This window comes from Bacteriovorax sp. PP10, assembly GCF_035013165.1.
In the GTDB taxonomy this organism is placed as follows: Bacteria; Bdellovibrionota; Bacteriovoracia; order Bacteriovoracales; family Bacteriovoracaceae; genus Bacteriovorax; species Bacteriovorax antarcticus.
The window spans coordinates 1,088,956-1,204,298 of record NZ_JAYGJQ010000002.1; the positions used below are offsets into that span (position 1 = coordinate 1,088,956).

103 protein-coding genes (2 of these 103 only partly in view) are annotated in these 115,343 nt (G+C 39.0%); 51 read left to right on the plus strand and 52 right to left on the minus strand.

Annotated features, from left to right (window positions below):
* The 4 genes in view from SHI21_RS15390 to SHI21_RS15405 are tightly spaced (at most 19 nt apart) and all read left to right on the plus strand, a layout consistent with a single transcriptional unit that may run on beyond the window.
* Window positions 1-1,198 carry the 3' portion of a hypothetical protein gene (locus tag SHI21_RS15390; protein ID WP_323577686.1) on the plus strand. Its footprint begins 1,685 nt before the window's first position, so the window shows 1,198 of its 2,883 coding nt (coding positions 1,686-2,883); its start codon lies off the left edge, out of view; it ends in the stop codon at window positions 1,196-1,198.
* Entirely contained in the window at window positions 1,199-1,639 is a 441-nt protein-coding gene (locus SHI21_RS15395; RefSeq protein ID WP_323577688.1) for a type IV pilus modification PilV family protein, read from the plus strand.
* Window position 1,640: 1 nt separating this feature from the next.
* Window positions 1,641-2,609, plus strand: coding sequence for a PulJ/GspJ family protein (locus tag SHI21_RS15400; RefSeq protein ID WP_323577689.1), 969 nt, complete (start codon window positions 1,641-1,643; stop codon window positions 2,607-2,609).
* A 19-nt stretch (window positions 2,610-2,628) separates the two neighbouring features.
* Window positions 2,629-4,071, plus strand: a complete 1,443-nt coding sequence (locus tag SHI21_RS15405) for a hypothetical protein (RefSeq protein WP_323577691.1) — start codon at window positions 2,629-2,631, stop codon at window positions 4,069-4,071.
* A gap of 35 nt (window positions 4,072-4,106) precedes the next feature.
* Here the strand turns inward: SHI21_RS15405 and SHI21_RS15410 are convergent, their stop codons facing one another.
* Window positions 4,107-4,949, minus strand: coding sequence for a hypothetical protein (locus SHI21_RS15410; protein ID WP_323577692.1), 843 nt, complete (start codon window positions 4,947-4,949; stop codon window positions 4,107-4,109).
* Between the two features lie 212 nt (window positions 4,950-5,161).
* On the opposite strand from SHI21_RS15410, the gene SHI21_RS15415 reads away from it, so the two are divergent.
* The 7 genes from SHI21_RS15415 to SHI21_RS15445 all read left to right on the plus strand — a co-directional run bounded on the left by SHI21_RS15415 (window position 5,162) and on the right by SHI21_RS15445 (window position 13,369).
* Window positions 5,162-6,454, plus strand: a complete 1,293-nt coding sequence (locus SHI21_RS15415; RefSeq protein WP_323577693.1) for a cytochrome-c peroxidase — start codon at window positions 5,162-5,164, stop codon at window positions 6,452-6,454.
* Window positions 6,455-6,524: 70 nt separating this feature from the next.
* Window positions 6,525-7,904 carry a cytochrome P450 gene (locus SHI21_RS15420; protein WP_323577695.1) on the plus strand — a complete coding sequence of 460 codons (1,380 nt, stop codon included), beginning with the start codon at window positions 6,525-6,527 and terminating at the stop codon, window positions 7,902-7,904.
* A 47-nt stretch (window positions 7,905-7,951) separates the two neighbouring features.
* Entirely contained in the window at window positions 7,952-9,082 is a 1,131-nt protein-coding gene (locus tag SHI21_RS15425; protein WP_323577697.1) for a pyridoxal phosphate-dependent aminotransferase, read from the plus strand.
* A complete protein-coding gene (locus SHI21_RS15430) occupies window positions 9,076-10,719 on the plus strand; it encodes a thiamine pyrophosphate-binding protein (protein WP_323577698.1) in 1,644 nt (547 codons plus the stop codon). The genes SHI21_RS15425 and SHI21_RS15430 overlap by 7 nt, the downstream gene beginning before the upstream one ends.
* Window positions 10,720-10,732: 13 nt before the next feature.
* Window positions 10,733-11,365 (plus strand): SRPBCC family protein, encoded by a 633-nt coding sequence (locus tag SHI21_RS15435; RefSeq protein ID WP_323577700.1) that lies wholly within the window; start codon window positions 10,733-10,735, stop codon window positions 11,363-11,365.
* A 13-nt stretch (window positions 11,366-11,378) separates the two neighbouring features.
* Window positions 11,379-12,368: a 3-oxoacyl-ACP synthase III family protein gene (locus tag SHI21_RS15440; protein ID WP_323577701.1), complete on the plus strand. Its 990-nt coding sequence runs from the start codon at window positions 11,379-11,381 to the stop codon at window positions 12,366-12,368.
* Between the two features lie 98 nt (window positions 12,369-12,466).
* A complete protein-coding gene (locus SHI21_RS15445; RefSeq protein ID WP_323577702.1) occupies window positions 12,467-13,369 on the plus strand; it encodes a JmjC domain-containing protein in 903 nt (300 codons plus the stop codon).
* A 5-nt stretch (window positions 13,370-13,374) separates the two neighbouring features.
* On the opposite strand, the gene SHI21_RS15450 is transcribed toward SHI21_RS15445, so the two are convergent.
* From SHI21_RS15450 to SHI21_RS15460, 3 genes are read right to left on the minus strand one after another with little or no spacing between them, the layout of a single operon-like run.
* Window positions 13,375-14,118: a succinate dehydrogenase/fumarate reductase iron-sulfur subunit gene (locus SHI21_RS15450; protein WP_323577703.1), complete on the minus strand. Its 744-nt coding sequence runs from the start codon at window positions 14,116-14,118 to the stop codon at window positions 13,375-13,377.
* Window positions 14,119-14,125: 7 nt separating this feature from the next.
* A complete protein-coding gene (locus SHI21_RS15455; RefSeq protein ID WP_323577704.1) occupies window positions 14,126-16,039 on the minus strand; it encodes a fumarate reductase/succinate dehydrogenase flavoprotein subunit in 1,914 nt (637 codons plus the stop codon).
* Between the two features lie 6 nt (window positions 16,040-16,045).
* Window positions 16,046-16,675: a succinate dehydrogenase cytochrome b subunit gene (locus SHI21_RS15460; protein WP_323577705.1), complete on the minus strand. Its 630-nt coding sequence runs from the start codon at window positions 16,673-16,675 to the stop codon at window positions 16,046-16,048.
* Window positions 16,676-16,922: 247 nt separating this feature from the next.
* On the opposite strand from SHI21_RS15460, the gene SHI21_RS15465 reads away from it, so the two are divergent.
* From SHI21_RS15465 to SHI21_RS15475, 3 genes are all read left to right on the plus strand, one after another.
* Entirely contained in the window at window positions 16,923-18,032 is a 1,110-nt protein-coding gene (locus SHI21_RS15465) for an S-(hydroxymethyl)glutathione dehydrogenase/class III alcohol dehydrogenase (protein WP_323577706.1), read from the plus strand.
* A gap of 12 nt (window positions 18,033-18,044) precedes the next feature.
* Window positions 18,045-18,866 carry an S-formylglutathione hydrolase gene (gene fghA, locus SHI21_RS15470; RefSeq protein ID WP_323577707.1) on the plus strand — a complete coding sequence of 274 codons (822 nt, stop codon included), beginning with the start codon at window positions 18,045-18,047 and terminating at the stop codon, window positions 18,864-18,866.
* 77 nt (window positions 18,867-18,943) lie between these two features.
* The gene (locus tag SHI21_RS15475; protein WP_323577708.1) at window positions 18,944-19,606 is read left to right on the plus strand and encodes a BON domain-containing protein; all 663 of its coding nucleotides are present in this window, start codon (window positions 18,944-18,946) and stop codon (window positions 19,604-19,606) included.
* Between the two features lie 85 nt (window positions 19,607-19,691).
* Here SHI21_RS15475 and SHI21_RS15480 read toward each other — a convergent pair whose 3' ends face one another.
* Complete coding sequence (locus tag SHI21_RS15480; protein WP_323577709.1) at window positions 19,692-20,117, minus strand: hypothetical protein; 426 nt, start codon at window positions 20,115-20,117, stop codon at window positions 19,692-19,694.
* Window positions 20,118-20,413: 296 nt separating this feature from the next.
* Between SHI21_RS15480 and SHI21_RS15485 the strand changes: the two genes are divergently transcribed.
* Together SHI21_RS15485 and SHI21_RS15490 are read left to right on the plus strand one after the other, a co-directional pair.
* The gene (locus SHI21_RS15485) at window positions 20,414-21,061 is read left to right on the plus strand and encodes a Dps family protein (protein WP_323577710.1); all 648 of its coding nucleotides are present in this window, start codon (window positions 20,414-20,416) and stop codon (window positions 21,059-21,061) included.
* A 107-nt stretch (window positions 21,062-21,168) separates the two neighbouring features.
* Window positions 21,169-21,930 (plus strand): hypothetical protein, encoded by a 762-nt coding sequence (locus SHI21_RS15490; protein WP_323577712.1) that lies wholly within the window; start codon window positions 21,169-21,171, stop codon window positions 21,928-21,930.
* Window positions 21,931-22,045: 115 nt separating this feature from the next.
* On the opposite strand, the gene SHI21_RS15495 is transcribed toward SHI21_RS15490, so the two are convergent.
* Window positions 22,046-22,966 (minus strand): hypothetical protein, encoded by a 921-nt coding sequence (locus tag SHI21_RS15495; protein WP_323577713.1) that lies wholly within the window; start codon window positions 22,964-22,966, stop codon window positions 22,046-22,048.
* A 658-nt stretch (window positions 22,967-23,624) separates the two neighbouring features.
* Here SHI21_RS15495 and SHI21_RS15500 point away from each other — a divergent pair.
* Window positions 23,625-24,593, plus strand: a complete 969-nt coding sequence (locus SHI21_RS15500) for a hypothetical protein (RefSeq protein WP_323577715.1) — start codon at window positions 23,625-23,627, stop codon at window positions 24,591-24,593.
* A 5-nt stretch (window positions 24,594-24,598) separates the two neighbouring features.
* Here the strand turns inward: SHI21_RS15500 and SHI21_RS15505 are convergent, their stop codons facing one another.
* The gene (locus SHI21_RS15505) at window positions 24,599-25,126 is read right to left on the minus strand and encodes a lipocalin family protein (protein WP_323577716.1); all 528 of its coding nucleotides are present in this window, start codon (window positions 25,124-25,126) and stop codon (window positions 24,599-24,601) included.
* 142 nt (window positions 25,127-25,268) lie between these two features.
* Between SHI21_RS15505 and SHI21_RS15510 the strand changes: the two genes are divergently transcribed.
* From SHI21_RS15510 to hemN, 3 genes are all read left to right on the plus strand, one after another.
* Window positions 25,269-26,441: a mechanosensitive ion channel family protein gene (locus tag SHI21_RS15510; RefSeq protein ID WP_323577718.1), complete on the plus strand. Its 1,173-nt coding sequence runs from the start codon at window positions 25,269-25,271 to the stop codon at window positions 26,439-26,441.
* 85 nt (window positions 26,442-26,526) lie between these two features.
* Window positions 26,527-26,877, plus strand: coding sequence for a high-potential iron-sulfur protein (locus SHI21_RS15515; protein ID WP_323577719.1), 351 nt, complete (start codon window positions 26,527-26,529; stop codon window positions 26,875-26,877).
* Window positions 26,878-26,884: 7 nt separating this feature from the next.
* Complete coding sequence (gene hemN / locus SHI21_RS15520) at window positions 26,885-28,219, plus strand: oxygen-independent coproporphyrinogen III oxidase (RefSeq protein WP_323577720.1); 1,335 nt, start codon at window positions 26,885-26,887, stop codon at window positions 28,217-28,219.
* Between the two features lie 4 nt (window positions 28,220-28,223).
* Here hemN and SHI21_RS15525 read toward each other — a convergent pair whose 3' ends face one another.
* Window positions 28,224-28,664, minus strand: coding sequence for a universal stress protein (locus SHI21_RS15525; RefSeq protein WP_323577721.1), 441 nt, complete (start codon window positions 28,662-28,664; stop codon window positions 28,224-28,226).
* 210 nt (window positions 28,665-28,874) lie between these two features.
* Between SHI21_RS15525 and SHI21_RS15530 the strand changes: the two genes are divergently transcribed.
* Genes SHI21_RS15530 through SHI21_RS15550 form a run of 5 tightly spaced genes read left to right on the plus strand, consistent with a single transcriptional unit; the run spans window position 28,875 to window position 32,107 of the window.
* Window positions 28,875-29,330 carry a hypothetical protein gene (locus SHI21_RS15530; RefSeq protein WP_323577722.1) on the plus strand — a complete coding sequence of 152 codons (456 nt, stop codon included), beginning with the start codon at window positions 28,875-28,877 and terminating at the stop codon, window positions 29,328-29,330.
* 32 nt (window positions 29,331-29,362) lie between these two features.
* Window positions 29,363-29,572 carry a DUF4266 domain-containing protein gene (locus tag SHI21_RS15535; RefSeq protein WP_323577724.1) on the plus strand — a complete coding sequence of 70 codons (210 nt, stop codon included), beginning with the start codon at window positions 29,363-29,365 and terminating at the stop codon, window positions 29,570-29,572.
* Window positions 29,559-30,722 (plus strand): DUF3570 domain-containing protein, encoded by a 1,164-nt coding sequence (locus SHI21_RS15540; RefSeq protein WP_323577725.1) that lies wholly within the window; start codon window positions 29,559-29,561, stop codon window positions 30,720-30,722. Before SHI21_RS15535 ends, SHI21_RS15540 begins: the two co-directional genes overlap by 14 nt.
* 9 nt (window positions 30,723-30,731) lie before the next feature.
* Window positions 30,732-31,160 carry a TlpA family protein disulfide reductase gene (locus SHI21_RS15545; protein WP_323577726.1) on the plus strand — a complete coding sequence of 143 codons (429 nt, stop codon included), beginning with the start codon at window positions 30,732-30,734 and terminating at the stop codon, window positions 31,158-31,160.
* On the plus strand, window positions 31,157-32,107 hold the full coding sequence (locus SHI21_RS15550; RefSeq protein WP_323577728.1) for an FAD:protein FMN transferase: 951 nt from the start codon (window positions 31,157-31,159) through the stop codon (window positions 32,105-32,107). Before SHI21_RS15545 ends, SHI21_RS15550 begins: the two co-directional genes overlap by 4 nt.
* Here the strand turns inward: SHI21_RS15550 and SHI21_RS15555 are convergent.
* The 9 genes from SHI21_RS15555 to SHI21_RS15595 all read right to left on the minus strand — a co-directional run bounded on the left by SHI21_RS15555 (window position 32,104) and on the right by SHI21_RS15595 (window position 40,758).
* Window positions 32,104-32,823 carry a sulfite exporter TauE/SafE family protein gene (locus SHI21_RS15555; protein WP_323577729.1) on the minus strand — a complete coding sequence of 240 codons (720 nt, stop codon included), beginning with the start codon at window positions 32,821-32,823 and terminating at the stop codon, window positions 32,104-32,106. The genes SHI21_RS15550 and SHI21_RS15555 overlap by 4 nt on opposite strands.
* Window positions 32,804-34,204, minus strand: a complete 1,401-nt coding sequence (gene ccoG, locus SHI21_RS15560) for a cytochrome c oxidase accessory protein CcoG (protein ID WP_323577730.1) — start codon at window positions 34,202-34,204, stop codon at window positions 32,804-32,806. The genes SHI21_RS15555 and ccoG overlap by 20 nt, the downstream gene beginning before the upstream one ends.
* Window positions 34,197-34,784 carry a cbb3-type cytochrome c oxidase N-terminal domain-containing protein gene (locus SHI21_RS15565; protein WP_323577731.1) on the minus strand — a complete coding sequence of 196 codons (588 nt, stop codon included), beginning with the start codon at window positions 34,782-34,784 and terminating at the stop codon, window positions 34,197-34,199. Before SHI21_RS15565 ends, ccoG begins: the two co-directional genes overlap by 8 nt.
* Window positions 34,768-34,947 carry a cbb3-type cytochrome oxidase subunit 3 gene (locus SHI21_RS15570; protein ID WP_323577733.1) on the minus strand — a complete coding sequence of 60 codons (180 nt, stop codon included), beginning with the start codon at window positions 34,945-34,947 and terminating at the stop codon, window positions 34,768-34,770. Before SHI21_RS15570 ends, SHI21_RS15565 begins: the two co-directional genes overlap by 17 nt.
* Window positions 34,944-37,106 carry a cytochrome-c oxidase, cbb3-type subunit I gene (gene ccoN, locus SHI21_RS15575; protein WP_323577735.1) on the minus strand — a complete coding sequence of 721 codons (2,163 nt, stop codon included), beginning with the start codon at window positions 37,104-37,106 and terminating at the stop codon, window positions 34,944-34,946. Before ccoN ends, SHI21_RS15570 begins: the two co-directional genes overlap by 4 nt.
* A complete protein-coding gene (ccoS, locus tag SHI21_RS15580; RefSeq protein ID WP_323577737.1) occupies window positions 37,103-37,276 on the minus strand; it encodes a cbb3-type cytochrome oxidase assembly protein CcoS in 174 nt (57 codons plus the stop codon). The genes ccoN and ccoS overlap by 4 nt, the downstream gene beginning before the upstream one ends.
* Window positions 37,267-39,618, minus strand: coding sequence for a heavy metal translocating P-type ATPase (locus SHI21_RS15585; RefSeq protein ID WP_323577738.1), 2,352 nt, complete (start codon window positions 39,616-39,618; stop codon window positions 37,267-37,269). The genes ccoS and SHI21_RS15585 overlap by 10 nt, the downstream gene beginning before the upstream one ends.
* Window positions 39,615-39,983 (minus strand): cyclic nucleotide-binding domain-containing protein, encoded by a 369-nt coding sequence (locus SHI21_RS15590; RefSeq protein ID WP_323577739.1) that lies wholly within the window; start codon window positions 39,981-39,983, stop codon window positions 39,615-39,617. The genes SHI21_RS15585 and SHI21_RS15590 overlap by 4 nt, the downstream gene beginning before the upstream one ends.
* Window positions 39,984-40,047: 64 nt before the next feature.
* A complete protein-coding gene (locus SHI21_RS15595; protein ID WP_323577741.1) occupies window positions 40,048-40,758 on the minus strand; it encodes a Crp/Fnr family transcriptional regulator in 711 nt (236 codons plus the stop codon).
* Between the two features lie 154 nt (window positions 40,759-40,912).
* On the opposite strand from SHI21_RS15595, the gene SHI21_RS15600 reads away from it, so the two are divergent.
* Complete coding sequence (locus tag SHI21_RS15600; RefSeq protein WP_323577744.1) at window positions 40,913-41,752, plus strand: NAD(P)H-hydrate dehydratase; 840 nt, start codon at window positions 40,913-40,915, stop codon at window positions 41,750-41,752.
* Here SHI21_RS15600 and SHI21_RS15605 read toward each other — a convergent pair.
* Complete coding sequence (locus SHI21_RS15605; protein WP_323577745.1) at window positions 41,726-43,507, minus strand: hypothetical protein; 1,782 nt, start codon at window positions 43,505-43,507, stop codon at window positions 41,726-41,728. The genes SHI21_RS15600 and SHI21_RS15605 overlap by 27 nt on opposite strands.
* Before the next feature lie 2 nt (window positions 43,508-43,509).
* Complete coding sequence (locus tag SHI21_RS15610; protein ID WP_323577747.1) at window positions 43,510-43,902, minus strand: hypothetical protein; 393 nt, start codon at window positions 43,900-43,902, stop codon at window positions 43,510-43,512.
* Window positions 43,903-43,995: 93 nt separating this feature from the next.
* Here SHI21_RS15610 and SHI21_RS15615 point away from each other — a divergent pair, with 93 nt between their 5' ends.
* The 5 genes from SHI21_RS15615 to ahpF all read left to right on the plus strand — a co-directional run bounded on the left by SHI21_RS15615 (window position 43,996) and on the right by ahpF (window position 48,428).
* Window positions 43,996-44,919 carry a hypothetical protein gene (locus SHI21_RS15615; RefSeq protein WP_323577749.1) on the plus strand — a complete coding sequence of 308 codons (924 nt, stop codon included), beginning with the start codon at window positions 43,996-43,998 and terminating at the stop codon, window positions 44,917-44,919.
* A 104-nt stretch (window positions 44,920-45,023) separates the two neighbouring features.
* Window positions 45,024-45,644 carry a nucleotidyltransferase family protein gene (locus tag SHI21_RS15620; protein WP_323577750.1) on the plus strand — a complete coding sequence of 207 codons (621 nt, stop codon included), beginning with the start codon at window positions 45,024-45,026 and terminating at the stop codon, window positions 45,642-45,644.
* A 1-nt stretch (window position 45,645) separates the two neighbouring features.
* Window positions 45,646-46,062 (plus strand): iron-sulfur cluster assembly scaffold protein, encoded by a 417-nt coding sequence (locus SHI21_RS15625; RefSeq protein ID WP_323577752.1) that lies wholly within the window; start codon window positions 45,646-45,648, stop codon window positions 46,060-46,062.
* Window positions 46,063-46,221: 159 nt separating this feature from the next.
* The gene (gene ahpC / locus SHI21_RS15630; RefSeq protein ID WP_323577754.1) at window positions 46,222-46,791 is read left to right on the plus strand and encodes an alkyl hydroperoxide reductase subunit C; all 570 of its coding nucleotides are present in this window, start codon (window positions 46,222-46,224) and stop codon (window positions 46,789-46,791) included.
* 77 nt (window positions 46,792-46,868) lie between these two features.
* On the plus strand, window positions 46,869-48,428 hold the full coding sequence (gene ahpF, locus SHI21_RS15635) for an alkyl hydroperoxide reductase subunit F (protein ID WP_323577759.1): 1,560 nt from the start codon (window positions 46,869-46,871) through the stop codon (window positions 48,426-48,428).
* 71 nt (window positions 48,429-48,499) lie between these two features.
* Here ahpF and SHI21_RS15640 read toward each other — a convergent pair whose 3' ends face one another.
* Window positions 48,500-48,718: a hypothetical protein gene (locus SHI21_RS15640; protein ID WP_323577761.1), complete on the minus strand. Its 219-nt coding sequence runs from the start codon at window positions 48,716-48,718 to the stop codon at window positions 48,500-48,502.
* Between the two features lie 220 nt (window positions 48,719-48,938).
* Between SHI21_RS15640 and SHI21_RS15645 the strand changes: the two genes are divergently transcribed.
* On the plus strand, window positions 48,939-49,811 hold the full coding sequence (locus SHI21_RS15645; protein WP_323577762.1) for a polysaccharide deacetylase family protein: 873 nt from the start codon (window positions 48,939-48,941) through the stop codon (window positions 49,809-49,811).
* Here SHI21_RS15645 and SHI21_RS15650 read toward each other — a convergent pair.
* Window positions 49,800-50,687, minus strand: a complete 888-nt coding sequence (locus SHI21_RS15650; RefSeq protein ID WP_323577764.1) for a lipid kinase — start codon at window positions 50,685-50,687, stop codon at window positions 49,800-49,802. The two genes, SHI21_RS15645 and SHI21_RS15650, sit on opposite strands and share 12 nt — an antisense overlap.
* Here SHI21_RS15650 and SHI21_RS15655 point away from each other — a divergent pair, their 5' ends adjacent.
* Window positions 50,688-51,470: a metallophosphoesterase family protein gene (locus SHI21_RS15655; RefSeq protein ID WP_323577766.1), complete on the plus strand. Its 783-nt coding sequence runs from the start codon at window positions 50,688-50,690 to the stop codon at window positions 51,468-51,470. It abuts the gene before it with no gap.
* An 8-nt stretch (window positions 51,471-51,478) separates the two neighbouring features.
* Here the strand turns inward: SHI21_RS15655 and SHI21_RS15660 are convergent, their stop codons facing one another.
* The 6 genes from SHI21_RS15660 to SHI21_RS15685 all read right to left on the minus strand — a co-directional run bounded on the left by SHI21_RS15660 (window position 51,479) and on the right by SHI21_RS15685 (window position 56,774).
* On the minus strand, window positions 51,479-51,880 hold the full coding sequence (locus tag SHI21_RS15660; protein WP_323577768.1) for a hypothetical protein: 402 nt from the start codon (window positions 51,878-51,880) through the stop codon (window positions 51,479-51,481).
* Window positions 51,881-51,899: 19 nt separating this feature from the next.
* A complete protein-coding gene (locus SHI21_RS15665; protein ID WP_323577772.1) occupies window positions 51,900-52,292 on the minus strand; it encodes a hypothetical protein in 393 nt (130 codons plus the stop codon).
* Window positions 52,293-52,379: 87 nt separating this feature from the next.
* Window positions 52,380-53,108, minus strand: a complete 729-nt coding sequence (locus SHI21_RS15670) for a murein L,D-transpeptidase catalytic domain family protein (protein WP_323577775.1) — start codon at window positions 53,106-53,108, stop codon at window positions 52,380-52,382.
* Between the two features lie 41 nt (window positions 53,109-53,149).
* A complete protein-coding gene (locus SHI21_RS15675; RefSeq protein ID WP_323577776.1) occupies window positions 53,150-53,863 on the minus strand; it encodes a murein L,D-transpeptidase catalytic domain family protein in 714 nt (237 codons plus the stop codon).
* Between the two features lie 207 nt (window positions 53,864-54,070).
* Complete coding sequence (locus tag SHI21_RS15680; protein WP_323577777.1) at window positions 54,071-55,513, minus strand: UdgX family uracil-DNA binding protein; 1,443 nt, start codon at window positions 55,511-55,513, stop codon at window positions 54,071-54,073.
* Between the two features lie 4 nt (window positions 55,514-55,517).
* Window positions 55,518-56,774 (minus strand): putative DNA modification/repair radical SAM protein, encoded by a 1,257-nt coding sequence (locus tag SHI21_RS15685; protein WP_323577779.1) that lies wholly within the window; start codon window positions 56,772-56,774, stop codon window positions 55,518-55,520.
* Window positions 56,775-56,997: 223 nt separating this feature from the next.
* Here SHI21_RS15685 and SHI21_RS15690 point away from each other — a divergent pair, with 223 nt between their 5' ends.
* The gene (locus tag SHI21_RS15690) at window positions 56,998-58,575 is read left to right on the plus strand and encodes a HAMP domain-containing methyl-accepting chemotaxis protein (RefSeq protein WP_323577780.1); all 1,578 of its coding nucleotides are present in this window, start codon (window positions 56,998-57,000) and stop codon (window positions 58,573-58,575) included.
* Here the strand turns inward: SHI21_RS15690 and SHI21_RS15695 are convergent, their stop codons facing one another.
* From SHI21_RS15695 to SHI21_RS15710, 4 genes are all read right to left on the minus strand, one after another.
* Window positions 58,576-58,971: an MAPEG family protein gene (locus SHI21_RS15695; RefSeq protein WP_323577782.1), complete on the minus strand. Its 396-nt coding sequence runs from the start codon at window positions 58,969-58,971 to the stop codon at window positions 58,576-58,578.
* A gap of 10 nt (window positions 58,972-58,981) precedes the next feature.
* Window positions 58,982-60,049, minus strand: coding sequence for a flavodoxin family protein (locus tag SHI21_RS15700; RefSeq protein WP_323577783.1), 1,068 nt, complete (start codon window positions 60,047-60,049; stop codon window positions 58,982-58,984).
* 59 nt (window positions 60,050-60,108) lie between these two features.
* Window positions 60,109-60,390: a hypothetical protein gene (locus SHI21_RS15705; protein ID WP_323577784.1), complete on the minus strand. Its 282-nt coding sequence runs from the start codon at window positions 60,388-60,390 to the stop codon at window positions 60,109-60,111.
* A 105-nt stretch (window positions 60,391-60,495) separates the two neighbouring features.
* A complete protein-coding gene (locus tag SHI21_RS15710; protein WP_323577786.1) occupies window positions 60,496-61,920 on the minus strand; it encodes an OmpA family protein in 1,425 nt (474 codons plus the stop codon).
* A 105-nt stretch (window positions 61,921-62,025) separates the two neighbouring features.
* Here SHI21_RS15710 and SHI21_RS15715 point away from each other — a divergent pair, with 105 nt between their 5' ends.
* Together SHI21_RS15715 and SHI21_RS15720 are read left to right on the plus strand one after the other, a co-directional pair.
* Complete coding sequence (locus SHI21_RS15715; protein WP_323577787.1) at window positions 62,026-62,757, plus strand: TerC family protein; 732 nt, start codon at window positions 62,026-62,028, stop codon at window positions 62,755-62,757.
* Window positions 62,758-62,825: 68 nt separating this feature from the next.
* On the plus strand, window positions 62,826-63,782 hold the full coding sequence (locus SHI21_RS15720; protein ID WP_323577788.1) for a hypothetical protein: 957 nt from the start codon (window positions 62,826-62,828) through the stop codon (window positions 63,780-63,782).
* 87 nt (window positions 63,783-63,869) lie between these two features.
* On the opposite strand, the gene SHI21_RS15725 is transcribed toward SHI21_RS15720, so the two are convergent.
* From SHI21_RS15725 to SHI21_RS15745, 5 genes are all read right to left on the minus strand, one after another.
* Complete coding sequence (locus tag SHI21_RS15725; RefSeq protein WP_323577789.1) at window positions 63,870-64,709, minus strand: glycosyltransferase family 2 protein; 840 nt, start codon at window positions 64,707-64,709, stop codon at window positions 63,870-63,872.
* Window positions 64,710-64,765: 56 nt separating this feature from the next.
* Window positions 64,766-64,912, minus strand: coding sequence for a hypothetical protein (locus tag SHI21_RS15730; protein WP_323577790.1), 147 nt, complete (start codon window positions 64,910-64,912; stop codon window positions 64,766-64,768).
* A gap of 8 nt (window positions 64,913-64,920) precedes the next feature.
* Window positions 64,921-65,484, minus strand: a complete 564-nt coding sequence (locus tag SHI21_RS15735) for a type 1 glutamine amidotransferase domain-containing protein (protein ID WP_323577791.1) — start codon at window positions 65,482-65,484, stop codon at window positions 64,921-64,923.
* Window positions 65,485-65,493: 9 nt separating this feature from the next.
* On the minus strand, window positions 65,494-66,636 hold the full coding sequence (locus SHI21_RS15740) for a Gfo/Idh/MocA family protein (protein ID WP_323577792.1): 1,143 nt from the start codon (window positions 66,634-66,636) through the stop codon (window positions 65,494-65,496).
* A gap of 98 nt (window positions 66,637-66,734) precedes the next feature.
* Window positions 66,735-67,217, minus strand: a complete 483-nt coding sequence (locus tag SHI21_RS15745; protein WP_323577793.1) for a hypothetical protein — start codon at window positions 67,215-67,217, stop codon at window positions 66,735-66,737.
* A gap of 212 nt (window positions 67,218-67,429) precedes the next feature.
* Between SHI21_RS15745 and SHI21_RS15750 the strand changes: the two genes are divergently transcribed.
* The gene (locus tag SHI21_RS15750) at window positions 67,430-68,311 is read left to right on the plus strand and encodes an ATP-dependent DNA ligase (protein ID WP_323577795.1); all 882 of its coding nucleotides are present in this window, start codon (window positions 67,430-67,432) and stop codon (window positions 68,309-68,311) included.
* Here SHI21_RS15750 and SHI21_RS15755 read toward each other — a convergent pair.
* Entirely contained in the window at window positions 68,300-68,605 is a 306-nt protein-coding gene (locus SHI21_RS15755; protein WP_323577797.1) for a hypothetical protein, read from the minus strand. The two genes, SHI21_RS15750 and SHI21_RS15755, sit on opposite strands and share 12 nt — an antisense overlap.
* 91 nt (window positions 68,606-68,696) lie before the next feature.
* Between SHI21_RS15755 and SHI21_RS15760 the strand changes: the two genes are divergently transcribed.
* The 5 genes from SHI21_RS15760 to SHI21_RS15780 all read left to right on the plus strand — a co-directional run bounded on the left by SHI21_RS15760 (window position 68,697) and on the right by SHI21_RS15780 (window position 78,395).
* A complete protein-coding gene (locus tag SHI21_RS15760) occupies window positions 68,697-69,242 on the plus strand; it encodes a DUF1415 domain-containing protein (protein WP_323577798.1) in 546 nt (181 codons plus the stop codon).
* 272 nt (window positions 69,243-69,514) lie between these two features.
* Window positions 69,515-70,537 (plus strand): hypothetical protein, encoded by a 1,023-nt coding sequence (locus SHI21_RS15765; RefSeq protein WP_323577800.1) that lies wholly within the window; start codon window positions 69,515-69,517, stop codon window positions 70,535-70,537.
* Between the two features lie 28 nt (window positions 70,538-70,565).
* Window positions 70,566-74,225 (plus strand): tail fiber domain-containing protein, encoded by a 3,660-nt coding sequence (locus tag SHI21_RS15770; protein WP_323577802.1) that lies wholly within the window; start codon window positions 70,566-70,568, stop codon window positions 74,223-74,225.
* Window positions 74,222-77,065 carry a beta strand repeat-containing protein gene (locus SHI21_RS15775; protein ID WP_323577804.1) on the plus strand — a complete coding sequence of 948 codons (2,844 nt, stop codon included), beginning with the start codon at window positions 74,222-74,224 and terminating at the stop codon, window positions 77,063-77,065. The genes SHI21_RS15770 and SHI21_RS15775 overlap by 4 nt, the downstream gene beginning before the upstream one ends.
* A 106-nt stretch (window positions 77,066-77,171) precedes the next feature.
* Entirely contained in the window at window positions 77,172-78,395 is a 1,224-nt protein-coding gene (locus SHI21_RS15780; protein WP_323577805.1) for a phage head spike fiber domain-containing protein, read from the plus strand.
* Between the two features lie 6 nt (window positions 78,396-78,401).
* Here SHI21_RS15780 and SHI21_RS15785 read toward each other — a convergent pair whose 3' ends face one another.
* Window positions 78,402-80,261: a DUF7844 domain-containing protein gene (locus SHI21_RS15785; RefSeq protein ID WP_323577807.1), complete on the minus strand. Its 1,860-nt coding sequence runs from the start codon at window positions 80,259-80,261 to the stop codon at window positions 78,402-78,404.
* Window positions 80,262-80,461: 200 nt separating this feature from the next.
* Between SHI21_RS15785 and SHI21_RS15790 the strand changes: the two genes are divergently transcribed.
* From SHI21_RS15790 to SHI21_RS15825, 8 genes are all read left to right on the plus strand, one after another.
* A complete protein-coding gene (locus tag SHI21_RS15790; protein ID WP_323577809.1) occupies window positions 80,462-80,806 on the plus strand; it encodes a hypothetical protein in 345 nt (114 codons plus the stop codon).
* A 375-nt stretch (window positions 80,807-81,181) separates the two neighbouring features.
* Window positions 81,182-81,790: a tetratricopeptide repeat protein gene (locus SHI21_RS15795; RefSeq protein ID WP_323577811.1), complete on the plus strand. Its 609-nt coding sequence runs from the start codon at window positions 81,182-81,184 to the stop codon at window positions 81,788-81,790.
* The gene (locus tag SHI21_RS15800) at window positions 81,780-83,804 is read left to right on the plus strand and encodes an SH2 domain-containing protein (protein ID WP_323577813.1); all 2,025 of its coding nucleotides are present in this window, start codon (window positions 81,780-81,782) and stop codon (window positions 83,802-83,804) included. The genes SHI21_RS15795 and SHI21_RS15800 overlap by 11 nt, the downstream gene beginning before the upstream one ends.
* A 28-nt stretch (window positions 83,805-83,832) precedes the next feature.
* Window positions 83,833-84,624, plus strand: coding sequence for a motility protein A (locus SHI21_RS15805; RefSeq protein WP_323577814.1), 792 nt, complete (start codon window positions 83,833-83,835; stop codon window positions 84,622-84,624).
* A gap of 9 nt (window positions 84,625-84,633) precedes the next feature.
* The gene (locus SHI21_RS15810) at window positions 84,634-85,416 is read left to right on the plus strand and encodes an OmpA/MotB family protein (protein WP_323577816.1); all 783 of its coding nucleotides are present in this window, start codon (window positions 84,634-84,636) and stop codon (window positions 85,414-85,416) included.
* 2 nt (window positions 85,417-85,418) lie between these two features.
* Complete coding sequence (locus tag SHI21_RS15815) at window positions 85,419-86,921, plus strand: hypothetical protein (protein WP_323577817.1); 1,503 nt, start codon at window positions 85,419-85,421, stop codon at window positions 86,919-86,921.
* A gap of 52 nt (window positions 86,922-86,973) precedes the next feature.
* Window positions 86,974-87,843: a hypothetical protein gene (locus SHI21_RS15820; RefSeq protein ID WP_323577818.1), complete on the plus strand. Its 870-nt coding sequence runs from the start codon at window positions 86,974-86,976 to the stop codon at window positions 87,841-87,843.
* Window positions 87,840-88,967, plus strand: coding sequence for a hypothetical protein (locus SHI21_RS15825; RefSeq protein ID WP_323577819.1), 1,128 nt, complete (start codon window positions 87,840-87,842; stop codon window positions 88,965-88,967). The genes SHI21_RS15820 and SHI21_RS15825 overlap by 4 nt, the downstream gene beginning before the upstream one ends.
* Window positions 88,968-89,019: 52 nt before the next feature.
* Here the strand turns inward: SHI21_RS15825 and SHI21_RS15830 are convergent, their stop codons facing one another.
* The 8 genes from SHI21_RS15830 to SHI21_RS15865 all read right to left on the minus strand — a co-directional run bounded on the left by SHI21_RS15830 (window position 89,020) and on the right by SHI21_RS15865 (window position 107,039).
* Entirely contained in the window at window positions 89,020-93,999 is a 4,980-nt protein-coding gene (locus SHI21_RS15830) for a fibronectin type III domain-containing protein (protein ID WP_323577821.1), read from the minus strand.
* Window positions 93,986-99,139, minus strand: a complete 5,154-nt coding sequence (locus tag SHI21_RS15835) for a fibronectin type III domain-containing protein (protein WP_323577823.1) — start codon at window positions 99,137-99,139, stop codon at window positions 93,986-93,988. The genes SHI21_RS15830 and SHI21_RS15835 overlap by 14 nt, the downstream gene beginning before the upstream one ends.
* 8 nt (window positions 99,140-99,147) lie before the next feature.
* The gene (locus tag SHI21_RS15840) at window positions 99,148-101,073 is read right to left on the minus strand and encodes a fibronectin type III domain-containing protein (RefSeq protein WP_323577824.1); all 1,926 of its coding nucleotides are present in this window, start codon (window positions 101,071-101,073) and stop codon (window positions 99,148-99,150) included.
* Window positions 101,074-101,247: 174 nt separating this feature from the next.
* Window positions 101,248-101,901, minus strand: a complete 654-nt coding sequence (locus tag SHI21_RS15845; RefSeq protein ID WP_323577826.1) for a hypothetical protein — start codon at window positions 101,899-101,901, stop codon at window positions 101,248-101,250.
* A 215-nt stretch (window positions 101,902-102,116) separates the two neighbouring features.
* On the minus strand, window positions 102,117-102,905 hold the full coding sequence (locus tag SHI21_RS15850; RefSeq protein WP_323577827.1) for a TIGR02147 family protein: 789 nt from the start codon (window positions 102,903-102,905) through the stop codon (window positions 102,117-102,119).
* Between the two features lie 81 nt (window positions 102,906-102,986).
* Window positions 102,987-103,784, minus strand: a complete 798-nt coding sequence (locus tag SHI21_RS15855; protein WP_323577829.1) for a TIGR02147 family protein — start codon at window positions 103,782-103,784, stop codon at window positions 102,987-102,989.
* A gap of 2 nt (window positions 103,785-103,786) precedes the next feature.
* A complete protein-coding gene (locus SHI21_RS15860; protein WP_323577831.1) occupies window positions 103,787-104,905 on the minus strand; it encodes a hypothetical protein in 1,119 nt (372 codons plus the stop codon).
* Window positions 104,906-105,161: 256 nt separating this feature from the next.
* A complete protein-coding gene (locus SHI21_RS15865; protein ID WP_323577833.1) occupies window positions 105,162-107,039 on the minus strand; it encodes a phospholipase D-like domain-containing protein in 1,878 nt (625 codons plus the stop codon).
* A 223-nt stretch (window positions 107,040-107,262) separates the two neighbouring features.
* Here SHI21_RS15865 and SHI21_RS15870 point away from each other — a divergent pair, with 223 nt between their 5' ends.
* Entirely contained in the window at window positions 107,263-107,781 is a 519-nt protein-coding gene (locus tag SHI21_RS15870) for an NADAR family protein (RefSeq protein WP_323577834.1), read from the plus strand.
* A 3-nt stretch (window positions 107,782-107,784) separates the two neighbouring features.
* Here SHI21_RS15870 and SHI21_RS15875 read toward each other — a convergent pair whose 3' ends face one another.
* From SHI21_RS15875 to SHI21_RS15900, 6 genes are all read right to left on the minus strand, one after another.
* Window positions 107,785-109,731 (minus strand): ABC transporter permease, encoded by a 1,947-nt coding sequence (locus SHI21_RS15875; RefSeq protein ID WP_323577836.1) that lies wholly within the window; start codon window positions 109,729-109,731, stop codon window positions 107,785-107,787.
* A 20-nt stretch (window positions 109,732-109,751) separates the two neighbouring features.
* A complete protein-coding gene (locus tag SHI21_RS15880) occupies window positions 109,752-110,723 on the minus strand; it encodes an efflux RND transporter periplasmic adaptor subunit (RefSeq protein WP_323577838.1) in 972 nt (323 codons plus the stop codon).
* Window positions 110,720-111,988: a TolC family protein gene (locus SHI21_RS15885; protein ID WP_323577840.1), complete on the minus strand. Its 1,269-nt coding sequence runs from the start codon at window positions 111,986-111,988 to the stop codon at window positions 110,720-110,722. The genes SHI21_RS15880 and SHI21_RS15885 overlap by 4 nt, the downstream gene beginning before the upstream one ends.
* Before the next feature lie 112 nt (window positions 111,989-112,100).
* Complete coding sequence (locus SHI21_RS15890) at window positions 112,101-113,678, minus strand: DHA2 family efflux MFS transporter permease subunit (RefSeq protein WP_323577842.1); 1,578 nt, start codon at window positions 113,676-113,678, stop codon at window positions 112,101-112,103.
* Between the two features lie 10 nt (window positions 113,679-113,688).
* Entirely contained in the window at window positions 113,689-114,540 is an 852-nt protein-coding gene (locus tag SHI21_RS15895) for an HlyD family secretion protein (RefSeq protein WP_323577843.1), read from the minus strand.
* Window positions 114,541-114,570: 30 nt separating this feature from the next.
* Window positions 114,571-115,343, minus strand: partial view of a TolC family protein gene (locus SHI21_RS15900; RefSeq protein WP_323577845.1) — the 3' portion only. 538 nt of this gene lie beyond the right edge of the window; the window shows 773 of its 1,311 coding nt (coding positions 539-1,311); the start codon falls outside the window, past its right edge; it ends in the stop codon at window positions 114,571-114,573.

The following is a 115,343-nucleotide window of genomic DNA, read 5'->3' on the forward strand; positions in this document are numbered from 1 at the left end:
ACTGATTACTGATTTGACAAATTTTATCAGCAGTACTCCGGCCGTTGTTTTAAAAACAAGTGCTCTTTTGAGCAATAAAGAAGATGTGAAAATTAGCTGGGAGAATAGAGATTCTTTCAAGTATCCATTCGTTTCTAATATTGAATCTATTAAATTCCGCTTTAACGTTTATGACTTTGCCATCGAAGAATCAAACAATACAACATCAGGTCTTCGTGCTGGAAAAAATCAAAGACTTCCAGGTCCCAATGAGTATGGATCAAATGGTGAGAACGCCATCAACTATGAAATTTCCCGAGACAATAAAGGGAATGTACAAAAAATTGAAACGAAGAGAAATGACGGGACCAATCTTGATTCGGCACTTGCTTCAAACTGGGGTCTACTAAAATCAGAAAATAAATCTTACTACAACCCGGAGCCGCCGGGAAATACTCCAGGTGGTTCCAACATCAATTATCCTGTGGATGGATTAAGTGTTGCTGAGGCAAAAGACCTGGATAAAAAATGTGAAGTTGATACCAATGCACTTCCACCTCCAAGTTGGGACGTTTCATTTACAGAGCATACTCAGTTCTCATGGCTTTATAACGTAACGAACCCAGGGATCACGATTGTGGATCCGGCACAGGTTAAACCAATGCCACTTTATACATTCACATCGCAGGATATGGATGTTGGAAATTATCAAGGGGTTCCAACGAGATCAATTGTGAAGGAATGTGTTGTTCCTCATGACCTTGATCTGATTTTTGGATTTTATGTTTGTGAAACACTAAAAGTTGAATCGAGAACCAGACCACTTAATTTTGTCGGAACATTCATCGTGAAGAATTTACGAATTGATGCTTCGGCCTTGAGTAATGGAGTGAATTTCTATTCTCTATGGAGCACTGGTGGAATTGAACTATTGAGAGAGAAGAGACATTTAAGACGTGAGAAGGCCAAGAATGAAGAATGTACATTTACAAAACCTGGATGGTTCACAGGATTGGATGAAGACACTCTTGCTGATTATCAGTCATGTAGCCCGGCCAAGTTTTTATACCAAGGTGCCAACAACTTTAACTGGACGACTATTGATCCGGAGATCGGAATTACCGATGCTAATACACAGGTGACAACTCAATCGAAGGTCGTCAATAGATACCGCAGATACGGGGCCAATGTGATCTGGCTTAGAAATGGAGCAGAGTAAATGAAAAATCAAAAAGGCTTTACTCTGGTCGAAGTGTTAGTTGCCGGTGCAATTCTTGCGGGAGTTGTTTACTGGTTTGCCGGTGGGACAACGTTCTTATCAAAAAGAAATAAGCAGCTTGAAGAGCTGATGATTATGGAGAGACATGTTAATGCTCTTTATGAAAACATTCAAAGTAATATAGATGTGTACCAGATCACGTATGACCCGAAAGAGTTTAACGATAATGCCGATCCATCAAAACTAAAAGATTACCTGCCGATGGCATGGGATATGAAAATCTTAACTGATGTAAAAAATTGTAAAGATTGTCCTGGAAGAATGGGATATGTGATTGTGCCTCTGGATGGTTATAGAGGGCTTTATAAATTAACAATCAGAGCGACACACCCTAAAGTTCCTGTCTTTAAAGATTACAATTTTTTAATCAATGGAAAATAATATGTTTCAACGCTACAAAAATAATGGATTTTCACTTCCTGAATTATTAATTGCCGGTACGATTGGTGCTGCCCTTATTTTATTCATGGGCCAGTACATAAAAATTAACGATGCCAGCAACCAGAAAGTTCAAAATGACCTGGATGACACTTCTGATAATTTAAATATGGAAGCCGTTCTTCGTAAGGATTTAACCAACGCAAAACACTCTTTGAATAACCTTAATATTCAAGATGACAAAGGACTTAAGTTTTTTGATTATTTAAGCAGTTCATCTTGTACTTCAAATTGCTCGCGCTCGATTAAGATGGAGATAGGAACAAGTGCAGGTTACATTTCGAAAAAAGCTCTTTATTTTATTCTTGTTAATTCGGCAGCGGGTGATCAGCAAATTTATAATCCTTCAGATGCCTACGATAGAGGGACACTACATTTCAATTCATTAAATCATAACAGTACACTTTCTCAACGAGAGAATTCGCCATGGGGCGAGTTCATTAAAAAACGTAGCATCCTGATGTTCGTTTATAGCCCGATTGAAATCTTTACGCCATTAACTGGTATTACAACTCCAGGAAGAACGATGAGTTTTATGGGATGGGCAGGAGCAGGGAATTATCTGGGAAGACTTATCCCGGAGCAGATTACTGATAATGGAAATAGTTATTATGTAAATGATGATTTAAGAACGGGTAAGAAGATTACCAGCGAAGATGCTTTCTTCCAAAATATGCCTTACACAACGGGGCTGGGTTCATTTGCTTTCCTTACTGCCGTCAAAATTATCCGCTACCGCTTAAAGACTGTTTCAGAGGGTGGCAAGTTAACTGGGCAGCTCATTAGGGGCGAAATGAACGAAAAACGAGAATTTGACGAGAGACCCGTTGGATTTAACATAAAAAGCCTCGAATTCTCTAGGCAGACTATTTCATCTCCCGCAATTTACATTAAAATAGATAATGCAAACTAGAATTTCCAAAGGATACCGTATGAAGCTAACTCTTATAATGACATCAGCACTATGGTCATGGTCACTTGTGGCCCAGACTATTGCAGTAATGCCTCAGAACGTCTCTGGAGTAGGCTCTATCCAGGTAGGAAATGCAATTGCAGGGAAGTGTGACGGTCTAAGCCCTAACTACATAAAACTCTCAGTTCAGCCGTCTTGTTATGGAGCAAACCTTAGAAGTGGTGGGGATACATTAAACCCGGATCACGGTGATGTTGAGCTGGACCTGACAATTAAAAATGGTGGATCAAGTTACAATACAAAAATTACGTTTCCAAATAAAGTCACATGGCCTGAAAACTACGGACAGACATGTAAGTGGAGTGGAACAAGTCCGCTTTCGACTATAGATTGTGATCAGGAAGGTAAGGTTGTTAGTTACACTTGTACGGCCGTGAGTACAGGATGGTTTTTAAATGACTATTTAAAATGTGGCCGTAGTGGAGACCCTCTTACTCATGGAGAGTTAAACCAGAATGTTCAGTGCGGTTTTTTATATAAATGGAAAGGGACAGACTACGCAGCAGTCAATTCGTATACTAGAATTGGAAGTGTCGCGAACTGTGGTCTAAGAGATAGTGATGAGAACTGGGCAGATCAGATGAAAATTACTTCATCGACTCCAGCTTCTAAAGTATCAAAGTACGCAAAACGTGGAAAAGTTGTTGTGGCCTTCGATGGTTTAAACATTAAAAAGCAATCAATCGTTAAAGACAATACGACAGGAAATTTTATTTCTTCAGGTAGCAGGTCTCAAGTTATCGCAAAATTTTCTCAATTTAATAATGAAGGTGGAAGAAAAAATCTTTCACAAAAAGTTGAAGCAAGCTTTGATGAATACGAAGAGTGCCTTGAAGTAAAGGCCGCTTTCCTTGGAACAAACCAATTCTGCGGAAGTTATTATTCACCGATCATGCTATTCTTTGATGATCAGTTACCGCAATTTGCCGGAACAAGTACATTCCCACTGGTTGAAGGTGTGAAAATGATTTACTGGCCGGAGAGTAAAGCTCCTGGTTACTTCCTGGCCATTGATGAGGCAGGATCTGGAAAAATTACGAGCAATAAACAATTATTTGGTGAGAGCACAAAGTATAAAAATGGATTTGAGTCACTAAAGAGAATTGATTCAAATAACGATGGAATTATCGATTCAAAAGATAAACTCTATTCGAAACTTGTTTTATGGAAAGATGTTAATGGTGATGGGGTTTCTGATAAGGGCGAATTATTTACGCTTGAAAGTCAGGGAGTCGTAAGCATTTCATTAAAGTATCATGATAAAGATAGAAAGAATTTTGGCAAGAGAGCAGAGGCCCGTGAAGCATCTGAGTTTACTTTCATTAAAAAGGGTATGGAAGCAAAAGGGAAAGTGATCGACATCTGGCTGGCACCGAACGCCATGGCCAATAAGAAAAAATAAAAATATCATGCCTCCAAAAAAAATGGAGGCATTTTTTATTTCATCAGAGAAAGCACGCTACCTTGAATTGAATCAATCTCACTCACGCCTTCAATGATCGGCAGGCGGACGATATCAGGAAGATTTTTAACCGCCTTTAGAGACTTCATAAGCCCATTAACATCAGTAACCGTCGTCAGGTATGGAGTATAGGCGATACATAGGACGGAAGTCTTAATAAAGCGGCGGGTCCTTTCTGGATTGCGAAGAATATAATCACCTAAAGTTAAATAATCATCTTCATCGCCACTAATAGGGTCTTTGATTAAGTCGCCGTTGTGGTCGACTAAAGGCATATTCCAGTAAAAAACACTTCCACCCCATCCAGCAAGGTCTTTAATATTTCCCACTTCCATCGCGGCCGTAATATCGCGTGCCAGGATGTTTTGTAAGGGAGGGACGCCATGAGCTTCGATAACATCAGTTAAAACGTTAATGGCAATATCATCAGAGACTCTTTGCAGATCACCAACGTCACGATCAGCAAGTTGAATCCCAATCGTGGTATAAGTTCGTACCATATATGAAGACCAGCCGGCCGCTTCATTAATATTGTCTGCTTTATCAAACCAGAAAATAGTCCCGGCATCTATGCGTGGATGTGAACTCGCATTCATGGCGATAAGCTGAGAAGAGATATATCTGTAGGCCTTGGGGAAATTTTTATTTATGTAGTGGCCCTTATTATCAAGTATAAGATTTTTTAATTTTTCAATTTGTTTATCGCTAAAACGAATGACGCTTGTTCTGTCGAGTTGGCCTTTGCTGTTTGGCAACTTTGTTTGTGCGGATAGAGAATTGGAAAAAATAATAAATAAGATTGCGATAGTTAGTTTCATGGACGTTTTATAACAACCGCATTTCGATAATTCTATTGATCTATAAAATTTTCATTGGGAAAACGTAAAGTAAGTGATGCATATATTCAGTTGTTTATTGCGATTAAATAAATAATCCCGAGACAATTTGTCAGGTCAAAAAAGCAATAGACTCTTTTAAAATATTCAATAACAATAAAATTACTGGATGGGGGTATTCGTAAAGGATGCATATGAAACCAGTTTTTTTCTCTGTGCTTGTTTTGTTGTCTCTAATTAATAAAGCGTCTGCTGATGAACTCGATCACATATTACGTAATCGCATCGAGTTTTATAATATAAGACCGATCGAAAAAAATCCGCCCAATCCCAATCGCGACTTGGTTACATTAGGAAAATTTTTATTTTCTGAAAAAAATCTTTCGGGCAATAGACGCATGAGTTGTCAGACCTGTCATAATCCAGCGACAGGCACCACTGATCGTTTACCGTTATCGCAATCAGAAAATGGGAAAAGTATTCTGGCACGAAATGCGCCTTCTTTATTTAATGTCGGATTAAAAACGCGCACGTCTATGTTTTGGGATGGCAGAGTTAAGTATGATCCAAAGACAAATGTTTTCACAACTCCAGAAGAGGCCTTGAATGGGCCTAATCCCAAGGCGCGAGAGATTACAGAGAGTCTAAAAAGTGCACTATCCGCACAAGCGATTTTTCCTTTAGTGGCCCATAATGAAATGTTAGGAGAAGTGGGAGAAAATGAAATCGCCAACGCGGGAAATAATCTGGAAGCATGGGATAGGATTATTGAGCGTATTAAAAAAGAAAGTCCAACAATGGATCCTACTGAAAATTACGTGAAGCTTTTTTTAAAGGCCTATCCGGAAACATCGGAAGACAAATTAAACATAGGTCATGTCGGTGAGGCGATAGCCGCTTTTCAAAGAGAAGAATTTCAATCGAATGATTCACCTTTTCAGCGCTATCTTCGTGGCAATAATAAAGCGATGACTGTGGCCCAAAAAAGAGGATTTGCAGTGTTCATGGGAAGAGGTCATTGCATTAACTGCCATCAAGGAAGTGAGTTAGGCAAAGGTGAGTTATTCGCATCTGTCGCCACTCCTGAATGGGGAGCAGCTCCTCTTGTTTTAGATAGAGGCCAAGGTGATGTCCTAAAAGATATCAAAAGAAATTTCTTTTATCGCGTGCCAAGTTTGGTGAATATAAAACTCACAGCGCCCTATATGCACAATGGGACCTACCAAAATTTAAGTCAGGTTATTGAGCATTATGACAATGTCAGTGGCATGCTGGTTAGCTTTAAAATTTCCCAAGAAAGACAAGATCAAATGCCAGTCAAAGTAGCTGTTGCAAACCAGCAAGCGATCCTCGATGACATTTGGCTTGCTTCGCAATCTGGTTTGTTTCCCGAACTAAAAAATCGCTTACGACTACTTGAAAGAGAGAAAAGATATTTAGAAATTTTTATGGAGGAAGCGCTGACTGATCCGAAATGGGATAAATAAAAAACATGGCTCATTTTTTGCTTATGAAGCTTCGATAAAAAAATCTATCGAAAACCTCGCAGGAGAAAGAATGAGAAAAATGTTTAACCTTCCTTACTTTAATCTTTTAAGATTTATGAAGGACCCCGAACATTTTCAGGAATCGATGTTAAAAAAATGGGGTGATCCATTTCCCTTACATCTGCCGGGCTTTCCACCGATCTGGTTGACTCAGGATGTAGAAAAAGTCAAAAAGATTTTCACTGCACCTATTACAACGTTCACTCCTTCTGAACATAATCCAGTTGCACCTCTCTTGGGTAACAACGGACTCATTATGCTTGGAGGACACGACCATACTCAAAGCCGCAAAGATTTAAGTCCTAATTTCATGGGGCAACAGCTCAAGATGATGGGGCCTTCTATCGTCGATGTTTTTTATGAAATATGTGAAGAGCAAAATATTGGAGAAGGTGAAATTATTCTGCAGGATTTCGCTCAGGCCGTGACGTTAAGAATTATTCTCAAGCTTCTTTTTCCTCATGTAGATAAAGAAGAAATGAGAAAAATGGAAACTCTGACTAAAACATTCTTAAGCAGCTATTCGCCTTCATTACTTTTTACTCCTAAGTGGCTTTCTAAAAAATGGAAGAAATTTACCGAGAGTAAAAAAGAATTAGATTACATGTTTTTTAAGAATTATATCACTGGTCTTCACAGTGAAGTCGATGGACCGATCAGAACTCTCGCTGAAAAAAATCTGGACACTGAACAGGTGCTAGATCAGCTAAGAACCATTGTTGTCGCAGGACATGAAACAACGGCAACGTCTCTGGTGTGGACGATTTATCTTATCCATCAGGAGCGTTATAAAGACTGCAAGAAAAATTTATTAAGTGATGTGGATTCACTTCCAGTGGAAAATTTTCTGGGGAGTTTAAACGATCTTGCTTATCTCGACGCAGTTATTAATGAATCACTGCGACTTCATCCACCAGTACCTTTTATTACCAGAAAAGTTATTGAAAAGTTTTCATTAGGAGAGATGGATTTAAAGAAAGGTGAGGAGCTGGGAGTCAGCATTTCTTTATTACACCGCTCGCCACTTATCTGGAGTGACCCATTACAATTTTCACCTGAAAGATTCCTGCAAAAAAAGGCCACTCCACACGAGTTTGCTCCTTTTGGAGGAAGCAATCGAAAGTGTATTGGCGCTAGTTTAGCAGTGAATGAATTGAAAATTCTTACATCTCTTTTTATGAAAGAGTTCGATTCCGTTTTATGTTCTGTAAATTCAATTAAACCTCAAGTTATGCAGATCACCATTGGCCCGAAAGAATCTATTGTGATGAAGATCAAAAGACGAAATTTCGATGAGGCACAAGAGGATAATCGAAACAAGAATTCTGCCTCATTTTTTATTGAAAGCTTACGAAGGCCTTTAGTCACTGGACAAAAAGAATTGGCATAAGACCTGCTAGAAATTCTCTGGCATAAAAATTAACAAGAAGTTTAATTATGGAAGCACAAGGAGCGTTTGGCCTAAAGCAATTAATGGTCGAACCAGCGAACATTTTGACAAATGTTCAGGAAAAGAAAGTTTACAATCTGACTCTAGGTGAGCCAAGGCTAAGTGAATTTCCTTATGAACTATTGGATCAATTAAAAAATATAGAGCAGATTAATAATTATTATCCGTCACTGGGAGATCAGGGGCTACGTCAGAGTATCCTTGATAAATATTATGGGCACTTAAAGACATCGAACATTATCATCACTCATGGGGCCATTGGAGCGCTTGATGTGATTTTAAGATCCACTCTGGATTCGACATCAGAAATTCTTTTACCGAATCCTGGTTTTCCTCCTTATGAAAAGTTGGCACAACTTACGGGTGCTAAAATTATAAAGTATAATATAAATCTTTATTCGAGTGCCTCGCTTGTCGATTGGGATCATATTTTAAAAAATGTGACTGATCAGACTAAGATCCTTCTTTTAAATTCACCTCATAATCCATCAGGAAAACTCTTCACTTTAAAAGACCGTGATTTTTTAAAACAATTGCTAATTCATTATCCCAATTTGATGTTTGTCATGGATGAAGTTTATAGAGACCTGATTTATTCAAGCCTGTCTCATTACGACCTCACAGAGTTTATAGACAGAGGGTACATCATCAATAGTTTTTCTAAGATTTACCCGCTTCAAGGTGCGCGTATCGGATGGGTGATTGCCAGTGAGGAAAATGTTCAGAGGATGAGCGGAATTTATAATAATGCTTACGGGGCCATTTCATCTTTTGGTCAAGAGCTTGCTAAACTTTTGATCGCCAAAAATATTGATTATAGTCCCCGCTACTATGAAGCACGTGAATCGGGCTGCAAGATTCTGGATTACTACGGTGTGGATTATCTTTTCCCAAATGGGGCCTTCTTCATTTGTGTGAACTATATGCGCTCGGACCTGGACGTGATTTCTGAACTTAAGGAACTAGGTGTTCATGCTGTTCCTGGCTCAGCTTTTGGAACACTCGGAACCGGGTATATCCGTGTAAGTTTTGCTCAAACTCCAGAAGTCTTACAAGAGTCTTTTCATATTATCGGTACCCATTGGAAGTTAAAGAAGAAAGAGAGAGCTATATGTTAGTTAAAGATTATATTTGCCGCTATCTTGAAGAATTAGAATGTCAGCATGTCTTTGGTGTCAGTGGCGCCAATATTGAAGATCTTTATTCGGCCATTTTTAAAAGCAAGAAAGTCTCAGTTGTTCTTTCTAAGAATGAGTACAATGCCGGGATGATGGCGATTGGAAGTTATATTTCTTCTAAATCTGTAAGGGCCGTTCTGACAACATCGGGAGCAGGCGTTTTAAATACCATTCCTATTTTAGCAGAAGGGTATTCCAGCAAATTACCTTTTGTCTTGATTAGTGGAACAGTCCCACAAAACTTAGAAGGGAAAGGGGCCTTTCAGGATACTTCAGGGGCCGGAGATACTTTTGACTTAAGTAAAATGCTTGATCCTTGTACACACAGTGTTTTTAATATTCGTGAGGCCAGTGAAATCCCTAAGGCGATTATCCAGGCATTTGCTCGTGCTAAAAAATCAAAGAGGCCTACGGCCGTTTTAATTCCTAAAAATATTTTTAATATGGAAATTCCTTCTCATATTATGAAGGAAGTTCATAAAGAGGATGTGGTTGAAGAGTGGCCACTTAATTTTGAGTTGGCACGTGAGTTTATTTCTCGCGTTTTAATTAATAAAAATGAATCACCTCTTATTATTTTAGGTGAAGACTTAATTCATTTAAAAGATCTTCGAAATATTCAATTGTTTGCAAAAAATCTCAATGGAAAAATTGCTCTTACTCCAGTAGCAAAAGGCTTTTATGATCACCTGGATAGTGACTTCTTAGGACTAACTGGTGTGATGGGGCATGATGATGTAAATGCGCATTTAAAAACATGTCATGATGTCATCGTCATTGGATCGAAGATGGATATGCTTTCTCGCTTTTCCATGGAAGCAGATTTTGAAAATAAAAAAGTCCTGCACTTTAACAGTGAAATTCAAAGAAGTAATCTCAAGAGTATGGAGCGCATTGAAGTTCTGGGAGATATTGAAAAGAATATTTTTAAACTCTATCAGGATTTTGGTTTTCACAATGATTTTCCGGCACCTGCACACACTCGTCATGAATTAGAGCACACCCATCATCACCATATTGATTATACCAGTGCGATTGCACTTATCGGAAATGAGTTAGAGAGTGATGCCGATGTTTTTGTTGATGCAGGTAATTCTGGTGCATTTGTCATTCATGATTTGAAAGTCAGAGGCGAGGGACTTTTTTATGTTTCTCTCGGAATGGGAGGAATGGGCAATAGTATCGGAGCATCTATTGGCAGTGCAATCGAGTCCAAAAAGAAAACATATGTTTTTTTAGGAGATGGATCCTTCCTGATGCATGGACTGGAAATTCATACGGCCATTCAGCATTCATTGCCGATGGTATTTTTTATTTTTAATAACAACTCCCATGGAATGTGCTCAACAAGAGAGTCTATCTTTCTTGATGGAGAAACAGGAGTGAATAATTTTAGACCTTGTTATTTCGGTCAGGGATTTGACCGCATTTTCCCTGAAGTACAAAGTTTCGAGGTCAATACGATGGAGGAGTTGCGCTTTACTATGCTTAAAACCAAACATCCTTCTATGCCTTGTATCGTTTCCATTAATATCGACAATCATGCCAAACCACCGTTTCGTACGTTTAATAAATAATAGGGAGTAATAAATGTCAGAACAAATTGATGTCAGTGAAATTCCGGGGCTAAGAAGAATTGAAATTACCGATAAGCACGAGATGGGAGGGCTGATGGCCGATATCACTCACGCTGTTTATCCGCACAAAGAGGTCTATGGAGACTTCTGTCCAATTCAATCCTATATTAATTGTCCTCCGGAAAAAGTTTTTGAATACATGGCCAATCCTCATTGTTTGAGAGAGTGGACTTACAGTATGAGAGATTTTGAAGCAGTCGATGATAAAGGATTGTTTCGCGGAAAAGATAAAATCGGAAAAAACACAGATATCTATTTTAAAGTGGATGCTAACAAAGAAGGACTGCTGGTTGATTACCACTGCGCCTGGGATCAGGGGGATCATCTGTGGATGATTTACCTAAACCGTATTGTTCCAGCTGAAAAAGTTTTAAATAAACCTGGTTCAGTGGTGTTCTGGCAGAACTGTTATCACCCTAATTATGAAAAAAATCCTTTTCCTGAACTGTCTCCACAAGGACGTCCATGGGTAGGAGATTTCTGGGATTTCTTCTATGCCGGGCATACTGTCGAGCTGGATAACCTGAAGGCGATTTTAGAGTATAGACACGCTAATAATCTACCAATGACACCAAAAGATTTATAACAAGGATAAAAAAATGAATATAAGTTTAATTGATATAGAAGAATGCCTGCCTGAAAAAATTATTGGCAACGATTTTTTTGGTGAAGAAGAAATTAGAAGAAGAAACAGAATGTTTTGTGGAACGACATTCAGGCGCCACATCGGAAGAGATGAGTTGGCATCGGATTATTTTGCAACGGCCATTAAAAATTTAATGGAGAGATTAAATCTTGATGCTGCTCATGATATAGATTTGATTCTCACAAATGTTTCCATTCCAGATGAACCTTTCACGGGATGTGGAGCTGTTATCAATAAAAAAATCGGAGGACGTGCCAAGTGGATTGTGGATGTTCACAATACGGGGTGTGTTTCCTTTTTATATCTTCTTGATATGGCAAAAACTTATATGGCCGGAAAAAATGCCAAGAGTGCTGTGATCTGCTTAGCTCAAACGGCAGCAGGAAGAATTTTTGCACAAGAAGATACCAGACAACTTGCTCAAGCTGCGATCCCTGGTGATGGTTTTGCCGTGGCCTACGTTACAGCAAGTGATGAAAGACCCATCCTTACTATGGAGTTTGAGTCTTACCCTGAATACTCAGAAGACATGCGCGCCAACTACGATGAAATGAAGTGGTGGGAAGCGAGAACTAAAACAGGCTGCATTGATTTTAATGAAAATAAAACTGCGCAAGTGGTGGCCCGTGGAAATAAAGCTGTGCCAAAAATGATTTATCAAGTGTGTGACAATATGAAAATTAAAACCACAGAGATTGATTACCTGATTACCAATCAGCCCAATACAAACTTTTTAAGAAACTGGAGAGAAGCTGCACTTCTGACTAAAGAAAAACATTTGGACACTTTTGATAAGTACGCCAACCTCTTTGGGGCCGGAATACCAATTACTCTTGCAGAGTCGATAAAAAATAAAACGATTAAGAAGGGGGATTTAGTTTGTATGGCCGGATTTTCACATGCCTGCGACTTTAGTGCGGGAGCGCTGATTAGATGGACTTAAAGCTAAAAACTGAGGGGAAATAGTCCCTTTTTCCCTGAAAATATTACATTTGTACTTACTTATTAGACATAAGACCTGGCTTCATTTAGAAACACTATATGAAATCAGGTCTATCTGCACTTATTCACCCTCATACGATTGAAGAATTTTTTGCTTCATACGAACTCAATGAACCTTTCGTTGTTCACGATAACAATGAACACATGAAAGTCATCAGAGATTTGCCATTTTTAGAGTCTTTGGAAAAACTTCTGACTTCATGGCCGTCTTTAATTCAGGCGCACCTTCCTGATGTGAGAGATGAATCAAGCTCAATAGATACGAATACCAAAGACGCACAGAAATTATTTAATAATGGAATGGGATTACTTTTTAATGAGACCCAAACGATTTCTCCTTTATTGGTTGAATGGCTGGAAGAAATTAAAAAGAACTTAGGTTTGTCGGCCATGACTTATGCCCGCTGCTTAGTTTATGCGACTCCAGATGGAAAAGGGACTGCTCCACACTTTGATCAGAACATTAATTTTGTCTATCAGGTACACGGAACGAAAGTCTGGCATATGGCCCCGAATACTGATTTAGAAAATCCTCTGACAAGACATACGATGGGGACCATGCCTGATCCGGAAATGATGGGGTATTTAGAAGCTCCATTGCCGACAAAGATGCCTGCGAATGCTGAAACCTATGAACTGAAGCCTGGATCAATTTTATTTGTTCCTAGAGGGTACTGGCATTCGACAGAAGCAGAAGGTGACGCTCTTGCCTTGAATTTTACTTTTACTGCACCAACATGGCTTGATTTATTTACGGCCGCTCTAAGAAGCCGATTGGCGATGTCACCTGACTGGCGTGAAACAGCTAACGGTGTCTCAGACCCGGACTTCCGTCATTTAGCAGAAAAGAAATTTGACCTGCTATTGGGAAGTCTTGTTCAAGACCTTCCTCATTGGAGAGCAGGCGATATTTTAGATGCTATTGAGCCACAAGAAAACTAATCCATTTATTTCAGAGCTTTCGCTTTCATAAAACTCCAGTTCATCTGAGCGATAGAGCTTAGCGGAATATGTTCAGGGCATTCAATTTCACAAGCACCGGTAAAAGAGCAATGTCCAAATCCTTCAGCTTCCATTTGAGTGACCAGATTATAAGTTCTGGATAAAGATTCGGCCTCTCCTTGAGGAAGAGTATTTAAGTGATTTATTTTTGCCGAAGTAAAAAGAGCAGCAGAAGCATTTTTACATGTGGCCACGCAAGCTCCACAACCAATACATGCGGCCATATCCATTGCATAGTCGGCGCGCTCTTTTCCTACTGGAATGGAATTAGCTTCGGGAGCAGTTCCAGTGTTAGCGGAAATGAATCCACCTTTTTGTATAATGCGATCAAAACTTGAGCGATTCACCACGAGGTCTTTTACAATGGGAAACGCATTGGCACGAAATGGTTCAAGCACAATTGTGTCACCAGTTTTAAAGCTTCTCATATGGACCTGACAAGTCGTCTGGTTGTCGTGAGGGCCGTGAGCTCTACCATTGACGAAGATTCCACATTGCCCGCAAATTCCTTCGCGGCAGTCATGGTCAAAGGCCACAGGAGATTCATTTTTTTCAACTAAGGATTCATTGAGATAATCAAGTGCTTCAAGCAGTGACATATCTTCGTGTAGATCGTTAACGGCGTATTCTTTGAATGCACCTTTTTGTTTTGAATTATTTTGTCGCCATATCTTAAAATTTATTTTCATACTCAACCTACTTATAACTTCTAACTGACGGTTTAACGAATTCGAAATTTAAAATTTCTTTATGAAGAGTGAATTCTCCAACATTTTTAAATTCCCATGCAGAGACATAAGCAAAGTCTTCATCGTTACGAAGAGCTTCACCATCTGGTGTTTGGTATTCTTCACGGAAGTGAGCACCACAGGATTCATTTCTTTCCAGAGCATCAATGCACATCAGTTCTGCAATTTCAAAAAAGTCCACCAGTCTGGAAGCTTTATCCAGTTCCTGGTTAAACTCATTGATAGTGCCACTCACTTTTACATTTTTGTGAAATTCTGCACGTAGAAGAGCGATATCTTTAATGGCCTTTTCTAACCCTGATTTCGTTCTACTCATGGCACACTCTTGCCACATAATTTTTCCGAGCTGGCGGTGATAATGGTCTACTGCTTTTGATCCGTTGTTATTGATCAAGGATTCAAATTTATCTTTGACACTTTTTTCTGCCTTGATGAATTCTTCGTGGTCGGTTGGAATTTTTCCAGTCTTAAGCTCATCAGTCAGGTAGTTACCAATCGTCAGTGGTAAGATGAAATAACCATCAACACTTGCTTGAAGAAGTGAATTGGCACCAAGGCGGTTAGCACCGTGGTCGGCAAAATTGCATTCTCCAATGGCAAAGAGGCCTGGAATGTTGCTCATTAATTCATAATCAACCCAAAGCCCACCCATCGAAAAATGTGGGGCCGGAGAAATTTTCATCGGTTCTTTATAAGCATCGATACCAGTGATCTTTAAGTACATATCAAAAAGATTTCCATAACGACTGCTGATCACATCCTGACCTAATCTTTCAATTGCATGTTTGAAATCTAAATAGACAGCATTTTTTAAAGGGCCGACACCAACTCCAGCATCAATGCGCTCTTTAGCTGCTCGGGAAGAAATATCTCTTGGAGCAAGGTTGCCAAAAGCAGGGTAGCGTCTTTCAAGATAATAATCGCGGTCTTCTTCAGGAATATCACCCGGCAATCTTTTTTCATCTGCAAATTTGGGAACCCAGATGCGTCCGTCATTTCGTAAAGACTCACTCATCAAAGTAAGCTTCGATTGTGTTTCACTACTTTGTGGCAAGGCCGTTGGGTGTATTTGAGTAAAGCTTGGCGAAGCAAAGAGAGCTCCTTTTTTATGAGCTTTCCAGATGGCCGAAGCATTACATCCCATCGCGAGTGTCGAAAGAAAGAAAACTTTGGAGTATCCACCAGTGGCCATGACAACCGCGTGAGCACTATGTCTTGTCAGCTCTCCTGTCACAAGATCACGAACTATCACTCCGCGTGCCTTTCCATCAATCATAACGATTTCCTGGATTTCATGGCGCGAGTACATCTGAACTTTTTTAGCAGCAATCTGGCGAGAGAGTTGAGCGTAACTTGCCAGCAAAAGTTGTTGACCTGTTTGTCCACGGGCATAGAAAGTTCTTTGAACTTGCACACCACCAAAACTTCTGTTGGCCAGCACTCCACCGTATTCTCGCGCAAAGGGAACACCTTGTTGAGCAAAGTGATCAATCAGGGGAGCAGAGAGTTCTGCTAATCTATAAACGTTCGCTTCACGAGAACGAAAGTCTCCACCTTTTAAAGTGTCATAAAACATACGCCAGACATTATCGCCGTCGTTTTGATAATTTTTAGCAGCGTTGACTCCACCTTGGGCCGCAATTGAATGGGCCCTTCGCGGAGAATCCTGAAAGCAAAAACATTTAACGTTGTAGCCACCTTCCGCAAGAGTTGCAGCAGCGCCGGCACCAGCAAGTCCGGAACCTATAACGATGATGTCGAGTTTTCTTTTGTTGGCCGGATTAATCAAGCGGCATGTGGCCTGATAATTTTTCCATTTTTCTTTTAAATCACCAGCGGGAATTTTTGCATTAAATTTCATATCGACCTACCTGAAGTAAAGAATAATTGGAATGATGGCAAAACCTATTCCCATGAAAGCAGCAAAGGCCACAGAGAGAGTGGCCATCCAGCGGATATATTTTTTGTGATAAAGACCTAGAGTTTTAAATGCGCTTTGTACGCCGTGAGATAAATGCAGTCCCAAAGGAAGCATTGCTAAAGTGTAGATCAGTAAATAAATGGGATTTTTAAAAAGATCGACAACCATTTGGTAGATGTCTTCTTCCTGGTGTTGGAATTTTACTTTGAACCAGAAGTTCGCCATATGAATAACGATGAAAGCAAGTATTATTGTCCCTAGGAGCATCATGTTTTGTGAAGTCCATGAAGAATTCTCAGACGTGGTATTCATTTCATAACTTACACTACGAAATGACTTATTTTTTCTGGTGACGATGATCGCGTATAAAACATGGAAGATAATGCAGGCATAATTTATATAAGCAATAATTGAAATGAAGAAATTTCCTCGCAATGTAGCTGAGTAATTATTGTAGAGTTCACGGGCCCTTTCTTCCGGGAAAAGTAGCAGGAAATTTGCTCCCAAATGGGCCATGAGAAAAATACAAATGAATAGCCCGGTTAAAGCTAGAATGGTCTTTCTGAAAATAATCATGCAGCACTCAGTTAAGTAAAATTTAAAATTGATATTAAGAAGGCTACTCCTAAAAAATTAAGAGTTGGCTGATATGAATCAGGTTAATGTATTTTTATTTAAAATAAAACATCCGAATGACCATCTCGTGAGATTTCGAGATTCCGAAACGATGATGCAGTCAGAGAAATTGTTTTCATAACTTTGAATAGTCAATATTGCCTTCTGTACGTATGATTAACACGTACATTTTTACGGGAGAATATTCATGAAAGTTAAAGCAGCAGTAGCATGGGGACCAGGACAGCCACTTAGTATTGAAACAGTCGATTTAGAAGGACCTAAAAAAGGTGAAGTTCTAGTACGCATTGTTGCAAGCGGAGTTTGTCATACAGATGCCTATACACTTTCTGGAGTTGACCCTGAAGGAATCTTTCCAGTGATCTTAGGACACGAGGGAGCTGGTATTGTTGAAGAAGTGGGAGAAGGGGTGACGTCACTTAAAAAAGGTGACCACGTAATTCCGCTTTACACTCCAGAGTGCAGAACTTGTAAATTTTGTCTTTCGGGGAAAACAAATCTTTGCCAGAGAATTCGTGAGACTCAAGGAAAAGGTTTAATGCCTGATGGGACGACACGTTTTTCAAAAGATGGAAAACCAATCTTTCACTATATGGGAACATCAACATTTGCTGAGTACACAGTAGTCGCAGAAATCTCTCTTGCTAAAATTGATGAGAAGGCACCTCTTGATAAAGTTTGTCTACTTGGCTGTGGAGTAACAACTGGTATTGGAGCTGTTTTAAATACAGCGAAAGTTGAAGAAGGAGCTAACATCGCCGTTTTCGGAATGGGCGGTATTGGTCTTTCTGTTATCCAAGGGGCGAAGATGGCGAAGGCCGGAAAGATTATCGCTATCGATATCAATAATTCAAAAGAAGAAATGGCCCGCAAATTCGGTGCAACTGATTTCGTTAATCCAAAAGAAATTGAAGGAACGATCGTTGATCACATCGTAAAATTGACAGATGGTGGAGCGGATTATTCATTCGAGTGCGTAGGAAATACAACTCTTATGAGACAAGCTCTTGAGTGCTGCCACAAAGGATGGGGAGAGTCGATCATCATCGGTGTAGCAGCAGCAGGACAAGAAATTTGCACTCGTCCATTTCAGCTGGTCACAGGGCGTGTATGGAAAGGATCTGCTTTTGGTGGAGTGAAGGGACGTACGGAGCTTCCTGGTTACGTAAATCAATACATGGAAGGAAAAATCAATCTTGATGATCTTGTAACTTTCACAATGCCTATTGAAGAAATCAATAAAGCATTCGATTACATGCATGAAGGTAAATCGATCAGAAGTGTTGTGACTTTTTAATTAGAGGTTTAAATGAAGAAGTTAAAATCCCATAAGTCTTTTAAAGGCCATACAGAGTTCTGGTCGCACGAATCTAGTGTGACAAAAACTGAAATGAAATTTTCGACATTCATTCCCGAGGGAGATGTTGAAGGTTGTATTATCTGGTTGTCTGGTTTGACTTGTACGGAAGAAAACTTCATCTCTAAAGCTGGAGCACAAAAAGCTCTTGGTAAGAAAAACTTAATGGTCATTTGTCCGGATACCTCTCCTCGTGGATTGAATCTTCCGGGAGAAAACGACTCTTATGATTTTGGAACCGGAGCAAGTTTTTATGTCAACGCAACGGTTGCTCCTTATGCTGACAATTATAAAATGTATGATTATATCGCCAATGAACTTTACGATTTAATTGTGAATGAATTTAAAGTAAAAAATATTTCAATCATGGGCCACTCAATGGGTGGCCATGGTGCTCTTGTGATTGGTCTTAGAAATCCTGAGAAGTTTAAATCGATCTCTGCTTTTTCACCGATCGTGAACCCTACAGTTTCACCTTGGGGGAATAAGGCCTTCACTGGATATTTAGGAGCAGATAAGAATACTTGGTCTGCTTACGATGCGACAGAGCTTTTAAAAACGGGGAAAAAACACCCGGCAAGTATTTTGATTCATCAGGGAACAGGGGACGAATTCCTGGCACGCGAATTGTTAACTAATAACTTAGTTGAGACTGCTGATAGTGTTAAGCAAGAGTGCGTGGTGAATTATGCTGAAGGCTTTGATCATAGTTACTACTTCATTGCGACTTTTATTAAAGAACACATCAAGCATCATGCGGGTTATTTAACTTAAAAGATCAAGTACCTCAAAAAAGTTGGCAAGGGTTGTGCTCGTTAAATTCTAAGATTAATTATAATCAAGGAGTTTCAATGAACCGCAACCACCAAAATGACAATACCCAAAACCATACGAATCGCGGAAGACATCATATTGCAAGAAGACAATTAGGGCCGAGCTTTCACACACCCATGAGATCAAATCCTAGTGAAGAAAGAAGTGTGAGATATAGTACGGCAGCGTTTTGGTCAGAAAAAGATTATCCTTTTATCGATCAAACAATCGATTATGACCGAGACTTCTATGCGCCTGAGACAAGTCGATCAAGTAACTATATCGACTCAGATGTAAGGCCAGTGCAAATCATGGCAAAGGAGTCATTAAGACATGAGCATGATGCTATCAGATATCATGATCATCATGGAAAAAAATTTAGTTACAGGGCCGAAGCAGAGATCGCTGAGACCGGCAATGAAGAGTATATTAAATCTTATGCAGGTGTCGGTCCGAAAGATTACACAAGATCAGATGCATTCATTGAAGAAGAGGTTTGTGAGTTGTTGGCCGCTGATATTTTTATTGATGCCAGTGATATTACAGTCTCGGTGAAAGATGGAAACGTAAGACTTTTTGGAACTGTTCCATCACGACATCATAAATTTGATATTGAAGATCTAGTTGAGGCCATTCCAGGTGTGAACGAAGTTCAAAATGATATTCGAGTTGATAAAGAGTCAGCTTTGAGACGACTATAAATTATAACGAGAGAATCCTAAGAAATAAAAAAGGCTTCATTGCTGAAGCCTTTTTCTATATGCAGTTGTGTTGTGTGAGAAAAAATTAAGCTAATACACTGTCTTTAAGTAAACGAAGAGTTTCAAGGTGAACGTTGATTTGTGCCTGGATCTCAGCGTTTCTTGAATTGTTTTCTTTAATTTCTTGCTCTAGTGAAGTGATCAAAAGAGTAAGCTCATCAATTTTTTGGTTTTGAAGAGCGATTAAAGATTGTCTCTTAATATGCTTTTCAATTTCAGCAAGTTTTGCTGCGTCTGATTTTTCTTTTAAGTCAGCAATTGAAATTGACTGAGTTCTTGTTTCTGTTTTTGTTTCAGCTACGATCTTTTTATCGAATGCGTATTTTTTTGGAGCAGAAGCAATAGAGTCACCGTAGCTTGCTCTACTTTGTGCACTTCTTTCTTTCATATCTTTTGGGATATCTGTTGATTTAATAAAGTAAAAACCCATACCAGCTAATACTGTCAACATTGCAATTCCTTCTAACATGACTGACCTCCAGATAAGACCGTTTATTCTTGTAATCGTTTTGTAAAATTTATCATGTTCCAGGGCGTGAAGAGGCCCTTGTGTAAAAATGAACAACCTCTCTAAAAATCTGTCTAAAATTTAAACAGTGGGGCAAACGGGTCAGATTTACACATAGATATGGAATTTTGGGTCTGGGAAGAGTAGGTAAGTTGTTGGATTTGTTTCATTATATATGGCCGGGTGATTGCAATTATTACGGTGTTGTAGATACTACACATAATTGTCAGGAGCATATAATGAATGAAACTACTATGAGCAAGAATACGAAAACGAGCGAGTCGATCGCTGAACCTGTTTTACATCAGACAGCGAAAGTTATGCAAAAATACGGGACACGCTTTCGCGTACCATTGGGGCTTGAAGATAAAGTATGTGAGGCCAGTATCTCTGATTTAAACCGCGTTCTCGCGGATACAATCACTCTAAGAGACCTTTATAAAAAATGTCACTGGCAAACGTCAGGGGCGACTTTTTATCAATTACATTTACTCTTCGATAAACACTATAATGAGCAATCAGCACTTGTGGATTTAATCGCCGAGAGAATTCAGTTGTTAGGTGGGATCAGTGTAGCAATGGCCAAAGACGTTGCGGAGCTTTCTCATATTGAACCTGTTCCGACAGGGCGAGAAGAAGTGCCAGCACAGATTTCTCGTTTAGCTGCTGCTCACGAAGTTATTTTTAAATTCGTAAGAAAAGCTGCAAAGAGAGCTGCTGAAGGTGAAGACGATGGGACAAATGATTTATTGGTAAGCAATGTCATTAGAACTAACGAACTTCAAACATGGTTTATTACAGAGCACTTAGTGTCGCTTTCCCCTACGGAAGTGTATCATGATGTGGCGCCTTCAAAATCGCATTCTTCGACGATTCCAAAACATTAATCATAAAATATTGGGCCTCTTAAAGAGGCCCTTTTTTTGACGAAGTCTTCGCTCTAGAGTTACTCTTGTGTGATTCACACATTAGATTTTTAGAGCAAGGATTTTCCATGAAGCATTCATTTCAGAACTTTCAAGTAGACCACGTTACATTATTACTTCAACCGAGACTTTATAATGTCGCGTTCGTTGCTTTCAATGTTATTTTTGGTGTAGGCCCTGAAAACTTATTATATGAAAAAAGAAAAGAATGGGTACCAGGAGAAGGCGAGCAGTCTTTAACTTACGCTGTCCAAGTTGGACAAGGGAGTAAAGACGATAAAGCGCAAAACAAAACGATCTTTGCTGTCGTTCAACCTTCTGAACCAAAAACTCAACCTTCACACGTTAGAGAAATGCTGGACTCACATAACTCGGCAGCTCTATGGCAACATATCGCTTTAAGAACTCCGGATCTTTTAACGTTTCACAAATTCGCTCTTGAGCGTGGTGTGAATTTTATTACTCCGATTCTAAAAGACGATGAAGATGATCTTATCCAGGTTTTTTCTGGAGAGTGGTTTTACCCAGGGATCAGATCAAGTGCGATGTTCTTTGAATTCGTTCAAAGAAAGCCAAGTGTAGAAAGTTTAGAAGCGCTTAAAGAAGCTAACCGTGAATTATGGTTTAGAGATAAAACGTTCCTAGGTCTTTACGGTGAAAAGGAACAAGAGTATCAAAGTGGAAATGTTGTTCCATTTTTAGATTTCGAATTGTTTGAATTGATTGAAAAAGAAATTGAGGGATTGAAAATCTGGCAAATTTCTCAAGAGATCATTGATCGTTGCGAGCAGGTGATGATTAATTACGCTAAAAATAAAGCTAAGAAATAAATATGAGGCCCGCTTTATGCGGGCCTTTTTTGTTTTAAGGGAAATTATTGCCTGGAAAAAAAGTGACACCAAATAGTCCGGTTGTATGACTAGTCAGTATCACTATGATGAATGTTTAAATCAGGTCATCACACGCATATGGATTGTCTTCAATCACTGTCTCAACATTTTTTAAAAGTTGATTACATGATGTTGTGATCTCTGCTTCTTTTCTTGTGATCGGCCCGTAGTGAGCGCGAAGTACACGAAGCATAACCATAGCGTACTCAGCGGCGAATGCCGGGCACGATTTGTTTAACGCTTGATAAGTAGCACCTTCTCCAGAACCCGCTATTGAGGAGCTCCCACAGCTGCTTACGCCTTCTTTAAAAATTCCAAGATGACATTTCTGTGGATTGGCCTTGTATTCAGCATAGAGCTTACTTAACTCAGCTGATGCTGACATAGAGTTGTAGCTGGTTTGAAACATTCCTGCTTCAGCTGTGCTTGCTGATGTATTGGAAGCTGACATGTCTCTTCCTTCGCAGTATTTTCCAGAACTCTCTCTCATTCCTAATCCAATTCCTAATGTATACACAGAACGAAGTGGATTGATCCCTACAGTATTTACATCCATAGAAAGACTAGAAAAAGTTGATGAGTAATGTGCAAGTGCATCTTTAGCAGCAGTCTTTGCTCCACTCGTGAAAAGAGTGACTAAACCTGTCGGCGCATCTTGAGTTGTTTTAAATCGGCAAAAACTTCTAGCATAAGTTAAGGCCATCCCTTTCATATAACCGGCCGGTGCTCTACCACGATTTTTCCACGAGTAACTTGCACACGTTGATCCAGCAGCAAGCGTAGAGATTTGCTCAACGATAGGTCCGCTTAACTCTGGAAGTGGAGGATTGGTTGGAGTTGTAGGTGGAACTGTGGGGGTGGTGGGTGGCGTTGGAGTACTGGGGATGCTAGGTTTCTTTGACCCCCATGCGTGAGCGTTGGTTGCAACCAACAGTGATACGCAAATTATCACTAATTTTTTTTGAACATGCTTCATCCTAAAGCTCCTAATGAATGTAAGGACATTTTTTTGAGATCGTTGTGATCTACATTTCAATAGAGCATGGATAGTGCCAACGCATGAGGATATTTAAATGATTGAAAATTAATATTCTCTAGTTAAAAAAAATATAATACTCGGTTACATTTTGATTCTGCTCAAAAAAAATTATGAATAGCTAATAGTCACCGAGGTAAACGGATTCGCTCAAGAAGCATTTTGGTATATTGTGCACGCTTGTTTAGGAACATATTCCCCGAAAAATTTTTCTTAAATTGAGAAATCATTAAGTTACAGCAGAATATTATTTGGCATCCAAGGTGCAATATACATAGATAAGAGGCCGGAAGAAATGAAGGTCTCGGGATGAGATGGTAATAGTGAAAACGTATTGAATAGCTATTACTCAAGTCATTTAAGAGTTGGAAGGTATGTTATTAGGCTAAGAGCAATTGTTTCGACGCCGAAATAAATACAAAAAAGATGGTTCATTAACATGCTCCGATCGATTTATCCTTCTCGAAGAACTTGATCCCAACAATCAATAAGAAGCCACTCTTGAAACGAGTGGCTTTTTTTTTTGTTAATAATAAACTAAATCAAGTTTAACAAGGTGTTCTTTGTCGTAATATGTTTTACTCATTAAAATAGTCTTATGAAAAAAACAAAATACACCTTCTTAGTTCTCTTGATGGGATTACTTTTTTCATGTGGAGGAGGAAGTTCAACTTCTGCTTCACAGGATGGCAGTGGAATTATTTCGACTGAACTCTATACTGGAAAAGTTTTTCCAAATGACAACCCCTGGAACCAGGACATCTCTGGTCAACCCGTAGATCCAAACTCTGATACCTATATTAATTCTCTTGGAAGAAATGGATACATGCACGCGGACTTTGGTACGTGGTGGGATGGAGCTCCTAATGGTCAACCTTATGTGATCGTGTCGGGTAATCAACCAAAAGTTCCAGTGAAGTTTGATTATGCTAGAGAAAGTGATCCCGGCCCATATCCAATTCCAGCAAACGCACCTATTCAAGGTGGCCCTAATGGAACCGGAGACCGACATGTGATTGTTGTCGATAAAGATAATGGATTACTTTATGAAATGTATGCGGCCTATCCGGATGGAAACGGTGGATGGAAAGCAGCGGCCGGTGCCGTGTTTGATTTAAAAACAAATGCACTAAGACCAGCAGGTCATACATCAGCAGATGCAGCGGGACTTCCGATTTATCCTGCTTTAGTAAAATATGATGAAGTGATGGTGAAAAAAGAAATCACTCACGCACTTCGCTTTACTGCTAACAGGACGAGGAATGCTTACGTTTACCCCGCACGACATGCGGCAGGTTCATCAACAGATACATCACTTCCTCCCATGGGAATGAGAGTAAGACTAAAAGCTAATTACGATATTTCAACTTACCCTGAAAGTGTGCAAGTCATCTTACGTGGATTAAAAAAATACGGGATGATTCTTGCTGATAATGGAACAAGCTGGATGATCAGTGGTGCTCCAAACGATAACTGGAATGACTATGAACTCCACACCATCAAACAAGTTCCAGGCTCGGCCTTTGAAGTTGTAAAGATGGGTGAAATCCAATATGTACAATACTAATAAATCTATTTGTGCTGAACGTACTTAATATCTTCTATCGAATAACCCGTTTTTGCGATATCTCTAATAATCTGGTCCACCTTTTCGCGAGGGAAGTGTGGATCTCTTGTCATCACCCAAAGATATTTCTGATTGGGAACTCCGATAACAGTCCATTCGTAATCATCTGCTAAAGCAATAATCAAATAATCAAATTTAAGCGGCCACCATGGTTGAACTTCCCATGTGGCATTTGTTTTTGTGTCTTTAACCCATCCGACTTGTGGGACTTTTTTTAATGGCCCGTCGAAAGCACCTTCATTGTAATGAAAGTCGATATCAATTCTTTTATTCTCATCATTCCACGTATAACTCTCAACACTGTTATAGGGATTCTTTTCAAAAGACGTAAATCTTCCGGCCTGCACATGCCAGGGAATCATGAAGCGCTTCAAGTCAACGTTGGAAACTGTTTTAGTATAAGGTGTCGTCGTGTTACAGCCTGATACTAGCATGTATAAAAAAATGGGTAGAGAGATATTAAAAAAACGCACATAGTCCTCCGGTTTCTTGCCTGCTTGTAGGCTAACAAGACTTTGAATATAAGTAATCCTTGCACACTCATTGTCGAGGCCGAAAGTTAACTAAATCTGTCATCGATTGACGACAAGGGTTCAACTTATTAAACTTTCATGCATGATTAATGATTATCAGTTTCATTTTAAGGCCATTATCAATCTGGGAATTGCCTTGACGCTTATTGCTCTTACTGTTGGTGTTTCGACGGCCGCTGTTAAGTTATTAATCAAAAAGCAAAGTGTCTGGCTAAGGCCAATCTACTTTAAGAGTCATGAGCTGGTATCGACGGCCATGCTGGTTTCCGTACTGTCTAATATTGTCACGGCCATTAAGTGGATTCTTGTTTTATCCATTCTCTATTTAATGATTCCATTTGTTCTTCAGGAACTTCCAGTCACTCATGACTATGCTGTGGAGTTGATGGCCTCTGTAAAAAGTCATTTGATAACTATTGGTGATGGACTCTTAAATTTTATCCCTAATTTATTTTTTATTGCTTTTGTTATTTTCTTAACCAGATCACTTCTTCGTTTTGCAAAATTTATTTTCTTAAAAATTGAAAAAGAATACATCGTCATTGATGGCTTCTACGCGGAGTGGGCAGGAACAACTTTCCAACTTCTTCGATTTTTTATCTGTATGTTTGCTCTTGTTATCATCTATCCATATTTACCGGGTTCAGGAACAAAGGCCTTGGAAGGTGTTTCAGTTTTTGTCGGTTTGATGATTTCACTTGGTTCATCTTCGGCAATCGCTAACATCATCGCCGGCGTTATGATCAGTTACATGCGCGCCTTTAAAAAAGGTGATTATGTAAAAATTGGCGAATCAATGGGGAAAGTAACTGAAAAAGGCCTGATCGTTACGAAGATGATTACTTATAAAAATGAAGAGATTACTATCCCGAATACTCAGGTTTTAAGTTCGCAAGTAACAAACTATTCAACGAAGGCCCAAAGCCGCGATCTAATCTTGTATACGACGATTACGATTGGCTACGATACTCCATGGACATTAGTTCACAAGATGATGATCGAAGCCGCAGAGAGATCGCCACTTATTTCACAAGACAAAAAACCTTTCGTGCTTCAAACGGCCTTAAATGACTATCATATTTCTTATCAACTAAATGCCTTTACTGAAAATGAAGACAAGATCCCTGGGGCCTATTCAGAGCTTCACCAAAATATTCAAGAGGTATTTGCTGAGAATCAGGTGGAAATTATGTCTCCAGGTTTTACAGTACTTAGGAATACTCCTAAGAACACCACACCTGTCCTTTCCAAATAATTATTTTCATAAACTGATCTGAATCATACTTATCGCCTCAAAAATCATTATTATGGCATCATGATAAACATTTTTGGAGAATGATATGGATGAGAAGTTTACACGACGTTCTTTCTTTCAGCTAGCGGTCGCAAGTCTTACAATTATACCGTTTGCATTAAAAGCAACAACGTCTTTGGCCGCAGACGCATGCCCTGCAAAAGCACCAGCTGGTAAAGCACTGGGAAGCCCGACAGAAGGTATGGGAAAAGGATTAGAGTACGTACTGGACGCTAAGACTTCAAAGAATGCCAAGTACAAAGCAGGATCGACTTGTGGGAACTGTAAGTTCTACAATGCAGCTAAAGCTGACAGTGGATACGCGCCTTGTACGATGATGGGTATGAAGTTCGTGACTCATTGTGGATGGTGTAAGAGTTATTCACTAAAAGCGTAGGGGTTTCATGAGTGATTTACTAGCAAAATACAACCGTCAGGGACCGCGCTATACAAGTTATCCGCCTGTACCTTTCTGGAAAAATGCACCTAGTGAATCAGAATGGATCAATCACTTAAAAGTGATTTACAACGACGAAGAGGGGATGGACCTTTATGTGCACATCCCCTTCTGTGAGAAGCTTTGTTACTATTGTGGATGCAATCGCATCGTAACTAAAAATCATAGTGTGCAGGATAATTTTGTTGAGCTGCTGATGACTGAGTGGCGTTTGTACTGTACTCGTCTGGGATTTATTCCCAAAATCAATTCTCTGCACTTTGGTGGCGGAACGCCGACATTTCTTACACCTGAGAATTTAGAAAAGCTCATTATTGAATTAACAAAAAATAAAAAAGAAACATTTACTGGCTCAATTGAAATTGATCCAAGAAATACAACGATAGAGCACCTCGACTGTTTTAAAAGAAACGGTATTAAGCGCGTTTCACTAGGTATCCAAGATTTTGATCCTGATGTTCAAAAGGCCATTAATCGCGCTCAATCTTTTGAGATGGTAGAGACTTTGGTGAATGAAATGCGTCTACGCGAATTTGAATCAATTAACTTTGATGTTATCTATGGTCTTCCTAAACAAACACGCGCCACAATTACTGAAACATTCAGGCTTATTAGAAAATTAAAACCTGATCTCATTGCCTATTATAGTTATGCTCATCTTCCTGAGCGATTAAAAAATCAAAGACTCATTAACAGTGCAGATTTACCGGAGGGGAGCGAAAAGCAAGCTCTCTATGATTTGGGTAAAGAACTTCTGGCAGAAGACGGTTATGCCGATGTAGGGATGGATCACTTTGCTCTTCCACATAATTTTCTTTTTAAAGCGAAGGACAGCAATCGTCTGCATAGAAATTTCATGGGGTACGTAGATAAAAAATCTCCCATTCTTCTGGGTCTTGGCCCATCATCAATTTCCGATTCATCATTGAGCTTTGCCCAGAATGAAAAGGGGATGAATGAGTATGAGATAAAAATTAAATCCAATCAGCTTGCCATCAATCATGGGCATACTCATGATGAAAACGACTTGAATGTGCAAAAAATTATTTTAAGTTTGATGTGCAGAAATGAAAGTTCATTTGGTGAGATTGAACAGATTCCGTACTGGGATGAGGTGAAGACAGATTTAAGTTCTATGGAAGAAGATGGAATGATTAAATTAGACGATTACAAAGTGATTGTTCTTCCTTTGGGGAGAAAATTTATTCGCAACATCGCAATGGTTTTTGATTTTTACTTCAGGGAAAAGATGCCGGCCGAAAAATTCAGCCGGACAATTTAAATTTTTATTTTCTAGGTCTCATGACTAATATATCACATGGTGAAAATTTACATAAGTAATCTGTAAATGAACTCGAAAAGAATCCGGCCACACCATGTTTTCCACGAGTAGCGACGACGGCCAGATCGGCATGTACTTCATCAAGATATTCTTTTACCTTTTTTTCACGATCATATTCAAAGAAGCACTTACAAGTAACCTGATCTTTTTCAACACCTAATTCCTGAGCAAGTGAATTAAGTAAATTAAGAGCGCTTGCTTCAATTGCCGGGAATTGATTTTCGACTGGATAAACATAAGGCGATAGGTCAACAGTGTAAATCTGCTTTTCAATAACCGTAATAATGTGGATGTTGGCCTGCTTAAGTTCAATATCGTTTTTAAGTTTCTTAAGAGTATTGATGCTTTCTTCATCTAGACTAGCGCATAAAACATAATTCTTCATAATAAACTCCTCGTTTAACTTTTCTTCATCTTATTCCTGTGATGACGGATAAGAAATGATTTGAGTCATTATAAAAATTAATTTTACCTTTTTTTTATTAATTTTTAGAGTGTTAATGCCTTTATCTAACATCCGTAGGATTGTTTTCAAGCGTAAAAAAAGTATTAATAGTATTAATTAAAAGGGTCTAGATTAAAAAAAAGGAAAAACATGATTGATTCAGCACAAGTTCACCTCGCTCTTAACCACTTTCCAATTGCAGGAATGTTCTTCACCATCCTCTTATTAGCGATAGGGTTTATCTTGAAGAAAAGGGAACTGATTTTGTCGGGAATGTTGATCGCTGTGATTTCCAGCATTGCTATTATTCCCATGAGTTTAAGTGGAGAAGGGGTTGAAGAGATTGTTGAGCATAAGCCAGGTGTGACCCACGAACTCATTCATGAGCACGAAGAGATGGCAGAAAAAGCACTGATCGTTTTTATCGCGACAGGGCTCTTGGCAATTTCATGGTTTGCTTTAAGAAAAAAGAAGCAGCATTGGGCGGTAAAAATTGAAGTTGTCACTTTTCTTTTGTCTATCATTTCTGCTTTAATAATAGCTCAGACTGCACATTTAGGCGGCATGATTAGACATGATGAAATAAGATCAGAGAAATCACAATAAAGATATTGAGACATTTAAAAATGGAGTTTTAGATGAAATTTTTTTTGCTGTTAGGTGGCTGCATGTTGATGTTGGCATCATGTGCGAATGTTCCACAAATTGACCGTGGTATTCTGGCCAAAAGGATTATGCAATTTGATCCACACCCGGAAGAAACTGTTTTCCAGGATGAAGTAAGGGCCTTTAGAGAAGGTGCCATTGGCGGAGGAAAAGCAGTAGGAGGTGGTTGTGGATGTAATTAAATTCAATCGAATCATGCTGACAATTCTTCTACTTGTATTAAGCGTACAAAATGCTTTTGCTGAGATGATGGAAAAGGGGAAAACAAAAGTTAAAACCCTTTTGAATGTTTACAATCAAAAAAGTAGTACGGGTAAGCAGGTTCTTGATAACTCGGGCAATGAAAAAGTCACTGTTATTGAGCCTGAAATTTTTGTAAAACATCAAATAAGTGCTGATACTGAAATTAATGCCAGTTTTACAATTGATACGTGGACAGCGGAGTCAGATACCATTCTTGACGGAAATACAGGTGCCAGTGGATCAGGAAAAAAAGGGCAGTCAAGAATTGCTCCCAATATTGGAGTAAGAAGAGAAGTTGGGAAGAATAAGTACGGAATGAACTTAGGATTTTCTAGCGAGTATGACTACACTTCAAAAAATATTTCTGCTGATTTTGAACGCTCATTTGCTGATGATAACTTCACGCTTGGAATCGGGGGCCAGTATTATGCAGATACTGTAAGTCTGTTTCCAGACATCACTCCACCGGCAAATGCTAAAATCACTAAAGACTTAAAACGTGATATTTATGCAATTAATCTTGGTGCTTCTCAAATTTTAACTCGTAAAGATATTGTTGAAGTTGGTGTTACATATGCCAATTCAAAGGGGAGACTAGAGTCAACTGCGGGGACTGTAAACATTGCAGGTACTCGTGAAGTTGAAGTTCTTCCTGGAAAAAGAGAAAGAAGTGCAATTTCGACAAAGTGGGTTCATGCTTTAAGTGATGAGATGGCCTTCAACCTGAGTTACCGCAATTATTTTGATGATTGGGGATCACATGCCAATACAGTAAGAGCAGCTTATTTAATTGCTTTAAGAGAAGAGCAGGATTTTATCGAAATAGCGCTTCGTTATCATTCTCAAAGTGCAGTCGATTATTACAAAGATAGTTTTGGAACGACAGAACGTTTTATGACGAGTGATTCAGATATGAGTAAATTTAGTTCTGTTGAGCCTTCAGTAATGTACTCAAGGTCGTTGGGAGGATTACATGTCTTTGGTGTTGAATTTCAAGATGCAGAGTGGGGTACTTCTTTAACTTATGCTAAGAGAAATACGGGCCTTCAGTACACTTATTTGCAAACATCTTTGGCATTCTCTTTTTAAAGGAAAGTTATGAAACAATTAGTTCTGTTGTTATTTTTTTTCTCATTAAATGCTTATGCAGAAAAATTACCTGACTTCAATTTGCCAGTTTATAATACTGATTCTAAATTTCATTTAAGCGAAAGTTTAAAAGATAAGAAGGTGCTTATTAATTTTTGGGCCACATGGTGTACATCATGTATTCATGAAATACCACTACTGGAAGCTTTGAAAGAAAAATATGGTAAGGATGTGGTTTTTGTCGCTGTGAATGCCGGTGAAAAATCTAATTTGATTGAAAGATTTTTAAAGAAATACAAATTTAGCTACATTTTGTTAAAAGATGAAGACCGCTCATTCTCAAAAAGTATTGGTGTGGATTCTTTGCCGGTAACTATTGTATTAGATAAAGATAGAAATATTATTTATCGCGATGTTGTTCCGCCAAAAGAAATATGAAAGATATCATTTGCAGTAGAAATTATCAGGTTATGGGGGGAGAGTTTCAGTTTCTGTGCTTCCCTCAGTCTTTTTTATCTAAAAAAGATGTATACAGGCTATTTGACGAAGCTTATGACGAAGTCAAAAGAATCGAAGTTAAGTTCACTGACTTTAGGCCAGGATTCTTTAATGATATTAATAAATATGCTGGAGTTCGACCTGTAGAGGTTGATGAAGAAACAATTTATTTAATTAAAGAGTCCATGACTGTTTCACAAAAATCTCATGGAACATTTGATATTAGTTTTGCCAGCATTGGACATCTTTGGCGGGCACAGAAAGAACAAAATAAAGTTCTTGAGCAAGAAACGATTAAAGAACATTTAAAGTTTATTGATTATAAACTGATTCAAATTGATGAAGTGAATAAAACAGTTTATCTGCCTTATCCACAAATGAAAATCGGGCTTGGAGGAATTGGCAAAGGTTATGCTGTCGATCAGGTTTATAAATATTTTATTAAAAAAGGTCTTTATAATTTTTATATCAATGGAGCAGGAGATATCAGAGTTCATAGTCGATTAGATGCTCCCAGGAAATGGCGTATTGGAATTAGAAATCCATTATCAGCAGATGCCAGTAAATCAGTAGGAATCATTCAGATGGGAGAGGGGGCGATCGCTTCTTCCGGTGGATATATTCATAATGTAAATGGAGATAAGTTTAATCATCATATCATTCATCCTAAGACCGGAATTTCCACTAAAGAAGTCATTGCCAGCACCGTGATTGCAAATGATGCCATTACCGCTGATACGACGGCCACAATCTTAATGAATATGGGGAAAGTTGAAGCTGTAAATTATTTGAATGAACACAATCTTAATGGGCTCGTGTTTTGTTCAGAGGGACGAAGTTATCTCTCAAATAGAGCTTTAAATAATTTTGGAATGTCTCTGAGTTAGTGGCACATATGCTCCGTAACAATCCCGCTTTCTTTTGCTTTGCTATGAAGGTCGTAATAGGCCATGACTCGGAAGCTAACAGTCAGTAAACCAATTAACACAAGAGTCGCACCATAGGTTTTTGGAAGTTTATTTCTTAACGGATTTAAAATCTTTCTTAAAATATGTGGGGCCGTCACCATTGATGGGACAGTACCAAGCCAAAAGAAAAACATAGAGATGAGTGCCATTAAGGGGTGTTGAACGGCCACTCCACCAAGAACAACTCCATAGAGCAGACCACAGGGCAGAAAAATAGAAATAAGGCCTGTAAAAAAAGATTTAGAAAAATTTACGTTTTTATAGACAAGTTTTTTCCATAAGTAAGAATACAATTTCCCCATGAATTTAGGCATTGGTAGTTCTGCTTTTTTTCCTCGCCAGTTTTGAATTCCCCAATATAAAAAAAGCAGGCCGATGACCAGGCCAGGGATGATGGCGATAGCAGGGGAAGTTTGTTCAAATTTAAACAGACTCCCTATGAAGCCTGCAAAGAGTCCTAGTCCTAAATAGCCAAGCAGTCGTCCTAGCTGATAGCGAATGATATCGTTATTTTTATCACATGTTGCTGTGACAAGTCCCCCGCACATTCCAACACAGTGAAGACTTCCCCCGAGCCCCGCTATAAAAGAAACCCAGGGAAAAAAGTTTTGAAAGTTAGTGAGTAGGTCCGACAAGTACGACCTCCTTTGTTGCAACTACTTCGCTTGTTGTTTGATCATAGACATCAACATTTATTTTCTTCGCACCGTCTACTAGGATCTCCGGAGAAAATCTAAAAAAGATAATCACGCGCTTTTCATGTTGGTCTACAGGAAGTGGAGAGACTGGTGTGACGATTTTGACTTTATCTACCAGTGTAGGATCAGTCATTTTAAAAATTAAATTATAGGTACGACTCCCTTGGTGATTAAGCTTGAGAGTAAAGCGATTTGTCACTTCATTCACGTTTTGAGTATAAGTTTCCTTTCCTCTCATGAAGATCAATTGCAGTTTAGAGCTGTTATTTAAGAAAGCGAAAATACTTCCAAGAAATAGGAGTGTGATGCAGATATAGATTATCGAGCGTACGGTTATAATTTTTCTCTCACCACCCTGAAGCTCAACTTCTGAACCATAACGAATCAGCCCGGTAGGTTTTTTTATTTTAATCATGATCTCATCACAAGCATCAATACAGTTTGTGCAAGCAATGCATTCCAGCTGAGTTCCTCTTCTAATATCAATCCCCGTAGGGCAGACCTTTACGCAATTATAGCAGTTGATACAATCACCTTCGTCTGATCTCTCGACTTCAGTTGTCCCTCTTCGTGGTTCGCCTCGTTTAACATCGTAAGCAATTACAAGTGAGTTCTCATCCATCATTACAGACTGCATTCTGCCATAAGGGCATGCAATAATACAAAACTGCTCTCTAAACCAGCCAAAGTCTAATAAGAAAATACCTGAGATGATCATTGTCGCAATAAACATCCCAACATGGTTAATCGGATTTTGCATGGTCATTTGAAATAATTCTCGAGGGCCCACAAAGTATCCGATAAAGGTATGAGCGATATGTAGAGAGATAACAGTGAAGACTAACCACTTCATTGATTTTTTAAATAATTTACTAAAGCTCATCGGAGCTTGCTCTAATTCGCGCCTTTGTCTGGGAGTCCCTTCAAAGAACGTTTCAACTTTCATAAAAAGCGCTTGAATGAAAACGGTCTGTGGACAACCCCATCCACACCAGACTCGTCCAAAAAGACTGGTCATGAAAGCAATAAAAAAAAGTGAGGAGATAGCAATCAGAAAAAACAAAATCGGGTCCACTCCAAAAAAAGTGAACCCGATAAAAGTAAATTCTCTATTAAAGATATCAACCAGCAGTGCTGGTTTTCCTTTGATGTAAATCCAGGGAAGAACGAGGTAGAGCACAATCAAAAACCAATAGACAATATGCCTTCTGTTTTTCCATGGGCCCTGAACATCCTCAGGGTGCAAATACACCCTGTGGCCTTGTTCATCTGTGGTAGCAAGTCGTTCGGCGTCCAGATCAAATCTATTCTTACTCAACTTTATTTCCTTGAGGTGCTTTACCTTGTGGTTGATGTGTTAAGTGCAGAGTCTGCACATAGGCCACAACCTGATAAATTTCATCTCTACTTAAAACTTCAGACCAGTTCGGCATTCCGTTCTCCACAACGCCATTAAAGACGACTGGATAAATTGTATCGGGAGTTCCTTTGGCCCATAGCCAGTACTCATCAGTTAAGTTTGGCCCGATATCTCCACGGCCTTTTTCCATATGGCAGGCCACACAGTTGTTGGTAAAAACTTCTTCACCTTTTTTTATTTCAGCAGGTGTTGAGTGTACGCTATAAATCTCATGGTTAAAGAGACCTTCTTTCTTTTTAAACTCAGCTTGAGAAGCAACAATGACTGCATAGTCTTTGTTGAATTCATCGCGCAAACTAGGGCCGCCTAAAAATTGATAATAAGCAAAATAGGCGACAGCATAAGCAATGCCGGCGTAAAACATGAAGGCCCACCACGAAGGAAGAGGATGGTTTAATTCCTGAATCCCATCGTAACTATGGTCGAGCAATAAATGTTTTTCATCTTCCTGCACATGAAGTTTAGTTTCTTCTTTCACTCTTCGCCTCCTCAAGCGGTAACATCGACGCTTGGTCGTAAACTTCTTTATTTTCTTTTTTATAAGTCCAATAAGTGTAAAGACTAAAACACGCAATAAAGATGATCAGTCCTGTTATTGGAAGCCACGGCAAATTAAACTGACTTAAAGCTTCTTGTTTCATTGTGCAACCTCCACTGGTGTCTCCACTGATTTTCCATAATCCACACCGATGCGTTGAAGGTAAGCAATCAATGGAATAATTTCTTTGTCGAGTACAGCTGTAGGAACTCCGGCGGCGACTAAGTCATCTCTGATGGCCTCAGCTTGAGCTTTTGCAGCAAGAACGCTCCCTTCAATTTCCTTTTTTGTATAAGGAACACCTAACGTTTGCATCACTTGCATCTTTTTCATTAAACTTTCATAGTCAGCTTTGTCTGTGAAAAGCCAAGTGTAGCGAGGCATGATTGAACCAGCTGTCACTTCACGCGGATCCCACATATGGCGGTAGTGCCACATATTTGGATATTTTTGACCTACGCGAGCTAAATCAGGACCTGTTCTTTTTGATCCCCATTGAAATGGGTGATCGTAAACGAACTCAGCTGCTTCAGAAGCTTTTCCATAACGAAGAACTTCGTGAGTCATCGGTCTTACGGTTTGAGAGTGGCAAAGGTAACATCCTTCGCGGATATAAATATCTCGTCCCATAAGCTCAAGTGGAGTGTATGGTTTTACAATATCCATTTTCACGATAAAGTTTTTTGAAAGAACAGCAGGGACAAGCTCGATCCCAGTACCAACTAAAATGGCAACTAGAGATAGAACCGCGAAAATCATCGGCCATCCTTCAAGTCTTCTGTGAGTCGATGCACCTTTTTCAATTGAAGAGTCATCAAGAGCGTAAGCTTCTAAGATTGGCTCTTTTTCAATGTGACCAGATTTGGCCGTTTTATAAAGGTTGTACACCATGATAATCATCGAGATTAAAACCAGTGTTCCCCCGATCGCTCTTACCCAATACATCGGAACAATTTTAATAACTGTTTCAATAAAGTTTGGATAAACAAGTTTTCCAGAGGCATCCATCGCTCGCCACATTAGTGATTGAGAGATTCCGGCCACCCACATTGATACAACATAAAGAACAAGTCCGATCGTTGCGGCCCAGAATTGAATGTTAGCAAGCTTTAGGGAATAAATTGTCGAGTTCCACAGTCTCGGAACCATGTAGTAAAGAATCCCGGCAATGATTAAATAGTTCCATCCGATAGTTCCGGCGTGAACGTGTCCTGGAATCCAGTCTGTAAAGTGAGCGATTGCACTGACAGATTTAATTGATAGGAGTGGACCTTCGAAAGTCGCCATCCCGTAAAATGTTAAAGCAAGTGCCATAAATTTTAAAACAGGATCTGTACGAACTTTATCCCAAACACCTCTTAGAGTTAGTAGACCATTAATCATACCTCCCCAGCTTGGCATCCATAGAGCAATCGAAAAAACCATTCCTAAAGTCTGAACCCATTCAGGCAATGTTGTATAAAGAAGATGGTGAGGTCCTGCCCAGATATAGATAAAAACTAAAGACCAAAAGTGAATGATCGAAAGTCTATATGAATAGATCGGACGATTGGCCGCTTTGGGAACGAAGTAATACATTAAACCTAAAAATGGTGTTGTTAAGAAAAAGGCAACGGCGTTGTGCCCATACCACCATTGCACAAGAGCATCCTGAACTCCGGCGTAAATCGAATAGGATTTAGTTAGTGAAACAGGGATTTCAAGCGAGTTGATAATGTGAAGTACTGCGACCGTTATAATTGTTGCAATGTAAAACCAGATTGCTACATATATGTGACGCTCTCTTCTTCTGATGATTGTTCCAAAAAAGTTTACAGCGAAAACAACCCAGATAACCGTAATTAAAATATCGATAGGCCATTCAAGTTCGGCGTATTCTTTTCCTGATGTCATTCCCATTGGGAGAGTAATTGCCGCAAGAACAATGACTGATTGCCATCCCCAGAAGTGAATTCTTGAAAGTAAGTCATTATACAAACGCGCTTTTAATAAACGTTGGTGGGAATAATAAATCCCGGCGAAAATGGCGTTTCCACAAAATGCAAAAATCGCTGCATTGGTGTGAAGTGGACGGAGACGCCCGAATGTTAACCAGGGAACTCCCATGTTCACGTGCCAGTCAGCTAACTGAAAAGCAATTGTAACTCCAAGGAGCATGGCAACCACTCCCCAAATTAGTGTAGCAATAACAAAAAGTCTGACGATTTGATCGTCATAGGAAAAACGCTCGAGTTTTCCTTGTTGTGTAACGGCGGAATTCATAATTCTCCTTCTTTAGTATGAGTAGCTTTTTTTTCATCTTCTAAAAGCATTCTGTGTCTTGGTGTTTCCAGGTCATCGTATTGTCCCTTTTTGGTCATCCAGATAAATCCACCTATAAAGAAGGTGGCCATGATGAGCGCAATCGGAATAAGAAACGGCATTATTTCCATAGCATCCTTAGTTTTTTAGTACCTATTAGTGTCGAGATTAAAACGGACAGCGAACTTAAAGGCATGATAATGGCCGCAGTTAAAGGGGAGATATACCCTGTGAAAGCGAGCACTACGGAAATACTATTGTAAAAAAGTGAGAGCACTAAATTGCGATAAATCACTTTCATTGTTTCTTTGGAAATTGTAATGAGCTCAGCGACTGGCAGTAATCCAGGAAGACTTAAATAAACATCTGCGGCCCGCAGAGAAATATCCATCGCCCCAAAGACTGCGATCCCCGTATCAGCATAGCTAAGAGCGATTGCATCGTTAGCGCCATCTCCAATCATGAGAGAGTGCTCACTTGCTTTAATAACCTGACTCTTCTTTTCAGGTGAAAGACTTGCTTGATATTCAGACGGAAGAAGACCTACTTCTTGAGCAATCGTGCTTACATACTCTTCTTTATCACCTGAGAGAATTTGAATGTTCACATTGTGATGACGAAGTTTCGCGATGGCCTCTTTAGCGTCCAGACGAACGGTGTCTTTTGCTTCAAAAGTGCAAATGATTTTATGATCTTCATAAATTGAATGATTTTTTATTTCGTAAAAATGATTTTCAATAATACCACTGACGCCAACACCTGGAACTTCTTTTAAGTCTGAAACCAGTAACGGTTTTAAAGGCAGAGGTTGAATATAATTTTTTAAGCTGACGGCCAGTGGGTGAGTCGAATGTCTTTCAAGGTTGAAGATGACGTCATGAGGCGCCACAATTGAATTTTGTAGAATATAAAAAGAAGATATTTTTAGCGTGTTTTGTGTGATTGTTCCTGTTTTATCAATAAAGATATTTTTCACTCGAGAAAGCTTCTCGATAACAGAGTCGTCTTTAATGATAATTCCTTTCTGGGCAGACTTAGAAAGTGTCCTGATAAATGTTAATGGAGTGGCAATCGCCAAAGCACATGGGCAAGTCACGATTAAAAGAGTGAGTGCCTGTTCAAGAGCATGTTTTGTATTTCCTTCTCTATAACTCCAGACAAAGAGAACTATTGAGAGAATAAAAACGATGGCCACAAAGTATTTTGAGATCAAATTCGTTACATCAATAATTTTTGACTTATGTCCCCATCCATTTTCAATACTTCTTAGGATTTGGCCTAAACGAGTTTCCTTATTGACCTTTTTAACTTTGATGATGATTTCAGTTCCCATATTCATCGTGCCTGAGAAGACCTCAGAGTTCAGTCCAACTTTTTGTAGCTCTGATTCTCCAGTCAAAAGGGAATTGTTGAGGTAGGTTTCACCTGAAACAACCACAGCATCTGCCGGAATGATTTGCATCGGAGAAATTTTCAAAAGGTCGTCGACTTTAATAAATTTAGGATGGATTTCTAAAAATTGTCCGGGATTATTCTCATCAACTCTTAAAACACTTTCTCCCTGATAGAAGAAATGTAAGTCAGTCGTACCTAATCCCATTTCCTGAATGGCCTTGAGAAAGTAGCGTGACATTAAAAGTAAAAAGACTAACGCACTTAATGAATCAAAATAGTTCTCGTTAATTCCATTAATTAAATTATAAACTCCCATCACACCACCCATGATAAGAGCAAGTGAAATAGGGACATCAATAGAAAGTGATTTATTTTTAAGAGCAATCCATGAATTGCGATAAAAAGGAAAAGCAGAGTAAGTTAAAACAGGCACAGCAAAAAGAACTGTTAGCCAGTTAAAAAATGTCGCATACTCAGGCCCTGCTCCGGCATATAAAGACACAGCGTAAAGCATGATATTACCAGCAGCTGCTCCAGCTATTCCAATTCTTAAAAGTCCTGATCTTTCTTCTTTGGTTTTAAGGTCCTGAGAATCCTGATTCATTTTTATTGGATGAGGGTGATAACCCAAATTCTCCAATTCATAAGCAACCAGTGAGAATTTTCCCTCAGATCTCAAAACGATACTGACTACTGAGCGGCCCATATTCAATTTACTTGATCTGACACCAACAACGAACTCAGGGAGTTTTTCAATAATCCATAAGCACGCAAGGCAATGAATACCTTCAAGGTAAAACTCCATTGTGCGTTCATTATTTAAACTTTGATAACTGTATTCTTTTAAGAAATCGTCATCATCAAGATAAGAGTAGTGTGCGGTCTTGATCTCAACGGGAGCGCGTTTTTTGAAAAATGAGACATTCTTTTTGATTTCATAATATTCAGCCAGGCCTTTAGCATGAATTACATTGTAAACAGTCAGGCATCCACGGCAACAAAAAGGGCCTTCGTCGCTTTTATCTTCATTGAAATAAGCTGTTACGACGCTCTGGTCGCAATGGATGCATGCACTCATGTGGCCTTCTCGATAAGGGCCTTGAAAAGTGCTACAAGTTCAACATCATGGCCTTTAAAGATTTCTAGGAGAGTGCTTCTGTCGAGGAAGCAGATTTCGGTGTTGGGAAAAGCTTCTGCACTTAACTGGATAGGTTTCTTATGAAGAAGTTCAGCGACACCAATCAGGTAGCCAGCATTAAGCATCTTTTTAAATTTCTTTTTGTAACTGACTTGAATAGAGCCATCTAAAACCAGATACCCGGAAATCGGAATCTGTCCTTCGTAAAAAAGATGAGATTGAGATTTGAACTTTTTTGAGGGGAAATAATCAGTGATTTTATCTATTAGATCACTGCTTAGTTCGATGTGCTTTACTGATTTCATAAGCACATCTTACAAAGAATTTTAAAACGAAAATATAATCTATATCAGCTTTGGAAAATAAATATTAATAATGAATGTTGGCCCAGTTTAGAAGTTCTTCTTCATCTTTGACGTAGAGAACTTTTCCTTCCTGTTCAATAATTCCGGCCTCTTTAAATTCAGTCATAAAACGAATGAGAGTTTCATTGGCAGTACCAATCATTGTGGCCATCTCTTCACGAGTCAGCTTTAGATCAATTCTCCAGCGATTATCCTCTTTCACTCCATGAGTGGCCTTAAGAGATAAGAGAAGTTCAGCGAGACGCTCGCGAACATTTTTTTGGTGTAGAGAGCTAAGTTTGGTTTCAGCATTCCCCATGTCGCGGGAAAGTTTGTTGATAATGTTCAATGCAACAGATGGATTTTTTTGAATTAGAGAAAGAATGTACTTTTTGTCGATGAAGCACACTTCAGTGTCTTCCATTGCCGTGGCCGTTTTTCCAAAGTCTTCATCTGTAAAAAGACTTCTGTGTCCTAAAATATCACCAGCATGAACAATGCGAACGATAGATTCTTTTCCATCGACACCAGTCTTTGTCAATTTAATATTTCCTGCACTAATACAGTAGAGACCAAATGGATGTGTCCCTTGCACGAAAAGTGTCTGACCTTTTTTATACTTATTGGTAATTTTGTGATGGCTTACGTCGATAATATCGGCGAAATCCAGATTACAAAAAATCCCTTCTTGTCTGGCCGGACAACCTTCACAACTGCTTGGAGAAACTTTTTTCATTTTATTTTTTTCCTCTTATTGATCATTTATTAATTTAACATTAAACAAGTAAAAAAACATGATCTAGCTCAGCTTTGTTAATTAAGTTTTTGCCATTCACTTTGGTCGGGCCGATAATATTGAGTAAGTAGCTCTAACATAAGGCATTCCCGAAATGATTATAAAAATAGATAGCAAAGATGCAAAAAACCTCATCCCAAAGCGCTCTAAGTTATCAAGTAAAATTGACGGTGGAAAGGTGCTAATTGTTGCAGGAGGCGCTGGACTTCATGGGGCGGGGATTCTTTCAGCGCTGGCGGCCACCAGATCTGGGGCAGGTTATACCCATTTGATGACTGATTTGGTTAAGTACCCGTGGGTGAAATTTCCAGATTTTATTCTTCATAAGTTTTCATTAACTGAATTAAAAAAGAATTCTAAAGATGTCATTGCGATGGGGCCAGGACTTGGAACGGCGGAAAGTAAAAAAAAGTTGTTACGTTTCTTAATAAAATCAAAGATCGAGAAAGTTGTTTTAGATGCTGATGCTTTGACGATGTTATCTACAATGAAAGTTAAACAACTTCCATCGACGTGGATTCTTACTCCTCACGAAGGAGAACTTGCAAGACTTCTGGGAGTCACTTCGACTTCAGTTAAGAAGAAGCGCGTAGAGCATCTTATAATGGCCCAGAAGAAGTTTGGATGTGTTGTTTTGCTAAAAGGTGCGGAGTCACTAATTAGCGATGGCAAGCGTATACAAAAAGTCTCAAATGGAACAGTGGCCTTAGCGAAAGCGGGGACAGGTGATGTTTTACTCGGAATGATCGCGGCCTTTTACGCTCAAGGATTAAATCAGGTTGAGGCCACTGTGCTTGGGACTTTTATTCATGGGCAGGCGTCGGCAGATTGGATGAAAAAAGGGAATGATCATTTAAGTCTCCGCCCAATGGATCTCATTGAGCAGATTCCTAAAACGATTTTTAAACTAAGGGGTAATGTAGTTAAGGTTTAAAGTATTTTTAAACATTCTGTCTTCATCCATCCAGATTTTTCCTTCTTCTATTTCAAACTCTTTATTTTCCAGCTTCCAGTTTGGTCCCCAAGAGTTTTGTGCAAGATACTGAATGCGATTATTTTTACAACGATAACCTATGGCCGTGACAGCATGAAATCCGTGAGGTCCTGCGTTTCCACAAGTATTAAGTTTAGTTTTTGCATCTTCTTTATGGAAATCATAATTTGGCTCTTTCCAGAATTTTGAACAAATATCTATTCCGACAGCGCGGTTCTCGGTCATGTTTGCCATGATTCTTGCGCGATTTTCTTTAATCATCCCGACGGCCTTAGGTGAAATGTTATTACCGCGGAAATCACTTGAATCTAGTACAAAACCTCTTCTTTCACATTTAAGAGTTAGAGGTAGGGCAATTCGCTTTTCAGGAGAGCAATCATTGGCAATCAGTGACATGATGGCATCATCATATTTAAGTCCTGCTTTATCTGTAATGAAGTCAACAAAGCCTGACATATTTTTAAATGACTTCGCAGGCATTGTACCGGCAAGCTCAGAAGCGCTGTTTAAGAGTTCAGAGTAATTGCAAAGCACCACATCTTTTTTCGCTTTCTCCAGGAAGTCTTTTTTATCTTTGAAATAACTTAAAACATTGCTGGCCTTACAGTCATCCATCTTATTTAAAGCAATACGGTCATAATCACTTTTAATATTATTCATATCTTTTGGAGAGATACTAGAGACAATCATTTTAGCAAATTTCTCTTTATCGGCCGGTGTACCTTTTAATCCATCGGATTTAGCAAGAGCACTGCTTAGGCCATTCATGAAGTCAGGAAGACCTGATTTAATTTGAAAGAGAGGAGAGATTGCTTTTTTCGTTGAAGCTCTTGATTTACTGTTTTGGATAAAAGCAACTTTACTATTTTTAGTAGTCCCACCCATCGCCAGCATTTCTCCCATTTGTCCAAAGTTCTGGCATGGACCTACAGTTGATAATGCTTTTCCTGAAATACATTGAGGGTTGTCGTTTAGAGCACGAGATAGAGCATTTTCAATCGCCGTCATGACAACTTCAGGATTATTCTCTGAGCATTTTTTTGAAAAATAAGCGTCTCCGGAATTTTTAACAAATCTATTAAGTGCAATTTTAAACTGATCAGCTTTTTCTCTTTGCCCCTGACGTCTTTCACCATCTTCCACATTACCAAATGTTTTTTGGTAAGCATTCATATAGCGGGATGCCTGAGCAAGAGATTTCTCCTGAACGTCGCCATCATCGAGAAAGTTATTATCACCCTTAAAAAAGCTATGCTCTAATGCAACATCTTCAGCTTTACAAAGGACTCCGCCATTAGTGGCCTTCTGTCTATCGAGTGCAGCATTGATTGTGTCACATGTATTTCCAGTATAAATTCCTGAGCCGACAGCAGTGACCTGGCCATTGGTACCTGTAAGGTTTCTAGTATAGGTTTTATCTCCCTTAGCTCTTCTGTCTTTTAGCGTTTTATCAGTGGCGTAGTAGAGCCCAAGATTAAGATAAGATAAATTGGGGTTACCTGGAATAATTGCTTGCAACATCAAGGCACCTTGATTGGCAAAACAACTACCAATACCATCCTGATCCTGAACGGCCGCTTTTGTTAGACTTCCACTTCCTTGATCAAGGCGAACAACTTTGCCCTCAGGAATGTCACCGCAATCAAGTGCAAATGCATTAAGTGAAATTAAAGAGAGTAATAATCCAATTTTCATATCTAGTCCTTAAGTAGAGATTGTAAATTAATGGCAGAAATCATTGATCCATCATTAAATTCACAAAAAGAATTTTCATTATTTTTTGAATTCGTAAAAATCCTAATTGTCATTTTTAGTCCAACAGCGCAGGCTACTGCACCAGGATTTTTTCCACCACTAAATTGAGAAGCAGGAACGGTAAGAGAATGTTTTTGGTTAAGGGCCTTAATCGCATCGCACTTGGATTGTTCCAAAGTGACTTCATCATTGAAGCAATTTTCTGAAACTAGTATCTGACTTGGAGAGTGCAGCGAAAATAGATAATGGTCGCTATTATGACTCCAGATTTGTTTCGTAAAATCCGACGCAAAAGCGCTGAAGCTAAAAATTGATAAAAATACTATTGCTTTCATTAAAAACCTCTGTCTTTATTATAGGAGAAAAGGGCATTTAGAGTTAGCGGGTCAAAACTCACTACTCGAGAACAGAAGAGCGAAAAAAGAGACATGGAAGAAAGTAAAAAAATAGAATTGGTCGGACATTACGGAGCAACGCTTTCACTGATTGAAGTAGGGTTAGGTTCACTTCTTCATGCTTTCAAAGTGCCTTTCTCAGGTATTTTACTTTCATTAAATCAAGGTTTTATTCTTTGTAGAGCAGCGATCCTCTCTCGAGAGATCCCACAAAATCTTTGGACAACGTATAGTATCTCCAATGTTGCGGCCGTTCTAAAATCACTTTCTCCAGCGGGAAAAAAACTAGGACCCATGTTGAGCCTTAGCATGCAAGGCCTGCTCTTCAATATTGGAATTCTTCTTTTCGGCACCAATCCTGTGGGCCTTTGTGTAGGAATGGCCCTGTTATCAGTTTGGACTTTCCTTCAACCACTGGTTACATATTATCTTTTCTTCGGAAAAGAACTCATCAATGCTGTTGAATATCTTTATGAAAAAACTCTTCCGTATCATGGATTAAAAGCAGAATCTCTGCTTTGGATTTTCCTAAGTCTGGTCGCTGCAAAGATGTTGCTTGCAATGATTCTCGCAATTATTGCTTGGCGTACACAAGGTGAAACGATTTATGGAAAAAATTACGAAGAAGGCTTAATAAAGTTAGCACGAGAAAAAGGTGCAAAAATTTCTGATGAAAGAAAGAGTGGAAATGCTGCCTGGATGGCCTTTAAAGATTTACTTCGTCCCTTGTTTCTTGTGTCGTTGCTAACAACTGGAGTTTTTCTTTATTTTTCACAGCATAATTACGCTCAAATTGCATGGTATCTTTTACGTCCCATCGCCATTGGTTTCATCTTTTTTTATATCTCACGCACTCTTACATTAGACCGATGGTTGATGAAGATTGAGAATGGAAAATTACGTTCTTTTAGCTTGGGCTGCCAAACTGCACTCGCAAAAATCCGCAGCATCATCTAAAAAAAATTCAGTTAAACTTGAGTTAGAAATGATAGTTTTTATTTACCTCCTCCTGTAGCTTTAATTAATTTGGAAAGTTAATGAAAGATTAATTCGGGGGCGAGATGTCTAAAGTCAAAATTGCTTGTCTTTTATTGTGTGCAGGGAAGAGCTCGAGAATGAGTCCTGATCACAAACTTCTTTTGAAAATTGATAATGAGCATTCTATTTTACAGAGAACTGCTATGGAAATTACCCGTAGTCAGTTTTATGAAATCATTGCTGTTACCGGTTTTGAAGAAGAGCTTGTGAAGGCCGAATTAAAAGGTCTTGCTCTGGAAATTTATCATAACAAGAATTATGAAAATGGCCTGCACTCATCAATTAAAGAAGGGCTTAAGCATTTGGGCCCGCAAGCAGATTATTTTACCATATGCCTTGCAGATCAACCCATGCTTAGTCATAAAGATTATAATTTGTTAATTGATACGGTGAACGCGAATCCCGATTTCACATTATTTAGACCTGTCTTTAATGGAAGGCCTGGAAATCCAGTTGTGATTTCAAAAAAGTATATTCCAGAAATTTTGGCCCACGAAGATGTAGACCAGGGTTGTTTTTACTTATTTGAAAAATACCCTGAAGCGACAATTGAAGTTCCTATGAAAAATCACTCGACCTTAATAGATATAGACACGCCTGAGCTTTTTGAAGAAGTCAGATTTCATTTAAAAGAGAGAGAATAAGATGTCTCAAGAAATAGAGAGAAAAGGGCAGTGCCATAATCCATTGTACGGAGATAAGATTGCAATCTCTATAATGAGTAAAGATGGCATTCTTCAAAGTATAAAAATTTTGCCTACTGGATGCAGTATTTCTGCGGCCTCTGCTTCTCTTATCGCGGACCTGATTGAAGGGAAAACGATTGCAGAAGTTGAAGAGTTTATCACGTCAGTGAATGAGCACTTTTCTCTAGTGAATGCACATAAAGAATGGCCGAAAAAATTAAAGTTTTTATCACCATTAAGACGCATTAGAGAAACCCCCTTTAAAGATTCCATGCGTGCTGATTATCAGGGTACTGCAAAAGAAGCCTTGAAAAATTATCAATCCTCGACAAAAATAGAGGACAGTGATAAAGTAGAAACGCGAAAAGACACTTAAATTGCTATGTGATAATAGTTACTTGCCAATGAAAGTCCATAGATTTAACCTATCGCTCAAGAAACAAAATCAATTATCTCTATTTCTAAAAACCTCCTATACTGAATAGGAGAAATATAATTTCTTAGTAACAACCATTATTCTAAAAAGGAGAACACAATGGCCGCAACGTTAATCAACACACAGGTACCTGAGTTCAAAGCAAACGCGTACCACAACAATGATTTCATCACAGTTACTGACAAAGACCTTAAAGGTAAATGGTCAATCTTCTTCTTCTACCCAGCTGACTTTACATTCGTATGTCCAACTGAGTTAGGAGATATGGCAGATAAGTATGAAACATTCAAAAAAATGGGAGTAGAAGTTTACTCAGTATCTACAGATACTCACTTCACTCACAAAGCTTGGCACGATACTTCTGAAACAATTAAGAAAATCAAGTACCCAATGCTTGCTGATCCTACAGCAAACCTTTCACGTGCTTTCGGTGTTCATATTGAAGAAGAAGGTCTTTCGTACAGAGGAACTTTCTTAGTAGATCCAAACGGAAAAATTAAGTTAGTAGAAATCAACGACAACGGAATCGGAAGAAACGCTGACGAACTTCTAAGAAAAGTGCAAGCTGCTCAATTCGTAGCTGCTCACCCGAACGAAGTATGTCCAGCTAAGTGGACTCCAGGTGCAGACACTCTTAAACCAGGTCTTGATCTTGTAGGTAAAATCTAGTTTTTAGATTTTTATATAGCGAGGGTCGCGATGAATACCGCCGCCCTCGCTTCTTTCGAAAATAAAAAGAGGCAAATATGTTAGACAATAATATTTTAGATCAATTGAAATCAGTTTTTGGAAAATTAGAAAAGAATGTTGAACTTGTTTACAAAGCAAGTGAGCACGCTGATCAAAAATCTCTGGTGGAAATGCTGGAGCAAGTTGCTTCAACTTCTGAAAATATTACCGTAAGACCAGCTGTGGGCGACCACAAAGCAGCTTACCCTCAATTCCATATTGAGTATGAAGGTAAAGAAAACGGAATCTACATTAACGGGATTCCAACTGGACATGAGTTTACAACTCTTATCCTTGCAATTTTAAACTCTGACGGAAAGGGGAAATTCCCTGACGACAGCGTACAGTCTAGAATTAAAAGACTAAAAGGGCCGATCGTTATTAAAACTTTCGTTTCACTTACATGTGAAAACTGTCCTGATGTTGTACAAACATTAAATCAAATGGCCGTGATCCACGGAAACTTCAAGCACACGCTTGTCGACGGTGGATACACTCAAGATGAAATTAAAGCCTTAAACGTTCAGGGTGTTCCGAGCGTAATGGTTAATGATAAATTAGTTTACTCAGGACGACTTAACTTAATCGATCTTCTTACAGCACTAGAAAAAACATTCGGTACTGAAGATGCAACTCACGCAAAAGTCGTGAACGCTGACCTTGGAAAATTCGATGTTGTCGTTATCGGTGGTGGACCTGCTGGTGCCGCTGCTGCAATCTACACTGCAAGAAAAGGTCTTAAGACTGCTCTTCTTGCTGAGAGAATCGGAGGCCAGGTTCAAGACACGAAGGGGATTGAAAACCTTATTGGGGTTAAGTACACAGAAGGTCCTCAGCTTGCGGCCCAATTAAGTGGACACATTGCTGAGTACCCAATCTCAGTATTCGAACACAGACGTGTTGAAAATATTGTGAACGGAACTGAAAAAATCATCACTCTTGAAGGTGGAGAAAAAATCACTGCTAAAAACATCATTGTTACAACTGGTGCAAAGTGGAGAGAGCTCAACATTCCAGGTGAAAAAGAATATATCGGACGCGGAGTCGCTTTCTGTCCACACTGTGACGGCCCATACTACAAAGGTAAAAAGATTGCCGTTGTTGGTGGTGGTAACTCAGGTGTTGAGGCCGCAATCGATCTTGCAGGTATCGTAAAAGAAGTTATTTTATTCGAGTTCATGGATACACTTAAAGCGGATAAGGTTTTAGTTGATAAATTAAAATCCCTTCCAAACGTTTCAATCGTAACTGAAGCTCGCACAGCTCAGGTTATCGGTGACGGAACAAAAGTTGTCTCTCTTGAATATGAAGATAGAAAAACGAAGAACATGATGAAAGTTGATCTCGATGGGATCTTCGTTCAGATCGGTCTTCTTCCAAACTCTGGTTTCATCAAAGACATTGTTGAAACAACTAAGTTTGGAGAAATTATTGTAGACGTTAAAGGTAGAACGAATGTCCCGGGGATCTACGCCGCGGGAGACGTGACAACTACTCCGTATAAGCAAATCATTATTGCAATGGGCGAGGGAGCTAAAGCGGGACTTGCTGTGTTTGAAGATCAGATGTTGCTGTAAGATTTAGCGTCGGTACTTTTTTTGAAACTCATTAGAGGCCCGCTTTTATGCGGGCCTTTCTTTTTTCCTATCTATCTTTCGTGCGAAGAAAAAATAGCCAGACTTTTAAATTTGATTTCTGATGGACTCGCAAAACTAAAAGATGAAGCGCTCAGACCTATCAAAAGAATAGAAAACTTTATCCAGGTTAATGTTTTGATCTGTGGAAGTGGAAGAGTGTGTTGATAATTAGCAGCTGAGAATTTTTTAGAAGCAAGAGTTTGTTCAAAGTGAAATTGTGATCCGTACATGTGTGTCTCCAGTTTTGTTAAGTTTGATATTTACAAAGCAATGACTGGACCAAATTTATCAACTTTGAATTCCTCATATTTCTCATCTCTTAGTAAAAAGAAAGAGAGTCGACCATTGAATGGGTGTTCTTCTATCGAAATAAAGTGTTCTTAAAGAAGAACGATTGTATGTAAGAAAATGTGATTTCCCTCAAATCCGTTTATCCCTCACACTAGTTAAATGAAAACATTAATACTTATCTCTTTATTAGCTTTTAATACTTACGCTGCCGACGACCGTCAGTTCCCGGACCCAGATCAAATTTACATACCTGGTAAAGATATCGGTTTCTCTAAATACTTAACCAAGTCTTTAAGAGCAACTAACAAGATCGCCCTGACTTTTGACGATGGCCCAGATGTTAACTTAACTCCAAAATTATTAGACACGCTAAAAGCATACAATGTGAAAGCAACATTCTTCATTCTTACTGAGAGAATAAATGCGCAAACACTTCCCATCATCAAGCGTATGGTTGCCGAAGGTCATAATGTGGCCAGCCATCACCATGATCACATCAGCAGTGATAATAAAACTGAAACAGTCTATAGAGCTGGATTAAAAAAATCTATCCTGGCAACCGCTGGCATCATGGAAGAAGAAAACTCTCTTAATAGAGAAGTTTACTACCGCTTCCCATACGGAGCTTATGGTTCCAAAAAACTTGCTTATCACCATATGAACGTTATGAAAGACGTTTCAAAAGAACTCTTTGGCGACAACTGTATTAATTTTGTGTTCTGGGATATCGATACGGCAGACTGGTTAGAAACAATCACTTCGGCCGAGATCACTCAAGGTGTAATGGCCAATTTTTTTGGTGGGACAGCTTATACTTTCGAATATAAAAACGGAAAGTACATCAAGGTCAAGTACACGATCAAAAATCCAATTGGTGGGGGAGTTTCTCTAATGCACGATGTGCACGCTCATTCAGTTGCAGCTGTGCCAATGATGCTTGAGAAGTTCAAAGAAAAAGGAATTGAAGTTGTGCCTCTTCAGGAAGTAGAGGAGTTTGCTTACAATGGAAAGGAATGTCGCTTAAAGATTTGATCCTTCCGATTCTGGAATTCGTAAAAGCAATGCACTTCTGTGAACTTTAAAAGTAGCAGGAGTGCGAGTCTGAATATCACCATCCACATCAATCTTTAATATTCTTCTGGTTGTCAGCTCAATTGTCTCGGCTTCAAATAAACTCACATCATGATCTTTTTTATAACGGCCACTAATCAGTGCAGGAATAAGAAAAAATCCCTGCCACCATTTAGCGACTTCAGTGCTAAGAGCATGGAGTTTACCATCAAGAAGAGAAGCATCGTGTTTTACAGTTAAACCATTTCCGTAGTGGCGACCATTGCAGACGCTGATTTGCCAGCTTCTACGAGTATAACTTTTTCCATCAGCAAGAATATTTAAACGAAACGGGCGAATCTTTGTTGAAAGATAAAAAGCAGTAAGGACGAAAGCAAAAGCGCCCAAGTATTTCTTTAGCGTAGCAGGGACTCTTGTATTTACATAAGTACTAAGGCCCAGACCCACAACATTAACGAAGTAAATGTTGTTCACTAACCCAAGGTCAATTTTCATGTTCACACCAAACTCAATTACGCGTAGAGCTTCAGCGATATCGTAAGAAAGATTGTAGTGACGTGCGAGATTGTTGGCCGTTCCCAAGGGAATAACGACTAAAGGGACCTGAGCTTTGACTAAACTTGGAAGGACTTTATTAACGGAACCATCGCCACCACCCACAATAACGTAAGAGATTTCTTTCGCGTATTTTATGATCAATCCGTTAGGATCAGTGCTTTCCTGATTCGGGTCATTGATGATAGAGTAACCTAAGGTCTGTAAATGCTCAGACGCGAGCGTGATGGACTCAGCTCCACGACGGGATTTAGGACTAATTAGCAGAAGGACTTTTTTCATATGAGCTCCGATAGAAAAACTCTTAATATCATCCATTTTTCCGATCTGCACTTTGGTCGCATTCAAGATCAGGTGTTGAACGATCTGGATCAATACCTGAAAGACAACCAGGATTTAATCAATCTGGTGATCTTAACAGGAGATCTTACCCAGAGAGCAAAAAAAGAGCAATTTATTGCTGCAAAAGAATTCCTCTCAAAAATCAAAGTCCCGGTGTTTGTGGTGCCTGGAAATCACGATGTCCCTTTGTATAATTTATTTCTAAGGTTTTTTACTCCTTATTCACGCTTTAAAAAGTATATGGGTAATCTGATTAGCAATTACTACGAAGACGAGAACATCGCCATCTTTGGTCTCTGGACGGTGAATCCGTTAAGAGTGCAGGAGGGGAAGATTTCGGAGTCTGACATCCTCGCGGTGACAGAAAAGTTTAAGAAAGTTCCTGATCATAAAATTAAAATCCTGGCAGGCCATCATCCGATTGCTACATACGAAGAACCAAAAATTAAAAAGCTTTTTGAAAAATTGATCGAATTAAAACCAGATTTTTTAATGTGGGGCCATGACCATCAAAGCAGCATTAAGTACTTTGATGAAAAAACCAAGATGCTTCCTTTAATGATGGCATCAGGAACGACGATCTCTTCACGAGTGCGAGCAGAGGCCAACAGTTTTAACCTTATCACTATCATGGACACAGACGTCAATGTGAAGACCATGGCACATATGGAAGGGAAGGGTTTTTTTGTGGCCGCTGAATTTAATGGGACTTTAAATAGATAAGTTCGTTATTAATTCCAACCAATAACATTATAGCCTTTATCGGCCAGGCATTGATTCACATAACGATGCTTCACTTGATCGGGAGTGAGAGAACCTGAAACTGCACCACCAGTACCACCGATAGCTGCGCCTCTTGCGGCACCACCACCAATGTCTCCGTAAAATGCTCCGGCCACGGCACCCATCGCTCCACCAACTGCTGCACCAAAGCCTGCGCTCTTCACAATCTTTTTTCCTTCAGATGAATCAAGATATGTATCAGCATCTTTTAAGCATTGATCGATATCAGCTTCAGAAGCTTCTTTACCTTTTGCCTTCAAGGTTTCATTCGGATAAAGCTTTGGTCTTGAGGCACATGAAGCTAAAGTGAAAGACAAAATAATGAATAGAATGATATTTTTAGTTTTCATAAAGCGATTCTACCATAAATTAATGTTCCCAGCCTACAATCTGGTATCCACGATTAACGAGACATTGATTAGTATAGTTTCTTCTGACTTGTTCCTCACCAGACAGGCGTCTGCTTCCGCCGCCACCTACACCAACACCAAGTCCGACTCCAGTACCACCACTACCGAAACCAAATCCGATAGCAGTTCCAATAGAGGAGCTGTCAGCACTTTTACGTAATTTTTCACCTTCAGGAGTTTTTAAATAATCTTCTGATTCTTTTAAACACTCATTGATATCAACTTGTGCTTTTTCGTTGCCTTTATCTTTTAAGGTTTGATTTGGATAGAGTTGCGGTCTGCTAGGAGTAGATGAGCAAGAGCTTAGTGCGAGAATAAATAAAGACAGGGTGATAATTCTTGATAACTTCATGACTAATCCTTGTTATCGTCCAGAATATCGGACTGTCTTTATTCTAAATTTTAATTGGCCACTTCACCAGTCGATTTGCGTTAGACATTACCCGTCTGCATAGATCAGAGATCCATCTTTAATGGTATTAATGACATCAGCTGCATATCTCACTTCCAGGGCCGGGCAACCATAGCTTCTACCGATTAATGAAGCTTCTCTCACGTAACTTGCCCCGTGAATGACAATGGCGCGAGAGCGGGCCTTAGAGTTCGTAGACGATAAACCATCAAGGCGAAGTGAATACCCGTTATCTCCATAATAAGTTTCAGCAGTCAGGTAAAAACCGACTGAACTCATATTTGAGCCTGATGTATTGGAGAACTTCGTCGCGTATCCATCATAATCTGGGTCTGAGTTTTTTCCATGGGCCGTTAGGTATTGTTCAACATCACCTGACTGCATGTTGATGAGATAAAAACGTTTTTTAGAATTGTGTTGTTTGAAATCAATAACCACGATGTAGTTTTTATTTTTGATCTTAGAAAGATTGGCATCGTAGTAGGTAAGAGTTTTTAAAAGTAGAGCAGCAGGAACAATTTTTTCCTGATCTACATAGGAGTATTTTTCTGCAATGGTCTCTGATCCTTCACTTGAACCATTATCAACCGGTGGAACTTCAGGTTGTACCACTGGAGGTTTTGGTGTTGGTGCCGGGGTTGAACTCCCTCCAGTCGCGGGACGTTTTGCTCCTAGAGCAAAAGCATTGTGAGTAATAAATAATAAACAAAGAGCAATAAAAACTGAACTCAGTCTGTGCGTGTAATTAGGCCTCATGCCATCTCTCCTTAAACTTCATGTTATTGTGCCTTCGAGGATTACCCGTCGGCGTAAATTAACGAACCACCTTTGACTGTATCAATGACGTCGGCCGCGTATTGCTCTTCCAGAGCAGGGCAACCATAGCTTCTGCCGATTAACGAGGCATCTCTCACGTAACTTGCTCCGTGAATAACAATCGCGCGAGAACGCGCATTTGAGTTCGTAGAAGACAATCCATCCAGGCGAAGTGAGTAGCCGTTATCTCCATAATAAGTTTCGGCAGTCAGGTAAAAGCCAACTGAACTCATTAATGAACCATCAGTATTAGAAAATTTCGTCGCATATCCATCGAAATCAGGATCAGAGTTTTTTCCATGAGCAGTTAAGTACTGTTCAACATCACCTGTATTCATATTGATTAGGTAAAAGCGTTTTTTAGAATTGTGTTGTTTGAAATCAATCACGATGATGTAGTTTTTATTTTTAATCTTGGATTGATTAGCATCGTAATAGGCAAGCGTTTTAGAAAGTAGAGCAGCAGGAACTATCTTGTCATGGTCTACGTGTGAATATTTCTCTTCAATAGTTTCTGAAGAACCTCCAGAATCGCCGGATGGAGCTTCTGGAGGCCTTAGAGATACAGAGTCTGAAGTTGAACCATCATCAACCACAGGACGTTGTGCACCTGAAGCAAAAACAGTGTTAGAAATAAATAAAAAACAAAGTGCTATGAAGACTGAAGTCAGTCTCAGTGTATATTTGGGCCTCATGCCTTCTCCTTTAACATAATGTAGTGATTGGGAGAGTTGCAGGTGAGAGGCCAGAAAATGAAATAAAAATTTTTGTATTTTGAGGTGTTTTGAAGTCGGGGTGTCCCCGAAAGGATTACTCAGTTATTGTTTTGGGATTGAAATATCACCGAGGAAAAGGGTTTGCACTTATTAAGAAGGCGGCCGTACTAAACCGCCATCTCAATACTAATTAAATGCTGCTTGAAGAAAATTTGAATTTTTAGCAACTAAAGACAACGGTTTCATTTCTAACAAATCTTTTAAATCAGAAATATCATTTAAAAACTGAACTAACATTCGCTCTTGTTCTTGCAAGTCAGGCATTCTCAAAATCGCCGAAGGGTGAGGCAAGATAATCGTATAATCAGACAATGATGTCTGAAAAACTTTCCCATGCGAGTCATGCACTTTCATTACTTTTCCAAATACCGACTGAGCAGCACTCGCTCCAAGACAAACTAAAATTTTTGGACGTATCATTTCTAGTTCAGCTTTTACCCACGGTCTGCAGGCAGAAATTTCAAATGAAGAGGGATTGACGTGCTTCTTAAACCCATCTTGATCTTTCCATTTAAAAGCTTTAACTGCATTGGTAAGATAAACATCCTCACGTTTAATATCTGCCTCCTCAAGAGCTTGCATAAATAATCTTCCCGCAGGACCAACAAACGGCGACCCCGCAATATCTTCTTCAAGTCCCGGCTGCTCTCCGACAAAAACGATATCCGCGTTTACTGGCCCCTCGCCAAAAACAGGATTAGTCGCTTTAGAGCAAATCGTACAAGCAGAACAATTAGGTAGAGCAGTTCTCAATTCTGAAAGTGAGCTCACATTAACTGGAATACTAGCAACGGCCGATGTTCTTTGTGTTTCAATAAATCTATCTACCATGTACGGTGCCTCTTTAATAAGTCCATCTATTAACTGTGCTTCAGGCAAGGTCGCCCAGTGGCGGACCGGTAATTCGCTTTTCATCATTTTTACTTTTAAGCGTGCGGGATTGAATGTTGAAGCGTAGTACGTTTTCCATAACTCCTCCGTTTCGTCATAAGCTTCGGCCTCTTTCTGAGAAATCCCAGGGCCAAAACTTAATTCATTATTTATCCAACTCATAGACTCATCTTCGGTGAAGATGATCCAGTTCATGCCGTTAAAGCGATCTGTAAAAAATGGAGCAGAAAGTTTAAGGATACGATGATCAGGACGGTGCCAAGCCATGTAAATTGATTCGTCATTGTGTTTAATCTCCTTAAAGCGCACGAAGGCGTGCATTTTGTGCAGATCACGGCCGACGAGTTTCATACGTCTATGAAAGTCGAGAACGTCGTTATCAAGCGGGTTATCCATTAATTTTTTTTGTTCGTAAGCAATTCTGTAAAGTAAGCGATAAAGTAGAGACCAGGTAGAGTCATCATTGTAAGTAGAAACAAAAGCAGCATCTTTAATAAACTCACGTGGTATCTTTACAGTAGAAGGTTTTTGTCTATGATCATCTGGCATACAATCAAAAAGAGATCCAGTAGTAGTAGTTTGCCAAACAACGTCTTCGAAATGGATCTTATCTTCAAGCAAAGTCCTTGCATTTTTCCTCCATGATTCAAATGTAGGTTCAATGGATACGATTTTCATAAAATTAAAATTCTCCTGTCACGCTGACAGGAAGGCTCGAAAATAAGTCGAGTTGTACGTGAACCTCGGGCCTGAAGTGTTTTGCGAAATGTAGTGAGTCTAGCTGGGTAACAGGTGGGTTGTAATCTTGCGTGACTACAAATGGCCTGATCTTATCTAAGTGCACGCGCATCTTTGATAAGTCAGTTAGACGAATTTTTTGGAACTTTCTGGTCGCTAGGATTTTATCTACATTACGCACACCCAGGCCCGGGATGCGCAGGAGAATGTCTCTTGTGGCCACGTTCAGATCAACCGGAAAGCTAGCACGATTTCTAATGGCCCATGATAACTTGGGGTCCATTTCTAAATCTAATTCCGGAACATCAGCAGGCAATACTTCGTCTACATTAAAACCATAAAAGCGTAGTAACCAATCAGTCTGATACAGACGGTGCTCACGAATCATTGGAGGGCGGCTTGATGGCAGATCGGGGCTCGCGTCTGGTATCGGACTGAAGGCACTGTAGTACACGCGCTTTAAATTATAATTTCCATATAGGTTAGAAGCTTTTGTCATGATGTCGCGGTCACTCGATTTCGTTGCCCCAACAATCATTTGAGTCGACTGGCCACCAGGAGTAAAAAGAGGAGCAAGCTTGAAAAGTTTATGCTCCTCTTTATTCTCAACAATCCTATCTTGAATTTGCTCCATCGATTTTTCAATCTCGGTGTGTGTTTTAGCTGGAGCAAGTTCATTGAGATCTGTTTGTTTTGGCAATTCAATATTGGCGCTCATGCGATCAGCATACAGACCTGCTTTGTTCAGCAATTCTTGAGAGCAACCAGCAACCGCTTTTAAATGAATGTATCCACCAAACTTGTGATCAACACGAAGTCGGCGAGCGATCTCAATCATCTCTTCCATTGTTTCATCAGATGAGCGGGCGACACCTGAGCTTAAAAATAATCCTTCAATGTAATTTCTTTTATAAAAATTCATCGTAAGGTTCACAACTTCTTCAACTGTAAACTTCGCGCGCTTAACCTGGCTTGAAACGCGATTCACGCAATAGCTGCAATCGTAGATACAGATGTTAGTTAACAAAATCTTTAAAAGAGAAATACAGCGTCCATCTGGAGTGTAGCTGTGACAGATTCCAGAACCTTCCAAACTTCCAATTCCACCTTTTTCTGCGGCCCTCTTTACGCCACTTGATGCACATGAAGCATCGTATTTTGCGGCGTCGGCCAAGATTGAAATTTTGTCTTTTAGTTCCATTTCTAAATGCTAATTGAACTTTTTTAAAAAGAAAGCGTAATTTTTGCGTAACTTTAAAAATTGAAGAAATTCAATTATTTAAGGCCTAAAAAAAATAAAATTTGTTCTTGTTTTCGAGATTGATCACACTATATAACCAATGTTTATAAACATTTATCTAGCATACCTAAAGGAAAGCTTAATATTGTCGAGAAGTGGGGAGTTATTAAAAAGCGGGGTATGTGTGTTTAAAAATCTTAGTCTGAAAGCAAAATTACTTATCTTGTGTGGGACACTTTTGTTCTTCACTGTGGTTATCGGAGGAGTGAGTTTTTGGGGGATCAAGAAAATTGATTCTCACTTAGATAGAGTGGCCCACGTGAGTCTTCCCAATATTAAGTCGGCCGATTCAATGTATCTTACTTACAGTAAAATTCGTATTGCTTTAAGAACTCTTGGGTTGCCTGGAATTTCCAAAGCAGAAGAAGATCTGTCTGTAAAAACAGTTCTGGATTTAATTGAAAAGTATGAAATAGAAAATAAAAAATATATGGTAACGCCTTTTTCTCCAGGAGAAAAAGAGTTGTATGACCGTGTTGATCAAGACTGGAAAAATTTTAAAGCAATCGGGGTGAAAGTTTTAACACTTCAAAAATCAGGAACAGCAGAAGACAGACAAAAGATGTTAGAGATTTTTTTAAAAGACTGTCCAGAGGCAGCAGCAGTTTATAATAGAAGCATTATGGCGCTGGTAGATTTTCACCAGAAAAATGCAGCAGAGTGGGTTGCAGAAGCATCGAAAGATGGAGATTTTGTCGAAACCATCCAGAATGTTATTATGTTCATCGGTGTGTTTGGCGGTCTGGCAATCGGCTACTTTTTTGCGATCTCGATTTCAAGAATGCTTAATCAGATTTCAAACAATCTATCTCTTGGATCAGATACAATCGCCAATTTTACCAATGAAATTAATGCTGCCAGTATTTCTTTAAATTCAAGCATCACTCAACAGGCAGCGGCCTTACAACAAACGACTTCAGCAGTTGAAGAGACAAGTGCTAGTGTTGTGAGCAATGCCGATAATGCAAAAAGATCAGCAGAAGTTTCTGAGCATAGCAAGACCAGTGTGCACAATGGAAAGATGGCCGTTGATGAAGTCATTAATTCAATCAGCCAGATTTCTATGAGTACGGAAAAAATTAAGGAAGAAATTGATCAGAGTAATAAAGAAATTGCAGAAATCGTCAATGTGATTAATGAGATTGGAGCGAAAACGAAAGTGATTAATGATATCGTTTTCCAGACGAAACTTTTATCTTTCAATGCTTCGGTTGAAGCTGCAAGAGCAGGTGAGCATGGTAAAGGATTTTCTGTCGTAGCAGAAGAAATTGGAAAACTTGCTCAGATGAGTGGTAGCTCCGCAAAAGAAATTTCAGAATTATTAGAAACCAGTATTGAAAAAGTTCAATCGACAATTGAGAGCTCAAAAAAACGCATCAACTCTCTTATGATGTTAAGTAAGGATAAAGTTGAAATGGGAACATTGACTGCCAAAAAGTGCAGTGATGCTCTTGATGAAATTATTATGAACGTTAATAACGTTGACCAGATGATTTCAGAAATTTCATCGGCCAGCCATGAACAGTCTCAAAGTATTCGTGAAATTACTAAGGCCATGAGTGAGATTGATAGTGCTTCTCACCAGAATAGCTCGTCTTCACAGCAAGCAAGTGTGGCAGCAGGAAGTCTTGGAAATCAAGTTGATGATTTCCGAGACCTAGTCGTCCAATTGAATACTCTTATTAGTGGAAAGGCAGCGTAATTAAAAAAGTGCTGATAGCACCATGATGATTCCGACAAAAGAAATGACCCATACGAATGTACGTACGCCGGGAATTCCGGCCGCGTACAATGGGACATAAAGAAGTCTTGCCCAAAAATAAAGCATGGCCCCAATAGAGCTACTGCTACTTTGCATTTGGGTTATTTGCACGATAACGATGGCCACGATAAAAAATGGAAATGTTTCCATGAAATTTTTAAAGGCCCTATCCATTCGGCCAGCAACGCCAGTGAGTTCTGGAGCTTTTTCATCGCGAGGTGAAAGATTCCATTTGATTCCACGTTGAGCAGTTGAGAGTTGTGTTGCTATTAATAGTTGAACGATTCCCAGGATTGCAGAGTAAAAAAGCATTTTTAATTCAATTGATAAAACCATTTTTTATTCCTTATTTTTGCATCGGATGTTCTAGACCAACATCTGGTTGAACATAACGGGCACTTCTATTCATTTCAATTTGTTTCACTAGACTTAAGGCAGCTGTCTCAACTTCAATTAAAAAGTCTGGTCGCTTGTCTAACTCTTCATGGCTTTCAGCATAGGTGCCATAATAACCGATATAGCTTGAAGCTCCGGCCCCTGCTTGAATAAGTTGCAAGTCAGTCATCCAGTCAATCAGAGTTCGTCTAACATCTTGTACACCAGTGCTATCGCCGTGAACGACAACTGAGAAAGCTCTTCCTGCAAGATGCTTAGGATAATCCCAGCCTTTCATTTCTAATTTTTTTGCAAGCTCCGGATCTTTTCCGTGAGTCTTTGTAGGATCTGTATTTCCTCCATCAGCACAAACCATTCTATCCATCATTGATTTGAATGAAGTGGGAACTTGATACCAGTGGACAGGGGAGATCACTAAAATCCCATGGGCCTCAACCCACATTTTATAAATGTCGGCCATCCAGTCATGAGTTTGATCGAGAGCGTGGTTTGGGTAACAAGAACAAGGCCAGTGGCATAGAGGCATGGCCGTTGAAACACAACCTTTACAAGGATGGATAATTTTACGGTATTCAGAAGTCATATTACTTAAATCCAAAATTTCAAAATCAACTCCTGCTGCTTCAATAACTTCTTGCGCGTGAGTAAGCATGCGGTAAGATTTCGACATTTCACTTGGGCATGTATGTTCATTTCGAGGAGAAGCATTAATGATAAGAATTTTTGAAGGACTTCTTGCATGAAGTACAGCAGCTTCCATTAAACGGTTTCTGGTGTCGAGCCATTCAACTGATAAGTCGTAATTTGGATCGCTAAACTGAGGCCCTGCTTTTGTTGTAATAGGGGCCTTTCTCCCTTCGTTGTAATTTTCAAAAGCGATGTCGGCCAGTCTTTCAATTTCTGTATCCATCACTCTGAAGCGAGGGTCATAAAAAGATTTTTTAAATTCAGTGAAAAAAATTTCTTTGGATAGGCGATGGTCAGGCTGACCTTTTCTGATTTTTATATTTCCAAACATGCAGTACTCCCGTGATGACTTATGTCCGTCATAGAGTTGTATTGCAAAAAAGAGGCCTGTTAGTCGTCGGAATCAACCGGACGAATAGTATAAATCACTTCATTGCCTTTATAGTTTGGATTTTTTTCTCTGGCAGATTCTTCAAGTATATCTTTGTCTGACAATTTAATAAGCTCATCAGTTAACTGGCGGACAATTTCTTTTTGAAGGTGGCGGTCGCGACGATTTTTTTCTTGCGGAGAGCGCTTACTTTTCTTTTTATCCAGCTGTAGACCTTTTTCAATGTCACTAGCGCTGGTAAAGGGGTCGAGGTTTTTCTTTAATTTAGCTTTCTTAGACATTTATAAATCATACAGCATTCCCTAAATTCTTTATAGGGATATTTTATACCAAAAAGCCCCGCTATAAAGCGGGGCCTTGAGTTTTTTTATTTGAAAAAAATAAACTTATTGTCTTGTTGTTTCAGAAGCAGGTGCACCTTCTGGCTTAATAATAATATCTACACGACGGTTTTGAGCTCTCCCGCTAGCAGTTTTATTAGTAGCAAGTGGTTTTTGGTATCCATAACCCACAGCTTCAATTTTAGATGACTCTTCAGACATCCCACCACCGTTAGTTTGAAGGTAATTTTTTACGGCCTCAGCTCTGTTTTGAGACAGACGGTCGTTAACTTGTTTTCCACCAACTGAATCAGTGTGACCTTCAACAATGACGTTACTTGCTCCAAAGTCTTCCATTACTTTTTGAACTTTAGAAAGTAGTTCTTTATTTTTTGGTTGGATTGTTGCTTTTGCGCTTGGGAACTCCATACCTTTAAGACGGATTAAAAGAGCGTCACCTTGTTTGTAGACTTCAGCTTCATTTGAAGCAAACTCTTTTCTAGCAGCTTCATATTTTTCATTGAAAGCTTTTTCGGCCTCTAGTTTCTTTTGTTCAGCTTCTAATTTTTGTTGAGCTGACATAAGAGCAACGTTTGTATCAACTGATCCCTCAAGTGCATTTTGAGTTGCATCCAGTTCACCCTTTACGCTGCTAAGTTGGCTTTCTTTTGCAGCAACTCTTTGACGCTCTTTTTCCATTGCTAAAGCTGTTTCTTCTGAAGAAGTTTTATTCGTTCCTTTAGCTGTGCGGTTGATATTTAAAGCGTGCATTGCAGCTTGTTTTGTTTCAGCAGCACGAGCTTCAATCGCAATAGTATTGTGACGGTTTGCTGTAATGTACGCTTCTGTGTCTGTGTAGCTTTTTTCTGCAATCGCTAAAGTTCTTGGAGCAAATTTCTCTGCTTTTTCTTTTTTAGCAAGAGAGATTGTGTTTCTACTTTCTCCCAGGTTTTTTTCCTTAATTGCTTTTAATTCCAGCTCAAGGTATTTCTTCTGAAGATCGGCACGCTCTTTAGTCGCTGAGCTTAACTTATTTTTTTCGATGTCTTTTGTTACATCTTTAAAGTCTTCATCAGCTTTCTTCATTTCTTTACCAAAATAAGAAGGAGCACCTGCCGTTACAGCAGCTTGTCTTGCAGCAATAACATCTTCGATGTTACTTCGAGCGACATCAGCAACCGCATTTGCATTAGCAAGGTAAGCGTTACCAACGGCAATTTCATGTAGAACTTTGTCTGTGTCTTTACCTTTAGACTGCATCTTCTTAGCATCCATCAATGCTTCATTTGCTTCTTGAAAGTTTTTTGGTGAAAGAACGTCAACTTGGTTGGCCTGAGCGGTCTTGACGTTGTTTTCAAGGTTGGTAACTTCCTCCGTCGCATTTGCAGTAACGGGGTAATCTTGGACAACTGGCCCAGAACTACACGCTGCTGCAGCTGTAAGAACCGTTGCCATTAGTAGTGCTTTTCTAAGATTAGGGAATAATTTCATGTGTTTTTCCGGTTAGGGTTAATGTCTACATAAACCACTTTGCAAAGGTAATGCCGTCACACTAGAATACTTAAACAAAACACTTGGTTAAATCGGAGAGAATGAATGTTTGGATTTTCTAATGAGATTATTATTGCGCTATTTACATTAACGATGATGGAAATCGTTCTTGGTATCGATAACATTATTTTTATCGCTATCTTGGTGGCCCGTCTTGATATTAAAGATCAGGCAAAAATTCGAAATATTGGAATTGGATTGGCCCTTGTTATCCGCATCGGACTTTTATTCTCAATCAGCTGGGTAATGACGTTAACTGAGCCGTTGTTTACAATTTTGAATTATTCGTTTTCTGGAAGAGATTTAATTCTTCTTGGTGGGGGATTATTTTTAATCGCCAAATCAACTTTTGAAATCCACCATAAAGTTGAAGGGGATCCTGAGCACGCTCTTCCTGATGATGCAAAATCGACGAAAAAAGCAAGCCCGGGTGGAATGCTCGCACAAATTTTAGTACTGGATATCGTCTTCTCACTAGATTCTGTTATTACAGCTGTCGGTATGGTTAGCCATGTCGGAGTTATGGTGGTGGCGATGATTATCTCTATGGTGGTGATGCTGGCGTCTGCTGGAAAGATCAGTGCCTTTGTTGAAAAACATCCAACAATTAAAATCCTTGCCCTGTCTTTCTTAATCCTGATCGGGGTTATGTTAGTAGCAGAGTCAATGGGACAACACGTTTCAAAAGGTTATATCTACTTTGCCATGGCCTTCTCATTAGCAGTTGAGTCACTAAACATTAGATATAGAACAAAGAACCGTGTAAAAAACTCATAGCACCATGGCAGATTAAATCGAATCCCTTATAGTGCCGCCCAGGTGTGCGCTATTAGGGGTAAGTTTAAATGAAGTGTTCAAAATTAATTTTGATTAGTTTTCTGTCGTTATTGCAGGTCTCAGCAATGTCCGCTGAAGTTGACCAGTTTACAAGAAGTGATGAGTTTTTAGCGGACTCTTCCGCGCTTTTAAATACCAATGCTAATAAATCTATCTCACAGGCCATTAAACTCGCTAACAGCGAAGGAAAGGGCTGTCGTGAAGAAGTTCTTTACGATGAATTAAAAGTGTATTTTGCCAATCACACGAAAGGTAAACTCGTCATCGATTTGATCGAAAATCCAGCGTACTCAAAACGTCACATTGAAATTAAAGATTCTATTTTCCAAGACTGGACAATCTGGGATGGAGTGGGTCTGGGGTTTACGTTGATATCATCAAATGGTGTGACAATGTCTGATATTATCAGGGTGGGGGAGCAGGAAGTAGGCGTCGATAAATTCGAGCATATGTTTGGACAAGGATTTAACTATTTCAAGAAAAATTATCTTAAGGGTAAAGGCGAAATAGCAGCTGTTAAGAAAGGAATTTTTGGAGAGAAGTTTTTATTAGGTGGACAAAAAATCGGTAACGGAGTTTTTAGTTATGGCGATTTAAGTGCTAACTTTAACGGTATGAGATTTTGGAATCATGTTCTGCAAAAACATGATGATGTCCTGGGAGCAGACCGCAATCTTGGGCCTTATGTTTCATGTGTAAATGATAAATGGGTAAAGGCAAAAGAAGTTGATTTCAAAAATTATATTGATGAATCGATGAACGAGTCTATTAACTGCTCAAAATACCCTTCAAACAACACTCTTCAAAAATTGAAGAATCGTTTAAAGATTATGGGTGTTACTTGTCCAATGAATCAACAAAAACTGGATGATCTTCAAGTGAAGTATCGTCAAATGGCAAAATGGATCATCAATATGGATGGGCCAGGTGAAGTAAAATACTTCAGAGAATTCAAAGATAAGTAATTAATTTTTTCGCATCATCAAAAAAGAAATCAGGCGGATGAGTTATACTAAAGTATCTTCTCTCCGCTACTTTCCACAGACAGTACCCTATAATAAGACGGTAAGATCAATACTCGCAAGCTCACTTTGTATTTCATCAAAACTTTTTTGATTCTCATACTTAATATAACTTTTTAGAAGCAGCTCACTCTTTTTTAGAATCACATTTTTAATAAGTTCTTTTTGACTCTCATTGGCCAAAGGTGATTTGAAAAGATTCACTAGTGATTTAATTCTCCAGTAATCCATTGCGACGAACTTTGTAGATAACTGATCTGCATGCCCCCCATGCTTTTCAATCAGTGGGGTCGAGATGAAGGCAATGTTTTCTGTCAGTAAAACTTTTAACCATAGATCATAATCTTCACAGACGATAAAGTTTTTATCAAAACCTTGATGTTTTAAAAAGAGCTCTCTTTTTAAAATGACTGTAGAAGGAGAGATGATACAAAAATCCAGTGAACGAACAAAAATATTGTCGTTACTTTTTAAATGCTTAACTTTCGGATTCACGCGTACGCCATTTCTAATCCATAGCTCTTCACTATGAAGAAAGTTATAGTCAGGGTGCTCGTTTAAATACTTCATCTGAATTTCTAGTTTATTAGGCATCCACTCGTCATCAGAGTCCAGAAAACTAATCCACGATCCAGCACTGGCAAAGGCCGCAAGATTTCTTGCTGCACTTACTCCGTTATTGTTTTGAAAATGTATTTTAACTTGTGAGTGATTTTTGTATTTCTCTAAGACGGCCTGAGTGTCATCAGTTGAGCCATCATCGACAATATGAAGAATAAAGTTTTTATAAGTCTGGGCCAGGACAGAGTCGATAGCACGAGTCATGACTTGGGCACGATTAAAAGTGGGGATGATGACATCAACTAACATAAAAATTCCAGGTACGATAACTCTGTAGAAAGAGTTATCGTACCATGGAAATATTGTTATTTCGAGACGTAAAATTGCTCAATGAAGTTTCCTTGAAGTTCATGGTTGATAGCAAAAACTTTCACACTGAAAAAAAGAAGAATGAGTGCAAGGATAACTGCAAGCGCTCTAAATACAGGTCCTGTTTTCTCTATCTTTTGCATAGAAACTCCTATTTTCTCTTGGGGGTTGCTGCAAACCCTTCAATCATTTTCTTATTAAAGGCCGGGATGTCATCAGGGCTTCGGGAAGTAATCAGATTGTCATCAACAACCACTTCACGATCCACCCAGTTTGCTCCGGAGTTGGTTAAATCAGTTTTGAGTGAAGACCACGACGTCATGGTTTTTCCTTTTGTCATACCTGTTTCAATCAAGACCTGAGGGCCGTGGCAGATGGAGGCAATAGGCTTGCCTGCACTGACAAACGATTTTACAAAATCGACAGCTTTTTTATCATTACGTAGCTTATCTGGATTCATCACTCCACCGGGAATCATCAGAGCATCAAACTGCATCTGGTTGGCGTCTCCAACGACTGCATCGACATGAATGCTTTTTCCCCAGTCGGTTTTTTTCCATGCTTTAATGTCGCCACTTTTAAGTGAAATGATATTGACCTTGGCACCTGCATCTTCAAGTGCTTTTTTCGGTTCAAATAATTCTGACTCTTCAAAACCATCAGTTGCCAGAATTGCGATTCTTTTATTATCTAGTTGGTGTTTAGCTTCAAACATATGAGCTCCTTAGTTATGAGTTTTAGTCGGACTATGGGCATGATAAAGTTTTCTTTTTCTCACCCCAGGTCGAACAAATTTTTGTTTTTGAGTTGGATGCTTATTTTTTTGTACCGGCTCAAGAGAGATAGGGGCATTCGTGTGAATAGAGGTTAAAATCGCCTCGATAATTTTCACATCGGCCATTCCTTCAATTGAGCTTGGTTCTGGATCACGATTCTTTTGAATACAATCAGAAAAATAAAGTAGCTCAGCTGAGAACTGATCGCGCTTCTTAAATTTTTTCGTGGTCTTTTTCATGTCATCTTTTGATTTTAAAAAAGTCCTAAGTTCCATCGGTGCCGCATACTCATAGGCATTTTCTAAGCGTATACGCCCTTTCGTTCCAATGATCTCATAGTCTGAAGAATCAAAGGCCCCAAAACTCACTGTGAAGGCCGCAAGTTTTTCATCGGGGAATCTAAGGACAGCAGAAGTGATTTCTTCTGTGTTGATAAATCGTGGGTCATCACTGGTTGCCGAAAAAGCAACCACTTCAATCGGCTCAGCTTTAAAGAGGTATCTGGCCGCATTGATACAATAGATCCCAATATCATAAAGAGCGCCACCTCCAACCGAAGTGGGTTGAAGACGAATATTTTTTTTATCTTTTACCTGATAACTAAAAGTTGAATTGAAAAATTTTAGTTCTCCCAAGTCTCCACGACGACACATCTTAATTGCTTCAAGATTGGCAGCTTCAAAATGCAGGCGGTAGGCCACCATCATTTTGATACCATTTTTTTTCGCTGCTTGGTCCATATAGAGACAGTCTGAATGAGTGACGGCCATGGGCTTTTCACAAAGAATATTAATTTTATATTTTGCTGCCAGCTCGACAATCTCTCTGTGGTGATCGTTAGGTGTGGCTATATAGAGAGCATCGATTTCTTTATTCTGAAAACATAACTCCATCTCGTCATAAAGATAGGTATTATGAACCTTGTACTTTTTAGCGAGGACTTTTAGTTTTTGTTTGTCTTCTGAAATGAGAGTGGTTAATTCCGAGTTCATTGAAGCATTTTTAAAGGCAGGAAGAACTGCTGACTGAGCGATGCTACCAAGTCCCACGACGCCGTAGCGGACTTTTTTGGTGCTTGTTTTCTTTTCCATGAAAACTCCTTGTTAAATATAAAAATAGGCACAGGATCATTCTTTTATTTTTCCATCAATAAAAGAATGATCCTGTGCTGGTTTAATTAAAATTTTAATTAATCGCAGGCCGAAATTGTGTAGGGTTTAGAGAATATAAAATTCCCTGATTGCCCCCCTCCAGGTTCAATCACTACCAGATAGAAGCTAGTAGGGTAAACCGAAGTCACGGAGTCATACTCCAGACATTCTCCAGATCTATCATGTTTCACACATTCTTCTTGGGTGTATGTGCGACTGATGGTTACATTTCTTGATTCAAGCTCACTGCAGATATAGTCTTTGTGTGGGCCTGTCGGTGAATCGACAACGACCTGACGATAAGACAAACAATTGGTAACAGGAGTCTTACTTTTAAACTCTTCATCCGTAAAACATGCATTAAATAACCCCTTCGGGCCAAAAACACCTGCAAAGGTCGGTTGTTGGATTTGGACTTCAGTGCTGGATTTGATTGTTTCCCAATTGTCTCTACCAGTGATTGAAAAAACACTAGCTGATATAAGAAAGACGGTTAAGGCCACCATCATTTGCGTTTTCATCGAGACTCCATCTTCTTTTTCAATAATCCATCATTGTAAAACAACTTATCGCCTTAGATGTATAGAGCAAGTGAAATGCCAAGATTCAAGTAATAGGAAATGCACAACTGTTGCGGAGCGAATTTGCTTGAGTAGGGAATTTTGACGTGGAGATTTAGACAAGAGTCCATTGAGTGGCACCCAAATTGCTTTGTAATTGATGGAGAGTCATAATGAAAAAAACAAAAAGTTCTATTCCTGGGTTTATTCGGCCACAAATTCCTTTTGAAGTTTTATCACCTCCGCTTGAGAGGACCTGGATTCATGAAATCAAGTTTGATGGAATGAGACTGCAGGTCCATGTGGAGAATACTGTACTAAAACTTTTCAATACTAAAGGTGATGATGTTACCGAACTATATCCGACATTGAGTGAATCTATTCTGGAAATGAAATTAAAAAATGCCATCATGGAAGGTGAGGCCGTCATTTTAGATAAACAGGGAAAGTCACAATTTCAGCATTTGGAAAGGGCCCTCAATTTCCGTGAAGATCTACAGGTGAAAATCTTTTTTTTTGATCTCCTTTATTTAAATGGCGTTGATCTTAGAAAAAAAGCACTGATTGAAAGAAAGAACGAGCTCGAGGCCATCATTCCATCTATTCATCCACGCCTGCGCTACAGTAATCACGTTTCAAAGGATCCTGAATCTTTCTTCGACATAAACTGCAAGCAGCAACTGGAAGGGATTATATCGAAGGTGGCAGCGTCTCCTTACGTCTCAGGAAAAAGCAGTTACTGGTGCAAAACCAGATGCAGTAAAACCCAGTCGTTTTTTATCGCTGGTTTTAATGACGAGACCGAAGAGTTTTTATTAGGCCATTACGAAAGAAACAAACTGCAATTTGCAGGAAAGGTGAGTGCTAATGGAAATTATATAAAGATTAAAAAGAAGCTGGCGAAAATTCCGAAGACTGATTCGTCGTTTGAAAAGTTCCCCCAGCAAAAAAACATTTACTGGGTTGAACCTATACTAAAAGCGGAAGTTAATTTTTCTAATTGGACTGATGAAAAACGTTTGCGAAATCCGGTGCTGATTGACTTAGTAACCTAAGATATCAACGTATGTAACACCTTTATTGATCGCAGAGTTTGATTTAGCTCTCTGACCTTTGATTTCAATTTTTCCAGCAGTAAAAAGTTCTTTTAGAGCTCCACGAGAAATAATTTTTAGAGAAGCGTTTTCACTTTGGTTGCGAAGTGCTTCAAGAAGAACTGTATCCATGCGGTCTGAGCGGTAGTTTAAATTGATAATGACACGAAAAGATTTTGCTGGTCTTGGTGGAACGTATAAATCTGTTGGCGCGTTTACTTCTGTGATTGTTGTTTCAGTTGTATTTTCTGACATAGTTGTCTCCCGACATTCTTAAGCTTTTTGGGCACAATGCCATTATGAGTTAACTTTGTCGACCCCTTCCTCGTGTGTTAGTCTATTTTTCATGGAAAATACCCTAAGTCTTACAAAATACTGGCTAGAAAACATCGTTCTCGGGCTAGATCTATGCCCTTTTGCCCGAATTCCTTATCAGAAGGGGCAAATCAGAGTGGTGGAATGCGAGGATTTGGACGAAGACGACCAGATGAGCTTCTTTTTGGAGGAGTTGGATCTTCTTAGTCAAACGGACCCGAATGAGATTTCAACAACGATTATTGCTTATCCATTAGGGAGTTCTGACTTCACTATCTTTAATGATTTTGTAGGGGATCTTGAAGCGATGTTGGAAGAAGCAGAGCTTGGAGATGTTTTTCAGCTCGTGGCCTTTCATCCGGAATTTGTTTTTGTTGATACCGATTTTGATCATCTTGGAAATTATGTGAACAGGTCACCATTTCCGATTTTGCATATTTTAAGATCAGAAGAAATTTTCCGCGCGCTCAAAAATCCTAAAGATGGCGAGATCATCTCGTTTAACAACGATAAGAAGCTTCATGAGATTTCGAGAGAAACTCTTGATCAGCTTTTTTATTATCTAAAAAAATCCTAAGTCTATTTTTACTTAAATTCATTCTTGATGTGGGGTCCATATCAAATTATTTTAATTGTTTTTTTCATTTAGTGTTTCGTCTTTAATAATGAACCATCGTTATATTCAGTAGAGAAAAAGATAAAAAACACGGGTTTTCATTGGAGAAAATGATAATTCGTTTAGGCATAAAGTCGTCGCGGAAAAACATGCCTTAAATTTTGAAAACACTGGATCGTAGTACATTTAAAGTAAGGCAAACTTCGCCGATTATTTAGTTGAGGGATCACGACTTGAATAAGAAAGGGATGTGTACATTACTCGTTTTAAGTTTAAATACTCCTGTGTTTGCAGAAGAGTATTTTCATTATCAAGTTCAGAAGAATGATTATTTAAGTAATATCCTTCAGTCGCTAAGGCTCGTACCTATATATGGTAAGAACGGGTATTTGAATGAAGTCATCTCTCTTAATAAAGGCAAAATTAAAAATAACGGGAATCTGATTAGAGTCGGAACACAATTAATTTTACCACTGAAAGCTATTGGTAAGGACGTTGCTAGTTCGGAAGAAGTAAAAGAGACAACAGAAGATATAAAGGAAGCAGCAGTCGTCAATAAAGTCGCTGAACCAGTTGAACCAGTTGAACCAGTGGTTATCAATCAATCGACGGACCAGTATTCATTTTTTAAATTATCTCCTATGTTTACGAGTCTTGCTATCGAGTCTACAAACGATACGCGCTTTGGTGGAACGAAGGCCTCAAATACAACTCAATATGGAGTTGGAATTAGAGGAGAGTGGCGAATTGTTATGCGCCCGGATCTTTCTCTCAATACTTTTTTTTCAATGTCTTCTTTAAAGTTTTACGATGACACTGCATACGCACTTACAGATACAAGCTTCATCCGCACTTCATATGGTATTGGCGGCCAGTACGGAATAAATTCAGTATCAAGAATAGAGTCATCTCTAGAGATGAATCAAAATTATTTCCAGGATGTTGTAACACCTGCCAATATTCAAATTAGATCGATGTCACAAGTTGAATTAAAAACTCAATACAACCGTAATCTCTTTACCATGGGCCTTGTTAAGTCTGAATGGGGGGCAGGAGGATTACTGATTCTTCCTTCGTCTCACGGGCAGTTTAAAGCGACAACGGGTTATGGATTTAATCTGGACTGGACAACTGAATTTCGCTCTAAGGAAATTCAAGTTTCTTATGGAAGAAAGTTTTTTAAAGTGAACGACATTACAAATCAGCTAAGTGAAATTCTTGTACGATTGAATTTCAGCTTAGGTTATGAAAAATAAGAAATTCGTTTGCTTTTAATGGATAAAAATGAAAGTTAATCAGAAAAAAATATTCATAATTCTGGTTTCTGCTTTGGCCACAGCAGGATGTGTTCCTGTTGGTAAAAAATTTGCAATCGAATTCAAAGACCCATCAGCATTCACAAATTTAAAATTAGATGTCAGCTCAGTTCAGGTTCAAAATAACCAGCTTATTGTTCGCGGTGCTGGTTTAAAAGATATTAAGACGATTAAACTTGTTAATAACGGAGTGACTGAAACTCTTGTTGTGGAAAGTGCAACATCTGGCCAGTTGGTGGCCAATGGACTTTCTGCTATTGCTATTGGAGTAGGGAAAGTTTTTGATATGGTTCTGACAGATGCTTATGGTTCTGCAACGATGCCGGTTACTTTTACTCTTGAAAATGGCAGTATTATGATTGCTCACTTAAGTGATATGGGAGCAACGGCGGGACAAGTTTTAAAATATAACGGGACGGTGTGGGAACCAAGTACACTTTCTAGCTCTCAAGTTTATCAAGGCGTTTGGAATGCTAATACAAATACACCAAATATTAATTTAACTTCTCCTGTTTCTGGAGAGTACTACATTGTAACAGTTGCTGGAATTTATAATACAGTGGCCTTTGATGTTGGTGATTGGATTATTCATAACGGAACAGGTTGGGATAAAATTGTAAGTGCAGCGGCCAATAAACTTTCTTTATCGGGTGGAACTTTAACTGGTAATTTACAACTTGATACTCTACTTAAATTTAAAGGTGCAAGTAATTATGTTTCGCTGAAAGCGAGTTCATCTTTAGCATCTGATATTGTTTTAGTTCTACCAAAAACATTGGGGACTAGCGGACAATTTTTAACCACTGATGGAACAGGTGTTATGAGTTGGACGACTCCAGTTGATCCAGTCATTGATAATTTAGATGCAACTCAAATTGCAGATGGTAGTGTAACGAGCGCGGCCTTTCAATATCTCGCAGGGGCCACATCAAATATTCAAGCACAATTAAATGCAAAACAAGCGACAGGAAATTTTGTAACGGCCTTAACGGGTGACGTGACAGCGAGTGGAGCTGGTTCTGTGACAGCAACTGTAACAACAGTTGGTGGAGCAACGGCCGCGAATATTGCAGCAGGAACAGCTCTGGCAAATGCGGCGACTAATGCAAATACAGCAAGCACAATTATCAAACGTGATGCTTCAGGAAATTTTAGTGCAGGAACAATAACTGGAACATTTAATGGAAGTGCAACCAATGTCTCTGGGACAGTTGCTGTTGCAAATGGTGGAACAGGAAATACAACTCTTGGAGTGAACCAACTTCTTTTTGGAAACGGGACTTCAGCGATAAATGGATTACCGACGACTGCGATACCTGCAGTTCTTCTTAGTACTGTTGCTTCTGGTGCACCAACATGGACGACATCGACGACTGGAAATGTTTTAAAAGGTTCAGTGAGTGGTGTGAGCTTTGGAGCTCTTGATTCAAGTGACCTGCCAACTGGAACTCTTTCAGGTGCAGGAACAGCTAATTATGTTCCTTATTATAATACAACAAGTACTCTTGCGAATTCGCCAATGGCGATTTCAGGAAACAATGTAGGAATTGGAACGACAACTCCAGGTGCTATTTTTGAAGTTTCATCAACATCACCTTCATTAAGAATCAGTAATCCCAATGTGACGATTTCAGATTTTTCTACTACTGGATTTAGTCCAACATTGGGTGCAAATACAACTGCTCAATGGGTTAATTATAGTAATACAACAGGCGGATACCAACTTGCAGGTTTCACCAAATCAGGAACCAATAACGGAGTGCCTGCGGCCCTTGTAGGTTATCATGGCGGTACAGCACCTACGACAGCGGCAATACTATTGTCCGGTTGGAAATGGAATGGAGCAACTACTAGAGCGGCATTGGCCTCAAGTGAGATTGTTACACAAGTTGCAAATGCAACGACTCCGTTAATGACTGTTTTGGGATCTGGTTATGTCGGGGTAGGAACGGCAACTCCTCAAAAGCTATTGCATGTGTTAGGAAATGCAGGGACAGATTTTCTTTTCCAGGTTGAGAGTACTGCCGCTAGCAATGATGCTAATTTTTTATTGTTAGCAGATCAGAATACGGGCGCGACTAATTTTTCGATGAGACATGGAACATCTGCAGGGGCCGGTTGGAATTTTGGAATGAATCCTGCTGAGCATTTTACGATTACTTCTCGTCAATCAAGTACAAATACAGATCGTTTAACGATTTTAAATACTGGAAACGTCGGGATCGGGACAACTGCACCAACACAAAAACTTTCAGTGGCAGGAACCTATACTACAGATTTTACCGGCAACGACATTGTATTCAGTCGAGCAGGAGCTCCTAGTTATATTTCTCAAGGTGGGATAGGGGGAAATCTTTTATTCCTATCAAGCTATGCTACTGCGAAAGATACAAATGCACTTGCGCTTCTTGCTAATGGAAATTTTGGAATTGGAATGACGACACCTAACGCGTCTCTATACGTGAATAAAACTTCACCGACAGGAACAATCAGTTCAACTTTAACTGATGTTGTCGGTGTCGGAACTAATTTTACAGCGGCATTTAGAGTGGGAGATCAAATCGTCTCATCGGGGCAAGTGAAAACGATAACAGCAATTACAGATGCTACCAACCTGACAGTTAATACTGCTTTTTCTACAGATTTGGCCGCTGTCGCATATGCGAGAGTTGGAGCAGTTTTTTATGCAGGCAATGTCGGTATTGGGACATCATCAGCAATTTATCCCTTGGATGTAGTGGGAGACATTCGTTCCACTACAAATCTTAGAGTAGGTTCAGGTAGTGCTGGTATCTCAACAACTGGTAACGATATTACGCTTAAGGATGCTCTTAATAATACTTCCTTCCGTGGAACTAGAGCAACTTCTAGCTGGTCGGATTCGGCAAATACACAATGGTTTCAAGTCGGGAATTCTGGCGATAAGGTAACTTTCTCAGCTGCAGCAGGTAGTGCTGCTGGCCGAATGAAAGTTCAGACAGCTTCATTTCAGGTTGCTACAAGTTCCGGCTCAAACGTTCCAACTGGTCTATTTGAAGTCAGTAACAATACTATTGGTCTTTTTAATGTACTCAGTTCTGGAAATGTCGGTATTGGAACAACAGCTCCATCTACATTATTACATGTGAAAACAACGACGGCCGGAGCGACAGTGGCCACTTTTGAAAGTGGAACAGGGTCTTGTACGATAGTGCCAAATTCTGGAATGAGTTGTTCATCTGATATTAGATTGAAAGAAAATTTCGAAGAAATTATTAATGGACTCGATAAAGTTTTAAATCTTAGAGGAGTCACTTTCCAATGGAAAGAAAGAAGCCTTGAAGATGATTCACGCCATATGGGATTCATCGCTCAAGAAGTCGAGAAAGTGGCCCCTGAGCTTGTTACTAATGATGCTCGTGGGTACAAGAGGGTGAACTATGCCAACTTCGTGGCGGTCTTAACAGAAGCAGTTAAGGATCTTTTCCATAAATGGTTTAATGACAGTCAAGGACTTCATCGCGAAATCGCCTCAGTTAAAGCAGAGAGTGCTCAATTGAAGAAAAATAATGAATTACTGAAAGAAGAAAATAAAGCAATTAAATCTTATCTATGTAGTCGAGATCCCAACGCAGAGATTTGCAAATGAAATTTAATCAGAAAAAAATAGTCATAGTACTGATTTCTGCTTTGGCCACAGCAGGATGTGTTCCTGTTGGTAAAAAATTTGCAATCGAATTCAAAGACCCTTCATCATTCACAAATTTAAAATTAGGTGTCACTTCAGTTCAAGTTCAAAATAATCAACTCATTGTTCATGGTAGTGGTTTAAAAGATATTAAGACAATCAAGCTTGTTAATAATGGAGTTACTGAAACTCTTGTTGTGGAAAGTGCAACGTCTGGCCAGTTAGTTGCCAATGGGCTTTCTGCTGTTGCTATTGGTGTAGGGAAGATTTTTGACATGGTTCTGGCAGACGCTTATGGATCTGCAACGGTACCAGTTACCTTTGTTCTTGAAAACGGAAGTATTAAGATTGCTCACCTAAGTGATATGGGAGCAGTGTCAGGACAAGTTTTAAAATATAACGGGACAGTGTGGGAGCCAAGTACGCTTTCTAGCTCTCAAGTTTATCAAGGTGTTTGGAATGCTAACACTAATACACCAAATCTTAATTTAACTTCCCCGGTTTCTGGTGAGTACTACATTGTATCGGTTGCCGGAACTTATAATACAGTGGCCTTTGATGTTGGTGATTGGATTATTCACAATGGAACAAGTTGGGATAAAGTTGTAAGTTCAGCGGCCAACAAGCTTTCTTTATCGGGTGGAACTCTAACTGGAAATTTACAGCTTGATACTTTACTAAAATTTAAGGGTGCAAGTAATTATGTCTCGCTAAAAGCAAGTTCATCTTTAGCATCTGATATTGTTTTAGTCTTACCAAAAACAGTTGGAACGAGTGGACAATTTTTAACGACTGACGGAACAGGTGTAATGAGTTGGACGACTCCTGTTGATCCAGTCATTGATAATTTGGATGCAACTCAAATTGCAGACGGCAGTGTAACGAGTACGGCCTTTCAATATTTGGCAGGGGCCACATCAAATATCCAGGCACAATTAAATGCAAAACAAGCAACTGGAAATTTTATTACGGCCTTAACTGGTGACGTGACAGCAAGTGGGGCAGGGTCAGTGGCCGCCACTGTAGCAACAGTTGGTGGAGCAACGGCCGCAAATATTGCAGCAGGAACAACTTTGGCGAATGCCGCGACTGATGCAAATACTGCAAGTGCAATCATCAAACGCGACTCTTCAGGAAATTTTAGTGCAGGAACAATTACCGGAATATTTAATGGTAATGCAACCAATGTTTCAGGAGTCGTTGCAGTTGCAAACGGTGGAACAGGAAATACAACGATTGGAGTGAATCAACTTCTTTTTGGAAATGGAACTTCAGCGATAAGTGGATTACCGATTACGGCCATACCTAGTGTTCTTTTAAGTACTGTGGCCTCTGGTGCCCCAGTATGGACGACATCGACGACAGGAAATGTTTTAAAAGGTTCAGTGAGTGGTGTGAGCTTTGGAGCACTCGTTTCAAGTGATCTACCGGCCGGAACTCTTTCGGGTGCAGGAACTGCTAATTATGTTCCTTATTATAATACAACGAGTACTCTTGCGAATTCGCCAATGGCGATTTCGGGAAATAATGTAGGGATAGGAACGACAGCACCAAATGCTAGGCTTGTTGTGACTGATGGAACAGCTCCTCAAGCTTCAATCGCAGCAGTTGTACCAACGATTTCTGCTCAAGCATCAGGTCCGGCCTATTTCATGGGGAAGGATTTAACGAATGGTATTGAGTTTATGTTTGGGACAAGTACTTTAGGTGTTGCATGGGCAGGCTCAACATCGAATCATAATTTTCAGCTTAGAACCAACAATAATCCAAGGCTTTCTATTGATACAGCTGGAAATGTAGGGATTGGAACAATAGCGCCAGCATCAGCACTTGAAGTGAATGCTCCAGCAGCGGCCTTTGGAGTTAATCAATTTAAGGTTACAGATGGAACAACTGGTGGGTATTTTTCAGTAAGTGAAGGAGCGAGTGGAGCGGCCAATTATCTTCCAACATTTTCGTTTGCTTCAACAGGAGTAAGTGGAATTGGAGGAGCTTTACTTGGACTAGTACCTTCAGCTAATGATGGATTATCTGCATCAGGAGCTGCAATTATTCTAGATGGTCGAACAAGTGCGGGTACTGCCTTAACACTTGCAAATATTTTGAATATTCGTAATAACGGTACGGCATTGATGACAATGACAGCTAGTGGAAATATGGGAATTGGAACAACGGTACCTGGTGATAAATTAGATGTATTAGGAGGAGCAATGCGTGTAAGCCGCAATACTTCGCAATACCTTTACCTTTCTGGTGGAGATGCCACTAATCAACATAACTATATAAGAGGGATGTCGACGGAAGGAAATAAAAAAATAATGTATTTTCAATCCTTCAATGATGCTTCTGGTTCTGCCGCCGGAAGTAATGGATTTCAATTCCAAACAGGAACAATCGCCTCACCATTAAATGCGCTAACAATATTAGAGTCAGGAAAAGTAGGGATTGGGATAACAACTCCTACCTCTGCACTTCAAGTTAACGGAACGATCGTTGGTAAAGCTTCTGTTTTAAACGCAACGGCCACCATCGATTTTTCTACGGGAAATCAACAATACACTGCGAGCAGTTGTGGTACGTTTAATTTAAATAATTTAAAAGATGGCGGCTCTTACGCTTTTGCGATTCAAGGCTCAACGGCGGCACTTTGCTCATTCAATGCTTTCAGTGATGTCGGTGTGACTCCTTTGACTGTTCACATGCCTACAAATCATGGACTGAGTACAGCAAGTACTCATACACTCTATAACTATATGGTGATGGGAACACACGTCTATGTTTCATGGGTGCCAGGATATTAAAATGAAAATATTTTTAATTTTCATTTTAATGAGTAGCTTTACTGCGCACGCAACTAATAATTTCTTTAATGGTTCATTCTATCAGATAAGTACCGATTCAAATTGGGTGAGGAATGGATCAACTCTTGATTTAGATTTTGCCAACGATCGCTACCATTTAAACGGGACCAGCTATACTGGAATTGGCAGCTTTATAACGGGCGCTGGTGCAAGCTTTTCTCGCGCAACGACTGCGACTTATTATAATTCTTTGGGCGTTTTATCGACGGCCACGGCACATAGTCCGAGGCTTGATTATGATCCAAATACTCATGAGCCTAAAGGATTATTAATTGAAGAAGCAAGAACCAATGATATGTTTCGATCGGCCGAAATGGATAATGTTTATTGGTTAAAAAGTAGTATCACAGTTACTGCAGATGCAGCCTTAGCTCCAGATGGTACAATGTCTGCGGATTTAATAACAACTACAGGTGCAAGTAATACTTATATTACCAAATTGGTTGGTACCTATGCTGGAGGCACTGCAGTTACTAAATCTGTTTATGCCAAGGCCGGTACGAGTTCAAAAATTATTTTTGAACATGTTGTCAGTGGTCCCGGTTATTTGGTTACGACCTTTAATCTCTCGACATTAACAGTTACACCAGCAACGGGTGTGACGGCATCAATACAAAATGTAGGTAATGGATGGTATAGGCTTTCGGCCACTAAAGTTTTTGCCAATTCAAATACGACAGATTTTTGGGCAGCTACCTATATTGATATATATGGTACTGCCGCTGCTGGAAAAACAATTTATCTCTGGGGTGCCCAACAAGAATTAGGGGCCTTTTCGACTTCTTATATCCCCACAACCACAGCAGCTGTCACTCGAAGCAAAGACAACTTTACCGTTCCAACTGCGGCTTGGTTTAATGCCACCACTGGAACCTTCGTCACGCAAAGTTATGGCCAGATAAACTCGACTCAGAATGGTTATGGCCGTGTTGTTGGTGGAGACGGAGCTGTGAACTTTGTTGGTTTTGATAGCAGCTTATCCAGAGTTGGAACCTGGAATGGTACGACCACTCTCACTGCAGTAGGCACAGTCACTGCTTCATCTACTCAATCCATTAAAATGGCGCATGCTTGGGATCAAGGGGCGGGGACGCAATCAGTAGCTGGTAGTCGTGGACAACTTTCTACTGGAAGTTATGTTGGGAGTTGGACATCAACGAATATTTCTCCCGGTGGCAGTAGCTATAATCCGCTTAATGCTCCTGTCATGAGAGTCACTTTTTTTCCTCTGTGTTTACCTGATGCAGGTTTGAAAGATTACACCAGGTAATAATTTTTAAAGTGCGCCGTTATTGATTAAAGCAATCATGTTAATCAAATTGCCACGGTTAACAGCGATCGCCTGAATTTCTTTAACTTCTTCAGGGAAATATTCCATAACCAGGTCTTTCATTTTCGAAGCGTATTCAACAGACAGACTTCCCACTTCATCAATTTTTGCCTGTGGAATAGAATCAAATTCTCCCGCTAGTGGAACTCCGTATCCTGCTTTTAAATAATGATCTGCACTCAATTGGTCTTGCAGGTGTTGAAGTTCAATAACTTTTTCACCTAAGTCTGCTTTCAATGTTGGGTCAGCGTCTTCACCAAAAATCAGGTCTCCAATTTTCTTAGCAAATTTAATTTCTTCAGACTGAGCAATCAGGTCTTCAACTCTTAAAGCATTGGCAGTCATTTTTAATTTTGATTCACTCTTATCAATCGCCGTTTGGTAAATTTTCATTCTCTTTGCCGATTTATTGTTTTCAACAAATTTAGCAAAGTCTTTTTCTGTGATCCCAAGAACTTTTAACGAAGTTAGGATTTTTTCACCAACACCAGGAAAGAAGAATCCTTTTTTCTCAGCTGATTTGATATCGGTTAGAACAGAAGTATCTCCTAGACCCATATCAATCAGGTAGCTATAAAGACCTGATGGTGTTGTAATGTTTTTTACCTGAAGATCGTTGTCTTCACCTCTGGCAACTTTTAAAAGATAAAGAGCTTCTGTCGCGCAGTTATTTGTTAGGAAGAAGTATTTACCCTTATATCCCCAGAATAATTCTGAAGCACGAGTGACAAATCTTTGTGCTTGAGTGTCTGTTAACTTTAAAGGTAGAGACGTTACTTCGCGGAATTCACCTTTCGTGTATTCATTAATAACATCAGTTAATGGAAGAAAGAATAATTGAGAAGGGTATTCTCCGTTCATGCCTTTTGTATAACTTGTTGTGATGTCCTGAACGTTTGCTCTAAAGCTTAAAACTACATGGTAGGCAGTATCGTTCATACATGATGGGCCCTTTGCTTTTCCAGGAGCACAGAACACCAGGCGGTACATCGCGTGGCCAAATCGGCTCATCGCTGCTTTTCCTTTACCGGCAAATAAATAATGAACCTGGTAAAGACGACTGAAATCCATATCGCGAACTAAAGATGCTTCTGTTTTTGTGTTGCTGATTCCCGCAGTTACGACAATCTTCTTAATCGATTCACAGCTTTTTTCAATTCCTGGTTTTGCACCAAAGATATTTGCATAGTATTCATAATAAGTTTGTCTGCGGCACTTGAATTCTGAATCATAAAGAAAGTATTCAAAGTTAACAGCAAACGTTTCTGCGCTATTTTTGAATTCATATCTATCAGGAGAGCGCTCATTTAATTGATTAAGATTCGTTCTTTTTTTAATGATCAGACCTTTTGCAATCCATCCACCGATATTAAGGAATAGGGGACTCTTAGAGATCTTTTTCTTTTGGTCATACATGTGGGCAAGTTCGTGAACAATCGTTGCCTTCATATATGTTCTGATATCTTTATGGTTGCAGTTAATTTTGCGGTTACCTTTCTGGATTTCTTTTGCGAAAACATTTTCAACTTCAATCGTGCTGTTAGAGTCCAGCATGATATCGCGTCCAACGATAATGTTCTCTGAACAGTTATTATCAATACCACTCAGTGATACCTTATTTAAGTTCTTAAACTCGACTGTGACAGGTTTTCCGATGGTCTCCTTCATACTGGTAGGGAGTTCGGCAGTAATCTCTTTAAGGACGCCTGAAACAGCATCTGACTTAATGTTGGTCAAAAGCTTGAATTCACCTGCATGAGCAGATGTACATAGGGCCATAATGAACATAAGTTGCTTTAACTTCATAACATATCCTTGAGAGTAAATAAGTAATGTGATTTTAGCTTTTATTTGGCCGGGCAACATAGATATAGAGAGACCACTATAAAAACTTCTGTTGTTGTCTAAAGTTTAGACAGTTATTTACAACACAGAATATTTACATACTCACTATTTTTTTTTTTTAGCTGTGTTAGTTTTTGTTCACACAAACATACGGAGGATCTATGAAATTAAAATCACTAATCGCTGCAGCTTTACTTGTTACTTCAATCTCTACATACGCTGTAGACTTAACTGTATCTCCACTTTACACAGTCATCGGTCTAGTAAGAACAGCAGTAGCAATCGTTGTTACTCCAACTGCACTAGCTACTGGTTCATCTGAAGCAACTTCTGCAAACAAAGAACAACTTGCAGCTGTTAGATCAGACGCTGTTGACTTTCTTGCTGGAGCAGAAGCTTCTGACGTTCTTTCAGCTTCAATTAAGCAAATCAAAGGACAAAACGATGAAATGAACGCGTTGTCTGATACTCAAGTTGCTAGCTTAATCGTTACAGCTCTAGAATAATTTTTTTAAAAAATAAAATTAAGAGAAGGCCTCATCTGTAAAAAGATGGGGCCTTTTTTTTTGCTTAAAAAAATACCTCTTTCATTGGGGAGAGGCGTGGTTCAGTTTAGTTATTGAACCAATGTAAAAGAGTAGGGTAAAGACCCATTTTCACAGTGAAAAAAAACATTCATGGTTCAGGATTGTTTTTGAATCGGTATCTTTTTTTCCTCTCACGATCAAAAAAATGAAATATGCCATACTGAATTAAGCTTCGCTAAGAGTGAAAAGGTAATAAACAAACAAGTATTTCCTAGTGAAAAATGAAACAGTAATTTCCTCAATCTCTTTAAGTTTTTATTTTAAGGACCGAAATAAAACTTAGGAGACCTGCTTATGAAGAATTTACTATTAATCCTTGTTTGTTTTGTATTCAGCTTTATTAACGAAAGTTACGCTGACCAAATTAAACTTAAGAGTGAGCCCACTGATGCAGTTATCTACATCCGTGACTTAAACGGGACAATTAAAAACAAAATTGGAAAAACTCCTTATGAAGGAAATATCCAGGAAATAGCTTCGACATATGCAAAATCAAATTTTTTCATTCTGGTTTTAGAGAAAGAAGGCTACGAAGGTCAGTCTATTCTTCTCAACGACCTGTTTAAAAGTGATATTGAATTGAGCATGAACTTAGTAGCGAAAGAAGATATTTTAGAATTTAGAAAGCTGGATAAAAATATTAATGACCTGTTTGAATCGCAGAGACTTCTAAGAGCTCAGCAATACGACGAGGCATTGGTCTTATTAAAGAGCATTGAAAAAGAACAACCTAAATTATCAATAGTTCCTGAGATGATCGGGAGCACTTTATATTTATCAAAAGACCACAAAGGATCATTAACTTGGTATGAAAAAGCATACCGTATGAATCCTGAAAACAAGGATGCCTTCATGATGAAGAGTTATCTAAGGAAATCGTTAGGAGGAAGTGATGCTAAGTAAATTCACTTCAATTTTTATTTTGATGGTTTATGTTCTTGCAGCTTCAGTTAATGCGCAAGAGGCCGCGCAAGGTAATTTAATGCCAATAGAGTGGCAGGCGATTAAACTTCAAGAAAGCATTGAAAATAAAATCGGAAGATCCCTTAATCCAATCATCGATAGAAATGCTTACGTTATAGAAGTCAAAATTGGTGTTGATAAAGATTTAGCAGAAGATCCAAGTTCTAAAAAAGTCACAAAAACAGTTTTAGCAAAAAAAGTTAAGTTTACAGCTGCCGAGTATCCAAAAGATGGTGATGATTTTGTTATTTTTAACAAATTAGGTTTAGAAGCGCCGATTGTTGGTGATGAGCCAATTGAATCTCAGACGTCAGAAAGTGAGCTTGCTCAAAAAGCAATGATTGAGATGACTGAGAGATTTAATCTTTTCAATTTCATGAGCACTATTGATATCAAACTTACTTTTGATAAAGCACTTTCTAAAGAAACTAAAGAGAGTATTAAAAAAGTTGTAAATGGATTAAGTTTTAATACTAAAGATGTAATTCCGCAGATCAACATTCAGTATCTTGACCTTAAAGATTCTTTAGTGAAGAGCAAACTAGCAGCAGATTCTGCAGCGGCGGCAAATGGATCTAAAGAGAGTAAGATTGATAGTAAGAATGCCAATACAGATCTTTCTAAAACTAGCTTCGGTGATAGATTTAAGAATTTAGATATTATGATAGGTCTTATCATTTCTTCGTTTATTCTTGGTGTGATTGCACTATTGATTGCGAAAAATGGAAGTAAAGTTGAGTCCGAGCAGGAAAATGAAAACTCTGGGACATCTGAAGATGTTGTAGAAGAAAAAGTTGAAGAGACCGCGCTGACAGCAGATGAAGAATTATTAGAGACCGAGGAGAGCGATATGAGTATTGACCTGACACAAACAGATATTCAAACAGTAAAAATTAATCAGACTTTAGAGAGATTCAGAAAAGTCGTGAGCATTCATTATAACGATACAGTCCTGATGTTAAAAAACTGGATTAAAGTCAGTAAAGATCAGGAAATTTCAGCTCTAAGAGGGCTGGTAGAAACACTGGAAGATAATGAATTGAAAGATCTCTTCAAGGCACTTACTCATGACGAGAGATCGACATGGAAAATGAACCTTGACGGGGAAATGACAAAACCAGAATTAAGCAAGGCCTTTGCTTATATCAATAGTCAAATCATTCACATGATGATGGTTCCTTCGTTAATTGATGATTATGAAATCTGTGATTTGCTTCTTGATCTTTCGCCTGAAACAGCAGCGAAGTTCTGTATGGAAAATCCCGCTCTAGGTGTGGTATTCGCCAACGTTCTTTCTGCTAATACAATCGGGGAGATGTTCAAAATTATGCCTTATGAAATGACGGCAAATATTATTGAAGAAAGTGCATATTTCCAAAGAGAAGAGATCGTGGCCTTGATGCCGGTTCTTAAAGAGAAATTAATTGCAGTGAAAAACAATAGAGAGAAGCCACCTTTCATTAAACGCATCGTGGATATTCTGCCTACAACAAGACCAGAAATTGAAAAGAAGTTGTACGCAACATTGTTAAAACATATGTCAATAGAAGATGCGAAAGAGACAGCAATGAAAATTCTTCCATGGGAGATTGTTGCACAACTTCCGGATACAGTTTTTAAAGAACTAGTCTCAGGTTTACCAATGGACTTCCAGGTTCAGTACTTCATCTCTCAAGGTGAGAAAAGAGAAGAAGAGCTTTCAAGATTTGCTTCAAAAGGATCTAAGGGGCGCGAGATGATTGATGTGGAAATGTCAGTTGTTCTTAAAAACGAAGTCCTTGTTAAGAGAATTGAAGGGGATCGTAAGAACCAGATTCAAGCACAATTTGTCGACTACGCAAGAAAGTATTTGTCAGAGAGTACTGAAGCTCAAAAAGAAGTGGCACCACTTATTATGGACTGGTTTATGGATATCAAGAGAGAATTTACAGGAACTGTAACTAAAATAGCTTAATCAAAATTATATTTTGAAAGGATTCAAAATGAACTTTTTTTCGATATTAGGATTTTTCTTTATTCTTGCAGTTATGTTTGGTGGAGTTGTCACTACCATTTCAGCAAAAGAATACCATCTCTTTGCCGATCTACCGGCAATCTTCCTGGTGGTTGGAGGGACAGCGGGAGCTGCGGCCATCACTATGCAGATCAACAGGGTGGGAAGACTTCTCAAAGTATTCTTTAATAGATTATTAAGAGGAAAAAGAGTCGAGTATTCCAACATCATTAAAGATCTAATGATTATCGCTGAAGCTTACCGCCGTGGTGATTCTATTGCGACCGTGATTGAAAAAACCAATGACCATTTTTTGAAAGAAGGTCTGCAAATGATCGACGATAATATTTTAAAGGGTGAAGAGCTCTTTGAAGTATTGGAAAGTCGTGCGGCCCATATGTTTACTCATTACAATGAAGAAGCGACAAAATTCAAAAATTTGGGTAAGTATCCACCGGCCTTTGGACTAATGGCAACCGTTCTCGGGATGATTGCACTACTGTCGAATTTAGGTGGAGCGGATGCTATGAAGATGGTTGGTCCGGCCATGGGGATGTGTCTTGTTGCTACATTCATGGGGATCGTACTTGCGAACGTTGTTATCCTTCCCATTGGTGACTCACTTGCTGATAATGCCAAAGAGATCAATTTAAAAAATCAAATTATCGTTGAAGGGTTATACCTAATTTCAGAAAAAACGAATCCAATCATCGTTGCTGAAAAATTAAATTCATTCTTGCTTCCGTCAGATCGTCTAAATTGGAAAGATGTGGCAGCTTAGGAGAATTAAATGAGTGATTCACACGATACATTTCCTCCCATGATTCCAAAACGTGGAAGAAAAAAGAAACATCATGCAGTTCATGAAGAAGTTCACGAAGGTGAAGGCCCCTGGATTGTTTCCTATGCGGATATGATGACGCTTCTATTTTGTTTTTTCGTTATTATGACGTCGTTTGCGAACTTTGATCCTGTTGTTGTGGCCAAGAAAAGTGCTGCCATTGCAGATCATTTTGCGCCTGATTCAGTAATGGATGACTTAAAGGCCTATCAGACATTGGGACTTGATATCGGAGGACACCCGAATCTTAAAGGTGTGGCCAGATCACAGCTAAAAGACGGAACACTGGAAATTGTTTTTTCTTCTTCGTTAATGTTTGCGATGGGAGAAGTTGATATCAGTCCAGAATTCATGAAAAGTCTGGATGTTTTAGTCGGACTGATTAAAAATAAAAATCCTAATTATCGCATCATCGTCGAAGGGCATACCGACAATGCTCCAATATCGCCTAAACACCCTTATAGATCAAATTGGGAACTCTCTTCAGCACGCTCTGCGAGTGTTGTGAATAGATTCCTTTATTATGGATTTAAACCCACTCAGCTGGTGTCTGTTGGTTTTGGTGACTCAAGACCGATTGCGGTAGATCACGATAAAAATGGAGAGGCCTTACCTGAGAACCAGGCGCTCAATAGAAGAGTTGTGATAAAAGTTTTAAAACCGCTTAAGAGCGATAAAATGAAAAATTTAGGTATTGATACTTATTTTGATGATAGTGAGCTTGTTAAGTAGTGATGAAGACATATTTATTTATTTTAATTGTTTTATTTGCTGAAACCTTAATGGCGCAGACTACGACTGCGGAAATGAAGGAATTTGGCGAGGCCAATTATCTACAGCTTGATGAACTGGATGTCCCCAAAGGGATTAAAAGAGTTGAAGATCAACTTCGAGAAAACGTAATCGACGTTATTATTCATAGTAAAACTCACATGCCCATTTTTGCTCAGAAAAGACCGGATGGTTATAGTAAAAGTTATAAAAAATTCTATGGATTAAATATTAGAATTCTTCCTATCTTACAAGATGATGATTTTTATTCTCTTCAACTTTTTTATTTCAATTGGACGACAAACAAGTTTGATAAAAAACTGGTGAAAAAAATCAGTAAGTATAACGTTTTGAATGAATTGCGATTTGCAACTTACGAAATCCTATTGGGAAAACAGTGGGTGCTCGACCATAAGGATGAAATTGAAAGCAGGAATTTTGAGCGCATTCAGGCCGTGAGAGAAGTGATTTCTGAGCAGGAAAGACTGAGAAAAAAGAAAAAGAAAGAAGATGAAATCAAAAAGCTAAAGGCCGAAGAAGAAGAAGAAAAAAAAAGCGCAAGAAATCTGATTAAAAGAGAAGAGCGCGAGAAAAAAGTCAAAAAAGAAGAAGTGCCAGAAGAAGAAGAGGCCATTGAAGAAGGTGCCACTAGCGTAAACAAGACTGACCTGGATCAAAAAGGTGCGGATGTTGAGCAAGAAAAAATAAAAATAGAAGAAAGCATTCAAAAACAATCGAGCTCATCAAAAGCTTCGAAGAAAAAAAAGGCCAAGACTCCTGGTGAAGTTGAACAAGAGAACACTGAAAACTTAGTGTCGGAAATCAACCCGGAGATACCTGGGCCCGGAGTTCCTAAGAAAACTCATTTCTATGGATTTGCCAATTACTTCCAGGAAAATACTGGGGTGAGAGGGGGTTTAATTACCACTGATACAGATTTAAAATATATTGGTGCCGGCGGAAGATTCATACTGGAGCGTGAGACTTTTATTCCCACAGGCTACAGAGTCAGTATTCAAGCGGCCATGCCTATTTTTAAAGAAAAATATAAGTTTCCTATTTACCGCAGTGTCGAATCGGAAGTTTTTGCTTCTCGTATTTTAGACCGCTTTCAATTTTTTGCGGGCCTTGATTTTGTACCTGTCTACTTTGTAGGACTACCTTCAGAGGGAAGCAGGCTTCAAGTCTATGAAAACGATTTTTTATGGCTTAAGGCCGGAGCAGGAGTGAATGAAGTCCTGTTCAATAAAAAAGTAGAGCTACGTTTTTCTTATTTAAAAAGCCTTGTATCCAAAAGTAACCAAAAGGATAAATTTGAGGCCACTAAGACGATTATAACTTCTTATTTTCAAATCCATGATTCCCATGGTGCAGAAATCAATTTTAGCACCATGAATGCTTCAGGATCTTTTGATGTCGCTTCTAAAAGGGTCGCATTCTCATACATTTATAAGTTTGAGAACTAATTTCCCCCTATAAAATCTAATGGGATAACAGATAATAAGAGCAGGAGTTCTTATGAATCAATTATCCAGCAAAGACCGCTTAAAAGACAAATTTTCAAAGTTAGAGATGGATGTAGATGATGAACGTTTTGTTCATAAGCTCACTGAAGCTTCTATTAGTAATATCAAACCTGTCAGTCAAACAAGTTCAAGAGGGAATGGTTTTACATCCTTGTTTAAGCTGATGAAGTACGGCAGCTTCGTTACTTTCAAAAAAACGAAACATGCATGTAGTTATTCATTTAATAAAATCACTTCATTCAGTGCCAATGTTTTTTCCAAGACAGTTCAGTTCGCTCGTGAAAAAGAAGAGTACACTGAACTTTTACTTGAGCGCAAAGTGAATCAAGTTGAACTGATAAAAAAAGAACAAAAAGAAAATGAAGAATTGAAAAAACAGAACCTGAAAAATCTGATTGGTGATTTTCACCGTAATATGGATTTATTATTCCAGGACAAAATAGATTCGGACGATTTTTCGATTCAATATGCAAGTGAAGACAATTTAAAGTCTGTGCTGGAAGGCCAGACTCTGTTGATGGATATTGTCTCAAAAAAAATCATCTATAATCGAATGATCATGAATATTAAAAATGTAAAATTCAAAATTGCTTTTGCTGGCGATGAACTGGCCAGCAAAATGACTTTTGAGCTGGATAAAAAAGGGCATCTGTGGGCCACAATGTTTGGAAAGAGTATTGTCCCGGATCTTTATAAGGTTCTAGAAAGTAAGCAGGGTAAGATTACTATTAAGCAATCTTACAATACTACTACTGGTAAAGATCTTTTCTTTATGACAATGAGCTATAAATTAAAAGAGCAACTTAAAGCAAGTATTTTTACCACTTCAGTACGTGATGAAATTAGAGATCAAACTTTATGAAAAAAACAATTCTTATGGCTGGCCTGGCATTTTCAACAATAGCGATTTCAACTGAAGCCGTTAATGTAAATACTCTTTTAACGAATCCAGATCAACTCGATTTGGAGATTCTTAAGGTAGAGAAGATTCAGACGGTGAAGCTCGATGAAGTTCAAAAAAATAAAATTGAAAAACTAAAATTTAACTTAATTGAGTTAAAGCGCTTAGGAAGAGGATTGAGTAATGAGGGGGCAATGAATGAGGCCCTTAAATTTTCAAATACTCATCAATGGACAAATACATCGGCCTTTTTGTATACAGCAAAAGAGGCATGTCAGTCGGCCGTTAATTTAGAAAATGAATGTTTTATAAAGCTGGCCGAGTTCGATGAGTTCGTTAAGAATCGTCAAATGCCTGAAGACAGCAAAGTACACCTGAAAAATTTAGTCAAAGATTACTCTCAGTTTAAAGAAGCGGGAATGGTTATTAACGGGGCATTTCTTAGAACGACCAATGCACTACTGGAAGACTCGCAAGAGTTAATTGCGAGCTCTATAAGGCCTCTGGCAACGATTAAGATAGCTCCGGCAGCAGAAGTAAAAAAGCCGATAGTCGTCGCTCCAAAAGTCCCGGAAAAGAGTCTGATTACCTTTGAGGAATTCAGTAAATATTCTGACTTCTTAATGTGGGGGCTTGGTTCAATCCTTTTATTAGCTCTGGTCGTTAAAGGCATCTTCGTTAAAAAAGAAAAAAACAGAATTAAGCGTTTTTACTCGGACATTCTTTACGTGACTCAGAAACATAAAATTCCAACTAAGTTTTATGGAAAAATTAAAAGGGTCAATACAGCGAAACTCAAAAAGATAGACACGCTTTATATTGATTTATTGAATTCGTCCGGCGTTTTGAAAACGAACCTTGATGTTCGCCTGAAAAATAGGGATAAGAAGTTAATCATTGAGACTGTTGTCTATTCAAAGAATCCTATTCAGGATGTTGTTTTAGAGAATTCCTTTGTCAAGTTCACTGAGCAGCTTCATTTCGTAGAAAAAGAAATGATTAAGCTAGGTGGGGAATTGCATGTGACGAATGCTTTTGATCAGCAAGGAAAGTTTGCCAGTTCATCTTTTGTAGTCATTCTTTAAGCTCATATAAAAAGTAAAAGATAAAAGGCCCCACTAAAGTGGGGCCTTTTTATTATGGGGCCACGCAAGTTGCATCTGTGATTAACTTCGCTACATTGGTAGGACATTTGATAACGGCACTACAACGATAGAAGGCCGACACAGCAGTATCCTTCGCAAAAAAGACACCCTGATAAAATAAATCTACATCATCACCACCAACAATCTTGTAAAGAAGGTCACATGATGAAGTGTTGTTACAGGTCTTTTGGAAAATGGCAGAATACGTAGAATTCGTTCCACTCATGGCAACGGGAGAGTATCCCGGAAATCCTGGCAGGACCGTTCCATCATAAAGTGAAATGTTGCTTTTCATATCATAAACACCATCACCTAACCAATGAGGTAGTGAACCTATCCCATCGGGCGGATACCCTGAGCTTAGAGTGGGATCGGTAATCAGGTAATTCCAAATAGGTGTAGTGATTAACGTTTTAGTCGTTTTGTTAATCGTTCCATTAATAGACACGTTAAAGAATTTTGCCGCACAAGTTGTCACACCATTCGGTCGATTCCCGGAAGCCGCAATATAAGTCTTATCAATCAGTGTTCTCGTCAAATGGTGATACACATGATCTGCTGCTGGAATCGGCAGAGTTAAAAGAGGCAAGTTGGTATCTGATAAGTAGGTGATACCAAGATATTTTCTCACGGCCATAACTTTGAAGTAATAATACTTACCGACAGTCAAATTAGGGATGGTAACGGAATTCACACCCGTGACTTCAACGTTGGTCGGAGCACCTGTTAATTTAAATACACTAGAGCTATTTAAATTGGTAGGAACTGCATCATAGTAAATACGATATTTAAGAATGCTACCCCAGCCCGGTGTTTTAGGATTTAGATTCGGCCATGAGAATGTAGCTTTACCAGTAGCACCTGTTACAAATGTAGCGCTCACGTTTGTGAAGGCAGGAGGTTCAGGCAGTGTTGTGGACCTGTTGGGCTCGATGAAACCTTTAACATGGAAGTTAATACTCTCGTATGAGGCACGATTATTATTATAATAATTAAGTTTAAATGAATAAGGGTTACAGTTGTTATCAAGAAGGTCACCAACGCGAATCGTTTTAGATTTGACCGCTGCATTCCAGCTAGAACAACTAGTGTAAGTTTCATGGCCTGTAAACTCAACCGTGATTAAACATTGATTAACACTTGCACTATTAAATCCTTTTTGATCCATCGGTATAGCACCGTTAGATTCATCGTCTCCAAAGAAGCAGGCGCGGTTGGCCTTAACAGTAACAAAAGTATTAGTAAAAATCTGATTCCACGTTCCCAGTGCTGGTGTTGGATTCATATAAAGAAATGAAGCCTTCATCAGCGATAAGTTTTTTAAAGTCGCGACAGAAAATGTTCTACTTGTAGGGAGAGTGTCTAACACCAGATGCGTGTTCGTCGCTTTATTATATGGATTTAAATTAAATGGCCAGCTTTCACCTAATGGCATAGGCGCATTTGGAACACTCCAGTCAGTAATAGATTCAGAAGTTGTATTGGCCATCATTAATTTGGCCGGATCTACTGCCGTAAAGTTCACACCTACCATTTGAGCAATGTATTGGTTAGAATCGGGTGCAATTTCATAGATAATTCCCAGACGACGGAGTGCCACTGCCAGGGAGATCTTTGTTGGTTGATACTTAATAACTAGTTCACACCAAGCGCCTGCTGCCAGGGTTTTACTTGGAGTACACCCGTTTACTCCAGGAGTACTAATCGTGGTGTCTGGTGGAATAATGGCATTGGCATCAAAACTATTGACCATATAATAGTGGTTGAGTTTTTTAGCTGTTACAGCTCCAATGTTTGTTAAGCGGATAATCTTTTTTACATAAACACTAGAATCTTTAATTCCTGAGAACTGTATGAATGTTCCATCCACCTCAGTTACCGGAGCGTTAACCGCAGTGTAAGATCCACTTGGTGTTTCTACTGGCCCTGGTAAAGCTATATCTACGTCTGAGTATTCAACTTTTATTTTAGGATAAGTGGCCACGGCTTCACCGTACACACAGACATACTGATCTAAAATTTCTAATGTCGAATTGTAACTAAGATTAAAACAACGCTTAAAGAGTCCCGGAGCTGTGGGATGAAATTGAAGTCTTAAGCTGATAACTGCCGATTGGGCCAATGTTAAAGTTGGAAAAGGTTTTGTTGTAAGGTTATTAAAACTTACGATCTGGATTGGTGAAGTTGTCTGGCCATCTTCTGTTAAAATTATACTTTTTGCCGTTCTTTTTCCTGCATTGGAAAAATCAAAAGAAGCATTACTCGTCTGTCCAACAGGAAAAGTTCCAATGTGAACCTTATATTCCGAATCGTAAGGAGCACCTGTTAAGTTGAGTGCTTTCACATGTGTAATAGCATCATCACTTTTCGTAAAGCCATTGGTAAGGCCCGTAAAATATGAATGTGTAAAAAAGGCTTCAGCAATATTTTTAGCTGGAATAGTGACATTCGCTGGATATGTTGAAGTCATTACTGGATAAAAAATCGCAGGACGGTAGAGTAGTGCCGAAGCGACAGGCAACGGATTAGTTAAAACAATGTTGGCCGGTGGCTGGAAATCGACACTTGCAGAAATCTTTTTAGTGGCCCCTTGGTAACCGTAATTTAAAAACGATTTAGGATCAGTGCTAACATAATCACCATCTAGATATGTGTAGCTAATTTGAGTACCTGCCGCACTAACTGTACCTCGTTCCCATGCTTTGGCCGTATTTGAGAAATCAGGGCCGAATGGTCTTGTATGATCAAGGCCAACATCATAGGTCCTGATTCTGACCGTTTCAGGCGCTTTTACTTCGACTGATAAAACGCAAGTTTCTCCTGCAGCTAAAAATTTTGATGTATCGGGAACCATGGGAAGTGTCGTCCCATAGCTATAGATAACATCGTAACAGTCTTTTGTCGCTGGGGCCGAACAAGCAGAACTCAATAGACCTGTTTGATCGATTGTTCTAAATGGCCATCCAGTTGAACCTTTAGGTACAAAATTTTCAGAACTATGATTGACGATAGCGTAAATATCTCCGGTTCCCACATTGGTTAAACAAACATACTGGTTTTCTGTTAAACCAGTTGTTGAAGTGACAGTCGTTGCAAGAGGAGAAGTGATGGCAAGCGAGCCTTTTTTAATAAGCTTGGCCGTCAGGTGATTATCGAATCTTCTTAAAGTTGAAGCATCACCATTATCTTCAAATTTAGAACCATCGCTATAGATTACACTAAATGTTTTTATTTTTTTTAAGACATCACTTATATTGTCAAACATGAATTGATCTTCAAGAGTAGAGTTCGCCTGAAGAACGGGGGCCAGGTTAAAACTGATACTGCACGATGCTCCGGGAGAGATAAACCCACAACCAGCACTTGTTTTAATTTGCTGATAGAAAACGTTAGGATTGTATCCTAATTCTGTAATGACATTAGGAGTAGGCATATGTTGATCAGTAATTTTATCTGTGATGATAATATTTTCACCTGTATTTTTCCAGGTGATCTTAACAAAAGTATTGTATGTATCTGAAGAGACCAGTGCAATTCGTCCCAGGTCTACATCTACGTGATTGGTTGAGTAAGTGATTTGACCTGGATCTACGGATAGATTTCCAAATGAGATATCTTGTAAGGCCAGCTTTCCTGCCGAAAGGAAATCTGCCAGTATTTCAAACATATTATTTACGACAACGATATTTGGCGAACCTTTCCACTGACTGTCATATTTTAAGTCTATTTTAACTTCGTTAAAATAATGTTGAGACTGCGTTCCTGATTCCCATGTTAAACTTGGCCAGTAGGTAATGGCAAAGTAGCAGTTCCCACCAGAAGCATCTCCAGTAATTCCCGGAGTTTCATTTTCCATACATGAATTAGTGTCTTCAATAATAAAAGGAAAATCTTTTAAGTCTTTAGAGCAGTCAAGGATCAGACCCGAACCGGCCTTTTTACAAGTTGTGAGTACATTTCCCTGATAGTCGGAGAGAGTCATTTCTTTTAAAATACCTGCACGATAACCGTTGTTGCTGATTCTGACACTTTTAGTATTTTTATTTCCGGTAAACAACGTACCAAAATCAATCATCTTAAAATTTTCTTTAAACTTCGCCTCGATCGTTGCTGCAATAAAACTGGCGTAACCGTTAAGACTACTTTGAGTGCCCTTTGAGTCTCTAAGATAACTTAATGTCACCTGACCTTTGTATTCAATAGAAGGATCGGTGTAATTATTGTTATGTGGGGTATAACCTAAAGTGATTTTACAAGTCTCTAATGGATTGAGATTGCCAGTGCAAGAGTTACTTGTAACTTCAAATGCATTAGAAACGTCAGAATTAATAAGTTCAGTTGCTATGTTCCTTGCGCTTAATCCACCCTTGTTCACGATATTAAGATCCATATATCTTGTCGTGACTTCAGTTTGCTCGACAACACCTAGTGTATATGTCGATATTTCATTGCTAAAAACTAAAGAAGCAGGCTCTCCTGTAACAGCATGAATGGTTACAGTTTTTTCCTGAGGCTCAATCAGGTTTTCATAACTAAATTTCACTGGGATTTCAAAGGTTCCAGACTTGCGTGGGTTAAATAAAAGGATATAAGTACACTCACTACCTGATGCCAGGACATCCTGACATGTTCCACCAAGTCCTGGAGTAACGGCTTCGGCCTTAGCATTTTCCTTAAACTTTAATACTGTTTGTGTTTTATCTATTAACAGCTGCATTTTTCTGATTTTATCAGAAGAATTATTTTTAATTTTAATTGTCAGCTTAACTGGCTCTTCGCCAACAACAACTTCTCCAAGGTCTTCTTTTGGAGAGACTGTCATGGAGACAGGTTCAAGAATATTGCCCGTCATTGCATTAACGACTTTTGTAAGATCTTGCTTACAAGAAGAAGAAACAAGAGCTATTAATGTAATTAGTAAAAAAGAATAATTGTTTTTCACTTTTTTAAATCCTTTTTTAATCATCTTCATTCACTAGTACAGCACATCGAGTTCCAGAACCGCGTCCAATTGATCTTTCATCATTAAGATTCTGTCCATGGATAAAAAGTGAATAGCGTCCACTGTTTTGCTGATAATTACCTCCAGTAAACATCTTGAGAGATTGTCCTCGAGGAATTGTATAGTACGTACGATTACCCGGGCCTGGAGAAGCGGTTAGCGGAACGGCCGTAGCATATTCATAATCATTATCATTAAAATCTGGCTCGACTTTTACTCCGCTGATGTAATTAAAGGCCCCGTCATTCGGGTTGTTAGAGTTAAGTCGAGTTTCTGTATTTATGTCTCCAGTTCCCATGTTTGAAAAACGAGAATTATTAAGTGGGAAATTTTTCACAACCGGAGCAGGAACCATAGTGTTACAGTCTTTGTTCGTACAAATCTGGTCTGCTGAAAAATAAGTATTATCCCCAGCATCTCCAGCACATCCCTTTTCACAAAGCAGTGGAATACCTAAGGCCACACTAAAATAATTGGCAGAGTATGACGGAGTGATACCGTCAGCGATATTATCATCCATAGTGGCAATCGAGTCTTTTACGCTAAGTTTTGGTGCAAGGTTATTCTGACCAAAATCTAAAAAGGTTCCATCTCCATTTCTTGCTGTCAAAACGGACTTTTGATCATAAGCTTTTGGAGCTGAGACAACTGATGAGGCGAGAGCTCCCGTAAAATCATAAATTGATGTAAAAAATCCATTTGCTAAATAGGTACCAGTTTTTGCTCCGCCGGCCTCTACAATAGAGCAACTTCCGGATGCTGGTGTTGATAGTACCCATGCCATAAGCGCATTTGGATCATAGATATCAAGAGTTGGTGAAGGATAGAGAACTGACTGAGTCACTGTTTTTGCAGTTCCGAGATAAAGTTTATCTTCACTGAAGTCACAGAAAATTTGTTCAGAGTTTGCTTCTTGTAAACTTCCAACAATATCTTGAATACCAAAACGACTTGTACATTTTTCAGTGTTGGCATTGTCACCATTTTGATCGCGTGATGAATTTCCTGTCATCAGGATTGGATGCACCTGAGCGACGTGTGGAAAGTTGGTTGTCAAAAGAGCTTTTTTAGTAAACTGGGCAGTCCCATCAGGAAGGATCTTAGTTTTACTATTACATCCATTTTCAGTTGAATTTTCAATATAATTTCCAGTCTCAATTTGTGTGACTTTAGCAGCGTCATATGTTTGAGGCCAGGCAGCGGCAACAGTAGATTCTTTTTTGCGCATTAATCTTTTACTGTGCAGTTTATTATCTACGGGAATAAATCCTCTGGCCGTTGTTTCCAAACCAACTTGCACTTTATAAGTAGAGCAGATGGCATTAGAGTCACTTGGGGACAGACCTTCCAATGGAGGAAGTTTGGCACTATTAGATGTGACAACTCTTGCTAAAGTTGATGTCGCTTTATAGCGGTTACTCACCATCAGGTCGCTTGTAGGTGCTTTGACAGTAGTAGAGTCGTAAAGATCATCATTCGTAAGGACTTCTGATATTTTTTTATTATAAAGATTAAGACCACCGGGCGGAGTTGTTGGTGTTTTTAATCTTTCGAAAAGAGAGTTCACAGGAATCCAGCGTGGTTTATAATTTCCAGTACTATTAACCCAGTTTAAGTTTACACTGCAGTTACCTTGAGAACTATTAGAGGTCGATGCTAATTTTTTTCCTGATCCACCCATATATTCACGAACACCTAAGTGAGCAATGACGCTGTTTCTTTGATAAGCACTACGACTAAAGTAGACGGCAGCAAATTCACTTTGAGTAGGAGAGGCATCTTCGATTGTATTGATTCTTGAGTTCTGATTGAACATACTATAGGCATTTGGACCTATATAATCTGCTTGATCACAATTAGGAGTTAAGTCTTCCCCGATGGAACCAGGATAAGAATAATTGTATTTATTAACATATAAAGGATTAGCACAAACGCCTTCAGAAGCTCTGGACATATCATCATTTCCGAAACAATCCCCTGGGATCGTCTGGTTATAATTATAATTGGCCGTCACAACAGCATTTCCAGTTCCTGGTTCATAACCCGAGTATGACGTATTGTTGAAACACCCCTTTAGTGGATTGCCAAATGCAGATAGACCTTTAAAAACTAATTTACCAAGATTAAAAGTAGAGTCAGAGTTAGTATAGTTTTGATCTCCTCTGCTAAAAGGACAACTTAATTCAAAGCGGTCGATCATTAAGTCACCGCCAATGTCATAGACAGTACTTCCTTGTGCCCAAGGAAATGAAAGTCCCGATGAACCAAGACCGTTGAACTCGCAACTATAGTGAGAGCCTGCAGTCGTATCAATATCTTTATCCATCTCAAGGCAGATCGTTCTGTTGGCCATCATACGATGCACGAGTGCCATATTTCTTGGAGGCAGTGTCACTCTGATAATATGGTGATTGCTATTTCCTGCTGATGAATAATCTAATTCTTTTCCATCGAAGATTGGAACGACTTTATAAAAATAAATTCTTGCACGATCTACTTCTTCAACTGATTTTGAAAATTTAACGGAGTAGTCAGTGAAGAAAGTGATTTTTTCTACTTCCGCAGTCTTGTTATTTCTTGCTTGCCAAGAATAATTTGATGGATGCAGAAGTCCTGAATTCGGTATTGTTTGAAACTTATTTTGTGTCGAGTTTTTTGTTAAATCAACCCATGTCATCTGATTATCGTCTGAGCGATAAACTTTATAACCAAACTTTCTTTGAGATTTTATACCGGGAGTCGCTTCATAAAGAGGATTGGTAATGAAGGTACTCATGCTCTCAGTTTCATTGTAGAAACTGACATCTTTCCAGGCAATTTTAACAATTCCTGAGTTACTGTATTGGAAAAGTGGGTTGGCCTCACTGGCATCCATAGAGCCATAGACACCATTAAAAACGACAGAGCTTAATTTTTGAGAAGCTATTGGGTCATTAACGGTATCAGGTGTTTTTGGGTCAGCTGTCAGCATTTTTAAGTCTACTGGTATTCCATCTGCATCCAACGTTTCTATAATAAATTTTTTCGCTCCTGTATTTGTTGCAGGAGTCAGACCGTCTTCTTTAGGGCCAATGGCAAAAATATCAACCCATTCTTTGAATTTAGGAGTTGGAAGTGGAAGATTACATTCACCGATATTAACGTTGTATTGTGCAAATCTTTTAACTCCACCATCTTCAAGATAGGGAAGTACTCCAATATTATAAGTTCTTCCTTGAATCAGGTTACTCAATGTAAGTGAGACGTCATTTCGAGCAAGTGAATCAACCCATTTATAACTAGAATTGTTGTTGGTCACGAATGCATTAACTGCGTCTGGGAAATTAAAGAAAGTTGAAGTCGATTGTTTCTCACGGTAAAGAACAACAAACTTAGTGTAAAGACCACCCGTTGGTGTTGGCCAGTTGATGGATACATCTTTTCCTGAAATAGAGCAGGTATTATTTCGCCCCGGGAACTGAACAATCGTCGGTGTCTTGATTTCTGGAGTCACACATTTAATAACGGCAGTTGATTTATCTTCCTGATTTAAAAATGGAGAATAAATTGACGGCAATAAAGAGAAGCAGTATTTCGCTGATGCATCGATGACAGGAAGTTTGACTTCTAGTTGTGTAAGAGTGGCATACTCAGCAAGAGATGTTGGCATTGGAGTGAGAATTTGGATGCCGTCACAAGAAGGCTTTCCTGTACCGGTAGAGGCCGAACCATCCGTAGGTAGTGCAACTGGGTCAGTGTCTGAAGCTGAGCTATAACAATACAATGTAAATTTATTCAAAAATCCTGCACTAACAACAGGAGAGTCGAAGTTAATTTTAATTTCTTTTAGTTTTGTTTCATCTGTCGGATTGAGAATCGTTAATACACCATTGAAAGGAGCTACCGAAGCAACAACCCTTTTTTGCATCAGCATCGACTTAATTCTATTTGTTGAATCACAATCGTAAGTTCTGCATGCAATGACTTTTGCCTGGTAATACGCATAACTCGTCAGAGAAGGGAGAGTGTAAGCAGTGTAGTTAGAGTCCAGTGGAATACAGGCAACAGTATTTGATAATAAAATATCAATATCTAAATCTGTTAAATAGTCGACGATTGGTTCAGCGTCATTAGGATTTGCCACTTTTTTATAGCAAACTCTATACTGTTTAAATTCTCCACCAGCAGGAATCCAGTTGATGTTTAAATTTGTTAATCCAGCTTCACCAGCAGGACTAGTCATGTTGACTAAGGCTTCGTTGAAATCAAACAGACCAGTATTGTTTAATGTTGTGACTTTAATATAGCGTGTGTTTAATTCACGTTGATAAGTGACGTCTGATTTATAAAGGATATAACCTTTATGGATTGCTCTTACCTGAAAGTAATAAGTTTCTCCAGGGATTAATCCTGTAATTGTATACTCTGAATCTCTATTTAGTGCCGGTGGATTAGCAATCGGATAGGGAATTGTAACTACTGATCTTCCAGGTGCAGAGTAATTAACATTGTTAATGTTTTGAACACCTAAAGTTTTTGTAACGTAAGTAATTTCATAAGCAACCGGATCAGTGATTCTCGGATTGATATTTGTTCCGGTAATAACCGCAGGAACCCATTTAATTTTTACTGTATCTCTTCCTGATTCTCCAGCCCCTAATGTGACACTCGAAATTCCCAGGAAGTCTGCCGTTTCGTTTTTAAAAGTGATAGCAGAGATAGACTTAGTAGGATCAAGCTTTAAGGCCTCATTACTTCCTGCTTTTACCGCTCTCATGTTAAAAGTATAAATCGAGTTCATCGTCAGGTTTGCGACCGTAAAGACATAGTAGCCGGAAGCGTTTGCGACAAGCGAGTTACCGGTAACTTTTATGGGAAGTGGAGCATTGTTAATGTAAATTTCATAAATTAAATTAGCAGCGTCACCTTCTGCTGGTAAAAAATAAAGTTCAATTTTACTCTGAGAAATAGGAACTGCTTTTGATAGTCCATCAAAAGAGGCGACATTACTCGAATCTCCTGTCGATTGATTGGAAGCTTCTTGAGCATCTTTATCAGCGACTGTACCCACGCATGAGGCGAGTATTAAAAGTGTTGCGAGCATCCAAATTTTTGCAATATTGGTTTTCATCCTGAATCCTATAAACTACATTCAATTGTGTTTGGGTTGATTTCACTTCTAATTGGCCCGTTGATAGAATCGTAATAACTGATAATACCTAAACGGTAGCTCTTACCCGGCTGAAGATTCGTCAGGGTATGAGTTGTTTTAGAAGAGTCGAGTAAAATTCTATTATAAGCGTTGTTTTCCCAGTCAAAAGCTTCACCAAAATTAAATGAACTGGCATTTGTTACATAATAAAGCTCAAAGCTGTTAAATATACCGACATTAGGCCTAGACCAGTTGACGATAATTTCTTTGCTTGAGAAATTACATTGAAAATTATCAATACCTGGAAATTCGATTGCCGAGGGACCTTTTATTTCAGGAATTTTACACTGAGGAATTAGACCATCTCTATGCAGTGTTTTACTTCCATCATTGTTGTATGTGTAAGGCACAATTAAAAAGCAATAAGGAGTAGAAGAACTCGGATCAATCCCACTTACTTCGATTGTTGTATCAAGGCGATAATCAAATGGCTGAACATCAAGAAGAGTTGTATTGATAACGTCGGAGTCATTCAAGCTCATTGGCGATGGATTGGTAATATCAATTCCATAATACTCAACAATCAGGCCGGATAAATTTCCTGACGTTAAATCAGGAGATTCAAAGTTCAAGAAAAGTCGATCAAGCTTAGTAAGTTCTTTGGCGCTATCAATTGAAGCAATCCCTCTGAAGCTTGCTACAGGTGGAGTTGTCGTGTGTGATTTAACATTAGAGAAAACTCTTTTTCCCGCTTCACACCCTCTCGTAAGACAAACCGCAAGTGAAAGATTATATTTAGTATTGGTCTGCAAACCTGTTAATAAAAAATTACTAAGGTTTGAATCAACATACTGACAGCTGACATTACTATCCGCTGTTTCTTCTCCACTGCAGCTATAGTCTAAGATTGATGTATTAAGAAAATTGCTTAAAGTGACGGCATTACCAGTGTTGTAATAAACTCTATAATGATCAAAATTCCCTTGAGGTGGTAGCCATCCTAATTGAATAGAATAAAGTCCACCGATACCAGGAGGGTAGTAAGTTAATAATGAATCATTTTCAAAATTTAAATTACTTAAGTTTTCACTATAAGTAGAGATCTCAAGATAGTTTGTATTTTCTTCTTTTTTGTAATTAATATTTGAAGAGTTTACTGGAAGAGAGTAACCGTAATGAACAGCGCGAACCTGTACAAAGTATTTCGTTCCCGCTTTCAGGCCGTTTATAGTCGCAGAACGCTTATTACCCTGGATACTGTAAACTTTTCTATTAGGCTCCCCGAAAGCAGTATTATTGATGTCACCTGGGTTTAAAAAGTTAGAGTCAATAACAGTGACTTGATATTCAATCGGATCCACTTCATCTTTACTAACAACACCACCACGAATCTCAGCTTCCGGCCAGATAACTTCAATCCCGTTTAATCCATCTGCACCTGATAAGTTTCTTACAATAGAAATACCGTTAAAGATGGCAGTCACGTTACTGAATGTTTTAGTGGACTTCGAAAGGTTGTTAGAGCTTTCGATGTTGGTCTTTACGTTACGGGCCTGAACGCTGAACGAGTAGGGAGTATCTGATTGAAGACCAGTGATCGTATATTTTAAAAGGCCTCTATAGTCTGGCTTTAAAGCAGAACCATAAACATAAGTAGGAATTTGTTGACCATCGTACCTGATAACATAAGCGATTTGATCCGGGTCACCTTCAGCAACAGGAAAAATAACTTCAACACGATTATTTGAAATGGCAACAGCATTGAAAATTCCAGCAAAGTCAGTAACTGACTTATCCTGAACTGATGCGGCCTTGGTGCTAATTGGATCAGCGTCTTTAATTGTACCAACACAACCGATGAGCGAGAGTGCCCACAAATTTAGAAATAAAAATTGCAATGTTCTTTTCTTCATAATTTTTTCTTCTTATGTTTTTACCTAAGCTAACATCAAACTAGTCGGTCCTAAGGTCATTTACTTTAATCTGTGCGTTAGCTCTTTTTGCTGGAGAAAATTGTTCTATTTTGTGACCAGAATAAGAGGCTCGAAAAAAATAAACGATTCAAAAAAATAAATGAACCGCGCTTTTTATTTTGTTCCCCAGATATCTAAACTATAAGACGTACCAATTAAAATTTTTATAACCGTCGCTGATGTCAAAGAACCAATCGCTCGTGCACCACCAAGCTCGGCAGAGAGCGCCCACTTAGGATTCAATGAATAGAGAACACCACCTTGAGCTCCGATTTCAAAAAGCATGTCGTTTTTAGTCGCAGACTTGGTGTTGTAAACAAGATAGCCGATGCCGATGGCAGGGCCAGCATAGTAACGAAATTTAGGAAGTACTTTCATTTCAAAACCTGAATCTTTAATCACGGCCTGTGATCCAATTTGACCGAAATAAAAATTCATTCCCAATGAAGCGCTATAGTATCTGTCAGGAGTCGATCCCATGACTGGGCCTGAGACTCTTCCAAAATAAGATTTTGAAAGACCTGGGAAGTACTCATATGAAATAGCAAAAGGCATGGAAGAAGCTGTTCCTGAGTAAGGTGCTTTTGCTGTCGTTGATGTAGTGCCATCTGAGGCCTTAAGAGTGTCCTGGTTTTCTGCATAAGTCGCAGAGATCGAGCCAATATGAAAATTAAGCTGAGAGGGAATAGAGCTGCTTGCATGGGCACTTGCTAATAAGAATATATTAAACAAAGTGAGCTTAGTGAGAATCTGCTTTTTAAACGTCATTGAGAATTCCTGCTCAGTGTTGATATAAAAAGATTCTTGCTTAAATTAAGAAAATTGAAAGCGTCAGAAAAATATTCCTAAGTGTCAAAATAGATAAAACAAGTGCTTCAGTAAAAAAAATGAAACACTGAAAAAGGGTATAAAATGCCAATGGAAAATTTAGAATAGAAAAGCAGGGAGGGAGGAGAAATTAGCCGTGTGATTCTGACCAGTCGTCAGTTAATAGTTTGTTCATCTGTTGTTGTCCATGGGAAAAAGGAAATTGATAATTCATAAACTTGATCTCTTTTTTTACTTTTATCAGTAATGTTGTTAGCAAGACTACGACGCATTTTTTTTATTTTTTCTTTTATTTCAGGAAGCATTGAAGAATCAATACTCAAAGTCATGCTGCTATTATCTCTTAAATCTATAGGGAGATTTTCTAAAGCATGAATGGCCTTAAACAAAACGGCCTTTTGTCTTTCTTTCATCGCATCTGCCGTAAAACTTGGATGCATGACACTTAGATGAGATGAAACTTTTTCGTAAGTACCATTAGATTTTTTTTGTAACAGCTTTAATGTAACAAGCCTTTCAAGGGCCAGAGAAGCTTCATCAACACTAATGTTTAATTTTTTAGAGATCCATTCAGGTGTTGGTTGAAAACCATCTAGCTTTACCATTTCTAAAATCGCAAAATTATACCAATCTTGTACAATCTTGAATTCTTCAATCTCTAGTGTCCTGAAGTTTGCAGTAACAACTTTCTCTTTGCTTTGAATTTTTTTTCTGTGTTTGATTTCATTTTGAAATAAAAGCAGTTCTTCTGGAGTTAGTTTCAAAGGTTCAGCGATTCTTTCGAAAATTTTGGGAGTCATCTGAATCTTAGATGCAATGATTCGAGATAGAAGTGAATGATTTAAGTTTAAGTCTCTTGCTAATGCTCGTAAAGAATAAGAACTATTTTGTAATTTTCTTTTATCGAGTTCAGCTTGAATTCTTTGCCTGATCGTTGTCTTCATAATTGTAACTTATGATAACAGCTGTTTTTATTTTATCTAGTTAATTTATGAGTTCATGTATAGTGATGTATAAAAAATTATTTATTTTTTTTCAAGTGAAGTCGTTAATTCAAAAAATTGTACACCCATACTGTAAACAGAATCTCTACCATTCGAAGATTCAAATTCTTTCATGAAATCTCTTCTGAAATTTTTAATTCTTTCTTTAGCTAGTTTTAGTTGAGATTTATTAAACGATAAAAAGATAATTGAAAAATCTCGGTTGTCGATTTCCTGCTCATCTATAGCTTTTGTCGCTTTATTCAACATTTGTTTATTGAGTTTTCTTATTGCCTCAGAAGGTATGTCAGTTGATGTTTTTCTGTTTGTTGTTGATAGACTAAAGCCTTTTTTTTCTTCTTTTATGATATTCATGTTTAACAAACGAGCGATGGCCTCATTTGTTGTTTTAAGGTCAATACCTAAGCTTCTACTGATCTGGGTATTGGTCTTGGTCTTATCAAGGCTGATCAGTTCGATAATGGCGTGGTGGTACCAGTCTGCAATGAAATTGAATTGATCATCGTTGTATTGAACAAAGAATTTGTGAAGTTCAAGTCGTCCAAGTGCTTCTTCTTTTTCTTTAGGGTTCCTGGCATGTTCAGAACATACGAGATCTAAAAAGAGAGAAGTTTCACTTTCAGCAAATTTTAGTGTTTCACAAATTTTTGCAGCTTTTGCTACTGACAGACCGACTTTCCCTCTGAGAATTTCTGAGAGTCTTGAAGGTGTCAGGCCAATAAGTTTGGCAAAAGAGCTTATGTTGTAGCTAGAGTTTCTAAGCTTTCTAGTTTGAATTTCATTATGTAAAATTTCTCTATAATCAAATGAATTTCTCATACTTACTCGGCAGTCTTGTTTTGACCTTTATTTATCGAATCATATGTCATTTCAATTCTCAAATGTGCACTTGAGTATCGGTTTGTAAGGATCATCCTAAACAAATCATAATCTGAAAAACCATAGGCGATATCGGCAGTTCTAAGGTTTTTAGCAAGAAGGTCAATATTATTTTTAGATAGGGGATCCGAGTCAAATGGCAAAAGCTGTCCATAAAAAATCGGATCAAGAGAGATGCTTTCATCTTGTATTGCTTCGACCAATGCAGTTTTGCTGGCCAAAAACATTTTATAGTTCGGATTCGTGTTGATTTGATTTATAAATAAATCCTTCAATTGATTATCTGCTGGCATCTTGAAATAAGACCTGAGTAGAATTTGTGCCAATGTATATATTTCTGCTCGACTTGCAAAATCAGTGATGGGGATCTCTTTAGCGCTGGTATAGCTGAAATATTTTTGAGTCTGACATTTGAAAATGGAATTCAACGCCCATAATTTTTCATTAAAAATGCTCTCAATCTTTTTAGTTAAATTATAACGAGGAATGCAGTCTGCCGGATATTCTGCAAAGATCTGTGTATCTCTTTCTATTTCGAGCATGTTTTCATAAGTTTTCACTCTTTCATTAATCCATAGTGATTCATGAAATAAGATGGCCATTTGTTCGTTTACATTTAATTTAAAATAATCAGGAAGCAGGAGAGTGATTTTCGTTGCAGGATCTGTAAGTGCAAAAATCGTGATATTCTCTACGGGTTGTTTAGTGATTTTACTGTATTGTTCTTTAATGATTTTGAGTGTGGACTGATCGATAGATTTTTCTGTCACAGCATAATATTTTCTATCGAATGAAGGCAGAATACTTTCAACTAATTCAATGTCTACACGGCTTGGAAGATCTAATGATCTTATAAGAGCGCCGGTCATATTCATGACTAGTGACGTTTCTAAAGGTGTAGGATTGACTTCCATTTCAGCACTATAAAAAGTAGCGACTTTTCCATTGATTGAAATTCCAGCACCACCATTATTTATCTCTGTTCCAGCGTATACGACAGCACTTAATATTGATGAGAAAACAATGCAATTAACTGCGATTAGTTGTAATAAAAATTTCATCACGATGCCTTTGTGTGTGAGTGGTGGTGATTGCTTTTAAAGTAGAAACTTTTAGCATTTTTTGGTTGATATTCCAATAGAGTTTATTTGCGGAATTCATTAGTTTTTGACTTGATGTTTCAAATGGTTAACTAATAAAACAGAACCATCATTCTAATCAAGGAGATTACGATGGTGGAGCAAATGAATATAGTTTGGGGGGGAGTTAAATGGAATGAAGCAGACTAGTGAGAGAAACTCACTAGTCTGCAGAGTCTTAATAAATAGTCTTAGCGGGTCTATAAGCTTCTTCTTTCGAGTTTACCCAAAGTCTTGTATCAAATTCAGTGTTAAACATTTCTGCTGCTTTAACGCCATAATTTAAGTTCTGAATTGAAATCAAATTTTCATCGTTAAAATCATTTCCACCAGAGCTCCAGTTTTGTGATCCAACAATAATTTGTTCAGGTAGCATTTTTCCATTACCTAATCTTCTGGTAAGGGTTCCGGCCTTATAGTGATTTTTTCCAGTCCATGTGCTTACACGGTAGCTGATTTTCCCCGGAGTCACGCCTACGTTTTCAAATTTATTTGCATAAGGATTTTCCATGTTCACGTTCAAGACAGAATCTCTAATCCATGAAGTTAACCCGTGTCCTAAGCGTCTATCAAAAGCGATTTTTACATCGGCCCCTTTGGCAGCAGCGTATTGCATAGCTCGCACTAATTCATAACCAGTTCCACCAAACATTGAGATTCTGATCTGATCACCTTTTCTCGCAGACATTAACATCGGGATGATTGATCTATGTTCAGCATCATCAGTAGGGGCGAAGTGCACGCGCAGTTTAGTGCCGTCATCAAATGTGAAGTAACGTTTATTCACCGGGTATTTAGCACGGTGAAATCTTCCAACTAAACTTGGCTCTTCAGCACTTGCTGGTCTGACTTGTTTGCTCTTAACTTCAATTGTTTTGTCGAAGTCAAACATTAAGTTGAACTGGTCAAGGTAAGCGGTTGCGATAGCATCGTTACGAATATAAACAGACATGTTGGCATTCGCTTCAACACCCATACAATTTTTTGAAATATTGGCCGTTCCGGTCCACACAGACTTTTGGCCTTTCGAGTTTTCCATCACAGCAAATTTATTATGCATAATCCTTGCTGTTGACCACTCAAGGCGCACACGGGATTGATCCTGATTTGTGATACCAGCATTCATTTCACGAATGAAAGAGGGTGTACCGTCATACTGGAAAGTCATGTGCATTCCATCTGCATTTTCAGGATTTGCAGACTGGCCAAATAACCATTCACTTTCTAATTGCGGTTGATCGACATAGTTAAAGACCCATGGAGTTGCTCCGCGCTCGAAACCCATAACATCAACTACTGCGCGAACTTTTGCTTTTGTTTTTGAACGATTAATAATCGCCTGATACACATTGCTCATACTCGCATCGATATCGTCGATTCCGTACATCGCCAGTGATAAACTTTTTGTCGAGTCTTTATTGATTTTTTCAGCGAAGCGTTCTGAAACCATTCCGCGAGGAGATCCATCCCAGCCTTCAGTAAAAAACACATCCATGTCTAAAGCTGAACCGGCATTAACCGCAGTTGTGACATCTGATTTTTCAATTCTAAAGTCTGCCGTAGGAGGAAAGACGGGGGATTTTTCCAGGCACTCCCAGTCAGTCATGACAGGGCAGTCAAGAAATTGAGTTGAAGCAATAAAGAGTCTTTGAATTGCTTTTAAATTTGATGGCGTTTTTTCTTCAGTGTCTTCTCCACCTGTATCATCATCGTCACCATTGATGCCTTTAACTTTCAATGGAACTTTCTTTTCAACGAGATCCACTTCAGTAGATGATTCTGATTTTACTAAGTCGCGTGCACTCAATCCTAAGAAGAGTAGGTAGTCGCGAAGTTTGACAGCTGCGGCCGTTAACTCTGCATCTGATTTTCCTTTCGTTCTATTTTTTAATGCTTTTTTTAATCCGGCCAGGAGTTCGCCGTTATCAGTTGTAAGTTTGGGCAGTGTTTGAATAAGAGGCTGAGTGGTTTTTGATGCCACCTCGCGATTGGAGTTCGTTGGTGTCGCGCACGACGATAATAGCAATGCTGCTATAATGAGTTTGTTCAAATGCATTTTTCGTTTCTCCAATTTTCAACGCAACTGCGTGTACAATAAATTTTAACTGGATCCTGACATTCGACCTATAGGCAGAAAGAGATACTAGTTACTTCCGATTAAAACACTCAGATTTGTAACTCATAGATTTCTTTTCAGCAAAGACCGGAGATAAGATTTTTTTTATTTAATAGGAGGGATTTTCTTGAATAAACCCGACTAAAAAGGAATACTTTTCGTCATGAAATTCATTTTAATCATACTTTTGACTCTGGCCTCTACTATTTCTTGTGCTCAACTAGGGCCGACAGCACCAGTTGAATACAATGAAGACATTCTGGATTTTTATTCAGTCAAAGATGCTTACGGTGAATTTTCAAACTTCGCGCTTTATCCAATTGTCATTGATCAAGTGAAGTGGCCTACAAGTGAGCATTATTATCAGGCCCACAAATACACTGATCCTGAATTAATGGAAAAGGTGAGACTTGCTCCAACTCCGATGGCCGCAGCTTTAATGGGCCGCGATCCAAATATTCCCAAGAGAGCAGATTGGGATCAATACAAAGACGTAGCAATGGAAGTGGCCGTGAGAGCAAAGTTTAATCAATATGAAGAGCTGCGAATTTTATTGAAATCGACAAAAGAATCGCAAATTTTCGAGCATACAAAAAATGATTGTTACTGGGGAGATTGTGGAGACCGCACTGGTAAAAACAAGCTTGGTCTCCTGCTGATGAAACTTAGATCAGAGCTATAAAAATTATTCGTACCTTAGCGCCTCTATCGGATGCAGCTTAGACGCTTTATGTGCCGGATAAATCCCAAACACAATCCCAATCATAACTGAAAATCCAAACGCCAATGCAATCGACTGCCAAGACACCGAAGCATTCCATCCAATAATAATTGAGAAGGTAAAAGTAATCGTCCAACCTAAAACGATTCCCATGAATCCACCAAGGAAACTCACAAGCACTGACTCAGTTAAAAACTGCATCAGGATATCATTTCTTTTTGCACCAACCGCTTTTCTTAAACCAATCTCTTTTGTTCTTTCAGTTACAGACACGAGCATGATGTTCATGATCCCGATACCACCAACAACTAAAGAGATGGCAGCGATGGTTGCCAGTAAAGTAGAAATCGTTTTACTACTTTGTGTGATCGCATTTTGAAGTTCGGCCATATTGAAAATCTGAAAGGCATCATCTTGCGAAGAAACTGGAATGCGATAGCGCTTAAGCATGGCCTCTTTCACACTTTCTTCTACGCCATCGATATCTTCTTTTCTTGTAACTTGAATATCAATTGAGTCCACATAGTTTTTACCAAACAATCTGTACATTCCTGTTTGAGTGGGAATTAAAATTCTATCATCCTGATCCTGAGGGCCTGAAGCGCCTTTTTCAGGAAGAAGACCGATTACAAGGAAGTTAACCTTGTTAATTTTAATCATGGTTCCGATGGGATTTTGTGTGCCATAGAGTTCACGTGCAACGGTTCTTCCGATGACTGCGACTAGAGCACGCTGTTGTCCTTCATCATCAGAAAAAAATCTTCCGAAGTCGGGAACAGATGTTCTCATGCGTGCATAACTAGGAGTGACTCCTGCGACAGAAGTGTTCCAGTTTTTATTTAAGTAGGTGACTTGTCCGCGTCCTGTAACGTTAGGAGAGACATCCTGAATACCTGGGATTTGTTCTTTAATGGCCTTAGCATCTTCCATCGTAATTCTGATACGTGTACCAGACTCTTGAACAACACCGCCCACACGCACGTTCCCAGCACGTAAGACGAGCAGGTTTGATCCCATGGCCGATAACTGATCTTCAATTGATTTTTGAGCGCCGGACCCAAGAGCAAGCATGGCCACTACGGCCGCAACTCCAATAAGAATCCCCAGCATTGATAAAACAGAGCGCACTTTATTGGCCGCGAGAGTTCTCGTTCCTTGGTTAAAATGCTCCAGGATTTCTTTCCATGAAAATTGACTGCCATAAGTTTTAGGGGCCACTTTTTCAAGATCAGTACGAAGAGGAACAAATCTTTCATCCGATTGAATTTCACCATCGCGCATGCGGATTAAGCGGTTGGCCTCTTTACCAATTTCTTCTTCGTGAGTAACAATAATAACTGTAATACCTTGATCATTTAGTTTTCTTAGAATAGCGAGAATTTCTTTTTCACTCTTAGAATCTAAATTCCCGGTAGGCTCATCGGCAAAAACAATTCGGGGAGAGTTGATCAAAGATCTCGCAATGGCGATCCTTTGCATCTGTCCGCCTGAGACTTCATTTGTTTTATGATAAAGCCTGTCGCCAAGATTCACTTGTTCTAATAAGTTTTTGGCTTTTTCAAAATCTAATTTCCCTTCTGAATATATCAGAGGCAAGGCGACGTTTTGCCAAGCTGCCAGACGAGGGAGTAAATTGAACTGTTGAAAAATAAATCCGATCTCGCCACGTCTGATGATTGCAAGTTCATCTTCAGTCAGTGTTGCGACTTCAATATCATTTAGCAAGTAGGAACCGGTTGTAGGAATATCAAGCATCCCTAAAATATTCATCAGGGTTGATTTTCCAGAACCTGACGGGCCCATGATGGCCACGAAATCACCACGCTCAATTTTTAAACTGATATTTTTTAAAACGGGGACAAGAGTGTCGCCCATTTGAAATGACTTCGTAATATTTTTAAGTTCGATCATATGTTATCTCGTATTTAAAACTATCTTGGTCCGCCGCCGCCAGTGCCTTTTCTTCCTTTCGGAAATTTTGGACTAAATGGATTGCTTGAAGTCGAGGCCGCATCTCCAAGAGAGTAGTCCTGGATTAAGATCGTATCGTTGGGATCAAGCCCTTCTAGAACTTCAGTTTTTTTACCGTCAGAAATTCCTGTCGTGATTGAAACTTCTACCGGCCCTTTTTCACTTTTAGTTAAGACAATTGATTTTCCATCAACAACTTTTACAGCTTCACTTGGAATAATCAGGATGCCTTTTTTCGATTGAACAGAAAAAGTCACGTTGGCCGTCATACCACTTCTCATAAACTCCGGAGTTTTATCAGGGCGTACTTCAATAGCATAAGTCGTAACATTATTTGTAGTTGTGGAATCAAAAGCTAGTTTATCCACATGAGCAGAAATAGGAGATTTAGGATAAGCATCCAGCACAATAGAAGCACTACTGTTCATTTTAATTTGGGCGATATCAGTTTCATCAACCAGCGCCTGAACTGTAAGAACATCTGACATGGTAAAAATAGCATCTGTATTAGTGAACGTTTGTCCCGGCTCAACACTTTTTAAAATAATTGTCCCATTGATAGGAGCAAGGACGGGAGTGGCCAGATAAAGTTCAGACCATTTTTTATATTCCTCTGTGCCTTTTGCTCTGGCAGCATCAAGCATCGCTGCTCTCTCCGTTGAACTCATCCACGCAAGGATTTGGCCTTTTCTAACAACCGAGCCTTCTTTAATAAGAACTTGTTCAATTCTTCCGGCAACCGGAGCTTTAATCTCTAAACGGTTTTTGGGTTTAACAGTACCAGTAGAAAGAATGCTAATGGCGATGTCGCCAGTTTCAACTTTATATTCACTATAAGTGATCTTTGGTTTTTGGTTTTTCTTATATGAGTAGAATCCAATCCCACCAATGAGTAAAACCACAAGAGCAATAATAAGATATTTTTTATTCATGGGATAACTCCAGTACCTTGAACCTGTTCCCAGGCCGCTTCGGCAATCAGGCGGTCTCTAATTTTTGTTGTGTAATCTTTTTGGCGAGTGATCAAATCGTTTTCAATAATGTCCCAGTCATCAAATGTCGTAAGACCATTATTGTATTTACTACGCGAGATATCTGCACGGACCTTTAGTGCTTCTAAAAAAGCAGTACTGACTTTTACCGCCTGGATGGACTCATTAAAAGTAGAGTAGCTGTCTCTTAAAACCCTTTTTAGTTCCAGGTTTTGGTTTTCTAATCTTTTTTCAGCGGCCTTTACTAAAAGGTTTGAACTTGTTGTCGCGTAATAATCTTTTCCACCATCAAAGAATGACCAGGTAAGTGATGTTCCCACTTTCCAGCTTTTTTGATCGTTAGGAAAAAATTCATCTCCCGTTTTACCAATGGATCCGTTTACATCCCATGAGGGATAAAAACCAGACTGGCGTGACTCAAGTGTGGCACTGGCATTGGCAAGTGTGGCCTTAAATCGTTTTGCAGCAGGAGTGTTTTCGATAATGACATTGTAGTCAGGCTCAGCACCTGTTTTTTCCAGCACAGTAGGGACGTCAGTAATTTCAACCACTGCTTCTTCTGGAAGATTTAAAACTCTTCTTAAAAAAGTTAAACTGATATTCATCGCATTCTGTGCTCTGAAAAAATCTAATTTTGCTTGCTCTAAGTAAGCTTTCGATAAAAGCACTGAACCTTTATTTTCTCTTCCGTTTTCAAAACGAAGTTGAACCATGCTTAAGTTGTCTTCTCTTCTTTTGAGAATATCTTTTGAAAGAACTAACGAGTCTTTCGCATAAGTGTAATTAGCAACAGCATTTTTTAAGTCGTAACTGATTTGAGCTTTTGTATCCTGAAGATTGGCTTCGCTCGTCATGATATTACTATCAGCGATTTTTAAGCTGGCATAGTCAGAGAATCCATTAAAGAGGTTCTGGCTTAAATTGAGTGATCCCGTATAACCATCACTTGTTAATGATGTTCCTGAGGTCACAGTCTCTGTGTTGGATTTATCGTAAGATAAACTGGCCGAGATTTTTGGGAAGAAACTCGCTCGCGAACTTTTTTTGTCATACTGAGAAGACTTATAAGCTTCATATGAGGCCTGAACTTCCAGGTTATTTTTCACAGCGAGATCGATAGCTTGATTAAAAGTTATTTTTTCGGCGTGAGCAGAACCTGCTGCCAGGGTAAGAGTAAGGACTAACAAGCGTGATTTTTTATTCATAACTGTTTTCCACAATGTTTCCATAATTCATCGCTATACTACAACTAAGTAGTATAGCGGATGAAAGGATAATTGCAACAGTAACAAATGATAGTCGAACGTGTGTTTAACTCTAGTGGGCGTCTATGACGCCGGTCGGTTTCACTCGTAGTTTTAAGAAGTACCAAGGAATGTAAGCAAATGAGAAAATAATCATAATGATCCACATCAATTGATTAAAACTCATCATAAACACTTGACCATCGAGTCTATGCTTAAGTGAAGTAAGGGCAGCTTTATCAGCTTTTAACATACCAACACCTGTCACCATTTTTTTCGAGATACCAGCTTCTGTTTGATAGTAGATTTGCTGAGTATTTGTATTTAAAAGTGAAACCTTTGCGGCCATATCGACGTAGTTCTGGTGTCCTCTCATAGTTAGTAGTGTACCAACTAGAGCAATACCGATACTTCCACCAATCTGTCTCGAAAGATTCAGTAGACCTGAAACTTCTCCCATCGCTCTTCCCTTGAACTGACTTAAGATCCCCGAGTTGATCGGAACGAATAAGAAAGCAAGAGCGAAACCGCGAGTATAAAGTGCGATCAAGATGTCAGATTTAGAGGAAAGCGGTGAGAGCGCTGTCATCGTCCATAGACACACCATAAGTCCGGTAATACCGACAAAGATAAGTTTTTTTACACTCACTCCACTTACCATCAGTTTTCCGATGAGTGGCATCAGCGCCATGGTCACGAGAGAGCCTGGAATAAAGAGGGTTCCGGTCTGGGTGGCAGTGTAATTGAAAACTCTACTAACGAAAACCGGCAGAACGAAGAGAACTCCGTAAAGATAGAATCCAAGTAATCCCATGAGAAGAATACCGTTCACAACAATTTGCTCTTTGAAGAGTCTAACGTTTACGATTGGGTTTTTAACTTTTAATTCCCACCATACAAATGATGGAAGAGAAATTAATGAAGTGATAATACAAATTGTAATGGCCCGAGATGAAAACCAGTCATCAGTTTCACCACGCTCAAGAGCGTACTGAAGACATCCAATACCAGCTACCAGCAGAATTAATCCAAGTGTATCGAATCCACTTTTCTGAGCTGCCTGACCTTCTTCTTTTTTACTATCGTAGATACAAGTCATCCCGATAAATAAAGCAATCAGACCAAGAGGTAAGTTAATGTTGAAGATAGATCTCCAGCCGAAGTTATCTGTTAAATAACCACCCATAACTGGGCCAAGGGCCGGACCAACCATTACTGACATACCAAAGATCGCTCCGGCAATACCGGCCTTCTCTTTAGGAAATTGTTCGTAAATTAGTGTTTGAGATGTAGGAAGAAGAGCACCACCTGCAAGACCCTGAAGAATTCTAAAGATAATTAAAAATTCAAGGTTAGGAGCAAGACCACAGGCAACAGATGTAATGGTAAAAATACCGATACATCCAAGATAATAATTGCGTCGTCCAAATCTTTCTCCCAGCCATGCTGAAAGAGGAAGGATAACGGCGTTGGCAATCGCATACCCGGTAATAACCATACTGATATCTTCTAACGTCGCACCTAAATTTCCCATCATTGTGGGAAGTGCAACGTTAACGATAGAAGTATCGATAATTTCCAGAAGCGAGGCCATAACTGCGACGAAAATAATCAGCGCAGCTTTTGGATTTGGTTCTGACATTGTATCCATATATTACGACCTAGTGTTTACTAACTTTAATAAAAGCAGATAAACCAGTTCTCAATTTAATAACATCGTCAGCTGTTAAATTAACAAACTTGATTTTTACCGGCACTCTCTGAACAACTTTTGTAAAGTTACCAGTAGCATTGTCCGGTGGAAGAAGAGTAAATGTTGCTCCAGTCGCTGAAGAAATACTTTCTACTTTTCCTTCGAATTTTGCGCCAGAGATTGCATCAACTTCGATTTCAACTTTTGCATCAAGTTTAATTCCTTCAATTTCAGTTTCTTTGAAGTTTGCGATAATCCATCTCTCACCAGCATCGATGAATCCTAGAAGAGGAACACCAGGGGCCGCAAGTTGTCCAACTTCAACTGATTTCTTCGCGATGAATCCATCAACAGGAGCTACGATTTTTGTATTTGAAAGATTAAGTTCTGCTTGCGCTACTTGAGAAGCGATTGCATCGTATTTTGCTTTGACATCATTGTATTGAGCAGATGATGTATCAAATTGTTGTTGAGAGACTGCACCTTTTGACAGAAGGTCTACAAGGCGGCGGTAATTTCTTTCAGCATCACGTCTGCGAGCTTCAATCGAGGCTAGTTCACCTTTAGCTTGTTTAAGGTAGTTTTCGTAATCGCGCTGATCGATTTGAACAAGTACGTCACCTTTAGAAACTTTTTGTCCTTCAACAACGTTAACTTCAGTGATGTACCCTGAAACTTTCGGCGCCATCATCAGACTGTGTCCAAAGATTTGCGCGTTGTCTGTTGTTACATAAGATAAATGTTCGTAAGTGATATACCCAACAAGTAAAACTACAATTGTACCTGCGATAGATATGATTTTCTTTTTTTTCTGGTCCATTGGTCACGTCCTATTTTTTTAAATTAAAAACTAAAAATTATAAACTTTCTTTCCGATTGATGTCTGTAGATTAACCAGTGCTTCAATAGCCCCAAGTTGAGCGTTAACCGCACCAGCTTGTGACCTGTAAAGATCTGCTTCTGCATCTAATAAATCTGTATTTGTTCTTGCTCCAACTCTTTGTCCTTCGCGAGCAAGACGAACACTTTCTTTAGATCTCGCGATATCACTGTTACGTGCTCTATAAAGATTGGCGTAATAGTTGTATCTGCGCTTCCAGATCTCCAGGTCTTTTTGAGCTTTAAGCTCCGTGATTCTATAAGTCTTTTCTGCTTGAACCAGTTGCTCTGTTGATTGTTTCGATTTAGAGAAAGAAACACCAGCATCAAAAAGGTTCCAAGAAAGTTGTAATCCAACCTGATAAGCTGAACGGTATTTATCTGTATCAGTAAGAGAGTCATTCAGGTTGTTGTAGTATTGGTATTGTCCAAAAGCAGATAGGCGAGGAACTAAGTAAGCTCCACTAGCACTGTCATTATATGAAAGCGCATTCACGCGGCTTTTTAGGGCCTGAACATCTAAGCGATTATGAGCATCAGCATCGCTAATGTTTTTAACAATTGATTCATCTAAAATAGGAAGTTCACCAGACACTGTTATGTCCGCTTTATCTTTACCTAAAAGCTCTGCAAGATTTTGTTCACTAATTGTGATGTTGTCATCAGCATTGAGTAAATCTGTCTCTGCATTTGAAACCTGAACTTCAACTCTTAAAACATCATAGTTCGTCGCCATACCACTAG

What these genes read in the sequence shown, in the direction of transcription:
- SHI21_RS15395 (WP_323577688.1), top strand. Translation starts at nt 1,199, where the DNA reads ATGAAAAATCAAAAAGGCTTTACTCTGGTCGAAGTGTTAGTTGCCGGT.
- SHI21_RS15400 (WP_323577689.1), top strand. Translation starts at nt 1,641, where the DNA reads ATGTTTCAACGCTACAAAAATAATGGATTTTCACTTCCTGAATTATTA.
- SHI21_RS15405 (WP_323577691.1), top strand. Translation starts at nt 2,629, where the DNA reads ATGAAGCTAACTCTTATAATGACATCAGCACTATGGTCATGGTCACTT.
- SHI21_RS15410 (WP_323577692.1), bottom strand. Translation starts at nt 4,949, where the DNA reads ATGAAACTAACTATCGCAATCTTATTTATTATTTTTTCCAATTCTCTA.
- SHI21_RS15415 (WP_323577693.1), top strand. Translation starts at nt 5,162, where the DNA reads ATGAAACCAGTTTTTTTCTCTGTGCTTGTTTTGTTGTCTCTAATTAAT.
- SHI21_RS15420 (WP_323577695.1), top strand. Translation starts at nt 6,525, where the DNA reads ATGAGAAAAATGTTTAACCTTCCTTACTTTAATCTTTTAAGATTTATG.
- SHI21_RS15425 (WP_323577697.1), top strand. Translation starts at nt 7,952, where the DNA reads ATGGAAGCACAAGGAGCGTTTGGCCTAAAGCAATTAATGGTCGAACCA.
- SHI21_RS15430 (WP_323577698.1), top strand. Translation starts at nt 9,076, where the DNA reads ATGTTAGTTAAAGATTATATTTGCCGCTATCTTGAAGAATTAGAATGT.
- SHI21_RS15435 (WP_323577700.1), top strand. Translation starts at nt 10,733, where the DNA reads ATGTCAGAACAAATTGATGTCAGTGAAATTCCGGGGCTAAGAAGAATT.
- SHI21_RS15440 (WP_323577701.1), top strand. Translation starts at nt 11,379, where the DNA reads ATGAATATAAGTTTAATTGATATAGAAGAATGCCTGCCTGAAAAAATT.
- SHI21_RS15445 (WP_323577702.1), top strand. Translation starts at nt 12,467, where the DNA reads ATGAAATCAGGTCTATCTGCACTTATTCACCCTCATACGATTGAAGAA.
- SHI21_RS15450 (WP_323577703.1), bottom strand. Translation starts at nt 14,118, where the DNA reads ATGAAAATAAATTTTAAGATATGGCGACAAAATAATTCAAAACAAAAA.
- SHI21_RS15455 (WP_323577704.1), bottom strand. Translation starts at nt 16,039, where the DNA reads ATGAAATTTAATGCAAAAATTCCCGCTGGTGATTTAAAAGAAAAATGG.
- SHI21_RS15460 (WP_323577705.1), bottom strand. Translation starts at nt 16,675, where the DNA reads ATGATTATTTTCAGAAAGACCATTCTAGCTTTAACCGGGCTATTCATT.
- SHI21_RS15465 (WP_323577706.1), top strand. Translation starts at nt 16,923, where the DNA reads ATGAAAGTTAAAGCAGCAGTAGCATGGGGACCAGGACAGCCACTTAGT.
- fghA (WP_323577707.1), top strand. Translation starts at nt 18,045, where the DNA reads ATGAAGAAGTTAAAATCCCATAAGTCTTTTAAAGGCCATACAGAGTTC.
- SHI21_RS15475 (WP_323577708.1), top strand. Translation starts at nt 18,944, where the DNA reads ATGAACCGCAACCACCAAAATGACAATACCCAAAACCATACGAATCGC.
- SHI21_RS15480 (WP_323577709.1), bottom strand. Translation starts at nt 20,117, where the DNA reads ATGTTGACAGTATTAGCTGGTATGGGTTTTTACTTTATTAAATCAACA.
- SHI21_RS15485 (WP_323577710.1), top strand. Translation starts at nt 20,414, where the DNA reads ATGAATGAAACTACTATGAGCAAGAATACGAAAACGAGCGAGTCGATC.
- SHI21_RS15490 (WP_323577712.1), top strand. Translation starts at nt 21,169, where the DNA reads ATGAAGCATTCATTTCAGAACTTTCAAGTAGACCACGTTACATTATTA.
- SHI21_RS15495 (WP_323577713.1), bottom strand. Translation starts at nt 22,966, where the DNA reads ATGAAGCATGTTCAAAAAAAATTAGTGATAATTTGCGTATCACTGTTG.
- SHI21_RS15500 (WP_323577715.1), top strand. Translation starts at nt 23,625, where the DNA reads ATGAAAAAAACAAAATACACCTTCTTAGTTCTCTTGATGGGATTACTT.
- SHI21_RS15510 (WP_323577718.1), top strand. Translation starts at nt 25,269, where the DNA reads ATGATTAATGATTATCAGTTTCATTTTAAGGCCATTATCAATCTGGGA.
- SHI21_RS15515 (WP_323577719.1), top strand. Translation starts at nt 26,527, where the DNA reads ATGGATGAGAAGTTTACACGACGTTCTTTCTTTCAGCTAGCGGTCGCA.
- hemN (WP_323577720.1), top strand. Translation starts at nt 26,885, where the DNA reads ATGAGTGATTTACTAGCAAAATACAACCGTCAGGGACCGCGCTATACA.
- SHI21_RS15525 (WP_323577721.1), bottom strand. Translation starts at nt 28,664, where the DNA reads ATGAAGAATTATGTTTTATGCGCTAGTCTAGATGAAGAAAGCATCAAT.
- SHI21_RS15530 (WP_323577722.1), top strand. Translation starts at nt 28,875, where the DNA reads ATGATTGATTCAGCACAAGTTCACCTCGCTCTTAACCACTTTCCAATT.
- SHI21_RS15535 (WP_323577724.1), top strand. Translation starts at nt 29,363, where the DNA reads ATGAAATTTTTTTTGCTGTTAGGTGGCTGCATGTTGATGTTGGCATCA.
- SHI21_RS15545 (WP_323577726.1), top strand. Translation starts at nt 30,732, where the DNA reads ATGAAACAATTAGTTCTGTTGTTATTTTTTTTCTCATTAAATGCTTAT.
- SHI21_RS15550 (WP_323577728.1), top strand. Translation starts at nt 31,157, where the DNA reads ATGAAAGATATCATTTGCAGTAGAAATTATCAGGTTATGGGGGGAGAG.
- SHI21_RS15570 (WP_323577733.1), bottom strand. Translation starts at nt 34,947, where the DNA reads ATGAAACAAGAAGCTTTAAGTCAGTTTAATTTGCCGTGGCTTCCAATA.
- ccoN (WP_323577735.1), bottom strand. Translation starts at nt 37,106, where the DNA reads ATGAATTCCGCCGTTACACAACAAGGAAAACTCGAGCGTTTTTCCTAT.
- ccoS (WP_323577737.1), bottom strand. Translation starts at nt 37,276, where the DNA reads ATGGAAATAATGCCGTTTCTTATTCCGATTGCGCTCATCATGGCCACC.
- SHI21_RS15585 (WP_323577738.1), bottom strand. Translation starts at nt 39,618, where the DNA reads ATGAGTGCATGCATCCATTGCGACCAGAGCGTCGTAACAGCTTATTTC.
- SHI21_RS15590 (WP_323577739.1), bottom strand. Translation starts at nt 39,983, where the DNA reads ATGAAATCAGTAAAGCACATCGAACTAAGCAGTGATCTAATAGATAAA.
- SHI21_RS15595 (WP_323577741.1), bottom strand. Translation starts at nt 40,758, where the DNA reads ATGAAAAAAGTTTCTCCAAGCAGTTGTGAAGGTTGTCCGGCCAGACAA.
- SHI21_RS15600 (WP_323577744.1), top strand. Translation starts at nt 40,913, where the DNA reads ATGATTATAAAAATAGATAGCAAAGATGCAAAAAACCTCATCCCAAAG.
- SHI21_RS15605 (WP_323577745.1), bottom strand. Translation starts at nt 43,507, where the DNA reads ATGAAAATTGGATTATTACTCTCTTTAATTTCACTTAATGCATTTGCA.
- SHI21_RS15610 (WP_323577747.1), bottom strand. Translation starts at nt 43,902, where the DNA reads ATGAAAGCAATAGTATTTTTATCAATTTTTAGCTTCAGCGCTTTTGCG.
- SHI21_RS15615 (WP_323577749.1), top strand. Translation starts at nt 43,996, where the DNA reads ATGGAAGAAAGTAAAAAAATAGAATTGGTCGGACATTACGGAGCAACG.
- SHI21_RS15620 (WP_323577750.1), top strand. Translation starts at nt 45,024, where the DNA reads ATGTCTAAAGTCAAAATTGCTTGTCTTTTATTGTGTGCAGGGAAGAGC.
- SHI21_RS15625 (WP_323577752.1), top strand. Translation starts at nt 45,646, where the DNA reads ATGTCTCAAGAAATAGAGAGAAAAGGGCAGTGCCATAATCCATTGTAC.
- ahpC (WP_323577754.1), top strand. Translation starts at nt 46,222, where the DNA reads ATGGCCGCAACGTTAATCAACACACAGGTACCTGAGTTCAAAGCAAAC.
- ahpF (WP_323577759.1), top strand. Translation starts at nt 46,869, where the DNA reads ATGTTAGACAATAATATTTTAGATCAATTGAAATCAGTTTTTGGAAAA.
- SHI21_RS15640 (WP_323577761.1), bottom strand. Translation starts at nt 48,718, where the DNA reads ATGTACGGATCACAATTTCACTTTGAACAAACTCTTGCTTCTAAAAAA.
- SHI21_RS15645 (WP_323577762.1), top strand. Translation starts at nt 48,939, where the DNA reads ATGAAAACATTAATACTTATCTCTTTATTAGCTTTTAATACTTACGCT.
- SHI21_RS15650 (WP_323577764.1), bottom strand. Translation starts at nt 50,687, where the DNA reads ATGAAAAAAGTCCTTCTGCTAATTAGTCCTAAATCCCGTCGTGGAGCT.
- SHI21_RS15655 (WP_323577766.1), top strand. Translation starts at nt 50,688, where the DNA reads ATGAGCTCCGATAGAAAAACTCTTAATATCATCCATTTTTCCGATCTG.
- SHI21_RS15660 (WP_323577768.1), bottom strand. Translation starts at nt 51,880, where the DNA reads ATGAAAACTAAAAATATCATTCTATTCATTATTTTGTCTTTCACTTTA.
- SHI21_RS15665 (WP_323577772.1), bottom strand. Translation starts at nt 52,292, where the DNA reads ATGAAGTTATCAAGAATTATCACCCTGTCTTTATTTATTCTCGCACTA.
- SHI21_RS15670 (WP_323577775.1), bottom strand. Translation starts at nt 53,108, where the DNA reads ATGAGGCCTAATTACACGCACAGACTGAGTTCAGTTTTTATTGCTCTT.
- SHI21_RS15675 (WP_323577776.1), bottom strand. Translation starts at nt 53,863, where the DNA reads ATGAGGCCCAAATATACACTGAGACTGACTTCAGTCTTCATAGCACTT.
- SHI21_RS15680 (WP_323577777.1), bottom strand. Translation starts at nt 55,513, where the DNA reads ATGAAAATCGTATCCATTGAACCTACATTTGAATCATGGAGGAAAAAT.
- SHI21_RS15685 (WP_323577779.1), bottom strand. Translation starts at nt 56,774, where the DNA reads ATGGAACTAAAAGACAAAATTTCAATCTTGGCCGACGCCGCAAAATAC.
- SHI21_RS15695 (WP_323577782.1), bottom strand. Translation starts at nt 58,971, where the DNA reads ATGGTTTTATCAATTGAATTAAAAATGCTTTTTTACTCTGCAATCCTG.
- SHI21_RS15700 (WP_323577783.1), bottom strand. Translation starts at nt 60,049, where the DNA reads ATGTTTGGAAATATAAAAATCAGAAAAGGTCAGCCTGACCATCGCCTA.
- SHI21_RS15705 (WP_323577784.1), bottom strand. Translation starts at nt 60,390, where the DNA reads ATGTCTAAGAAAGCTAAATTAAAGAAAAACCTCGACCCCTTTACCAGC.
- SHI21_RS15710 (WP_323577786.1), bottom strand. Translation starts at nt 61,920, where the DNA reads ATGAAATTATTCCCTAATCTTAGAAAAGCACTACTAATGGCAACGGTT.
- SHI21_RS15715 (WP_323577787.1), top strand. Translation starts at nt 62,026, where the DNA reads ATGTTTGGATTTTCTAATGAGATTATTATTGCGCTATTTACATTAACG.
- SHI21_RS15720 (WP_323577788.1), top strand. Translation starts at nt 62,826, where the DNA reads ATGAAGTGTTCAAAATTAATTTTGATTAGTTTTCTGTCGTTATTGCAG.
- SHI21_RS15725 (WP_323577789.1), bottom strand. Translation starts at nt 64,709, where the DNA reads ATGTTAGTTGATGTCATCATCCCCACTTTTAATCGTGCCCAAGTCATG.
- SHI21_RS15730 (WP_323577790.1), bottom strand. Translation starts at nt 64,912, where the DNA reads ATGCAAAAGATAGAGAAAACAGGACCTGTATTTAGAGCGCTTGCAGTT.
- SHI21_RS15735 (WP_323577791.1), bottom strand. Translation starts at nt 65,484, where the DNA reads ATGTTTGAAGCTAAACACCAACTAGATAATAAAAGAATCGCAATTCTG.
- SHI21_RS15740 (WP_323577792.1), bottom strand. Translation starts at nt 66,636, where the DNA reads ATGGAAAAGAAAACAAGCACCAAAAAAGTCCGCTACGGCGTCGTGGGA.
- SHI21_RS15745 (WP_323577793.1), bottom strand. Translation starts at nt 67,217, where the DNA reads ATGAAAACGCAAATGATGGTGGCCTTAACCGTCTTTCTTATATCAGCT.
- SHI21_RS15750 (WP_323577795.1), top strand. Translation starts at nt 67,430, where the DNA reads ATGAAAAAAACAAAAAGTTCTATTCCTGGGTTTATTCGGCCACAAATT.
- SHI21_RS15755 (WP_323577797.1), bottom strand. Translation starts at nt 68,605, where the DNA reads ATGTCAGAAAATACAACTGAAACAACAATCACAGAAGTAAACGCGCCA.
- SHI21_RS15760 (WP_323577798.1), top strand. Translation starts at nt 68,697, where the DNA reads ATGGAAAATACCCTAAGTCTTACAAAATACTGGCTAGAAAACATCGTT.
- SHI21_RS15770 (WP_323577802.1), top strand. Translation starts at nt 70,566, where the DNA reads ATGAAAGTTAATCAGAAAAAAATATTCATAATTCTGGTTTCTGCTTTG.
- SHI21_RS15775 (WP_323577804.1), top strand. Translation starts at nt 74,222, where the DNA reads ATGAAATTTAATCAGAAAAAAATAGTCATAGTACTGATTTCTGCTTTG.
- SHI21_RS15785 (WP_323577807.1), bottom strand. Translation starts at nt 80,261, where the DNA reads ATGAAGTTAAAGCAACTTATGTTCATTATGGCCCTATGTACATCTGCT.
- SHI21_RS15790 (WP_323577809.1), top strand. Translation starts at nt 80,462, where the DNA reads ATGAAATTAAAATCACTAATCGCTGCAGCTTTACTTGTTACTTCAATC.
- SHI21_RS15795 (WP_323577811.1), top strand. Translation starts at nt 81,182, where the DNA reads ATGAAGAATTTACTATTAATCCTTGTTTGTTTTGTATTCAGCTTTATT.
- SHI21_RS15800 (WP_323577813.1), top strand. Translation starts at nt 81,780, where the DNA reads ATGCTAAGTAAATTCACTTCAATTTTTATTTTGATGGTTTATGTTCTT.
- SHI21_RS15805 (WP_323577814.1), top strand. Translation starts at nt 83,833, where the DNA reads ATGAACTTTTTTTCGATATTAGGATTTTTCTTTATTCTTGCAGTTATG.
- SHI21_RS15810 (WP_323577816.1), top strand. Translation starts at nt 84,634, where the DNA reads ATGAGTGATTCACACGATACATTTCCTCCCATGATTCCAAAACGTGGA.
- SHI21_RS15815 (WP_323577817.1), top strand. Translation starts at nt 85,419, where the DNA reads ATGAAGACATATTTATTTATTTTAATTGTTTTATTTGCTGAAACCTTA.
- SHI21_RS15820 (WP_323577818.1), top strand. Translation starts at nt 86,974, where the DNA reads ATGAATCAATTATCCAGCAAAGACCGCTTAAAAGACAAATTTTCAAAG.
- SHI21_RS15825 (WP_323577819.1), top strand. Translation starts at nt 87,840, where the DNA reads ATGAAAAAAACAATTCTTATGGCTGGCCTGGCATTTTCAACAATAGCG.
- SHI21_RS15830 (WP_323577821.1), bottom strand. Translation starts at nt 93,999, where the DNA reads ATGAAGATGATTAAAAAAGGATTTAAAAAAGTGAAAAACAATTATTCT.
- SHI21_RS15835 (WP_323577823.1), bottom strand. Translation starts at nt 99,139, where the DNA reads ATGAAAACCAATATTGCAAAAATTTGGATGCTCGCAACACTTTTAATA.
- SHI21_RS15840 (WP_323577824.1), bottom strand. Translation starts at nt 101,073, where the DNA reads ATGAAGAAAAGAACATTGCAATTTTTATTTCTAAATTTGTGGGCACTC.
- SHI21_RS15845 (WP_323577826.1), bottom strand. Translation starts at nt 101,901, where the DNA reads ATGACGTTTAAAAAGCAGATTCTCACTAAGCTCACTTTGTTTAATATA.
- SHI21_RS15850 (WP_323577827.1), bottom strand. Translation starts at nt 102,905, where the DNA reads ATGAAGACAACGATCAGGCAAAGAATTCAAGCTGAACTCGATAAAAGA.
- SHI21_RS15855 (WP_323577829.1), bottom strand. Translation starts at nt 103,784, where the DNA reads ATGAGAAATTCATTTGATTATAGAGAAATTTTACATAATGAAATTCAA.
- SHI21_RS15860 (WP_323577831.1), bottom strand. Translation starts at nt 104,905, where the DNA reads ATGAAATTTTTATTACAACTAATCGCAGTTAATTGCATTGTTTTCTCA.
- SHI21_RS15865 (WP_323577833.1), bottom strand. Translation starts at nt 107,039, where the DNA reads ATGCATTTGAACAAACTCATTATAGCAGCATTGCTATTATCGTCGTGC.
- SHI21_RS15870 (WP_323577834.1), top strand. Translation starts at nt 107,263, where the DNA reads ATGAAATTCATTTTAATCATACTTTTGACTCTGGCCTCTACTATTTCT.
- SHI21_RS15875 (WP_323577836.1), bottom strand. Translation starts at nt 109,731, where the DNA reads ATGATCGAACTTAAAAATATTACGAAGTCATTTCAAATGGGCGACACT.
- SHI21_RS15880 (WP_323577838.1), bottom strand. Translation starts at nt 110,723, where the DNA reads ATGAATAAAAAATATCTTATTATTGCTCTTGTGGTTTTACTCATTGGT.
- SHI21_RS15885 (WP_323577840.1), bottom strand. Translation starts at nt 111,988, where the DNA reads ATGAATAAAAAATCACGCTTGTTAGTCCTTACTCTTACCCTGGCAGCA.
- SHI21_RS15890 (WP_323577842.1), bottom strand. Translation starts at nt 113,678, where the DNA reads ATGGATACAATGTCAGAACCAAATCCAAAAGCTGCGCTGATTATTTTC.
- SHI21_RS15895 (WP_323577843.1), bottom strand. Translation starts at nt 114,540, where the DNA reads ATGGACCAGAAAAAAAAGAAAATCATATCTATCGCAGGTACAATTGTA.